Annotated in this window: 103 protein-coding genes and 1 riboswitch (2 of these 104 running past the window's edge); of the genes, 28 read left to right on the top strand and 75 right to left on the bottom strand. The window is 67.0% G+C overall.

From position 1 onward, the window contains the following. The 18 genes from BN3001_RS07885 to BN3001_RS07800 form a co-directional block, all read right to left on the bottom strand. A protein-coding gene (locus tag BN3001_RS07885) for a hypothetical protein (protein WP_235815083.1) crosses the window boundary here: on the bottom strand, positions 1-1,357 show its 5' portion. 635 nt of this gene lie to the left of the window's left edge; only the first 1,357 of its 1,992 coding nucleotides appear in the window; it begins with the start codon at positions 1,355-1,357; the stop codon falls past the left edge of the window. A 52-nt stretch (positions 1,358-1,409) separates the two neighbouring features. Further along, positions 1,410-1,868: a TadE/TadG family type IV pilus assembly protein gene (locus tag BN3001_RS07880; protein ID WP_070639740.1), complete on the bottom strand. Its 459-nt coding sequence runs from the start codon at positions 1,866-1,868 to the stop codon at positions 1,410-1,412. 31 nt (positions 1,869-1,899) lie between these two features. Next, positions 1,900-2,115 carry a hypothetical protein gene (locus tag BN3001_RS07875; protein WP_082630084.1) on the bottom strand — a complete coding sequence of 72 codons (216 nt, stop codon included), beginning with the start codon at positions 2,113-2,115 and terminating at the stop codon, positions 1,900-1,902. Further along, on the bottom strand, positions 2,102-2,713 hold the full coding sequence (locus BN3001_RS07870) for a hypothetical protein (protein ID WP_148362982.1): 612 nt from the start codon (positions 2,711-2,713) through the stop codon (positions 2,102-2,104). Before BN3001_RS07870 ends, BN3001_RS07875 begins: the two co-directional genes overlap by 14 nt. Further along, positions 2,682-2,897 (bottom strand): hypothetical protein, encoded by a 216-nt coding sequence (locus BN3001_RS07865; RefSeq protein WP_058271190.1) that lies wholly within the window; start codon positions 2,895-2,897, stop codon positions 2,682-2,684. The genes BN3001_RS07870 and BN3001_RS07865 overlap by 32 nt, the downstream gene beginning before the upstream one ends. 48 nt (positions 2,898-2,945) lie before the next feature. Next, positions 2,946-3,596, bottom strand: coding sequence for a type II secretion system F family protein (locus tag BN3001_RS07860; RefSeq protein ID WP_082630064.1), 651 nt, complete (start codon positions 3,594-3,596; stop codon positions 2,946-2,948). Beyond that, entirely contained in the window at positions 3,593-4,522 is a 930-nt protein-coding gene (locus tag BN3001_RS07855; RefSeq protein WP_058271189.1) for a type II secretion system F family protein, read from the bottom strand. The genes BN3001_RS07860 and BN3001_RS07855 overlap by 4 nt, the downstream gene beginning before the upstream one ends. Next, positions 4,501-5,832: a CpaF family protein gene (locus BN3001_RS07850; protein WP_058271188.1), complete on the bottom strand. Its 1,332-nt coding sequence runs from the start codon at positions 5,830-5,832 to the stop codon at positions 4,501-4,503. Before BN3001_RS07850 ends, BN3001_RS07855 begins: the two co-directional genes overlap by 22 nt. Positions 5,833-5,835: 3 nt before the next feature. Continuing rightward, complete coding sequence (locus BN3001_RS07845) at positions 5,836-7,212, bottom strand: nucleotide-binding protein (RefSeq protein ID WP_148362981.1); 1,377 nt, start codon at positions 7,210-7,212, stop codon at positions 5,836-5,838. 36 nt (positions 7,213-7,248) lie between these two features. Further along, entirely contained in the window at positions 7,249-8,058 is an 810-nt protein-coding gene (locus BN3001_RS07840) for an SAF domain-containing protein (RefSeq protein WP_082630063.1), read from the bottom strand. 232 nt (positions 8,059-8,290) lie between these two features. Then, positions 8,291-9,469, bottom strand: a complete 1,179-nt coding sequence (gene rsgA / locus BN3001_RS07835) for a ribosome small subunit-dependent GTPase A (RefSeq protein WP_058271186.1) — start codon at positions 9,467-9,469, stop codon at positions 8,291-8,293. Between the two features lie 66 nt (positions 9,470-9,535). Continuing rightward, positions 9,536-12,214: a cation-translocating P-type ATPase gene (locus tag BN3001_RS07830; protein ID WP_058271185.1), complete on the bottom strand. Its 2,679-nt coding sequence runs from the start codon at positions 12,212-12,214 to the stop codon at positions 9,536-9,538. A 278-nt stretch (positions 12,215-12,492) separates the two neighbouring features. Beyond that, the gene (locus BN3001_RS07825) at positions 12,493-13,503 is read right to left on the bottom strand and encodes an NAD(P)-dependent oxidoreductase (protein ID WP_197407477.1); all 1,011 of its coding nucleotides are present in this window, start codon (positions 13,501-13,503) and stop codon (positions 12,493-12,495) included. Between the two features lie 15 nt (positions 13,504-13,518). Further along, positions 13,519-14,430: an amidohydrolase family protein gene (locus BN3001_RS07820; protein WP_058271183.1), complete on the bottom strand. Its 912-nt coding sequence runs from the start codon at positions 14,428-14,430 to the stop codon at positions 13,519-13,521. Positions 14,431-14,471: 41 nt separating this feature from the next. Then, positions 14,472-15,488: an ABC transporter permease gene (locus tag BN3001_RS07815; protein ID WP_082630061.1), complete on the bottom strand. Its 1,017-nt coding sequence runs from the start codon at positions 15,486-15,488 to the stop codon at positions 14,472-14,474. After that, on the bottom strand, positions 15,485-17,005 hold the full coding sequence (locus tag BN3001_RS07810) for a sugar ABC transporter ATP-binding protein (RefSeq protein ID WP_058271182.1): 1,521 nt from the start codon (positions 17,003-17,005) through the stop codon (positions 15,485-15,487). The genes BN3001_RS07815 and BN3001_RS07810 overlap by 4 nt, the downstream gene beginning before the upstream one ends. Continuing rightward, positions 17,002-18,009 carry an ABC transporter permease gene (locus BN3001_RS07805; RefSeq protein WP_058271181.1) on the bottom strand — a complete coding sequence of 336 codons (1,008 nt, stop codon included), beginning with the start codon at positions 18,007-18,009 and terminating at the stop codon, positions 17,002-17,004. The genes BN3001_RS07810 and BN3001_RS07805 overlap by 4 nt, the downstream gene beginning before the upstream one ends. Before the next feature lie 99 nt (positions 18,010-18,108). Next, entirely contained in the window at positions 18,109-19,179 is a 1,071-nt protein-coding gene (locus BN3001_RS07800; protein WP_148362980.1) for a sugar ABC transporter substrate-binding protein, read from the bottom strand. A 618-nt stretch (positions 19,180-19,797) separates the two neighbouring features. Between BN3001_RS07800 and BN3001_RS07795 the strand changes: the two genes are divergently transcribed. Together BN3001_RS07795 and pyk are read left to right on the top strand one after the other, a co-directional pair. After that, positions 19,798-20,802, top strand: coding sequence for a 2-hydroxyacid dehydrogenase (locus BN3001_RS07795; RefSeq protein WP_058271180.1), 1,005 nt, complete (start codon positions 19,798-19,800; stop codon positions 20,800-20,802). Positions 20,803-20,946: 144 nt separating this feature from the next. Then, entirely contained in the window at positions 20,947-22,389 is a 1,443-nt protein-coding gene (pyk, locus tag BN3001_RS07790; RefSeq protein WP_058271179.1) for a pyruvate kinase, read from the top strand. Positions 22,390-22,500: 111 nt separating this feature from the next. Here the strand turns inward: pyk and BN3001_RS07785 are convergent, their stop codons facing one another. After that, positions 22,501-23,871 (bottom strand): alpha-amylase family glycosyl hydrolase, encoded by a 1,371-nt coding sequence (locus BN3001_RS07785; RefSeq protein WP_058271178.1) that lies wholly within the window; start codon positions 23,869-23,871, stop codon positions 22,501-22,503. Between the two features lie 519 nt (positions 23,872-24,390). Between BN3001_RS07785 and BN3001_RS07780 the strand changes: the two genes are divergently transcribed. Beyond that, positions 24,391-25,224, top strand: a complete 834-nt coding sequence (locus tag BN3001_RS07780; protein ID WP_058271177.1) for a bifunctional hydroxymethylpyrimidine kinase/phosphomethylpyrimidine kinase — start codon at positions 24,391-24,393, stop codon at positions 25,222-25,224. After that, complete coding sequence (locus BN3001_RS07775) at positions 25,224-25,439, top strand: hypothetical protein (RefSeq protein ID WP_058271176.1); 216 nt, start codon at positions 25,224-25,226, stop codon at positions 25,437-25,439. Before BN3001_RS07780 ends, BN3001_RS07775 begins: the two co-directional genes overlap by 1 nt. On the opposite strand, the gene BN3001_RS07770 is transcribed toward BN3001_RS07775, so the two are convergent. From BN3001_RS07770 to BN3001_RS07725, 10 genes are all read right to left on the bottom strand, one after another. Continuing rightward, positions 25,420-26,151 (bottom strand): hypothetical protein, encoded by a 732-nt coding sequence (locus tag BN3001_RS07770; RefSeq protein WP_058271175.1) that lies wholly within the window; start codon positions 26,149-26,151, stop codon positions 25,420-25,422. The genes BN3001_RS07775 and BN3001_RS07770 overlap by 20 nt on opposite strands. 25 nt (positions 26,152-26,176) lie before the next feature. Then, positions 26,177-28,648, bottom strand: coding sequence for a phenylalanine--tRNA ligase subunit beta (pheT, locus tag BN3001_RS07765; protein ID WP_058271174.1), 2,472 nt, complete (start codon positions 28,646-28,648; stop codon positions 26,177-26,179). Positions 28,649-28,742: 94 nt separating this feature from the next. Next, the gene (gene pheS, locus BN3001_RS07760; protein ID WP_058271173.1) at positions 28,743-29,810 is read right to left on the bottom strand and encodes a phenylalanine--tRNA ligase subunit alpha; all 1,068 of its coding nucleotides are present in this window, start codon (positions 29,808-29,810) and stop codon (positions 28,743-28,745) included. Between the two features lie 371 nt (positions 29,811-30,181). Next, positions 30,182-31,006: an HAD family hydrolase gene (locus BN3001_RS07755; RefSeq protein WP_058271172.1), complete on the bottom strand. Its 825-nt coding sequence runs from the start codon at positions 31,004-31,006 to the stop codon at positions 30,182-30,184. A gap of 375 nt (positions 31,007-31,381) precedes the next feature. After that, on the bottom strand, positions 31,382-32,182 hold the full coding sequence (locus BN3001_RS07750) for a metal ABC transporter permease (protein ID WP_058271171.1): 801 nt from the start codon (positions 32,180-32,182) through the stop codon (positions 31,382-31,384). Then, a complete protein-coding gene (locus BN3001_RS07745; protein ID WP_082630059.1) occupies positions 32,175-32,981 on the bottom strand; it encodes a metal ABC transporter ATP-binding protein in 807 nt (268 codons plus the stop codon). The genes BN3001_RS07750 and BN3001_RS07745 overlap by 8 nt, the downstream gene beginning before the upstream one ends. Before the next feature lies 1 nt (position 32,982). Then, on the bottom strand, positions 32,983-34,002 hold the full coding sequence (locus BN3001_RS07740) for a metal ABC transporter substrate-binding protein (RefSeq protein ID WP_235815081.1): 1,020 nt from the start codon (positions 34,000-34,002) through the stop codon (positions 32,983-32,985). A 104-nt stretch (positions 34,003-34,106) separates the two neighbouring features. Then, positions 34,107-34,535 (bottom strand): Fur family transcriptional regulator, encoded by a 429-nt coding sequence (locus BN3001_RS07735; protein ID WP_058271170.1) that lies wholly within the window; start codon positions 34,533-34,535, stop codon positions 34,107-34,109. Between the two features lie 682 nt (positions 34,536-35,217). After that, entirely contained in the window at positions 35,218-36,078 is an 861-nt protein-coding gene (locus tag BN3001_RS07730) for an HAD-IIB family hydrolase (RefSeq protein ID WP_058271169.1), read from the bottom strand. An 81-nt stretch (positions 36,079-36,159) separates the two neighbouring features. After that, entirely contained in the window at positions 36,160-36,936 is a 777-nt protein-coding gene (locus BN3001_RS07725) for a DeoR/GlpR family DNA-binding transcription regulator (RefSeq protein WP_058271168.1), read from the bottom strand. Between the two features lie 268 nt (positions 36,937-37,204). Here BN3001_RS07725 and BN3001_RS07720 point away from each other — a divergent pair, with 268 nt between their 5' ends. Beyond that, the gene (locus BN3001_RS07720) at positions 37,205-38,056 is read left to right on the top strand and encodes a class II fructose-bisphosphate aldolase (protein ID WP_058271167.1); all 852 of its coding nucleotides are present in this window, start codon (positions 37,205-37,207) and stop codon (positions 38,054-38,056) included. 134 nt (positions 38,057-38,190) lie between these two features. Here the strand turns inward: BN3001_RS07720 and BN3001_RS07715 are convergent, their stop codons facing one another. The 12 genes from BN3001_RS07715 to BN3001_RS07660 form a co-directional block, all read right to left on the bottom strand. Continuing rightward, complete coding sequence (locus BN3001_RS07715; RefSeq protein ID WP_058271166.1) at positions 38,191-38,709, bottom strand: PTS sugar transporter subunit IIA; 519 nt, start codon at positions 38,707-38,709, stop codon at positions 38,191-38,193. 73 nt (positions 38,710-38,782) lie between these two features. After that, positions 38,783-39,724: an aldose 1-epimerase family protein gene (locus BN3001_RS07710; protein ID WP_082630056.1), complete on the bottom strand. Its 942-nt coding sequence runs from the start codon at positions 39,722-39,724 to the stop codon at positions 38,783-38,785. Positions 39,725-39,741: 17 nt separating this feature from the next. Next, positions 39,742-40,671: a 1-phosphofructokinase gene (gene pfkB / locus BN3001_RS07705; RefSeq protein WP_058271164.1), complete on the bottom strand. Its 930-nt coding sequence runs from the start codon at positions 40,669-40,671 to the stop codon at positions 39,742-39,744. 86 nt (positions 40,672-40,757) lie between these two features. Then, entirely contained in the window at positions 40,758-41,906 is a 1,149-nt protein-coding gene (gene nagA / locus BN3001_RS07700) for an N-acetylglucosamine-6-phosphate deacetylase (RefSeq protein ID WP_058271163.1), read from the bottom strand. A 31-nt stretch (positions 41,907-41,937) separates the two neighbouring features. Further along, positions 41,938-43,110 carry an SIS domain-containing protein gene (locus BN3001_RS07695; protein WP_058271162.1) on the bottom strand — a complete coding sequence of 391 codons (1,173 nt, stop codon included), beginning with the start codon at positions 43,108-43,110 and terminating at the stop codon, positions 41,938-41,940. A gap of 32 nt (positions 43,111-43,142) precedes the next feature. Next, positions 43,143-43,877 carry a GntR family transcriptional regulator gene (locus tag BN3001_RS07690; RefSeq protein WP_058271161.1) on the bottom strand — a complete coding sequence of 245 codons (735 nt, stop codon included), beginning with the start codon at positions 43,875-43,877 and terminating at the stop codon, positions 43,143-43,145. A gap of 156 nt (positions 43,878-44,033) precedes the next feature. Beyond that, positions 44,034-45,104: a PTS system mannose/fructose/sorbose family transporter subunit IID gene (locus BN3001_RS07685; protein ID WP_058271160.1), complete on the bottom strand. Its 1,071-nt coding sequence runs from the start codon at positions 45,102-45,104 to the stop codon at positions 44,034-44,036. Further along, positions 45,094-45,894: a PTS mannose/fructose/sorbose/N-acetylgalactosamine transporter subunit IIC gene (locus BN3001_RS07680; RefSeq protein WP_058271159.1), complete on the bottom strand. Its 801-nt coding sequence runs from the start codon at positions 45,892-45,894 to the stop codon at positions 45,094-45,096. Before BN3001_RS07680 ends, BN3001_RS07685 begins: the two co-directional genes overlap by 11 nt. 136 nt (positions 45,895-46,030) lie before the next feature. Then, on the bottom strand, positions 46,031-46,513 hold the full coding sequence (gene agaV, locus BN3001_RS07675) for a PTS N-acetylgalactosamine transporter subunit IIB (RefSeq protein ID WP_058271158.1): 483 nt from the start codon (positions 46,511-46,513) through the stop codon (positions 46,031-46,033). A gap of 69 nt (positions 46,514-46,582) precedes the next feature. Beyond that, positions 46,583-46,870, bottom strand: coding sequence for a preprotein translocase subunit YajC (locus BN3001_RS07670; protein ID WP_058271157.1), 288 nt, complete (start codon positions 46,868-46,870; stop codon positions 46,583-46,585). After that, positions 46,870-47,301, bottom strand: a complete 432-nt coding sequence (locus BN3001_RS07665) for a PTS sugar transporter subunit IIA domain-containing protein (protein ID WP_058271156.1) — start codon at positions 47,299-47,301, stop codon at positions 46,870-46,872. The genes BN3001_RS07670 and BN3001_RS07665 overlap by 1 nt, the downstream gene beginning before the upstream one ends. 473 nt (positions 47,302-47,774) lie before the next feature. Beyond that, positions 47,775-48,230 (bottom strand): PTS sugar transporter subunit IIA, encoded by a 456-nt coding sequence (locus tag BN3001_RS07660; protein ID WP_058271155.1) that lies wholly within the window; start codon positions 48,228-48,230, stop codon positions 47,775-47,777. Positions 48,231-48,474: 244 nt separating this feature from the next. Between BN3001_RS07660 and BN3001_RS07655 the strand changes: the two genes are divergently transcribed. Continuing rightward, entirely contained in the window at positions 48,475-49,452 is a 978-nt protein-coding gene (locus tag BN3001_RS07655; protein WP_235815080.1) for a proline iminopeptidase-family hydrolase, read from the top strand. Between the two features lie 67 nt (positions 49,453-49,519). On the opposite strand, the gene BN3001_RS07650 is transcribed toward BN3001_RS07655, so the two are convergent. Further along, positions 49,520-50,482 carry an ROK family protein gene (locus tag BN3001_RS07650; RefSeq protein ID WP_058271154.1) on the bottom strand — a complete coding sequence of 321 codons (963 nt, stop codon included), beginning with the start codon at positions 50,480-50,482 and terminating at the stop codon, positions 49,520-49,522. 198 nt (positions 50,483-50,680) lie between these two features. Between BN3001_RS07650 and BN3001_RS07645 the strand changes: the two genes are divergently transcribed. From BN3001_RS07645 to mscL, 3 genes are all read left to right on the top strand, one after another. Further along, positions 50,681-52,408 (top strand): carboxypeptidase M32, encoded by a 1,728-nt coding sequence (locus tag BN3001_RS07645; protein WP_082630054.1) that lies wholly within the window; start codon positions 50,681-50,683, stop codon positions 52,406-52,408. 9 nt (positions 52,409-52,417) lie between these two features. Beyond that, positions 52,418-52,891: a D-aminoacyl-tRNA deacylase gene (gene dtd / locus BN3001_RS07640; protein WP_058271153.1), complete on the top strand. Its 474-nt coding sequence runs from the start codon at positions 52,418-52,420 to the stop codon at positions 52,889-52,891. Positions 52,892-53,025: 134 nt separating this feature from the next. After that, positions 53,026-53,472, top strand: a complete 447-nt coding sequence (gene mscL / locus BN3001_RS07635; protein ID WP_058271152.1) for a large conductance mechanosensitive channel protein MscL — start codon at positions 53,026-53,028, stop codon at positions 53,470-53,472. A gap of 104 nt (positions 53,473-53,576) precedes the next feature. On the opposite strand, the gene BN3001_RS07630 is transcribed toward mscL, so the two are convergent. Beyond that, a complete protein-coding gene (locus tag BN3001_RS07630; RefSeq protein ID WP_058271151.1) occupies positions 53,577-53,849 on the bottom strand; it encodes a hypothetical protein in 273 nt (90 codons plus the stop codon). Positions 53,850-54,026: 177 nt separating this feature from the next. Here BN3001_RS07630 and BN3001_RS07625 point away from each other — a divergent pair, with 177 nt between their 5' ends. The 6 genes from BN3001_RS07625 to BN3001_RS07600 all read left to right on the top strand — a co-directional run bounded on the left by BN3001_RS07625 (position 54,027) and on the right by BN3001_RS07600 (position 60,268). After that, positions 54,027-54,929 (top strand): spermidine synthase, encoded by a 903-nt coding sequence (locus BN3001_RS07625; RefSeq protein ID WP_058271150.1) that lies wholly within the window; start codon positions 54,027-54,029, stop codon positions 54,927-54,929. Positions 54,930-54,940: 11 nt separating this feature from the next. Further along, positions 54,941-56,164, top strand: a complete 1,224-nt coding sequence (locus BN3001_RS07620; protein ID WP_058271149.1) for a M20/M25/M40 family metallo-hydrolase — start codon at positions 54,941-54,943, stop codon at positions 56,162-56,164. A gap of 243 nt (positions 56,165-56,407) precedes the next feature. After that, complete coding sequence (locus BN3001_RS07615; protein ID WP_197407476.1) at positions 56,408-57,625, top strand: PASTA domain-containing protein; 1,218 nt, start codon at positions 56,408-56,410, stop codon at positions 57,623-57,625. Between the two features lie 620 nt (positions 57,626-58,245). Further along, the gene (locus BN3001_RS07610) at positions 58,246-59,040 is read left to right on the top strand and encodes an LOG family protein (protein WP_148362978.1); all 795 of its coding nucleotides are present in this window, start codon (positions 58,246-58,248) and stop codon (positions 59,038-59,040) included. 120 nt (positions 59,041-59,160) lie between these two features. Continuing rightward, positions 59,161-59,811: an HAD family hydrolase gene (locus tag BN3001_RS07605; protein WP_058271147.1), complete on the top strand. Its 651-nt coding sequence runs from the start codon at positions 59,161-59,163 to the stop codon at positions 59,809-59,811. 148 nt (positions 59,812-59,959) lie between these two features. Next, complete coding sequence (locus BN3001_RS07600) at positions 59,960-60,268, top strand: hypothetical protein (protein WP_058271146.1); 309 nt, start codon at positions 59,960-59,962, stop codon at positions 60,266-60,268. A gap of 153 nt (positions 60,269-60,421) precedes the next feature. On the opposite strand, the gene BN3001_RS07595 is transcribed toward BN3001_RS07600, so the two are convergent. The 6 genes from BN3001_RS07595 to BN3001_RS07570 form a co-directional block, all read right to left on the bottom strand. Then, entirely contained in the window at positions 60,422-62,053 is a 1,632-nt protein-coding gene (locus BN3001_RS07595; RefSeq protein WP_058271145.1) for a 4Fe-4S dicluster domain-containing protein, read from the bottom strand. A 162-nt stretch (positions 62,054-62,215) separates the two neighbouring features. Then, positions 62,216-63,013, bottom strand: coding sequence for an RluA family pseudouridine synthase (locus BN3001_RS07590; RefSeq protein ID WP_058271144.1), 798 nt, complete (start codon positions 63,011-63,013; stop codon positions 62,216-62,218). Between the two features lie 129 nt (positions 63,014-63,142). Next, complete coding sequence (dltC, locus tag BN3001_RS07585; RefSeq protein WP_058271143.1) at positions 63,143-63,400, bottom strand: D-alanine--poly(phosphoribitol) ligase subunit DltC; 258 nt, start codon at positions 63,398-63,400, stop codon at positions 63,143-63,145. 260 nt (positions 63,401-63,660) lie between these two features. Then, complete coding sequence (gene ettA / locus BN3001_RS07580; protein WP_058271142.1) at positions 63,661-65,340, bottom strand: energy-dependent translational throttle protein EttA; 1,680 nt, start codon at positions 65,338-65,340, stop codon at positions 63,661-63,663. Between the two features lie 500 nt (positions 65,341-65,840). Then, complete coding sequence (locus BN3001_RS07575) at positions 65,841-66,917, bottom strand: hypothetical protein (protein ID WP_197407475.1); 1,077 nt, start codon at positions 66,915-66,917, stop codon at positions 65,841-65,843. Between the two features lie 154 nt (positions 66,918-67,071). Continuing rightward, a complete protein-coding gene (locus tag BN3001_RS07570) occupies positions 67,072-67,971 on the bottom strand; it encodes a LysR family transcriptional regulator (protein ID WP_058271140.1) in 900 nt (299 codons plus the stop codon). A 161-nt stretch (positions 67,972-68,132) separates the two neighbouring features. On the opposite strand from BN3001_RS07570, the gene BN3001_RS07565 reads away from it, so the two are divergent. Then, positions 68,133-69,125, top strand: a complete 993-nt coding sequence (locus tag BN3001_RS07565) for a DMT family transporter (RefSeq protein ID WP_058271139.1) — start codon at positions 68,133-68,135, stop codon at positions 69,123-69,125. 203 nt (positions 69,126-69,328) lie between these two features. Next, on the top strand, positions 69,329-70,990 hold the full coding sequence (locus BN3001_RS07560) for a putative manganese-dependent inorganic diphosphatase (RefSeq protein WP_058271138.1): 1,662 nt from the start codon (positions 69,329-69,331) through the stop codon (positions 70,988-70,990). Between the two features lie 117 nt (positions 70,991-71,107). Here BN3001_RS07560 and yfbR read toward each other — a convergent pair whose 3' ends face one another. Then, complete coding sequence (gene yfbR, locus BN3001_RS07555; RefSeq protein WP_058271137.1) at positions 71,108-71,722, bottom strand: 5'-deoxynucleotidase; 615 nt, start codon at positions 71,720-71,722, stop codon at positions 71,108-71,110. A gap of 249 nt (positions 71,723-71,971) precedes the next feature. Between yfbR and trmB the strand changes: the two genes are divergently transcribed. The 3 genes from trmB to BN3001_RS07540 all read left to right on the top strand — a co-directional run bounded on the left by trmB (position 71,972) and on the right by BN3001_RS07540 (position 75,975). Next, positions 71,972-72,850, top strand: a complete 879-nt coding sequence (trmB, locus tag BN3001_RS07550) for a tRNA (guanine(46)-N(7))-methyltransferase TrmB (protein WP_058271136.1) — start codon at positions 71,972-71,974, stop codon at positions 72,848-72,850. 117 nt (positions 72,851-72,967) lie between these two features. Further along, positions 72,968-73,987, top strand: coding sequence for an alpha/beta hydrolase fold domain-containing protein (locus tag BN3001_RS07545; protein WP_058271135.1), 1,020 nt, complete (start codon positions 72,968-72,970; stop codon positions 73,985-73,987). A gap of 2 nt (positions 73,988-73,989) precedes the next feature. Beyond that, positions 73,990-75,975, top strand: coding sequence for a DUF3825 domain-containing protein (locus BN3001_RS07540; protein ID WP_058271134.1), 1,986 nt, complete (start codon positions 73,990-73,992; stop codon positions 75,973-75,975). A 68-nt stretch (positions 75,976-76,043) separates the two neighbouring features. Here BN3001_RS07540 and BN3001_RS07535 read toward each other — a convergent pair whose 3' ends face one another. The 3 genes from BN3001_RS07535 to BN3001_RS07525 all read right to left on the bottom strand — a co-directional run bounded on the left by BN3001_RS07535 (position 76,044) and on the right by BN3001_RS07525 (position 80,463). Further along, positions 76,044-78,494 carry an AAA family ATPase gene (locus BN3001_RS07535; protein ID WP_058271133.1) on the bottom strand — a complete coding sequence of 817 codons (2,451 nt, stop codon included), beginning with the start codon at positions 78,492-78,494 and terminating at the stop codon, positions 76,044-76,046. Between the two features lie 65 nt (positions 78,495-78,559). Further along, positions 78,560-79,294 carry an AAA family ATPase gene (locus tag BN3001_RS07530; protein ID WP_058271132.1) on the bottom strand — a complete coding sequence of 245 codons (735 nt, stop codon included), beginning with the start codon at positions 79,292-79,294 and terminating at the stop codon, positions 78,560-78,562. Further along, positions 79,294-80,463 carry an exonuclease SbcCD subunit D gene (locus tag BN3001_RS07525; RefSeq protein ID WP_082630083.1) on the bottom strand — a complete coding sequence of 390 codons (1,170 nt, stop codon included), beginning with the start codon at positions 80,461-80,463 and terminating at the stop codon, positions 79,294-79,296. Before BN3001_RS07525 ends, BN3001_RS07530 begins: the two co-directional genes overlap by 1 nt. A 202-nt stretch (positions 80,464-80,665) precedes the next feature. Between BN3001_RS07525 and BN3001_RS07520 the strand changes: the two genes are divergently transcribed. The 3 genes from BN3001_RS07520 (at position 80,666) to BN3001_RS07510 (ending at position 83,433) form a co-directional block, all read left to right on the top strand. After that, complete coding sequence (locus tag BN3001_RS07520) at positions 80,666-81,877, top strand: NADP-dependent isocitrate dehydrogenase (protein ID WP_058271130.1); 1,212 nt, start codon at positions 80,666-80,668, stop codon at positions 81,875-81,877. 109 nt (positions 81,878-81,986) lie between these two features. Next, positions 81,987-82,511 carry an HD domain-containing protein gene (locus BN3001_RS07515; protein WP_058271129.1) on the top strand — a complete coding sequence of 175 codons (525 nt, stop codon included), beginning with the start codon at positions 81,987-81,989 and terminating at the stop codon, positions 82,509-82,511. Continuing rightward, entirely contained in the window at positions 82,504-83,433 is a 930-nt protein-coding gene (locus tag BN3001_RS07510; protein WP_058271128.1) for a putative ABC transporter permease, read from the top strand. The genes BN3001_RS07515 and BN3001_RS07510 overlap by 8 nt, the downstream gene beginning before the upstream one ends. On the opposite strand, the gene BN3001_RS07505 is transcribed toward BN3001_RS07510, so the two are convergent. Next, positions 83,430-84,728, bottom strand: a complete 1,299-nt coding sequence (locus BN3001_RS07505; protein ID WP_058271127.1) for a glutamate-5-semialdehyde dehydrogenase — start codon at positions 84,726-84,728, stop codon at positions 83,430-83,432. The two genes, BN3001_RS07510 and BN3001_RS07505, sit on opposite strands and share 4 nt — an antisense overlap. 165 nt (positions 84,729-84,893) lie before the next feature. Between BN3001_RS07505 and BN3001_RS07500 the strand changes: the two genes are divergently transcribed. Both BN3001_RS07500 and BN3001_RS07495 read left to right on the top strand, forming a co-directional pair. Continuing rightward, positions 84,894-85,481 carry a sugar O-acetyltransferase gene (locus tag BN3001_RS07500; RefSeq protein WP_058271126.1) on the top strand — a complete coding sequence of 196 codons (588 nt, stop codon included), beginning with the start codon at positions 84,894-84,896 and terminating at the stop codon, positions 85,479-85,481. A gap of 63 nt (positions 85,482-85,544) precedes the next feature. Then, a complete protein-coding gene (locus BN3001_RS07495) occupies positions 85,545-86,159 on the top strand; it encodes a hypothetical protein (RefSeq protein ID WP_058271125.1) in 615 nt (204 codons plus the stop codon). Between the two features lie 77 nt (positions 86,160-86,236). Here BN3001_RS07495 and BN3001_RS07490 read toward each other — a convergent pair whose 3' ends face one another. From BN3001_RS07490 to BN3001_RS07470, 5 genes are all read right to left on the bottom strand, one after another. After that, positions 86,237-86,560, bottom strand: a complete 324-nt coding sequence (locus BN3001_RS07490; RefSeq protein WP_058271124.1) for a hypothetical protein — start codon at positions 86,558-86,560, stop codon at positions 86,237-86,239. A 176-nt stretch (positions 86,561-86,736) separates the two neighbouring features. Continuing rightward, positions 86,737-87,612 (bottom strand): alpha/beta hydrolase-fold protein, encoded by an 876-nt coding sequence (locus tag BN3001_RS07485; protein ID WP_058271123.1) that lies wholly within the window; start codon positions 87,610-87,612, stop codon positions 86,737-86,739. 128 nt (positions 87,613-87,740) lie between these two features. After that, entirely contained in the window at positions 87,741-88,160 is a 420-nt protein-coding gene (locus BN3001_RS07480) for a peptide deformylase (RefSeq protein WP_058271122.1), read from the bottom strand. A gap of 157 nt (positions 88,161-88,317) precedes the next feature. Beyond that, positions 88,318-89,454, bottom strand: a complete 1,137-nt coding sequence (locus BN3001_RS07475; RefSeq protein WP_058271121.1) for a CobW family GTP-binding protein — start codon at positions 89,452-89,454, stop codon at positions 88,318-88,320. Positions 89,455-89,618: 164 nt separating this feature from the next. Continuing rightward, positions 89,619-90,728 carry a DUF389 domain-containing protein gene (locus BN3001_RS07470; protein WP_058271120.1) on the bottom strand — a complete coding sequence of 370 codons (1,110 nt, stop codon included), beginning with the start codon at positions 90,726-90,728 and terminating at the stop codon, positions 89,619-89,621. Positions 90,729-90,817: 89 nt separating this feature from the next. Beyond that, positions 90,818-90,902, top strand: a riboswitch (ZMP/ZTP riboswitch). Between the two features lie 70 nt (positions 90,903-90,972). Between BN3001_RS07470 and BN3001_RS07465 the strand changes: the two genes are divergently transcribed. From BN3001_RS07465 to pth, 3 genes are all read left to right on the top strand, one after another. Beyond that, positions 90,973-91,617 carry an IMP cyclohydrolase gene (locus BN3001_RS07465; RefSeq protein WP_058271119.1) on the top strand — a complete coding sequence of 215 codons (645 nt, stop codon included), beginning with the start codon at positions 90,973-90,975 and terminating at the stop codon, positions 91,615-91,617. A gap of 86 nt (positions 91,618-91,703) precedes the next feature. After that, positions 91,704-92,882, top strand: coding sequence for a phosphoribosylaminoimidazolecarboxamide formyltransferase (locus BN3001_RS07460; RefSeq protein ID WP_058271118.1), 1,179 nt, complete (start codon positions 91,704-91,706; stop codon positions 92,880-92,882). A 111-nt stretch (positions 92,883-92,993) separates the two neighbouring features. After that, positions 92,994-93,590 (top strand): aminoacyl-tRNA hydrolase, encoded by a 597-nt coding sequence (gene pth / locus BN3001_RS07455; RefSeq protein ID WP_148362974.1) that lies wholly within the window; start codon positions 92,994-92,996, stop codon positions 93,588-93,590. Positions 93,591-94,425: 835 nt separating this feature from the next. Here the strand turns inward: pth and BN3001_RS07450 are convergent. The 16 genes from BN3001_RS07450 to BN3001_RS07375 form a co-directional block, all read right to left on the bottom strand. Beyond that, entirely contained in the window at positions 94,426-94,644 is a 219-nt protein-coding gene (locus BN3001_RS07450) for a hypothetical protein (RefSeq protein ID WP_058271117.1), read from the bottom strand. Positions 94,645-94,685: 41 nt separating this feature from the next. Next, positions 94,686-94,964, bottom strand: coding sequence for a hypothetical protein (locus tag BN3001_RS07445; protein ID WP_058271116.1), 279 nt, complete (start codon positions 94,962-94,964; stop codon positions 94,686-94,688). After that, positions 94,957-95,295, bottom strand: coding sequence for a DUF4176 domain-containing protein (locus BN3001_RS07440; RefSeq protein WP_058271115.1), 339 nt, complete (start codon positions 95,293-95,295; stop codon positions 94,957-94,959). Before BN3001_RS07440 ends, BN3001_RS07445 begins: the two co-directional genes overlap by 8 nt. 13 nt (positions 95,296-95,308) lie before the next feature. Continuing rightward, positions 95,309-95,788, bottom strand: a complete 480-nt coding sequence (locus tag BN3001_RS07435; RefSeq protein WP_058271114.1) for a hypothetical protein — start codon at positions 95,786-95,788, stop codon at positions 95,309-95,311. Between the two features lie 34 nt (positions 95,789-95,822). Next, entirely contained in the window at positions 95,823-96,767 is a 945-nt protein-coding gene (locus tag BN3001_RS07430; protein WP_058271113.1) for a hypothetical protein, read from the bottom strand. 71 nt (positions 96,768-96,838) lie between these two features. Next, positions 96,839-98,290: a hypothetical protein gene (locus BN3001_RS07425; protein ID WP_058271112.1), complete on the bottom strand. Its 1,452-nt coding sequence runs from the start codon at positions 98,288-98,290 to the stop codon at positions 96,839-96,841. A gap of 51 nt (positions 98,291-98,341) precedes the next feature. Further along, positions 98,342-98,650 carry a WXG100 family type VII secretion target gene (locus BN3001_RS07420; protein ID WP_058271111.1) on the bottom strand — a complete coding sequence of 103 codons (309 nt, stop codon included), beginning with the start codon at positions 98,648-98,650 and terminating at the stop codon, positions 98,342-98,344. A 26-nt stretch (positions 98,651-98,676) separates the two neighbouring features. Next, positions 98,677-99,027, bottom strand: coding sequence for a DUF4176 domain-containing protein (locus BN3001_RS07415; RefSeq protein ID WP_168163959.1), 351 nt, complete (start codon positions 99,025-99,027; stop codon positions 98,677-98,679). After that, positions 99,024-100,316 carry an FHA domain-containing protein gene (locus BN3001_RS07410; protein ID WP_058271109.1) on the bottom strand — a complete coding sequence of 431 codons (1,293 nt, stop codon included), beginning with the start codon at positions 100,314-100,316 and terminating at the stop codon, positions 99,024-99,026. Before BN3001_RS07410 ends, BN3001_RS07415 begins: the two co-directional genes overlap by 4 nt. Next, entirely contained in the window at positions 100,313-104,926 is a 4,614-nt protein-coding gene (essC, locus tag BN3001_RS07405) for a type VII secretion protein EssC (protein ID WP_058271108.1), read from the bottom strand. Before essC ends, BN3001_RS07410 begins: the two co-directional genes overlap by 4 nt. 86 nt (positions 104,927-105,012) lie before the next feature. Next, a complete protein-coding gene (locus BN3001_RS07400) occupies positions 105,013-105,306 on the bottom strand; it encodes a WXG100 family type VII secretion target (RefSeq protein WP_058271107.1) in 294 nt (97 codons plus the stop codon). A 95-nt stretch (positions 105,307-105,401) separates the two neighbouring features. Next, a complete protein-coding gene (locus BN3001_RS07395; RefSeq protein WP_148362973.1) occupies positions 105,402-108,314 on the bottom strand; it encodes a hypothetical protein in 2,913 nt (970 codons plus the stop codon). 145 nt (positions 108,315-108,459) lie between these two features. Beyond that, positions 108,460-111,180, bottom strand: coding sequence for a hypothetical protein (locus BN3001_RS07390; RefSeq protein WP_058271105.1), 2,721 nt, complete (start codon positions 111,178-111,180; stop codon positions 108,460-108,462). Next, a complete protein-coding gene (locus tag BN3001_RS07385) occupies positions 111,177-111,764 on the bottom strand; it encodes a hypothetical protein (RefSeq protein ID WP_058271104.1) in 588 nt (195 codons plus the stop codon). The genes BN3001_RS07390 and BN3001_RS07385 overlap by 4 nt, the downstream gene beginning before the upstream one ends. Next, on the bottom strand, positions 111,761-113,533 hold the full coding sequence (locus BN3001_RS07380; RefSeq protein ID WP_058271103.1) for a serine/threonine-protein kinase: 1,773 nt from the start codon (positions 113,531-113,533) through the stop codon (positions 111,761-111,763). Before BN3001_RS07380 ends, BN3001_RS07385 begins: the two co-directional genes overlap by 4 nt. Before the next feature lie 77 nt (positions 113,534-113,610). Next, positions 113,611-113,943, bottom strand: the 3' end of a protein-coding gene (locus tag BN3001_RS07375) for a hypothetical protein (RefSeq protein WP_148362971.1). It continues 375 nt past the right edge of the window; only the last 333 of its 708 coding nucleotides appear in the window; its start codon lies off the right edge, out of view; the stop codon is at positions 113,611-113,613.

Genomic DNA, 113,943 nt, shown 5'->3' with positions numbered 1-113,943 from the left:
CGGCGACGACCCCGTATGACCCCGGGGGACTGAGCTTGGGGCGCGGCGCGGCAAGGAGCTCCATGGCCCTGTCGAAGGCGGAGCCGCCCTCCTCGGCCTTCTTTCGCATCTGGCGCTCGGCCTCCAGGGCGTCCTTGCGCGCCTGCTCATACTGGCGTGACGCCTCCACGACGATGCGCCAGTAGTGCTCGAAGCCGTTGTTGATGTTGGTCGAGGCGTCCGCCACGTTGCCCATCGCGCGGGCGTCCATGCCGCAGGCCCCGCAGCGTCGCGCGATGCCCGCATCGACGTCGGCGAGGGGCGACCTTCCCGCAGAGGGTCCCGTCGCGCCGGGGCACGACAGCGAGCAGTGGAGCACCCGTGTGCCCCCCTCGACGGTGCAGGGCCAGACGCGGTCGGTGTAGAGCGTCGTGCCCATGACCATCTGCGTCGTGTGAGGCAGGTCGGGAAGCGTGAGAGAGACCTCGTCGTCCTCCTCCACGCAGCTCGCCTCCAATACCTCGCCCCAGGCAAAGCGGTAGAACTCCCGACGGGCGCAGGAGCGCTGAAGCTCCTCGGCATTGGAGCCCGCGCCTGGCTCCGTCTGCCAGCGACGCAGGTAGTAGTTCTGCGCGCGGACGCGGGCGTACTCGAACCTCCACGCTTCCGGCGACGCGTAGTCTGGGTTCTGCGCTCCCGAGAGACCCGCAAGGCTCTCGGCCCTGCTGCGCAGGCACAGAGGGTCGTCCACGCAGTCTGCCCTCCAGGCGCGCTCTTTGGCCTCGTCGGCACGCCGGTCCGCCTCCTCCTTGCGACGCGTCGCCTCCCTGAGCTCCTCCGCGGTCCTCTCGAGCTCCTTGCCGTCCAGCTCGTCGTCAAGCGTCGAGAAGTCGCTGTGGGATTCTCGGGGCAGGGCCAACGCGGTCCCCAGGTACCGATCGCGTCCGGTGGCGTTCGCCGAGACGCAGGACGCGGCGTTTGCCGCGACGAGCGCCGGAATCGCGCCCTCCAGCCGACTGAGGCCCTTGGCGGCCGAGCGCGCGAAACCTCGTCGGGCGTCCAGGATCTGTCTTCCCGCGTCGATGACCTGGGGCGCCTGCGCCTGGACGACGGGTATGGCCGACAGGACCAGCCCGGCGCCGAGCACCGTCGTGCCGAGGAGTCCCATGCTGAGGACGCAGGCGTCGAGCACCTGGGCGATGGTCGCGTAGGCGGACACCACGTTGGCGCCCGACATTGCCGCCGCGTCAGCCACGGCCTGAACATCCCCCGACTTGGCATTCGTCCAGGTGAGCGAGGCGATGGAGAACACGAGCGCCAGGCTCACGAGCAGCGAGACGGCAACCGCCACGGTCGTGTAGCCTCCGTCGTCCCTCACGAAACTGCCTATGCCAAGGGCGAGAGGGCGCCTGTCCGTCCGCCTGGCCTCCTCAGCCCCACATCTGCTGCCAGCTTTCATAACCGCCTCCAATCCAGTCCGCTCTCAGACGCTCTGTCAGGCGTGCCTCCAGGAGAATCCCCTGCGCGTCCGAGCTCATGAACGACGAGGCCAAAACGCCCATGAGAGGAAGCGGGCGCACGTGGCCCCTCACCAGCACGCTGACGGACCCGCCGTCGCGCCCCACCTGCACCACCCAGTCATCCGCGCCTCCGACATGGAAGATCGGCAGGTCAGGGACGGCCTTGAGCCTCCGGCGGGCGAACGCCTCGCAGTCTGAGAGGTCGCCGTCGAGGTCGGTCAGGGCCACGCGCGCCGTCTCGGCGGCGCAGGAGCGCATGGTGGCCCAGGTGTACCCCAGGCAGGCAGGCTCGACGAGCAGGGCGAGGACGAGCATCAGCACGGGCAGCAGCAGGGCCGCCTCGACGCTTGCCTGCCCGTCGGACCCCAAGGGGCCTGGCGTGCGGGCACAAGGGGCAACCCTAGTACATGAGGACGTCACCAAGGTCGCCCAGGACGCCTCCCTCGCACCACACGTGAGACGCCGCCGCGATGGCCCGCTCCACCAGGCCGTTTGCCGCCACCCAGCGCCAAAGAGCGCCCAGGGCGACGAGGACGGCCACCAAAGCGAACGTGACCAGGGCAAATTCCAGCGTTGACTGCCCGCTTGACTGTCCGTCTTTCTCATGTTCCCGCATCCGGCGCATCCAGCTCCCCCTTCCATGCCCTCGCCCCCATCCTGACGACGCTGACCCGGCTGCCGCCGGTGGGCATGTCGCTGACGCGGCAGACGTCAACCCAGCCCTCCCCCTGCACCACGCAGCCCCATTCCCTCCCCACAAGGTCCAGACGTCCCGCCTGGGCAAGGACGCAGTCGCCTCGTCCCTGGTACGTGGCAAGAAGCGTACGAGCCTCCTCGTCAAGGGGGCGCTCGCTGCACCACTGCCACGACCCCTCCTCGGCCGGGGAGGCGCAGACGCTGACGCCCGGACCGTCCGTGCCCTCCGGCGATACGCGGTCCTCCTGAGCTCCCTGACCCCGTGACGCGCCACCTTCAGAGTCGCGAGCGACTGCTTCTCCGGGCCCTGACGCCGCCGGGGCGGTATCCCCCGTGCGCGCGTAGTTGCCCCCGGCGCCGGCGAGGCCGCCTACGCGGAGCAACAGCACGCAACCTGCGACCGCGACCGTGATCACGGCCAGCACAACCCCCAGGCGGAACGAGACCGTCCCGCCCGACACCCGCGCCAGGCGCCGGCGCCCCTTCTCACAGGGACCCGATGCTGCTCGCAATGGCATCCCACAGCTCCTGGACCTTGCCCCTGAAGGCGATGATCGCCAGGACGGCAATGACCACCAGGACGCCCACCAAAATCGCGTACTCGGTGGTTCCCTGACCCTCGCTGCCCCAGTGGCATCTCAGTCCGCTCGCAAGCCGCCTCATCAGGACGTCTGCCCGCGTAATCGTCGTAAGCTCTCTCATTTTTTCCTCCCTTGTCGTAAACGACCGACTATCATGGCAACAGCCCCGTCAGCCCGCCAGCATCGCACCTCCCAGCAGCGGACCCAGAATTGACAGGAGCATTGCCGGAACCACCAAGGTCCCCAGGGGAATCAGCATGCGCACGGGCACGCGCTCGATCTCTTCCTCCACCTCGCCGCGCTGCTCGTCCCGTATCGCCTGCGACTGACGCTCGAGGGCGCTGGCGAGCGGCGCCCCAAAGTGCAGGGCCTGGGAGACAACCTCGGCAAAGCGCCTGAGGGCCGTGACGCCCAGCTCGTCCGCCATGGCCATGAGCGCCTCCTCTCGACTGCCGACGCCCATCCGCCAGCCGACGAGGGCCTCGTGAAACAGCGCCGACGTCTCACCGTCGAACCTGTCGCAGTACAGCTCCAGCGAGGCGTCAAACGAAAGCCCCGAGAGCAGTCCGAGGGTGACGACATCCAGCAGCTGGGGCAGCTCGCGCATCAGCTCTGACCTTCTCTGACGCCTCAGCCGACCCCGGCGCAGGTCCTCAAGCGGCGTCAGCCTCAGCAGCCGCGACCGGACGACGTCGCACAGGACGACGAGGGACCCCCGTTCCGCCCGATGAGGAATACCCCCGCCTTGCGTCAGCACGAACGCGCCGACCCACGAGAGGGCTGCGAGTGCGCCGAGCGTCGCCAGCTCATCTGCGCTCATGAGAGGATGCCTCCCATCTGACGCCTGATGACCAGGAGGGCCGTGACGTCCATCGCGCAGGCAAGCAGGAGGCTGAAGGCCCCCGCGGGGGTCATCAAGCCGGCACGGAAGTCCGTCGAAAGGACGGCGAGACCTCCCACCAGCAGCACCGGGAGCACCGACACCACCCGGGCAGACAGGCGCACCTGGGCCGTTTTCACGGCGAGCATCCGCTCGAACTCGCCCTGTCGCTCGACGAGGCGGGCGGCGTACTCAAAGAGTCCCTTGAGGGGGCTGCCCGTGCGCTGCGATATCACCAGGGCCGAGGCAAGAAGCCCCATGCCCGGCGCGTCGAGGTCGTCCTTCAGGGCCCCGACCGCCGCCTCGACGGAGCTCCCGCAGCTCAGGCGCAAGCTCGCCCGGGCAAAGGCCTCGCCCGCCGGCCCCTCCACGTGCGTCCCCACATAACCGATGGCCTGGGAGAGCGTCTCTCCTGACCCCAGGGCCATCGCCAGCGTGCGAAACACGCCGGGCATGGCTCTGGCCACGTCGCGGCGCTCCCTTCTCGTCATCGAGGCGTGCCAGGCGGGAACCCCTGCGAGCAGGCAGGCCGACGCCACGAGCGCGACCGGCAGGCTGTGGCACGACAGGACGCACAGGGTCCAGAGACAGAGCACGAGCGCGCAGCCCTGCTGACGCTCCAGCCTAAGGCCGGCGCCCGCGGCGCGGGCGCAGACCCAGTCAGAGAGGTGTCGCCACGCGGGACGACTCAGCAGCAGGGCGGGCACCGGCAGCCCCGCGACAGCCCACAGCAGGCGGCCCAAAGCCCGTTCCGCATGCGCTCGACGCCGCTCGCCGCTGACCTCGCGCGCGCTGAAGCCGCCCAGCAGCACGAATCCGCATAGCCAGGCGACGGCGGCAAGACTCAACGCATATGCGACCTCCATGCTCGCACCTCCTCCTGGCTCGTCATGTGCGCCCTCAGGGCCGCCATGACAAAGCGCGGCTCCTGCACCAGCGCCCAGCTGCGTTCCTCCTCGTCAAAGCTGACGCACTCCCGCAGGCTGACGCCGCCCGCATCCTTGGCCCCCACCTCGCACAGGGAGCCGATGTAGCGCCTGCCGTCCGCCATGCGATGACTCATGACCAAAAGGTCGAGGGCCGTCGCGATCTGCGCCTCTATGACGTCGGTGGGAAGGTCCATGCCGAAGCGGGCCATGAGCACCAACCGCAGGACCGCCTCGCGCGGCGTCCCGGCATGCAGAGTCGTCAGGGAGCCGTCATGGCCGGTGTTCATAGCCTGGAGCATGTCGATGGTCTCCTCCGCCCGGCACTCCCCCACGACGATGCGGTCGGGCCGCATGCGCAGCGCGTTCTTCACGAGCTGACGGATGGTGACCTCGCCCGTGCCCTCGATGGACGCGTCACGGGCCTCCAGCCTCACCACGTCGGGATGCTGAAAGAAGCGCAGCTCGGCCGAGTCCTCTATCGTGACGATGCGCTCCTGCACGTCGATCTCGCAGGACAGGGCGTTGAGAAGCGTGGTCTTGCCCGACCCCGTCCCGCCCGCGACGGCGATGTCCTGACGCGCTCGCACGGCAAGCGACAGGAGCCCGGCATACCACTCGGGCAGCGAGCCAAGCTCCACGAGGCGCCCCAACGACGAGATGCGGTTGGAGAACTTGCGTATGGTCATCGACGGGCCGTCGACCGCGATGGGAGGGGCGACGGCGTTGACGCGGTCGCCGTTTGCGAGGCGAGCGTTGACGATGGGGCTCGCCTGGTCGAGGCGCCTTCCCAAAGGCGCGAGGATGCGGTCGATGACCAGCAGGATTTGATCGTCGGACGAGAAGCGCGCCTCGCCCTGGCAGAGCTGCCCGCCCCGCTCGAAGAAGAGTCCCTTCGTGCCGTTGACCACGACCTCCGTGACCTCCTCGTCGTCCAGCAGCCCCTGGATGGGTCCCAGGCCGCAGATGTCGTCGAGCGTCGAGCGCACCAGGCCCTCGCGGTCGTCCACGGGCACGTCGGCAAAGCTTGGCGCGTTGAGAATTGCCTGGCAGGTGACGGCAAGCTCCTCGCGGGCCCTCTGGACGTCCGCCTTTGAGGCGAGCCGCGCCACCGCGTCAAGCCCCAGGCGCCCCACAAGCTCGCGCTTGAGCCTCAGGCCGGCGTCAGCCGACGTCGCAGGAAGGGCCTGTTCCCTCGCCGTGGCGTCGCCGCGCGTCTGCTGCTCGCGCACCATGCTCAACAGCGACATCTCCTATGCCCCCTTCCTGCGTCCAAAGAGGGCAAAGCGTCGCCTGCCCGGCCGCGCCTCCAGGCTTCGTTGCGCCTCGTTCGCATCGGGCAGGCGTCCCAGGTCCGCAAGGAGCTGCGCGAGCATGCTGCCCACCGAGTCCGAGAATGCGCAGGAATCGTTTGCCAGGGCGGCCGCCTCGCCGGCGCACAGCAGGTCATACACGTCATCTCCGCCATCGGCCACCCTGAAGAGGCGGGCTCCCTCCAGGCCCATCTCCACGCGTCCCAAAAGCGGCCGGGGGCTCGTCCTCAGGTCTGCGGCGTTCTCCACGCGCACCATGCGCGTGCGCGCCACCCCCAGACGTGCTGCGAGCGCGGCGGATCGGGCGAGCGACGCCAGGGCGCCGGGCTCCTGGCTGCCCACCAGCATCAGGCGGTCCGCAACCTGGATGGCGCGCGCCACCGCCTCGGTAAAGGTCGTTGACGAGTCGACGAGCACCAGGTCGGCACGACCTCTCAGATAGGCGATGAGCGTCTGTACATGGGGTGCGAAGGTCTCCGCCTCCTCAGGGTGGCGACAAGGCCCCCAGAGCATGACGCGCTCGCCTATGCGCACGCCCACGCGCCCCATGCGCTCGGCGCTCAGACGCCCCTCGGCGAGCTGCGCGAGGTCCGCGCCCTGAGGGGCGCCGAAGTAGGCAAAGAGGTTTCCGCAGGAGAGGTCGAGGTCCACGACGGCCACCTCCATGCCCCAGGACGCCGCGCGCTCGGCGCAGCAGGCCACGAGCGTCGACTTTCCCACGCCCCCGCGTCCCGACACGAAGCAGAGGACGGGCGCCGCATCCTCGGCCGGCCGCGCATCGCCCGCAGGGCGTCTTGGCCCCTCGCCGGCAGGTCCCGCGTCACGTCCCGCAAACGCCTCGTCGGCGGCGTCCCCGTCGGCAACATCCCCGTCGGCGTCGGGGCGCTCCCCCGAAGCTTCATCCGCCCGCGACCGCTCCTTTCGCCGCGCGCTCATCTTGTCGCTGCCGTCACGAGGGCGCGCGGGACTCGCCGCAGGCTTGTCATCGAGGTCAACCACCCAGGAGATGCCGGCGCGCCCGGCGCGGGAGCGCAGCGAGCCCGACGCCTTGCGCACCACGAGGGCGACGCGGGAGGCCCTGCCGTCCGCGACGAGCGCGGCGGCGAGGTTCATGTCCGAGACGCCGCGCTCGCTCAGCCCCACGATCGCCGGCGTCGCGCCGGGCTCCTCGTCGTAAAACCATCTCCGCAGCTCCTGGGCGCTTGAGGCGCAGCTCAACGTCGCTCTCGGGTCAATCAGACTCAGAGCCCGCGCCAGCTCCTTGCGCGCCGAGCGGTCCGCGTAGCCGAGCCATATCTCATGTTCTTCGTGCGCCATGACCATCGCCCTCCTAGGCCCCTGCGGCCCCCAGCACTACGCCGCTGACGTCCTTGCCCCCGAATCGCCAGCGCCATCCGCTCCGACCGCCGTGGCCGGCCTCTCGCCGTCCTTGACCTCTTCGGGCGCCCCGTCGCGTGCGCCCGTCTCGCCGCCCTGGCCGGACGCGGATCCGGACTGGTCGCCGTCGCCGGTAGCCGACCCGACGTCCTGGGACCTCACGTCAGAGGCGGGGGCCACGAAGCTGAGCTTGCCCGCGGCGTTGGCGGAAAGCACCTTGTCCACGTCGGCCGCCCTGATGGCGACGGCCACCTGCGCGCCTGACGCCGCGCCTGCCGCCGCAGGAGACGAGATCACCACGATGTCGTCACCTATCTGGCGGGAGGAGTCCTTGTTGACCTCATAGGCGATGAGCTTGGTGCCTGGCGTGACGCTCCGGAAGATGCCCAGCTTGTCCGTGACGGGCAGCGTGACGCCCACGAAGCCGGCAGGCACCTCTGCCATCCCGTCTCCCTCGTCGAAGCACTCGGACGTCAGCACCTCGTTCTTGGCCGTCGCATGACACAGCTGCCGACCCACCACGTCGTCAAGGCTCGTGACGGCGCCCTCGGGCACGAGCTCCGCAATCCAGTCGCGCAGCTGGACGTCCTGCGGCTCTATGACGTCGCCCGCCTCAAGATGGCCGGACGTCACCACCACGCTCACCACCTCGCCTCCGTAACGGGCTATGGCGTCATTGCGCTGCTGCTCGGCGTCGGCCCTCACCCGGTCGGCGAAGGACAGGCCCAGCAGCAGGGCGAGCAGCGCGCAGGCCGAGGCAAAGATCAGTCGGAACCTCAGAGACATCGCCCACCCCCAAGAGCCGCGAGGGACGCTCGGGCGGACGCCCTCACGAAAGGCGCCCTCGCATGTCACCATTGTCCGAGGGCATAGACCCGTTGAGCGTCAGACGACGGCCGCGCCATGGCGCCAGTGTGGCGGCCAGCTAGCGGCATGCCGCGTATGAGCTGGAGAAATGCGGGCACAGGCGGTGCCAAGAACGTTCACGGGAACCAAGGCGCCCACGAGGCGCCGAGCGTCACACCGGGACGTCAGGGTCAAGCGTCGTGGAGGACCGTCTCATCTCGGCGGAAAGGGAAACATAGGCGTCAAGGCGCGCCGGCGCGCAACGGCCGTCCCCGAGAGCTCCCCTCACGGCGCAGCCGGGCTCGTGCGTGTGGGTGCAGTCCCTGAAGCGGCAGTGGCCCGCGAGAGCGTCAAGCTCGGGAAACAGGAGCCTCAGGCCACGCTCGTGACCCACGAGCGGCAGGCTCCTGAGGCCGGGCGCGTCAATCACGATGCCGGCGCCAGGCAGGCTCACCATGCGCCGGGCGACCGTCGTGTGCCGACCGGCGTCGTCCGAGGCGCGCACGGCGCCCGTCTCGAGCGCCTCGTGGCCCAACAGGGCGTTGAGCAGCGTTGACTTTCCGGCGCCTGACTCGCCCAGGACGATGGCCACGCACCCGGCCGGCACAAGCGCGCGGACGCTCCCGAAGCCCCAGGAAAGCGCGGGGTCGCACGTCGCGTGTGCCCAGGCGGAGCCGGCGGCATCCTCCCCCATGGTCGAGGTCACCACGATGGGCGCCCCGGGGCCCAGCAGCGCCCTGAGGTCGACGACCTGGCGCATGAGCTCAGGGGCGTCCAGGCGGTCGGCCTTGGTGAGCACCACGACGCAGCCGCAGTCGCAGTCGGCGGCGATGAGCGCCGAGCGGGCTACCCGGTCGAGTGAGAGGGGTCCCTGCCCGAGCGCCTGCACCACCAGGACGAGGTCCACGTTGGCGGCGAGCGTCTGGCGCGTGCCGCGCGAGCCGCCTCGCCAGCGGCAGAAGTCGTTGGTGCGCCCCAGCACGTACTCGATCACGGCCATGTCGTGGCCGGCGGGCCTGCGCAGGACCACCCAGTCGCCCACGGCGGCGGAGGGCTCCCTCACCACGCCGAAGCGAAACGAGAACTCCGCCCGGTGGCCGCCGCGCTCGGTCATGACGAGAGGAAAGTACCGGTCGAGCCTCACGACGCAGCCGAGCAGGACCTCGTCGGCGGGGACGCCCTCGCCCTCAAGCAGCAGGCGCTTGGCGGCGAAGTCGTCAAGCTGACGACGGTGCGCCCTGAGCTCGTCCCAGGTCGGAAGGTCCCTCAGGGACTGAAGCGTCGGCAGGGCCTCCGTGGCCCCGCCAGCGTCATCCCTCCGTGCCCGCCTCTTCCTGGCTCCCTTGCCCAAAGGTGGCTGCCTCCCTGCCCTTATGCCGCGACTTTTTTTGCCGCGACTTTTCTGGCCGCGACTTCCTTAGCCGCGGCTTCCGTCGACGGCACGCATGATGGCCTTCTGGACCTCCACGATGGGGATGATCAGGACGGCGAGCCCCATGGAGATGAGGTAGTGCTCAAGGTCAAGCTCGGCGAAGTTAAAGGCGACGGAGAGGGGCGTCTCGATCACGACGAAGGTGAGCAGCAGCGCCACGCCCAGCGACGCCCATAGCCACTTATTCTGCCCCTTGAGCGTGAAGAGCGAGCCGCGCAGGCTCCTCATGTTGAGGGAGTGGAACATCTCGACCATGGAGAGCGTCAGGAACGCCATGGTCATGCCCATGACGCCCGCCTGGTCGTCGGCGGCCGCCTCGGCGAGGGTGACGCCCATGGAGCTGACGCCGATGAGGTAGGCGACGAGCGTGAGGATAGCGATGATGACGCCCTGGACGATGGTGTCAAGCCCCATGCCGCCCGCGAAGATGCCGTCCTTGGCGTCACGCGGCTTGCGCTTCATGATGTCCTGCTCGGCGCCCTCGGTGGCCATCGCGAGCGCGGGCAGCGAGTCGGTGATCAGGTTGATCCAGAGCAGGTGGGTGGGCAGCAGCACCGTGACGCCCACGAGCGAGGCGACGAAGACGGAGACGACCTCCGCCAGGTTGGACGACAGGAGGAACTGGATGCACTTGCGAATGTCGTCGTAGATGCGCCTGCCCTCCTCGACGGCGCCCACGATGGTGGCGAAGTTGTCGTCCGTGAGCACCATGTCGGCGACGCTCTTCGTGACGTCGGTGCCGGTGATGCCCATGCCGATGCCTATGTCGGCGCGCTTGATGGAGGGGGCGTCGTTGACGCCGTCGCCCGTCATACCCACGACCTTGCCCCTGCGCTTCCAGGCGTCGACGATGCGGGTCTTGTGCTCGGGCTGGACGCGTGCGTACACCCCATAGTCAACGACCTTGGCGTCCAGCTGGGCGTCGGTGAGCCGGTCAAGGTCGCTGCCCATGATCGCCTCGGCGCGGCTGTCGATGATGCCCAGCTCCCGGGCGATGGCGACGGCGGTGTCCACGTGGTCGCCGGTGATCATGACCACGCGGATGCCGGCGGAGCGCGCCTCCTCGATGGCGGCCTTCACCTCGGGGCGGACCGGGTCGATCATGCCCGAGAGGCCCACGAAGGTGAGGTCCCTCTCAAGGTGGTCGGCCTCAAAGCTCGCAGGTGGCTCGGCGCCCCAGTCGCGACGGGCGGAGGCCAGCACGCGCAGCGCACGGTCGCTCATGGCCTTGTTCTGCACCATGATCCTGGCACGCAGCTCGTCGGTCATGGGAACGATGCCGTCGCTCTCGGTGAGGCAGCGGGTGCAGCGGGCGAGGACCACGTCGGGGCCGCCCTTGGTGTGCTGCGTGTATCCGTCGCGTCCGCGCACCACGACGGACATCATCTTGCGGCTGGAGTCAAAGGGCGCCTCGCCCACGCGCGGGCGCGTCTTGGTCAGATGGTCGGTCGTGAAGCCGAGCCGTGCGGCGTCCGCCACGAGGGCCGCCTCGGTGGGCTCGCCGACCGCGACGCCCGCGGCGGCGTCCCACTTGGCGTCGGAGGCGAGGGCCATCGTGCGGACGTGGGCCGTGAGGTTGCCCGTCACATGGTCCACGACCGTCATCTTGTTCTGCGTGAGGGTACCCGTCTTGTCCGAGCAGATGACCTGCGTGCAGCCCAGCGTCTCGACGGCGGAGAGCTTGCGGATGATGGCGTGGCGCTCGCTCATCTTGGTGACGCCCATGGACAGGACGATGGTCACGACCGCGACGAGCCCCTCCGGTATGGCCGCGACGGCCAGGGCGACGGCGACCATGAACGTGTCGATCACGAGGTCGGGACTCGCGAGGAAGGCGGAGCCGTACCTCAGGAAGCCCGTGAGGAAGACGACGGCGCAGATGGCCACCACCAGGATGGTGAGGATGCGCGAGAGCTCGTCGAGCTTCACCTGAAGCGGGGTCTTCTCGTCCTGGGCCGTCGAGATGGCGTCGGCGATCTTGCCCATCTCGGTGTTCATGCCCGTTGCCACCACCACGGCGCGACCACGGCCGAAGACCACGGTCGAGCCCATGTAGCACATGTTCTTGCGGTCACCCAGGGGAACGTCGTCGGCGCCCGGCGCGAGCTCTATCGTGCTGGCGTGCTTGGTCACGGGCACGGACTCGCCCGTGAGGGCCGCCTCCTCCACCTTCATGGACGCGCTCTCGAGAATGCGACAGTCCGCAGGCACGGAGTCGCCCGCCTCGAGGATGACGAGGTCGCCCACGACGAGGTCATGCGAGGGAACCTGGGCCTGCCTGCCCCCGCGCACGACCTTTGACGTGGCCGAGGCCATCTCTTGCAGGGCCTCGAGCGCCTCCTCCGACTTTGCCTCCTGCACCACGCCAAGCACGGAGTTGAGGATGACCACGAACATGATGATGACGACGTCGGCAAAGTCAGCCTCGCCCTGGATGACCCCCGTGACAGCCGAGATGACGGCCGCGATGATGAGCATGATGACCATGGGGTCGGCCATCTGCTGGAAGAAGCGGATCCACAGGGGGACCTTCTCCGCCTCCTTGAGCTTGTTGGGGCCGTCCTGGGCGAGGCGCTCCTCTGCGACGCCGTCGCCAAGGCCGTTCGTCTCGTCGCTCCCGCACTCCCTGAGCACGTCCGCGACGGATGCCAGATACTCTCTCATGCTTCCCTCCTGGGGTGATGTCACACGCCTGACAGATTGATGCCCGATCATAATTCCCCAGGAGAGGGGCAAGGGCCCATCAAGGCTGCCATGTCAGACGCAACGTTAGGGCTGCCATAGATGGTACCCCATGAGGGCCGAGCGTGGAATCGAACCTCATAACGTGGTTGAGAGGCCCGCGCGTCAAGGTCGGGGCCCCAAGCGTCAGGAGGCATCCGACCGGTGACGTCATTGGAGGGAGGCGGGCCCGTCAAGACGGGCCGGCACGTGCATGCGGGCTAGGCTTTGCCCTGGCGGCGCGCCCTGGCGGCGTACTCGGGATTAAGCAGGAATTCTTTTCCCAGCTCCCTGCCCGCAAAGAAGTCGGACGTGACGTCCAGCGCGCACTTGTAGATGTTCCACAGCGCCTCGGTCGTCTGGGACGAATCGTGCGGGGCGAGCAGCACGTTGTCAAGGCTCAACAGGGGCGAGTCCGTCGGGAGCGGCTCCGTGGCGAACACATCAAGACCCGCGCCTAGGATCCTTCCCTTTCGCAGGGCGTCCGCGAGGGCCTCCTCGTCCACGACGTTTCCTCGGGAGTTGCAGACGATGACGGCATCCCTCTTCATGAGGGCCAGGCGCTCGGCATTGACAAGATGGTGCGTCTGCTTGGTGTACGGCACATGGACGCTGATCGCGTCGCACTCCCGAAAGATCGTGTCAAGGTCCTCCTGGTGGGCGCCATAGCGCTCGGCGACCCCCGCGGGCAGGAAGGGGTCGTAGACATACAGGTCAAGCTCGAAGCCCCTCGTGATCTCGGCCAGGCTCCTGCCGATGGCGCCGAACCCCAGGATGCCCAGACGCCCGCCCCTGAGCTCGCTGCCAATGTTGTGGGACCACACGCCCGACTCGACGACCTTCCTGGCACGGACAAGCAGTCGCTTGGCGGCAAGAATCATGGCGAGCGCCATCTCTGCGACGCTCTGCGCGTTTGCCCCGGAGGTGCGGGCCACGGCGACGCCCGCCCTCGTGGCGCCCTCAAGATCGACGGCGTCAAAGCCCACGCCGTAGCGGACCAGAAGCCGGCAGCGGTCGGATATGCGCGAGAACATCTCCCCGTTGAAGGGGTCGACGTCGATGATGCCGGCATCGGCCTCCCGCAGCGCCTCAACGGCCGCCTCGGGCGAGTACCCCTCGTGCGAAATCCATACATACTCCAGGCCAAGGTCCCTGGCGTAGTCTTTGGCCCTCTCGTTGAGCTCCTCGTAAAGAGGGGACCTGTCCGCATAGAGCGAGACGACTCTCTTCATGATGGGCATGCCTCCCTACGACGAAAAGTACACTTCGTTCGCGTTGTTGTAGTACAGGTCGGCGAGCTCGTCCTCACTGAAGGCGCCGGCGCCCATGAGGTAGTCGGCAAGATGCTCATAGCTGTCATGCGTGAGCGCGAACGGGGCGTCGGTTCCCCACATCAGACGCTTGCCTCCGACGATTTTCTTGGCCTCAAGCAGGTGCGAGACGGCATCAGGATAGGGGTACGCGTCGGGCGCGAGAATCTTGGGTACCGAGGAGACGTCAAACCATACGTTATCCTGTCTGAGCATTTCGAGAGCGGCGATCCACTCCTTGTGGAAGGCATGCTTGGGTGCCAACAAGTGGCACAGCACGATCTTAAGGTTCGGGCAGCGAGAGGCGACGCGTGCCATGGCGGCAGGCTGGTGGCTGTCCATGTCAAAGTCGCCCATGTCGATGGTGACCGTGCCGTGATAGCTTTCCACGAGCTTGAAGATCTCCATCATCCTGGGCCCCGAGAGCACGAAGGGGTCGTTGGCGCCCATGAGGCCGCCCCCGCTGCTGACCTCAAACTTTGCCGAGCGGAATCCTTCCCGCCCAAGGAACCTGTCAAGCACGGCCATATGACCCGTCATGAAGGGATCAACCGAGACCGTGGGGCAGAAGCGGTCGGGATATGTGCGCATGACGTCCAGGTAGTAGGCATTCTGGAAGCCGTAAAGCGAGCCCTCCATGAGGACCGCCTTCTCGACCTCATTCTCGTCCATGAGCTTGAGCGCCGTCTCGGCGAGGAAGCAGTCGTCACCCATCCCCTCGGGGATGAGCTGATAGGTATCCCCGTTGGCCCAGGCAACCTTGCCGTTGCCGGCGGCGCGGCTCTCGCCCCGGGTGCAATAGCCCGCAATGACCTTTGCCAGGTGAAGGTGTGCGTCGATCTTCTTCACGGGTGTCTCCAATCTGTAGGTGTCGTGACGAGCGATGTGCGCTAGGCGGCGGGGCTTTCGTTGGCCTTGTCGCCCCCCAGCCGCCCGAGGATTCTGCGCGCCTTGCGTCGCGACTGATCCTGATGCTGCAGCGCGTCAAAGGCGACGGCCACGATGATGACGAGGCCCTGGACCAGCCCGCTCTGGGTCGACGGCACGCTGAGGAGGTTCAGGGCGTTGTTTATGAGGCCCATGAGCACCGCGCCGTAGATGCAGCCCGAAACCGTTCCCACTCCTCCGAGGAGGCTGACGCCGCCGATGACGCCGGCGGTGATGACCTGCGTCTCGTATCCCGTTCCGGTGGACGCCATGCCCTGCTGGGTCATGGCGGCCAGGACGATGCCGCCGATCGCGGCGGTCACGCCCGAAAACACGTAGCAGAGCACCGTGGAGCGTTTGACCTGGATGCCCGAGATCTCCGATGCGACGGGATTACCGCCGATGGCATAGATGCCACGGCCAAACGTCGTCTTCGACAGCACGAACCAGCTGCCGACGGCGATGAGAAGCATGAGGTATATGGGCAGCGGAAATCCGAGCACCTTCATCGAGCCAATGGCCGTGAACAACACCGGCTCGCGGGCGCTCACGATCTGGTTGTTGGTGATGACCATGGACAGCCCCAAAAACACCATCTGCGACGCAAACGTGACCAGAAAGGCGGGAATGTCAAACTTTGTGATGATGAGACCGTGTACCACGCCCGCCGCGGCGCCCACCCCAAGGGCCGCCAGGACGCCGATGATGACGCTTTCGTTGGTGGCGCCCATGTTCTTGATGACCTCTACTACGGTGACGGCCGAAAGGCCCGCCAGGGTGCCTATGGAGAGGTCGATGCCGCCCAGCAAAAAGACGAAGATGGTGCCGCAGACCATGATGCCAATGACTGACACCGACCACAGCACGTTTGCGAAGTTGCTGATGGTGAGGAAGGACGAGGGCCTCAGGATCGCAAGCGTCACCACGAACGCCACCAGGATGATCGGTTTGCTCAGTCTGCTCAGGTTGAGATTTCTCATTGCGCGTTCCCCTCGCTCTGCTCGACGCCCTGCGAGGCGGCCAGGATCTTAGCCTGAGTCACGACCTCACCTTTGAACTCGCGGACGACGCTCCCCTTGCGCATGACGATGATCCGGTGGGAGACCCGTATGAGCTCCTGCAGGTCAGACGAGACGACGATGACTGACACCCCCTGCGAGGCGAGCTCGTCGAGAATGTCATAGATCTCCTTTTTTGCCCCGATGTCTATGCCGGCCGTGGGCTCGTCCACGATGAGCAACTTGAGGTCGCGCACCAGCCATTTGCCAAGCACGACCTTCTGTTGGTTGCCGCCCGACATGAGCCCGACCTCCTTGTCGGGGTCGGACGGGCGAATGTCAATCTTGTCTATGGCCCTCTTGCCCAGCTCGCGCTCGTCGACAGCCGAGATGGCGAGACCGTTCTTGTGGATGATGTCGTAGTTGGTGAGGGCGACGTTGCTCACCGTGGAGAGCAGCGGAACGAATCCCTGGCTGCGCCTATCCTCGGGGACAAATCCTATCCCCGCCGCTATGCTCGAGCAAGGGCTCGGCGCAAAAGGTCGTCCGTCCAGCACGATCTGGCCCTCGGCCGCCTTGTCGATGCCATAGATGGCGCGGACGACCTCCGAACGCCCGGCGCCGATCAGTCCGCCAATGCCCAGAATCTCGCCCTTGTGGACCTGGAAGGACACGTCACGGTACCTTCCTGCCGCATCCGTGAGGCCCCTCACGTCAAGGCGGACCTCGCCCTCGCCCAGGCGGAGCAGCTTGCTTGACTCGTCCGTCTCCTCCATGGCCTTGCCAAGCATCTTCTCGATGACCACCTTTGGCGTGATCTGATCGCCCTCGAGAACGGCGGCGTTCTTGCCGTCACGCAGGATGGTCACGCGGTCCGACAGCGCATACACCTCCTCAAGGCGATGCGATATGTAGATGATCGACACGCCCTGGTCCCTCAGCGCATTGATGATCTTAAAGAGGCTCCTCGCCTCCTTGCCCGAGAGCGATGACGTGGGCTCGTCCATGATGAGGAGCTTCGAGTCGCTCGAGAGGCCTTTGAGAATTTCCACCAGCTGGCGTTGGCCCATACCCAAGTCCTGGGTGAGTGCAGACGGCTTCAGGGGAAAGTCATACCGGTCGATGAGCTTTTGGGTCATCTTCTCCATGGTCGCGTAGTCGATGAACGGACCTTTGCGAGGCTCGCGGTTGAGATAGACGTTCTGCGCCACCGTAAGCGGCGGTATGATGGAAAGCTCCTGGTATATGCAGGATATGCCCAACGCATGACAAGCCTGGTAGCTGTCGATCTGGACGGGCTTGCCGTCCCAGATCAGCTCTCCTTGGTCTTTGGCGTAGACTCCCGTGATGATCTTGATGAGCGTCGACTTGCCGGCGCCGTTCTCCCCCATGAGGGCGTGGATCTCCCCGGGGCGGACGTCAAAGTGAACGTCCTGCAGCACGGGCACGCCAGAAAAGCTCTTGCAGATGTGCCTGGTCTCAAGCAGAAGCCCGCTCATGCCTCCGCACCTCCCTGGGCCCCGCGCTCCCTTGAGGCGCGCTCGAGGCGTGACTTGTACAAGGCGTCGAGCATGACGACGAGCACGATGACGACGCCCTTGATGATGTACTGGTAGGCCGTGTTCATATGCAGCTTGAGCACGCCGTTTTCCAGCGTCGCCATGAACACGGCCCCTATGAGCGTGCCGACGATGTCGCCCGAGCCGCCGGCGAGGGACACGCCGCCGACGACGGCCGCGGCTATGGGGTCGAACTCGAATCCGCTGCCGAGAAGCGCGGTGGTGCTCTGGAGCCTCGCCGTCGTGAAAATGGCCCCGACGGACACGCACAGGCCCACGATGACGTAGGCGATCACGCGCGTCCTGGCGACGTCGATGCCCGAGAGGGTCGCCGCCTTCCTGTTGGCGCCCACTGCGTAGAGCCTCGTGCCAAAACGCGTGTATTTAAGCACGACTTGCCCGGCGGCAATAAAGAGGGCCATCACGATGGTGACGACGAACAGCGGGCCGACTGAAGTGCCCAGGACCGTGTACTCCGGGACGGTGAGAGGCTGCGACTGTATCACGCCATGGGCGTCCTTGATGGCGATGAGGTAGGTGACGGCGCGAAAGACGCCCATCGTGGCTAAGGTGCCGATGAACTCCGGCACGTTCAGGCGCGCGACGATGAGACCGTTGATGAGGCCGGCGACAAGCCCCACGACCATGCCGATGACGATCATCAGCCAGATGGGTAGCGCCGTATAGGCATAGACGTTTGCCATCGTCATGCCGACGAGCGCCATCATGCTGCCCGTTGACAGGTCGATGCCGGCGGTGATGATGACGTAGGTGACGCCCACGCCTATGATTCCCACGACTGAGGCATCGCGCAGAATCTCGGAGAAGTTCCCGGGAGTGAGGAAGCTCCCCCCGCCGAGCACACCAAAGAGCGCGACGAGAATCGCCAACATGACCAACGATATGAGCCGTCGCAGCGTTGTCTGCTTAACATGCGTCTTCATCGGACCCTGCGCCTTCGTGGATCGACGTCGTATATGACCCACGGCATAGGCCGACATGCAGCGACGCAGCCTATGCCGTGGGGTACGGGAAAAATCTGACTACCAGCGGTCGTTCTCGGCGATGCTCGAGACGGTCTCGGCGGTAACCACGATGGGCTCCATGATGACCTTAGGCGTCTCGCTCAGCACCGTGTAGCTGTACTCGGACCCGACCATCAGAAGGGCTATCTTGGCGGCCGTTGACCCCTCGTCCCAGCTGTTGGTATAGATGGTGCCGCTCATGTCGCCCGACTCGATCATGGCGAGCGCATCCTTCTCACCGTCGGCGCCCCAGATTACGATCTGGCCCTTCTTGTTTGCCGACTCGGCGGCGAGGGCGGCACCCTCGGCCATGGCGTCGTTGATGGCAAAGACGGCCTTGATGTCGGGGTAGCTCTGCAGGAAGCTGTTCATGACCGTGATCGCCTTGGCCTTCTCGAAGGAGGCGGACTGGGCGTCAACGATCTTGATGTCGGGATACTTGCCGATCGTGTCGCGGAATCCCTGCTCGAGGTTGTCGGTCCTGGTGAGCCCGGGGACGCCCTGGATGATCGCGACATCACCCTTCTTGTTGATGGACTCGGCGATTTTGTCCGCGGCCATGCGGCCGGCGTCGTAGTCAACGGCCATGACAAGGGCGCTGTGCGTGGTGTACGCGTCAAGGTTGAGGGTGATGACGGGAATGCCCTTCTCCTCCGCCTCCTTTACGGAGGGGGCGAGGGCGGTGCCGTCGGAGCACTGCAGGATCACGGCGTCAAAGCCCTGGTTTATGACGTCCGCCATGATCTGCGTCTGGGTCTCGGCGGAGCTCTCGCCGTTGAAGGACTGGATGTCTATGTTGCTCCAGGATGCGCACTCACGCTGGATGCCTTCCAGCCACGCCTGGTTGTTGGGCGTGCTGAGGTCATGGGCGACGTAGGCGATCTTGATGTCATCCTTGTAGGGATTCTTCTTTTTCTTGTTGCTGGCAGCGTTGGGGTCGGAGGGCGCCGCGGCCGACGAGGCGCCGCCATCCCGCGGAGTCTGCGCACACCCGGCAACCAGGACGCCCGCCGAAGCGGCCGCGAGGGTGATGAGCCCCCTCCTGGACAGGGACCGCACCCGCTCGTCACTCTTCTCGATGTTGTGCATGCTCTCCTCCTATGGTTGTAACTGACACATCAATTAGACCCCGCAGCAATTCCCCTAGAACGTAGTGCGAGGCATGCCACCCATCCGCAAGACTTCCTCATGTTCCTTTCATATCCTATGGTCAACTCGGAAAATATGACGTTGATGAGCACATCTCGTACATCGGCTTCCCAAACGGAATACAAGAACATGGGACATTTTCTCCACAGCGCTATTCTTGTCTTTTCATTACTAAAGCTTTAGTTTCAGTAAAGTCAGTGGACACAATTTGTCGCTGAACGGTATGCACACGTCAAACCTCACGTTCCCAATGCCCCGCTCAGGCTCAAAACGTCTAGTGAGCGCCCTTTTGCAGGCCTGCTCCGTCAGGCTTCGCGGATGACAGGGCACGGCAGACGCATCCGGGACCCATGGGTGAGACGCTGTCGCCAGAGCACCGGAGCATCACTGGTATATGACAGACATTTTCGCAGACGTTCATGTCCTCCGGCCAAGACCGCCGCGCCACGGCCAGCCTCATGGGTCACATCCGCACACGGCATGCGCACGCTGCGTTAGAATCGACCCATACGCATGCCACGGGCATGAAAGCGAGTCTCCAGGAGCGTGAGACAACCCATGAACATCCTCGTCTTTGGCACCGCAAGCTACGACCGCATCTCGTTTGAGCGAGAGCTCGGAAGCTACCCGGAGCTCAAGGTTGACTTCACCGAGTCCAACCTGACCCCCCTTACCGCCGTCCTCGCGAAGGGCTATCAGGCCGTCTGCGCCTTCGTCAACTCTGACGTGTCCGCCATGACGCTCGAGGTGCTGCGAGGCCTGGGCGTCGAGCTCGTGCTCATGCGCTGCGCCGGCTTTGACGCCGTCAACGTCGAGTTCGCGAAGTCCGTCGGCATGCGCGTCACCAACGTGCCCGCCTACTCCCCCGAGGCGATCTCGGAGCACGCCATGGCCCTCGCCCTCGCGGCCAACCGCCGCATCGTCCGAGGCTACAACCGCGTGCGCGAAAACGACTTCTCCCTCGTCGGGCTCGTCGGCGAGACCCTGCACGGCAAGACGGCCGGCATCATCGGAACGGGGCGCATCGGCGCCGCGCTCTGCCGCATCTGCAAGGGCTTCGGCATGCGCGTGCTCGGCAGCGACCTCTACCCCAACCAGCGCCTCGTGGACGAGGAGCACGTCATCGACGAGTACGTTGACAACGACACCCTCTTTGCCCAGGCGGACCTCATCAGCCTCCACGCGTTTTTGAACGAGCAGAGCTACCACATGATCGACGACGAGGCCATCGCAAAGATGAAGGACGGCGTCATCTTCGTCAACACCGGCCGAGGAGCCCTCGTGGACACGGAGGCGCTCATCCGCGGCATCCTCTCCGGCAAGATCGGGGCCGCCGGCCTTGACGTCTACGAGGAGGAGAACGACAACGTCTACACCAACCGCACCGACGAGGTCTTCGACACGCCCACCTCGAGGCTCTGCTCCTTCCCCAACGTGGTCATGACGTCGCACCAGGCGTTCTTCACCCACGAGGCCCTCGCGCAGATCGCACGGGTGACCTTGGACAACGCGCAGGCCTATGCGACGGGCAAGGACTTCATCGAGCGCAGCGTGGTGTGCTAGGCGGCGTGGTGTGCTAGCATACCAGCAAGAAAAACTCGAGCGCCAGCTCAGCACCAGCCTGACGTGGCGCTCTCGATGCATATGACCCCACTGGCTGGCCCCCCAGGTCGGCCAGTTGCTTTGAGGAGAGAGGATTCATCTCACATGACATCCAAGAGGACCAAGATCATCTGCACCATGGGCCCCGCCACCGAGGACGACGAGGTCCTGCGCGGCCTCATCGCCAACGGCATGAACGTGGCACGCTTCAACTTCAGCCACGGCTCGCATGACTACCACCGCAACAACATCGAGCGCGTCCGCCGCATCTCCGCGGAACTCAAGCTTCCCGTCGCCATCATGCTCGACACCAAGGGTCCCGAGGTCCGCACCGGCGAGCTCAAGGACCATCAGAAGGTCACGCTCGAGACGGGCGCCCACGTCGTCGTGACGACGGATGAGGGCGTCGCCGGCACGGCCGAGCGCTTCTCGCTCGACTACAAGCTCCTCCCCACCGAGGTGCAAAAGGGTTCCGTCATTCTCATCGACGACGGCCTCATCGGCCTCGAGGTGGAGCGCGTCGAGGGCGCGGACATGCATTGCACGGTCGTCAACGGCGGCGAGCTGGGCGAGAAGAAGGGCGTCAACATTCCCAACGTGGACATCTCGCTGCCCTCGGTCACCGAGCAGGACCGCGCCGACATCATGTTCGGCTGCGAGCTGGGCATCGACGCCATTGCCGCCTCGTTCATACGTAACGGCGCCGCCGTCGACGAGATTCGCCGCCTCTGCGCCGACAGCGGCGTGCGCAACGTGTACATCTTCCCCAAGATCGAGAGCGCGCTGGGCGTCAAGAACTTTGACGAGATCCTCGAGCACTCCGACGGCATCATGGTCGCCCGTGGCGACCTGGGCGTGGAGGTCAACCCCGCCGAGGTCCCCCACATCCAGAAGACCATCATCAACAAGTGCAATGCGGCCTACAAGCCCGTCATCACCGCCACGCAGATGCTGGACTCCATGATTCACAACCCGCGCCCCACGCGCGCCGAGGTCGCGGACGTCGCCAACGCCATCTATGACGGCACGGACTGCATCATGCTCTCCGGCGAGACCGCCGCGGGCAAGTACCCCGTCGAGGCGGTGAAGATGATGACCTCCATCGCCCTGGACACCGAAAGGTATCTGGGTGAGCATAACGAGTACCACGACCGCGGTGGCATCAAGAACGTCAACTCCGCCATCGGCGCGGCTGCGGTGGAGGTCTCCGACCGCGTGGGCGCCACCTGCATCATCTGCCCCACGCACTCCGGACGCACCGCGCGCCTCATCTCAAACTTCAGGCCCAAGCTGCCCATCTACGCGATGTCCCCCTCGAACCACGCCATCCGCAAGACCTGCTTCCAGTGGGGCGTCCGGGCGTTCAAGACCACCGAGCAGGGCTCCCTTGCCGCCACCTGCTACAACGCGCTGTCGCTTGCCAAGGAGCTGGGCCTGGTCGAGACGGGCGAGATCGTGGTGATCACCGCCGGCGACCCGCAGACCTCCCCCTCGCAGGGCGACTACACCACGTCGACCAACATGACCATGGTGTGCCAGATCCAGTAGCCTCCGGCAGCCTTGCCCACATGTTCCCGACGCAGCGGCGCCCCTCATCGGAGGGGCGCCGTCTTGTCTGGACCGTCCTGGCAAGCCGGGACGCCCGGCCCGTCGCGCGGCCTAGCGCTCGCAGAGCCAGAGGCAGGTCGTGAGGGGCGCCACCGTGGAGCCCCCGCCAAAGTCATGCCACTGGCCCGTGACGAGGTCGGTCGCGCGCCCGCAGCGCGCGTCAAAGTGGAGGGTGCACGCCTCGTCTCCCGCGTTCACGGCGACGATGACCCGCTCGTGCTCGCTCGCGCGCTGAAAGACCAGGGTCGTCGGCGAGACTTGGAGCTCCTCATAGTCTCCCCACGCCAGGGCCTCGGAGCCGGGCGCCCCCGGTCTGCGCGCCACCGCGAGGGCCGCGATCAGCTCCGTGAGCGCGTTGCTCTCGGGCGCCGCCAGCGCGGGGCGAATCTCGTGGTCGCCCGGACGCTTCTCGCCCGTGATGCCCCACTCGCTCCCGTAATACAAGGCGGGAACGCCGGGGGCGCCAAAGAGCAGGCCGTACAGCGCCGGCAGCTGGCGCACGTCGGCAAGCTGGGTCGCGATGCGCGCGACGTCATGGTTGTCGAGGAAGGTCAGAAGGTGATGCCCCGTGTAGAGGTCCCAGGGCTCCGACCCGCTCTGCCTCTTGAGGGAGTAGGCCACCTCATGCATGTTGCGCGCGTTCATGGATGACCAGAGGCCCTTGTACAGCTCGTAGTTGGTCACCGCGTCACAGAGCCCCTCGCCCATCCAGCGCCGATAGTCGCCAAACAGGGTCTCGCCCACGAGCGCGAACTTGCCGTCGCGCGGACCCAGGCGCTCGGAGCGCCGTGCGGTGAGCTCGTCGGCAACCTGGCGCAGATAGCCAAGGAAGCCCGGGTCCAGGCAGTAGGCCACGTCCAGCCTGAGGCCGTCGATGCCAAACTCACCCTCCCACCGGCGTATGACGTCGGCAAGGTAGGCGTTCAGCTCGAAGTTGTCGTGGTTGAGGGTCACGAGCTCGCCCACGCCCTCCCAGCAGTCGTAGGAGAAGCCGTCCCCCCATTCGTTGTCGCCCTCGAAGTCGATGCGGAACCACCCGGCATACGGACTCTCCTGCCTGTGCGCGAGCACGTCCGCAAAGGCCCAGAAGCCACGCCCCACATGGTTGAACACGCCGTCGAGCAGCACCTTGATGCCGTGCTCGTGGCAGGCGTCCACGACGCGGCGCAGGTCATCGTTCGTGCCCAGGCGGCGGTCAACCTGCAGATAGTCGCGGGTGTCATAGCCGTGCGTGCCGCTCTCGAACACGGGATTGAGCAAAAGGCAGGTGACGTTGAGACCTGCCATGTGGTCGATCCAGCCGTTGTCGACAAGCTGGAGCATGCGCGACGTGGGGACCGAGACACCGTCGTTCTCGTACGGGGCGCCCGTGAGCCCCAAGGGATACACCTGATAGACGACCGCTTCCTCGAACCAGCTCATGGGAACTCCCCTCTCGTCCGATCGCAAAGGCGCGCTGTTCTAGGTTACCCCGCACGCCACCGAGCGATGTCGATAATCTTTGCGCCCTCATGCGCAGGCTCTTCCCGGACGACCGCAGGAGGCTCGACCACATCCTGACGAGGTAGGTCTTCGGCATCGCGCCGACCGAGATCATCTACCGGATAGCGACGAACTACATCCTGGGCGCGAACGGCGAGGTGGGTGGCAACTGCGCCACGAACTTCGTCAAGGCCGACTCCGCCGGGCTCGCCAAGGAGGGAAAGCTCGCCGAGTTCGTCGAGAGGACCTTCAAAGGAAGGCTCTAGGAGGCGCCGCAGGGAGGGGGCAGCCCACCAGCACGGGAGGTTCTCTGCCTGTGCCTCCCCCTTTTGCCGCGACTTCACAACCGCACGCCCGTACGCCGATTGGCTCGCGCCCATAGTTAGGACCCGCTCGCACGCCCGGGGTATGCTGTGCGTGCGGACTCGGTCGTCAGGCGAGCAGATTGAGAGAGCGTCCATGGACAAGCAGGTGCTGCTGGTGAGCAACCTCATAGAGGCGGGCAAGGAGGGCGTCGCCGCCATGTCGCCCATCCTCTCGTACATGGGCTTTCCCGCCAGCAAGCTTCCCACGGCCCTGCTCTCCAACTCGCTCGACTACGAGCACTTCGAGCTCATGGACACCACCGAGCACATGCGGCGCACCCTCAAGGCCTGGGACGCGCTGGGCTTTTGCTTTGACGCCGTCGCCGTGGGCTTCATCGCCTCCAGCGAGCAGGCGGACCTCGTGGGCGACTATTGCAGCCGCTACGAGCGCGAGGACGCGTGCATCCTCGTTGACCCCATCATGGCCGACAACGGCAGGCTGTACCGCAACCTGGGCGGGGACACCATCGCGAGCATGCGCACGCTGGTGAGCGGGGCGAGCCTCAGCATTCCCAACTACACCGAGGCCTGCCTGCTCACCGGCACCGACCATACGACGAGCCCCCTGGCGCGTCGCGAGGCCGACCGGCTGCTTGACGACCTGCTCGCCCTTGGTCCCCTCTCCGCCCTCGTCACGAGCTGCCTGATGGAGGGCGTGGGGCACTGCGTGATTGGCTACGACGCCTTTCTGGACGAGCGCTTCGTCCTGCCCTATGAGCATGTGAACGCAAACTTCAGGGGCACGGGCGACGTCTTTGCCGCCGTGCTTTTAGGGCGGCTCCTCCAGGGACAGATGCTGGCGAGCTCGACGCAGTGCGCCATGGATGCCGTGCGCGAGATGATTCGACAGGGCGCCGGCGCGCGCGACCCCCGCCTGGGCCTGCCAATCGAGGAGCTGCTCGAGGTCGTGGACGAGGTGATGTGCTGATGGGCCCTGCCGGCGGAGCTGCCGCCCCGCCCGTTGCCGGCTCCACCCCGGAGGAACGACGCGCCTTCATCGACCGCAGCCATCCCTGTCTGTCCGACTGCGACCTCTGCGGCCTGTGCGCCGCCTTTCATGGGCAGGAGCCGCGTGACGCCTTTGCCGACTACATCGACGGCAGGCTGGAATACCTTGAGGTGGCTAGGCGTCTGCGGCGCTAGCGTGCGGGAGGGGCGCCCGCAGGAGGGGCGCGTCGGCGCCGAGGCGAGCATAGGCGGCAAGACCCGCCTCAAGGCGCTCGTGCACCGTCCTGAACATGCGGTCGAACTCCGCCGGCTGGATGAGGCTGTACGTGGGGGGCGGGCCTGACCTTTCGTGCGAGTGGTTTGAACGCACGATGCGGCGGGCCGATGCCACCGCGCGGAGCAGGTCGTCCCTCTCGATCGCATACTGCGGAAAGCCGCGCGCCTCGCTCACGAGGCGCTCGCTCATGACGCATTGCATCGAGATACCCAAGGTGTGGCCAAACAGATCGAAGTCGTGCTGCTTGCGCCTGCGCGTCATGTCGCCGGGAACGACGCCGCGACGGGCTATGAGCAGGTTGACCTCATGGTTGTAGCCGTTGTCCGCCACGAGGTGACACCAGGCGCCCAGCACGACGTCGCTGACCCTGCCCCCCTCGTCGGCGCTGGGAAGGCCGTAGCGCTCCCAGAACTCCCAAAAGCGCGGCTCGGGCACATGGCCTGGGTCCACGAAGTGCGTCTCGCGATAGGGCAGGCGGTGCGACAGGGGGCTGACCATGTAGCCCACGTACACGTCCGGAACATAGTTGCCGAACAGGAAGGCGTTTGCGTCACGGATGCCCAGCTCCCCGGGGTCGTGGTCCCCAAGGAGCCGTTCCACGTGCGCGGTGTGTACGTTCCAGCTTGGCATGGTCGGCAGCTTGCGTCCCTGACCGCTAGCTGCGCACCTCACCACCCGTTGATCTCATGACCTTCTTGATGAGCCTCTCATGGGCCTTGTCCACCTCGGCCGAGGTGAGCGTGTGGTCGGCCGCGCGATAGGTGAGCGAGAAGGCCATGGACTTCTTGCCCTCGCCCACGCGCACGGGGTCGCGATACACGTCAAAGAGGCGCACGTCCGTCAGCAGCTTGCCGCCGGCGCTCTTGATGCGCTGGGACAGCTGCTCGTAGCTCATCGCCTCGTCGACGACGAGGGCAAGGTCGATGGAGACGCCCGGCAGCGTCGGCACCTCCTCGTAAGGCAGCTCGCGGCGGGCGAGGCGCTGCAGGGCCGCGACGGCGAGCTCAAAGGCCACCACGGGCGCGTCGATGTCAAAGGCGGCAAGCGCGGTGGGGTGGACGTTGCCCACCCAGCCGATCAGCTCGCCCTGGGCGAGCACCTCGGCCCCCCTGCCAGGCTGCAGCCACCCGTAGGTCGCGGGGTCGGCCGGACGGAAGCGCAGCTTGGTGACGCGCAGGGCGTCAAGGAGCGTCTCGACGACGCCCTTGGCGTCATAGAAGTCAAGGGGCTCGCGCTTGGCGCACCATTGGTCATCGCCCCAGGCGCCGCCGAGGACGCCGGCGACGTAGCTGGGCTCCGTCGGCTGGCTGCGTCGCTCGTGGCCAAAGAACACGCGGCCCATCTCGTACAGATGGACGTTCTCGACGCCATGGTCGCGATTGTAGGCGACGGAGCGCAGCAGGCCGGCGAGGAGATTCCGCCGCATCTGGGACTGGTTGTCCACCAGAGGGTGCAGGATCCTCACCGGGACGCCCCTGCCCTGCTCGCCCATGCCCAGGCGCGTGAGGTCGTCAGGGTCGGCAAAGTTGTAGGTGCTGGTCTCGGACAGGCCGCAGGAGCGCAGGACCTGGCCAATCTGGCGGAGTCGCCGCTGCTCGCAGGTCAGACCGCCCGCATGGTTGCGCGCGGCGGGAAGCGTGGGCTCGACGTCGCCCTCGCCCCACAGGCGCAGCACCTCCTCCACGAGGTCGATCTCGCGCGTGAGGTCGGGACGGTTGCTGGGTGCCAGCACGACCATGGCCTGCGTGTCGTCCGCGCCGCGCGAGACCTCGCAGCCCAGGCGCTCGAGGCGCGACGCCATGAACGCGGTCTCTATGGGGGCGCCGCAGAGGGCGCGGACGCGGTCGGGACGCAGCTCGATCGTGACGCGCTTGGTCACGAGCGGGTACTCGTCCACCCTGCCCTCGCACACCTGGGCGGAGCAGCAGGCCTCGAACAGGGCGGCGGCGACGTCCGCGACGTCCGCGCAGGCGGAGGCGTCGACCTGCCGCTCGAAGCGGATGGACGCCTCGCTCATGAGGGTGAGGTTGCGGCTCGTGCGGCTGATGTGGCCCGCGTCAAAGCGCGCCGCCTCGAGCAGGACGTCAACGGTCCCCTCGTCGATCTCGGAGTTCTGGCCGCCCATGACGCCGGCGAGGCAGATGGGCGCATGGCCGTCGTCGGTGATGACGACCATGTCGGACGTGAGCGTGCGCGTCTGGCCGTCAAGGGTCACGATGCGCTCGCCGTCGGTCGCCGCGCGCACCACCACGTGGCGCCGACCGTCTCGCTCGCTGAGCTTGCCCAGGTCAAAAGCATGAAGCGGCTGGCCGGTGAGGAACATCACGTAGTTGGTGACATCGACGACGTTGTTGATGGGACGGGCGCCGGCCGCGATGATGCGGCGCGCAAGCCACTCGGGACTGGGGCCAATCTTGACGTTGCGGACGACGCGGGCGGCGTAGCGGCTGCAGAGCGACGGGTCCTGGATGCTCACGTCCACCAGGTCGGCCGTGCGACCGAACTCGGCGGACTCGCGGGCGATGCGAGGCAGCTCGACATGCGTGTCCTCGTCCAGGACGGCCGCGACCTCCGTGGCCATGCCTGCCATCGACAGGCAGTCGGGACGGTTGGGGGTGATCTCGCAGTCGATGACGGTGTCGCTCAGCTTCTGCCACGAGACGAAGTCAACGCCCACGGGCGCGTCGGCCGGCAGGATCATGATGCCCGCATGGTCGGAGCCGAGCCCCAGCTCGCGGCTGGAGCAGTTCATGCCGCAGGAATCGACGCCGCGGAGCTTCCCCTTCTTGATCGTGACGCCGCCCGGCAGCGTGGCGCCCACGAGGGCCGTGACGGTCTTGTCGCCCTGCCTGAAGTTCTGGGCGCCGCAGACCACCTGGAGGGGCATGGGGTTGCCCTGCTCGTCCACGTTGTAGGGGCCCACGTCCATCTTGCAGACGTACAGGTGGTCGGAATCGGGATGCAAGGTCCGCTCGAGGACCTGGGAGGTGACGACCTTGGTGATGTTGGCGCCGACGCGCTCGACGGCCTCGACCTCCGTGCCGGTACGGGTGAGCGCGGCGACGAGGTCGGCCGGGTCGTCGGGAAGGTCGACCATGTCCTTGAGCCATTCATATGAAACGCGCATGGTGTCTCGCTTTCTGCTCGCGCGATGGGGTGTGATGACAGGCGGGTGGGGCCCGTCGCCGGACGAGCCGGGCGGTCGGGCCGTCCGGCGGCTCCTAGAACTGCCTGAGGAAGCGCATGTCGCCCGTCATGAGCATGCGTAGGTCGGGCAGGTCGTAACGAAGCGCCGCGACGCGCTCCACGCCGATGCCGAAGGCAAAGCCCGTGTACGTCTCGGGATCGATGCCCACATACGTAAAGACGTTGGGATCGACCATGCCGCAGCCCAGTATCTCGAGCCAGCCCGTGCCCTTGCAGAAGCGGCAGCCGGCGCCGCCGCAGACGCCGCACGACACGTCCACCTCGCAGCTTGGCTCCGTGAAGGGGAAGAAGTGCGGGCGGTAGCGCGTGGCGCGGTCCTTGCCGAAGATCTCGCGACAGAAGTGGTCGAGCGTGCCCTTGAGGTCGCCGAAGGTGATGCCCTTGTCCACCACGAGGCCCTCCACCTGAGTGAACTGGGGAAGGTGATTGGCGTCGGCCGTGTCGGGCCTGAAGACGGTGCCCGGGCAAATCATGTAGATGGGGGGCTCCTTCTCCTCCATCACATGCACCTGGACGCCCGAGGTCTGGGTGCGCAGCAGCACGTCGGACTCGCCGAGGACCGAGACGCCCTTGCCCTCGGGCGCGTTGTCCGCCACGTAGAAGGTGTCCTTGGCCGATCGGCTGGGATGGTCCTCCGGGGCGTTGAGCGCCGTGAAGTTGTAGTAGGCGGTCTCGACGTAGGGGCCATCCTCGACGGTGTATCCCAGGTCGCAGAAGATGTCCTCGATCTCCTCGCGAATCTGCGAGATGAGGTGCTGGGTGCCCAGCGACAGGCGCCTCCCGGGCAGCGTGACGTCAACCTCCTCGGCGGCGATCTTGGCCGCGAGCGCCTCCTGGGACAGCTCCTCCTTGCGCATCGCGATGGCGCGCTCCACGTTGGCGCGCACGGTGTTGGCGAGCCGGCCCATGGCGGGACGCTCCTCCTTGGGCACCGACCCCATGGAGCGCATGATGGCCGTGAGCGAGCCCTTCTTGCCCAGGGAGCCCACGCGCACCTGATCGAGCTCGGCCAGGGTCCGCGCCGCGCGGAGCCTCTTCCCCACCTGTTCCTGAATGGCCCTCAGGTCGTCGGACAATGCCATACCCAAACCCCTCTCGTCAAAAAAACGCCCCTGAGCACATGCCCAAGGACGGATGATCCGCGGTACCACCTTGCTTGTCGCGGGCGTTGTCTCTCGCGCGCGACCACTCGTTGCGCCCCGTGTCGTGGGGCGGCCGGCTCGCCTACTGGGCGACGGGCGCCGCGGTCGTGCCCGTGTCCGGGCAGCTGCCTGCGCGTCTCGCCGTTAAGCTCGCGGCTGCTGGAGTGAACTCCTGTCGCCGACCCGCGCGGGCGCCTCTCAGCCGGTGGGCGCCCTCTCTTGTTCGCAGGTCACGCGACGACAGAACCTCTCCGTCATTGCCTTGGGTCATGGTAGCACACGCGACGCCCGTCCGCGCCGACATCACGACGTCACGCGTGCAGGTATGGCGTCTCCCCCGCCGCCAGGGCCTCGATCATCTGGACCGCCGCCTCGTCCTCGCAGCGACCCAGATGGTACGTCGCCGCCTCCCAGGCGTCAGGCGCGGCACCCTCCACCGCAAAGGACACGGGCACATACGAAAGCATCGAGACGTCGTTGCCGCCGTCACCGAAGACGGCCACCTGACCGACGTCGATGCCCAGATGGTGGCAGAGGACGTCGATGGCCGGACCCTTGCCCCATCCGTTCGTGAGGATGTTGAGCCAGCCGGGCTGCGGAACGTCAAAGTCAAGCGTCGGCACGAGGTCGTGCAGGCGCCCCGCAAGGTCGTGCATCTGTGCGAGCGTCCCGTCAAAGAAGACGTTGGCCTTGACGATCTCGCAGGCAGGCACGGCGTCCGCGACGACGGCGCGCGAGCCATATGAGGGGAAGCAGGCCGTAAGGTCGTCGAGGCTTCCCTGCACCAGGACGGGCGTCTGGTCGTCGAAGCACACGAGACCGGTGCCGTCCATCGTCGCGAGGACCTTCGCCAGCCGGCCAAGCACACCATGGTCCAGGGTCTCGACATGAATGCGCTCGCCGTCCAGGTAGACTTCCATGCCGTTGGAGGCAAGCGCGTCGGCGCAGCAGGACTCGTCGCCCCTGAGCAGCGGGGGCAGCCACTTGTGGCCCCTGCCGCTGGCGGGGCCTATGTGGATGCCGGCATCCATGGCGGCGTGGAAGGCAGCCACGCACCTCTCGCTCACCTCGGGCTGGCCGTAGGGCAGGATCGTGCCGTCGATGTCCGTCAGTATGAGCTTGATGTCATGCGCCATGGCCGCCTCCGGGTTCTCGTGCCGCCGCGTCGTGTGCGGGGCCCCGTTTGAGTATAGGAAATCTTGTGCGCGGAGGGTGGGCGAGGCCGTGGGCCACGCCCAGGGTCATGTGGGGACGACGATCCTGCCGCACGCGAGCGCGGAGCACCCGCAAGAACGCGGCGTCGGCGAGCGCGGGCGCGGCGGCACTGCGCGAACACGACACCGGCAGGCGCGAGCGCGGCGGCACTGCGCGAACACGACATATATAACAGAATCGACCCGATTTAGGCCGCATTCTGTTACGTCCGTCGTGTTCTGGCTAAGAGGCGAGGCCAAAGGTACCGATCGGCGAAAACGGCGGCGCTGGGAGCAGCGGCCGACGCCGCACGTAGGCTAGCGCCCCAGGCCAAGCAGACGCCTCACGCCCATGGTCACAAGCAGCAGCACAACGGCCAAAAGGACGATGGTGCCACCAGGCTTCAGGCCGGCATAGTACGAGACGACCAGCCCGCCCGTGGTGGTGACGAACCCGACGGCGCTCGAGATGATGCAGGTCTGCCTCCAGCTCCGTGCCAGCTGGAGGGCACAGGCCACCGGCACCACCATCATCGACGACACGATGAGCGAGCCCACCGTGCGGGACGCCACGGCGACCACGAGGGCGACGACGAGCACGAAGGCGACGTTTGCCGCGCCCACGGGAACGCCCAGCGTGCGAGCCTGTCGCTCGTCAAAGGACATCAGGAAGAGCTCGCGGCGGGCAAGAAGGCAGAATGCCGTCGCCAGGACGCTCACGACGACGATGCCCACGGTCTCTCCCTGGCTCACCGTGAGGATGCTGCCAAACATGAAGCTGCTGAAGTTGGCGGCGTTGGGCACGAACCCCGAGAGGACGCCCGCCAGGCCGATGCCCGTGGCCATGACGATGGCAACCGCCAGCTCGGACTGCTCGCGAAAGCGCCGACGCAGGCCCTCGATGCACAGGGCGCCGGCCAGGCAGGCCACCACGGCCCCGGCGACGGGACTGACGCCCGCGACAAGGCCGCCCGCCACTCCCGCGAGCGAGGTGTGCGAGAGCGCGTCACCGATCATCGAGAGGCGCCTGAGCACCACGGTCACGCCCACGAGAGGAATGACGACCCCCAAAAGCGCGCCCACCAGAAGACTGCGCTGCATGAAGACGTACTCAAGCACGATGTCCCCCGTTCCGTCCCGCCTCGGTGACGACCCCGGGCAGGTCGGGCGCGCATGCAACGTCACCAGCACGGCCGCCGTCTGCGCCCGCCTCGCCGCCCGCGCGGCCGCCGTCCACATGTATCACGCGCGCCCCCAGAAGCGGCAGAGCCTCAAGGTCATGCGTCACGAGGAGAATCGCCATGCCCCTCTCACGATGGGCGGCGCCCAGCAGATCGTAGAACGTCTGCCTGCTCTCGGCGTCGAGCCCGTTGGTGGGCTCGTCAAGCACCAGGAGGCAGGGGTCGCCCACGAGCGCGCAGGCCAGGCGCACGCGCTGAAGCTGCCCGCCCGAGAGCTCGCTGACGAGGCGTCGGCCAAAGTCCTGCATGCGCACGAGTCTGAGCGCCTCGGCGGAGCGCTCCAGGCGCTCGCGACGACGCAGACGCCTCCCGCTTGCGTATTGGCTGGCGTCCACCAGCTCGCTCACGTTAGCGGGAAAGCGCGACACCGCCTCGCCGGGCAGCTGCGGCACGTAGCCCACGCGCTCCCAGTCCTGGAAGCGCGTGGGGTTCTCGCCAAAGAGCCTCACGATGCCGGCGTCGGGGGCAAGCTCCCCCACCACCAGGCGGGCGATGGTTGACTTGCCGGCTCCGTTGTCACCCACCAAGGCGCAGATTTCGCCCGCGTCCACGCGCACGTCCACGCCCTTGAGCACCTCGGTGCCCCTATACGAGAAGCGCACCTGGCTCAGCAGCGCCGGCGTGCCGTCGGCGTCGTGGGCATGCCCCCGTCGTTGGTCCTCTGACGGACGTCTCATCTTAAGAAAGCGCCTTCGTGAGCTCGTCGAGGTTGGACCTCATGACCGAGAAGTAATCGTCGCCTGCGGCAAGCTCCTCGTCAGACAGGCCCTCAAGCGGGTTGAGCACCTCCACCTTGGCGCCCGTGGCGTCGGCGATGGACTGGGCCACCTTGGGGCTCACGAGCTCCTCGGAGAAGATGGTCTTGACGCCGTGGGCCTTGACGAAGTCCACGATCTTGGCCATGGCCTGGGCGTCGGGCTCGGCGTCCGCCTCGATGCCCTCGATGGGCATCTGAGTCAGGCCAAAGTCATGGCAGAGATAGCCGAAGGCCTCGTGACTCACCACGATGGACTTGTTGGGCAGGGGGTCCAGACCGCTCCTGAACTCTTCGTCGAGGGCGTCCAGCTTTGCCGCCCACGTCTCGTAGTTGGCGTCGTAGGTGGACGCTCCGTCAGGATCGACGGCGACGAGCCCGTCGCGAATGTTGGACATCTCCTGCTTTGCGACGCGAGGCGAGAGCCAGCAGTGCGGGTCGGTGTCCGAGACCTTGCTCGGGTCGCCGCCGGAGCTCTGCTCTTCCTCCTGCTCCTCCTTCAGGGCGTCGGCGGAGAGCTTCAGGAGGTCGGCGCCCTTGCTGGCCTCGACGGCCTTGGGGACGTCGCCGCCCAGGCTGGCGAGCGTGTCATCGACCCAGTGCTCCATGCCCGCGCCGTTATACACAAGGAGCTTAGCCTCGCCCAGCGTGCGCATGTCGGCCGTCGAGGGCTCCCACTCGTGGGGTTCCGTGCCGGCGGGGACGAGGCAGGTCACGTCCACGCGGTCGCCGCCGATCTTGGAGGCAAAGTCATACATGGGGTAGAAGCTCGCCGCGACCTTGATCTTGGTGGCGGAGCCAGCGGCGTCGGGGCCCGTCGATGGCGCAGCCCCCTGCGAGGCGCAACCGGCAAGCAGCGTGCCTGTGGAAAGGGCGGTAAGGCCCAGGAAGCCACGGCGGGTCATGAAGGGCGAGCGGTCGAGCTGTGACAAGATGGAAGACAAGGTGACTCCTAACCAAAGGGGACGTATCGTTTCTGCCTCGGCCGACGTCGGTGGGACGGCGGCCTCGCGTGCCGGCGGCGCAATCTCACGCGTCGGCGGCCGCCCTACCTGCGGGCGGCCTCGGCGCAGACGTCGCAGTAGCCGTATAAGACCGTGCGCGACTGCTCGATGGCAAAGCCGTGCTCGCTCCTGACGTGCGACACCAGACGCAGCAGCATGTCGCAATCAAGGGGAAAGACCTTTCCGCAGCTCAAGCACACCATCTGTCCCTCGTCAGGGCGAGATGGGTCGATGAGCCGGTATCGTGACTCTCCCCCGCCAGGCGCGACGACCTTGGCGACAGACCCCGACGCGACCAGGGACTCAAGGGCTCTGTAGGTGGTCGTGCGCCCCACCGTCGAACCCTCCCCCCGCATGAGGCCAAAGAGCTCATCGACGCTCAGGTAGCGGTCTGCGTGGGACTCGATGAAGCCCATGACCTCCTGGCGCTGACGCGTGTTATAGGTTCGCCTCTTTGACGTTCTCTCCGGCATGCGTTGATCGCTTCTCCTTGGTGCCGTGGGCCGCTCATGCGGTCTTCGACACAATCAAAATCGGAATCTGTTTTCATATTACGTTGAGATGAGGGAATTGCAAGTCTTGGGAATCATTCACAAAGAAGACACGTCGGGGAGAAGGGCGCAACGCGGCGCGGCGGGCGATGGGCAGGCGGTGGCACGGGAGGCGAGGGAAGACAGCCCGGCTTATCCTCAAAGGACCACTGCGGAGCCAGGTCGAGCCTTCTAGCAAGGCCGAGGTCGATGCTCCGGATTCCAATACGTTTAAGAGCACGTCCGTCGAGTTCCAATACGTTTGAGAGCACGTCCGACGAGTTCCAATACGTTTGAGGATGGATCGGGAGAATACTAATAAGTTTGAGAATAAAAGGCGATTCTTACCTGGGCAAATGCAGCGTCAATTTCGCAAACTTATAACTGTATCGACCAGGCGCTCTCAAACGTATAGGAGAGTGGCCCGAGAGCTCTCAAACGTATAGGTGTGAGGTCCAGCGACTCTCAAACGTATAGGAGAGTGGCCCGAGAACTCTCAAACGTATAGGCGTGCACTGCCGCCACTCTCAAACCAATAGCTGCGAGAGTCGCAAGGGCTGCAAAGGCCGTAAGAGTCGCCAGCGCCGTGGACCGCCGCCCGCCCCAAGCGCAACGTTTGGATGTTTTACGCGACGCCCCCGCCCATGAAGGCGGGAAGCCCATCCGTCTCTGCCGCCTGGGCGATGTCTTCGAGGGCGGCGGCGACGGCATCCTCCTCTGAGGGCCCAATGTGCCAGCGGGCAGCCTGGGCGACCACGTCAGCCGCGTTGGCGACCGCCACGGAGTTGGGCACCGCCTCTATCATGGAAAGGTCGTTCTCGGAGTCACCAAAGGTGGCAACCTCGTCCAAGCCGATGCCCAGCTCAGCTGCCATCCAGCGAACGGCGGCTCCCTTGTCCCACCCCGCAGGGCTGATGTCGATGAAGGGAGCCACAAGACTCGGAAACACAAACCCCAGCTCGGGCAGCTCCTGACGCAACAGGTCGCGAATCTGGGCCATCTCGTCGCGGTCGCAGGCGCAGTGGACGTTGCTCTTGAGCCAGCTTGTGCCACCGACAGCGGAGACAACCGTCGCCTCCTTGCCCGCACCGTCCATAAGCTCATCCACCAGCGCGCCGCGACGCCGCGTGACAAAGACGGGCGCGCTGTTGCCATACACGTCGTACGTGGCAAGAAGAGCGGGCGCCTCCCTTCCGTCCAAGAGGTCCGCCACCTCCTGCAGAAGCGCGGACTCCAGGGACTCCTCGTGCACGACCTCGCCGTCAATGCGCACCACCTGCCCATTGGCAAAGGCGCCCGTGGCAAAGCAGCGCCCCTCGTCGGCAAACATCCATCCCATGGCGTCAGGCACGCGCCCCGACACCGGCCCAAAATGGATGCCCTTGTCAAGCAGGGACCCGATGGCCGCAATCGCCCGGACGCTGGCGCTGGGGGCGCCGTAGGGAATGAGGGTGTCGTCAAGGTCGGTCAGCGCAAGTTTGATCATGATGCTCATTCTCTGGTGGAGGGGTTTGTCTCCCCCAGTCTAGCGTCCCTGCGAGCTGTCCGGCACAACGGCACAAAGAAGCTATGCGACGACAAGCTCCGCAGCCCGGCCCTCAAGCTCGGCCGCGACAACTCCCCGGGGGTCGCCGTCCATGACAACGAGCTCAAAGCTATCAAGCCCCCCAAAGGAAATGAGCCCCCGTGCGCCCACCTTGCTGGCATCCATGAGACAGACTCTCTGCCGTGCCGCTCCCAGGAAGGCGGCCTTGAGCTCGGCCATGCTCTGGTAGTCGGTCATGAGGCCGCGCCCGGGCAGAAAGGAGCCGGGACAAACGAAGGCCTTGTCGGCATGGAGCCTCGCGAGCGCAGCCAGGGCTATGGGGCCCGTCGTGTAGCGGTGGGCCTTTCTCAACAGCCCGCCTAACAGGATGACGTCGCAGCTTGGCATGGAGCTGTCAATGAAGTTGGCAATGGTGAGGTCGCAGGTCACAATCGTGAGCCCCGCATGCAGCGAGAGCGCACGCACCAGCTCAAGCGTGGTTGTGCCCGAGTCAACCAGCAGGGTCTCCCCATCCTGGACCAGGCTGGCGGCACGACGGGCTATGAGGCGCTTTGCCTCAACTTGCACGCCCAGGCGCCTTTCCTGCACCGAGACGGTCAGCCGGCGGGAGAGCGACACCGCCCCGCCATGCGTGCGCTTGAGCTTGCCGTCGCGCTCCAGGGCCTTGAGGTCGCCGCGGATTGTCACGGGAGACACGCCAAAGTCCGCCGCCAACTGCTGCACGCGTACGGATGACTCACGCTCAACCAGCTGAAACAGGGCGGCACGGCGCTCCTCAAGCCCCATCTCCCTCTCCATGGGAACTCCTTTTGTGGTGGTTGTGTGATGGGGCAAAGAGCCTTGGTGAAGCTGATTGACTTATGGTTGCTTTCGTTTTTTGAAGACCCTCACTGCATGAGTATTGCCTGCTGGTGGCAATCTATCAGAATGTGTTTTACCAGCATCACTTGCTTTCGTATTATATTACTTTCATTCTTCGCAAGTAAAACCATAAATCGTAAGCTCCCCTACCATAAGGATGACATCAGGCGTCGGGGCCAGAGCCCCCTCACGAAGGGAGACCAGCATGTTGGTGACAACGCACGAGATGCTCAAGCGCGCGCAGGAGGGCCACTACGCAGTTGGCGCGTTCAACGTGGAGAGCCTTGAGTTTGTGATGGCCATCGCCAAGGCGGCCGAGGCCAAGAAGTCCCCCGTCATCATGCAGACGACCCCGGGCACCGTCAAGTACGCGAGCCTTGAGTACCTTGCCGCAATGGTGCGCACGGCCGCCGAGAGCGTGAGCGTGCCCGTGGCGCTGCACCTTGACCACGGTGACGGCTTTGACCGTTGCATGCAGGCCATTCGCGCGGGCTACACATCGGTCATGATTGACGGCAGCCACGATTCCTTTGAGGACAACATGGCCCTCACCGAGTCGGTCACCAAGGTTGCCCGTGCCATCAAGCTGCCCGTGGAGGCGGAGCTTGGCAAGGTGGGCGGCAAGGAGGACGACGGTCCCGCCGTCGAGGGCGAGAACCCCTACACCGACCCCGACCAGGCGGAGGAGTTCATTGAGCGCACCCATGCCAGCTCCCTGGCCGTTGGCGTGGGCACCGCGCACGGCGTGTACAAGGGCACGCCTCACATCGAGCAGGACGTCCTCAAGGCCATCCGCAGCCGCATTGACGTTCCGCTCGTGCTTCACGGCACTTCGGGCGTCCCCGATGACCAGGTTGCGCAGGCCATCGAGAACGGCATCTGCAAGGTAAACTACGCCACCGAGCTCCGCCAGGCCTTCATGGGCGGCTTCATGGCATACATGGCCGAGAACCCCAGCTGCTTTGACCCTAAGAAGCCCTGCGTTCCCGGTATGGAGCGCATCCAGGCCGTGGTTGAGAGCCACATGGACAACCTGGGATCTACGGGCAAGGCGTAGAGACAGGGTGCAGGGAAGCCTCTCTGCCAGACGGGGGCGAGACGACCGACGCGTCTCGCCCCCCATCTGTTGGCCTGAGGCAATCGGGGCTGGCATGTGGCGGGAAGGCATGCGAAGGTTTCGGTGGCCATCCGCTACGAAGCAACGTCACGGTAATCCGTCAGTACTTCTACAATCCTTTGATAGGCCTCCGCAGGGGATTGGGCAAATCGGATTGACGAGAGGTCAAGCTGACTGTTACCGAGCCTGATGATCTCTTGAAATAGTCCTAGGTAAGCCTCGCCGTCCTTTGTCTGGGAAAAGAAGAACATGAGGTGGACGGGCTCATCGATATCATCAAACCGAATGCCTTCGGGACAAATCAGCAAGCTGATGCCGTCTTTTTCTACGCCATCGTCACTGCCTGCGTGTGCGAGGGCTATGCCCTGGTTCACCACAATATAGCTCCCATATTCCTCGACATTGGAAATAGCCTTTTCGACATATGAGCGATGCACGTACCCGTCGTTTAGGAGCTGTTCGGAAGCAAACAGGATTGCTTTTTTCCACGAAATAGGTCCGCTCTCCAGTCGTACCCCCTCACACGTGAGCAATTCGAGCAGCGGGGAGGTCTCGATGGTTCTGTTTTCAATCGTTTCCAGTTGGGAAGTCACCTCTCCAACTGCCCTATTTAAAGCGAGTATCGTGGGGACCTTGGCGTAGGGAACCCTTAGGCGAAAAAACCGCTCACAGCACCCTGATCACAAAGCGATGCTCCCGCGTCTGGTGGGGCGCCAAGGTCTGCACGCCGCGCTTGTGCTCAAACACGTTGTCCTCGTCCATGCAGGTGGAAAGGCCCGTCCAGGGCTCAAGCGCCACAAAGGGGCCATCGTTGGTGCTGGACCATACCAGAAGGTTGTCAAAGCCCCCAAACTCAAGCTCAAGACCCAGGCCTGACTGTGCAGAACGCAGGCGCACCCTGCGCGAACGCAGGCTGTCCAAAACGATGGCATCGTGCCTAAAGAGATCGTGCGACAGGGGCAGCACGCGTGTTTTCCTGAGCACGGGCGTGCGACGGTCCATGTCCATGAGGCCCGTCGCCACATCCGGAGTGGGCGCATCGCAGCACTCCTCAAGCTCAAACTCAAGGAAGTAGTCCCCAAAGCCCTCGCCCTTGGCAAGCGGGCAGTTGAAGCCGGGGTGTCCGCCCACAAAGTAGGGCATGTCCTCGTTGGAGCTGTTTGTGACGCTGATCGTTGAGGTCACGCTGCGCCCCACTACCCGGTAGGTGGCACGCAGCCAAAAGTCGTACGGAAACGCCGAGCGACTCTCGTCGTCAGACGCCAACTCATAACTCACCTCGTTTGCGGTAGCGCCCACCTGGTGCCACAGGCGCTTGCGCACGATGCCATGGCGGGGCATGCGGGTGGTCTTTCCCATCCCAACCGTTGCCGCACCATCCCTGAGGCTGCCGCAAATGGGAAACAAAATGGGGGCGGTGCCACCCCAAAACACAGGATCGCCCTGCCACAGGTACTCAACGCCTGCGGCATCTCTTATGGAGGAGAGCTCCCCACCGCGGCTGGTGGTCGTTACGCTTAGCTCGCGTGAGGCAATGGAGCAGCTGTCGACCGCCTCGTTTGCCGTGGGCGCCCCACTTGTCGCGGCTGCCTCGTTTGCCGTGTCCATCTGGTCCACCTTCCTGTCTACATCTCGCTAAGGGCCACCCTGCCAAGCAGGTCGTCGCGCACGGCGGCGTCAAACTCGCCCGTGTGGGGCGAAAGTGCGGCCGCGCTGGCGGTGGCCACGGCAAAGGCGAGCGCCTTGGCACTCGGGAGCCGCCGCTCAAGCGCCACGGCAAAGGCGGCAACCATGGAGTCTCCGCAGCCCACGGTGTTGACGGCCTCAACCTTGGGAGGGGCTGCCTTGAAGCTTCCCTCATCGCAGACCAGCAGCGCCCCCTCGCCTCCCAGGGAGATGACCACGTTTGCCACGCCCCGGCCATAAAGCTCCCGCGCGCAGGCGACGACGTCTTCTATCGACTGCGCCCTGACGCCGCAAAGCGCCTCGATCTCGTCCTTGTTTGGCTTGATCATGGTGGGGCCGGCCTCTAGCCCGCAGGCAAGCGCCTCGCCGGAGGAGTCAAGGATGACCAGCTTGTGCTCATTTTTGCAGAGCGTGACGAGCCGCTGGTAGGTGTCTGTGCCCACGCCGGCAGGGAGGCTCCCCGATATGGCAACGACGTCAGATTCGGCGATGATGCGCGGAAAGTCGGCTAGGTAGGCATCAAGCTCCTCGGCAAGGACGGCACTTCCCGGCTCAAGAAACTCAGTTGAGCCAAAACGTGGGTCTAGGATGTTGATGCAGCTGCGCGTCTCACCCGCAATGTGGCCAAAATCGCAGCTTATGCCATCCTTCTTGGCCAAGGACTCAAGGTAGCTGCCGTTATAGCCTCCCACCAGCCCCGTGGCCTGGACCTTGGCGCCGCAAAGCTTGGCAACGCGCGCCACGTTAAGCCCCTTGCCGCCGGCGCTGTTATGAATTGCGGCAACGCGCATGACCGTGCCGCCCTCTATGGCGTCGGTCATGTGGTAGGCCTTGTCAATGGACGCGTTGAGCGTGACCGTCGTGATCATGGGTCCCCCTTCAAATGGGTGGCCCGGCCCACCAAAGGTGCGACCGGGCCCGTATCATTCCTGCGCGCACCCCGTTTCTGGGAGCGCTACCTTGTATAGACGCTCTCGCCGCTTACCACAGTCTTGAGTACCGTAAGGTCGTGGTCAAGCACAACGTAGTCTGCGTCATAGCCCGGGCGGATAAAGCCGCAGACGTCATCGATCCCGTTGGCCATGGCTGGGTTCTCGGTGGCCATGCGGATGGCCTCCTCCGCCGTTGCCAGGCCCCAGCCAACGACATTTTGCACGGCCTTGTCCAGGGTGAGAATCGAGCCCGCCAGGCTTCCGCCATCCTTGAGGGTGGCCGCGCCGTTGGCAACGGTAACGGGAAACTCTCCCAGCGCGTAGTCCCCATCGGGCATTCCGCCCGCGCACATGCAGTCGGTGATGAGGACGACGTGATCTTTGCCCTTGGCGTCCATGAGGGCCTTGATGGCAATGGGGTGCAGGTGATGGCCGTCGCAGATGGCCTCGGCGTACGTTCCATGGGACGTCATGGCGCCGCCCACCATGCCGGGCTCGCGATGGTGCAGGGGGCTCATGCCATTGTAGGTGTGGATAAACACGTCCGCGCCAGCGTTGACGCATGCGATTGCCTGGTCGTACGTCGCATCGCTGTGGGCAAGCGCCACGTGCACGCCCTCGGCGCTCACCTGGGCCGAAAACAGCGCCGCACCCTCCCTCTCGGACGCTATGGCCACCTTGTCGATGAGCCCGTGGGCGCTTTGCTGCCAGTCGTTGAAGACCTCAAGCCGAGGGTCCAGGAAATAGGCGGGGTTCTGTGCCCCCTTGTGCCTCTCGGTGAAGAACGGCCCCTCCAAGAAGATGCCGCGCACATGGGCGCCAGAGAACTCGTCCAGATGGTCCGCGACCGAGACGCAGGCATCCCTGGTCTGATCGACGCTCGCGGTGAGCGTGGTTGGCGTCCATGAGGTCACGCCATACTTGACGAGCCCCTGGCATATGGCGGCGACGCCGGCGGGGTCACAGTCCATGACGTCATGGCCAAGAAAGCCATGAATGTGCGTGTCAACAAAGCCGGGAGCCACCCAGGCGTCCCCGCAGTCAACGATCTCGCAGGCGGGCTCGTCCGCCGAGAAGAACCCAAACTGACCGTCACGCACACTCAGATACCCCGGTCCCGTTGGGGCTCCCGGGAGGAAGAAGCGTGCTGCCTTGATTGCATACGACTCCATGGGCCGACTCCATTCTTGCTGCACAGCTGCGCTACGAAGCCAAAGGATGAATGGTGACGCCCTTGACGACACGATTTACGGTACCAGAGGGCGAGGGGGTATCTGGCGTGTTACCGCAGCGAACGGAGGTGTTCAGCGCGATCGTCTGGGCAAAGACCACAAACGGCAGCGCAAGGTAGGCCTCGGGCAGCGCCTTGTGCTCGGGGCCAAAGGTAAAGGACTCTCCCTCAAAGGTCTCGCCCGCATCCTGCTGGATGGCAACGGTGTGGGCGGCAATGCCGTCCCCGGCGATCTCGCGCAGGATGTCAAGGTCATACTGGCGCGTATAGGGGTCGTTGTTCACGAACACAAAGACCAGGGTCTTGCCATTGACGAAGGACTTGGGCCCATGGCGGTACCCCATGGAGGTGTCAAAGGACGTTGCCACCTTGCCGGCGGTCAGCTCAAGAATCTTGAGCTGGGCCTCGCGCGTGAGTCCGCCAAGCGCGCCGGAGCCCAGGTAGGTAATGCGCTCAAAGTCGTCCTTGAGCCACGAGACAACCTCCTCTTCGCGACGTATGACCTCACGGCCCATGGTCGCCATCTGCGAGACCCAGCCCGCCTTGTCGTCGCGAGAGGCGGTGTCAAAGATGAGGGCCGCCATGAGCGCCATACACGAGAAGCTGCCGGTCATGGCAAAGCCTCGGTCGTTGGCGCCGGGCAGCAGCAGCGTGAGGGCGTTTTTGTCGCCCTTTGACTGCTGGGCAAGACTGCCCTCGGGCGCGCAGGTGATGTTGAGGAAGAGGATGTTCTTGACCACCTGACGGGCGCGCTCGACGGCGGCCAGGCTCTCGGGGCTGTTGCCGCTGCGGGCAAAGGAGACAAGGACCGTGGGATCCTCGGAACGCAGGCAGTCATAGGGGGCGGGGACGATGGCCGTCGAGTCGATGGCAGCAAACTCAAAGGCGTCGCTGTCGCCGTGACGGCGCAGATAGGGCGTCAGGGTGTCGCCCACGTAGGCGGAGGTTCCCGCGCCCGTAAAGATGACATGGGTGCGCTCGTGGCCACCCAGCGCCTTGGCCCGCGCGACAAACGCCTCGATCTGCTCGGCCTGCTCATCAAAGATGCGCAGGGTCTCCTCCCACAGGTCTGGCTGCTGAGCTATCTCTTTTGTCGTGATGTCTGCCCCAAGCTCCTTGAGCTCCTCGACGGTCTTGGTGAACATGGTGAATACGCTCCCTTGATAACGTTGGGCCCCTAGCCCTGACTTCTAAGATGGACGATCTTGTACTTAAACTGGTCCGCGCGCGCCGCGCTGTGGGTGTACTCGACGACCACGTTGCGATCGTTGGTGGTCACGCGGGAGAGCCTGAGGACCGGCGCCCCCTCTGCAATGCGCAGGTACTTGGCCTCGTCCGGACGAGCCGTGCTGGCGCGAAACTCCTCCTCGGCGACGCGAATCTTGTGCTGGTAGTCTTTCTCGATGATGTCGTACAGAGGCTTGGTCTCCACATCCGTGCGCGTGAGCGAGATAAACTCTTGTGCGGGCAGGTAACTGCGCTCGATCATGAGCGGAACCCCGTCGGCCATGCGCAGCCTGCGCATGCGGAACACCTTTGCCCCAAGCTTGACGCCCAGATGTGCGCTCACGTGCTTGGGAGCGGCAACAAGGCCAAACTCGAGCACTTCCGTCTTGGGAACCCTGCCCAGGCGCCTCATCTCCTCGGTAAAGCTGTAGGCGTTGGTGAGGTCGGCGGAACTGTTGGCCAACTCGGAGACGAAGGTGCCCTTGCCATGACGGCGCGTGACAAGTCCCAACGTCACGAGCTCGGCCAAGGCAAGCCTGACGGTGGTGCGCGACACGCCATAGAGCTCCGTCAGCTCGCGCTCCGAGGGGAGAAGGTCGCCAGGGTCCATGTCATTCTCGATCTTGTCGCGCAGGGCATCCACAAGCTGGTCGTACAGTGGCTGCTTTCTTGACGAGACTGCCATGGTGTCTCCCCTCGCAATGAGCCGGAGCCCCCAGGCTCCACGTGCCCCGGACAGCCCCGACCACGCGCCAGGCCAGATTGTCCGGCAGTGAGGCGACGCATAGACTGCTGCCCATACGTCGCCTCATAGTACCTTACCCTTCAGCAAACGTTGTCGCTAACCCCAGATGCTGGGCCACAGACCAAAGGGACCCGCGCCCAGGATGCCAATCACAAGCACGAGAGCGATGCCCTTCATGGGTGTGAAGTTCTTCTTGGAGAACAGGTAGAAGAGCAGCATCACGATGGACAGGGGGACGAGCTTGGGGCAGATGCTGTCAAGGATCGTCGCGACGTCGATGGTGACGGGGTTGGTGGTAGTGGTAAAGTACGTGACCTCGCTCATGCCGTTGCCAAGGTCAACCGCCCCGGCAGCAACCTTGTTGCCGTCGGCGTCAGCGGTGACGAGGGGATTGCCGGTGGCGTCCACCATGCCGGAGAGCGTGGTGCCGTCATCGGCCTTGGAGATGACCTCAAATCCCTTGACGTCATCAGTGGGGACGGTGGCCGTGTGGGCGACATAGGCCTGGGTGGTGCCGTTTGGGATGACCGCGTTGATCTGGGTGCCTCCCATGGTGACGGTCAGGCAGCCGACGACGAAGACGCCGAGGATTGAGGCAGCGCGTGTAAACGCGGCCATATGCTCCATGAGGTAGTCGAGCGCCGACATGCCCATTTTATACGACCAGTTCATGAGCCCAAAGCGCAGCACGAACTGTACGATGTTGAAGATGACCAGAAACAGGATGGGGCCAAAAACGTTGCCGCTGATGGCCATGTTGGAGCAGATACCAGCGGTGATGGGCACGAGCGTCATCCAGAACAAAGCATCGCCGATACCGCCGAGCGGACCCATGAGTGAAACGCGGACCGCGCGGATGGTCGGGATGTCAACCTTCTTCTGCTCCATCGAGAGGATGAGCCCCATGGCAAAGGTGACCAGGAACGGGTGGATGTTGAAGAACTCCATGTTGTGGGTCATCGAGGTGGCGAGGTCGTCCTTGTCGGTATGAATCTTCTCGAGGCCCGGGAGGATGGAGTACAGCCACCCGGCGGCCTGCATGCGCTCGTAGTTGAACGACGCCTGCAGGAAGCAAGAGCGCCACGCCATCTGGTTCAGCGTCCTCTGGTCAAGCTCGGGAGCGGCGTCAAGGTTCTTGTACGTCGTCATTTCCTCATTAGATGCCATCTTCCTCACCTCCGTCAGAGTCTATGGCAGCACCCTTGAGCTTGGTCTGCTGCTGGTAGTCCCAGTAGGCGATGCCAAAGCCGATGAGCGCAAGAATCAGCAGGGCGGGCGTGGCCAGCGTGCTGATGCCCGAGACGATCAACGCAAGACCGAAGCCCATGAAGTAAAAGCCCCACATGTCACGGTTCATCATGAACTTGAGCAGAATGGCGAAGCCGACGAAGCGCATCATGCCGCCGGCAGCAGACAGACCGTCCGACAGCCACGTGGGGATGGCCTTGACGACGGCGTCACCCATGGTGGCCCCACCGATGAAGAACAGGGTGACGACAGCGCCGAAGATGAGGCCCAGGAGGGTCATGGAGAGGTAGTTGATCCGCTCGATACCCTGGGGATTGGCGTCAGCCGAAAACTGGTCCGCCTTACTCATGAGCGGGGACATGAGCGTGAAGATCAGGGTAACGCCATACTGACCGAGCAGAGAGAACGGAATGGCGGTGGCGACGGCGATGTTTGGCTCGAGCCCCAGCGAGATGGCCAGGACTGTGGCCATGATGCCGCCGACCACCGCGTTAGGTGGCTGGGCACCTCCAATAGGCATGTTGCCTATCGTCATGAGCTGATACGTGCCACCGACGATGAGTCCGGTAGTCAGGTCGCCAAGGATGAGACCAATCACCATGCCCATGACCAGCGGCTGGTAAAGCGACTCGAGGAAGCTGAACTGGTCAATGGCCGCTATGAACGTCACGACGAAGACCAGGATCACCTGGATAATCGAGTATTGCATCCTTGTTCCTCCTTTCTAAGTGCCTTGTCGTTGCTGTGTCCTGAACAAAAGCTATCGCCTGCGCCTGTTGCCCCCACGACAACGTGCGCACTTGACCAGGTGCTATGGGCTTGTGCCGGCGTACACGGCAGGAAGCCTATCCAAAGAGCTTTGCGCTGTCCTCCACGCCCGTGCTGGGCACACGCTGAATCGACAGCTCCACGCCAAGCTCCTGGAGCTTGCGAAATGCCGCGACGTCGTCGTCATCGACGGCAACCGTGGTGGCAACCTGACGCTTGCCCGCTGACATGTGCATGTTGCCGATGTTGAGCTTCTTGATGGGAACTCCGCCCTCGACGAGCCTCAGGACGTCCTGGGGGCTCTCGACGACAATAAAGATGTGCTGGCGCGGGGCGGCCTTGTGAATGACGTCTATGGTCTTCTGGATAGAGAAGTAGCGCGTTGCCACGCCCTGGGGGGCGGCCATGTTCATGAGGTTCTGGCGCATCTTGTTGGTTGACACCTCGTCGTTGGCAACGAGGATGAGGTTTGCCCCAATGCTGCTCGTCCATTGGGTGGCCACCTGGCCGTGGATGAGTCGGTTGTCAATGCGCACGAGAACGATGTTTGGCTCTGCCATGTAACTCCCCTTTCGTCCATGCGACCCGGAGCCGCATGCCACTTTGCCGCACCGAGAGAGCGTGGTGTGTCACTTTTCAATCTGCTGGATGGCGAAGCGGGATATCTCGAGTACCTCGCCAGACTTGACGCGCACGTCACAGGTCTTGGTGCCAACGCGCACGAGCTCGCCAAAGATGCCGCCGGCAAAAAGGATGCGCTGGCCTGCCTTGAGATTCTTGTGAACCTCTGCGTAGGCATTCTTCTGAGAGCGTGCGCGAACAAGGCTCACAACCATCAAGACGATGCCAATGCCGGCAAACAGGATGAGCAGGGCCACCGAGGATGCCAGCATGTTGGAGACAAAACCCTCGCCCATCAGATGCCGTCCTCCCCCAGGTCGTCTGCTGTCTCGTCCGCGCTGGGGATGCGCGTGTGCGCCACGCCAGTCCTTCCCGCCTCCACGGCAGCATCGCAGACCTCGCCGACGCTTGCACCGCGCTCCAGCGTGGCCTCAAGGAGCATGGGAAGGTTCATGCCGGCAACCACCTCAACGCCGTCGATGTCCTGTGCAGCCAGCATGGCCTGGTTAAAGGGGCTTCCTCCCACCAGGTCGCAAAAGATCACCACGTGTCCCGTCTTGGCGGCCATGCGAGCAATCTGCTCATGAAGGTGCCCGCCAAAGTCGGCGGCATCCTTCTCGTGAAAGGGAACCGCGACGACGTCGTCCTGGGGCCCTGCGATTATCTCAAGCGCATTGAGCATGCCCAACGAAACGCTCCCGTGCCCCGTGACAACAAAACCAACCATCTGCGCCTCCTGCACAGCCCCAAGGGCCATTGCTCATAACTGGTTACTAACACATACCATCCGCACTCCATAATGCACCTTATGTCAATTAATTTTGTTCACTTTACGAAAAGTCGCCTCGTTTGTCCCTTTACCGACAGAGTGCTACCGTTCGCAGTAATAACGCATAATAGAGGTATTAAGTAAAAAGTACCAGATAAGAAGGGTCTTCTTTTGCAGTTTTAGCTGCAGCTGCGACACAAGACCCCCCTGACCCCAGGTTTTCTCTCGTACCATATAATCAGTATATTTTCAGGTACTGGTATTATTTTATTGGCATGAGTGAGAGGTGGGACGCCGCTGGGGCCCTGCCGTTGCCCTTCGTTGCGGCCTACTGACGGCAGCGCCCGGGAGGGGCCCCGTTGCCACAAAAAAGGCGCCCGCCTAACGACGGGCGCCCAATGATGCCGGGCGCATGAGGACCGCCGCGAGGCCTACTGCGTCACTCCCTCGTTCACGGCCGCGGCAATGACGGCGGGATCGTCAGACGTCTTGACCGTGGAGCAGAACGCGTCGTCCATGAGCAGCAGCGCCACGTTGGACAGGATCTTGAGGTGCGTGGTTCCCGCCTCCGCCTCGGGGATGCACAGGGCGACGGCGACCCTGATGGGCTGCCTGTCCATGGACTCCCACGCGACCTCATGGGCAAACTTCACCACGAGCACGGCGGCCTTGACGATGGCGTCGCTCTTGGCGTGAGGAATGGCAAAGCCCGCCTGCATGCCCGTCGTCCCTTGCGCCTCGCGCGCCTTGAACGCCGCGAGGGTCGCCGCCGCGTCCGTCGCTATGCCCAGCTCGACCGCCTTCGCCGAGATGAACTCGAGCGCCTCATCCACGGTCGAGGCGGGGTTGTCCAAAAACACCTGGGAGGCAGCTACCACATCGCTCATATGCCTATCCTTCCTTGTCGCAACATATGCGCAGGCGTTCCCGCGCACACCAGTGGGTGACGGCGGGGCAGGGCGCTCGCCAAAGATCCGAGGCGTCACGCCTGGCGACATGCCACCCCGTCCGCCCAATTCACATCTGGGTATATTCCCCGTTCGCGCCCTCCTAGTCAGTCCGCCCAAGGACCTTCCCCATCACGCCGCTCGGCTCGCCTATGCTGTCAGCGGCGGCATGGGACAGGACGCCATGGAGGAACACGGAGACACGCCTGTTGGCGATGACGTCGGCAGCGACGCGAGACAGGGAGACACCATCATGCAGATATGCGAAGGAACGATGCCCTACGAAGGATTTGCGACCCACTGGCGTCGCGTCGAGCCCGACCGTCCCCGCCCGGGAGCGGCGCCTCTCGTTCTCTTGCACGGGGGACCCGGCTCCACCCACACCTACTTCGAGCTGCTCGACCCGCTCGCCGACGCCTGCGGGCGCACGCTCGTGACGTACGACCAGCTGGGCTGCGGCGCATCGTGGGACGAGGCGATGCGAGAGCGCCCCGAGCTCTGGCAGGCGATAACCTGGCTGGACGAGCTCGAACGGCTGAGGGAGGAGCTCGGCCTCGAGCGCTGCCATCTGCTGGGGCAGTCGTGGGGCGGCATGCTCGCGATCATGTACCTCTGCGACCGCCGGCCGCGAGGCGTCCAGTCCGTGATCCTCTCGAGCACGCTCGCTTCGGCCCGGCTTTGGAGCCAGGAGGGGCATCGACGCCTGCGCTACCTCTCGCGCGACGACCGCGAGGCCATCCTTGAGGCCGAGAGGACGCACGCCTTCGACGGCGCGGCGTTCAGGCGGGCCGAGGCTCGCTACCTCCGCCTGTTCTGCGCGACGCCGACAGAGGAGCTGGGACCGGACGCGCCCGCGTGCCTGAGGAGGCCCAGGCGGACGGGGCGCGAGTCATACGTGCACGCCTGGGGCGACAACGAGCTCATGCCCGAGGGCACGCTGGCGGGCTACGACTACGCGGAGCGCCTGACGGAGATACGCTGCCCGGCGCTCGTCATCAGCGGCACGCAGGACCTCTGCTCGCCCCTCGTGGCAAAGCAGCTTGCCGACGGCATCCCCGGCGCGCGCTGGGAGCTGTTTGCCAACTGCCGGCACCTGTGCTATGCCGAGGACACGCCGCGCTACCTGGGCCTGCTCAAGGAATGGCTAGACCCGCTGGGCTGACAGGGACCTGGGCTGCGGCTGGCGCCAACGCCGGGCCCGCTGGCCCGGAGCCCCGCCTGAGACGCGCCTAGGCCAGGCCCGCCGCCCGCAGCGCCGCAAAGGCCGCGCCGTACATGCCCGCGGCGTTGCCCAGGCTGCAAGGCAGGATGCGCGCCGACGACGAGGTCGAGAGGCAATGGGCGCGAAAGCAAGCGGAGAGCTGAGCCGAGAAGAGGTCAAAGCCTCCCGCCACCCCGCCCCCTATGAGATAGACGGCCGGGTCGATGATCGTCGAGATCTGCGCGAGCGCGCGTCCCAGGTACTCGCACATGGCGTCAACGGCGACGCGCGCGCACTCGTCGCCGTCGCGCAGGGCCCGAAACACCGAGAGCGTGTCAGTGTCGTGCGCAACCGTGACGCCCGCGACCCCCCGGCGCTCGCACTCCCGACGGTACAGCCACACGACGCCCTTGGCGGAGGCGTACTGCTCAAGGCAGCCATGGCGACCGCAGCCGCAGACGCGCTCCTCCCCCTCGGGCACGACGGTGATGTGGCCGATCTCGCCTGCGGCCCCAAAGGCGCCCGGCACGAGCCTTCCGCCAATCACGACGCCGCCGCCCACCCCCGTGCCGAGGGTGACCATCACGAAGCTCCCGATGCCTGCGGCGGAGCCCTTCCAAAGCTCGCCCAGCGCGGCGGCGTTGGCGTCGTTCACGAAGGCGAGCTGCGCACTCGGGAAGGCCTCCCCAAGCGCCGCGGACAGGCCCTCCGGGTCAAGCTGGATGTTGGGAAAGAAACCCACATGCCCCTCGTCGTCCACGGGACCGGGCACGTCAAGGCCCATGGCCCGCACGTCGCCGTCCGTGCGGCCCGCCTCGGCGACAAGCCCCCTGAGACCCGCGACGATTCGTTGGTAGGCGTCCTGCGTCACGATCTCTCCGGTGGGAATCTCGACGGTCTTCAGGATGTCGCCGTCCAAGCTCATGACGCCGGCCTTGATGGACGTGCCGCCCACGTCGATGCCAATAGTGCAGCCGCTCTCGTCCGCCATCGTCGTCCCCTCTCGTCTGTGGCTGCGGATGCGCCGGCCCGTACCCCGGCCGGCCCGATGGGCCCAAGTATGACCCAATGGCGCGCCGCAGGGCGCCAGGCGTCGACAGACGCACACGCGCTCGCGCACTCAGGCTAGACTGGAGGCTGCACACAGCCGCCGCGCCGCCAGGCGCAGCTCATCGAAAGCGAGGTTGTCATGCACGAGAAGCTCGGGACGCACGATTCCGACGAGACGACGAGGCCCGGCGCCGAGGGCGACGCCGGCGCACGGACGGACGCGTCGGCACCCGACGGGGGCGAGGCCACCCCCGACGAGAGGGAGCGGGTCGCCTGCGTCAGGAGGGAGCGCGACGAGAAGAACCTCTCTCTCGCGACCAACCCCAACGGCCTGCCCAAGACCCCCGGCAACGCCGCCCTCACCAACCCCAAGGCCGACATCGAGGCCCTCAACAACCTCGAGCGTCATCTGTATGCCCATCGCTACGCCCGCATCGGCATCGAGTGCTACGGCCCCTCCATCGACCCGTCCGCGGCGACGGCGGACCGCGGGGAGGCCCTGGCCATCCTCGAGGAGGAGGACCAGGCCCTGCTCTGCGCCCCCTCCACCGGCAAGCTGCTCGACCGCCTCTCGACGCTGGGCCACATCCTGTCCAAGACGCAGGAGGACCAGGTCAGGATCATCCGTCGCGACCGCGAGCAGCTCATGGGCGTCCCCAGCTCGCTGGCGTCGAGCTTCTCCCGTCTGGCGACGGAGGCCGACGACGTGTGGCGTCGCGCCAAGGCGACGAGCGACTGGTACTACTTTGAGCCCTACCTCGACAGGCTGGTGAGCACCGCCAAGAAGGTGGCCCTGGCACGTCGCCCCGACGCCGACCCCTACGACACCTGGCTCGACAGCTTTGAGCACGGCACCGACCGAGCCTTCTACGACGGCCTGTTTGACCAGATTCGCTCCTGCGTCGTGCCCTTGCTCGCGGACATCCAGAGGACGGGCCGCCAGCCCTCACGTGCGATCGTCGAAGGCAAGTTTGACGAGCGGAGGCAATGGGACCTGGCGCGCGACCTCATGAGGCTGGAGGGGCTGCCTCAGAACCGCATGCTGCTCGTGGGCACCGAGCACCCCTACTCTGACGCGCTGACCACCAACTACGGCATCATCGCCTGCCACATCTTCGAGGACGACGTCTGCTCCAACGTCTACACGATGCTGCACGAGGGGGGCCACGCCCTCTATGAGCTGGGCGTCGATCCTAGCCTCAACTACACCTCGCTCAAGGGCGGCACCTCGTCGGGCATGCACGAGGCGCAGTCGCGCTTCTTCGAGAACTACGTCGGCCGGTCGCGCGCCTTTGCCGGCCCGCTGCTCAGGGTCATGGCGAGCCACTTCAAGGGGCAGCTGGGCCGCGTGACGCCCAACCAGCTCTACCTCGCCACCAACCGCGTCGAGGGGTCGCCCGTGCGCACCGAGGCCGACGAGCTCACCTACCCGCTGCACATCCTCATCCGCTACGAGATCGAGCAGCTGCTCTTCGCGGGAGAGTGCGCGGCGCGCGACGTCCCCCGCGTCTGGAACGCCAAGTACAAGGAATACCTTGGCGTTGACGTGCACGATGACGCCCACGGCGCCCTGCAGGACACGCACTGGGCCGACGGGCTCTTTGGCTACTTTCCCACCTACGCCTACGGCGGCGCCATCGGCGCACAGCTTCGCGCGCGCATGATCGAGGAGGGCATGGACTGGGAGGGTATCCTTGCGAGCGGCTCGCTTGATCCCGTCCACGACTGGCTGCGCGAGCGCATCTGGCGTCACGGGCGCTCCAAGGACGCCGCCGAGCTCATCGAGGACGCCTGCGGCGCGCCCTTCTCCTGCGAACCGTACGTCCAATACCTGACGGAGAAGTTCTCCGCCATCTACGGACTGTAGGCAAGGCGCATGAGAGCCGTCGTGCAGCGGGTCGAGAGCGCGTCCGTCGAGGTTGGGGGCCGTCTCGTCGGCTCCTGCGGACGGGGCTACCTCATCCTGCTGGGCGTGGGTGCGCGCGACGACGAGGGGGCGGCGCGCCTGCTGTGGGACAAGGTGCGGCACCTGAGAATCTTTGACGACGAGGACGGCAAGGCGAACCGCTCCCTGCTTGACGTGGGCGGAGAGGTGCTCGTGGTCAGCCAGTTCACGCTCTATGCGGACTGCCGCCGCGGGCGGCGGCCCAGCTTCACGGGAGCTGCCGAGCCCAGGGTCGCGCGCACGCTCTACGAGCTTTTCTGCGAGCTTGCCCACAGGGACGTCGAGCACGTGGGGCGCGGCGTCTTTGGGGCGGACATGCGCGTGTCGCTCGTCAACGACGGCCCCTTCACCGTTTGTCTCGACACCGACGAGCTCGCGCCCGAGCACCGGCGCACGAGAACCTGAGCGCAGGCGCGGCACGGGGACATGCTTGTGGACGTCACAATGAGCTCGTTATAGTGATGACCGTCATCATTCGTGTCATCGTCCGCTCGTCTGCGCTCGCACGACTCAAGACCTAAGGGAGTGGGAAGGTCATCATGAAGAAGTTCATCTCGGAGTTCAAAGATTTCATCATGCGCGGCAACGTCATGGACATGGCCGTCGGCGTCATCATCGGCGGCGCGTTCACGGCCATCGTGACCTCGCTGACCAAGGACGTGATCCAGCCCGTCATCGCCATCGTCTCCGGCGGCGGCGCCGAGGTCTCGGGCCTGGACGTCACCGTGGGCGCCAACACCATCTCGTTCTCGAGCTTCATCTCGGCGATCATCAACTTCCTCATCATCGCCTTCGTGGTGTTCCTCATGATCAAGGGCCTTGCCAAGCTCCAGGACGCCGGCAGGAGGATGCGCCACGCGGACGACGGCGCCCAGGAGGTCCCGGCCGCCCCCGTGTGCCCCCACTGCCTCGAGGAGGTCAAGGAAGGCGCCACGCGCTGCCCCCACTGCGCAGGCGAGATTCCGGGCGGCGCCCACGCGGCCTAGCCGCACGCCATCCCGTCAGGTGCCCGTCGCGTCGCTAGGCGCAAGCCGCACGCCCCCCCCGCGAGGCACGATGCCCGCCGCCCCGCGAGGCACGCGTCGCGTCGCTAGGCGTGATGGTCGTTGCCCCCCTTGGGCTGGGGCAAAAAACGCTCGCAGATATTCTTGGTGCGCAGGAACTCCTTACCAAAGGGGTCGATGACCGGCACGAGAAGACGAGGGTCTTCCACAAAGTAGCAGTCGGGCGACGTACGCACGTGCGGGTCGGCAAGTGTGTAGCCGCGCGAACAGATGCCCTGATACATGCCGTTCATCTCGTTGACGGCAAACTGCGCGAAGACGCAATCCGCGCAGCGCAGACCCGCCCGAGAGTCACTCATGACAACCAGGTCCTTCCTGCAAAAGGCGAGCCGGGCCGACCACGTTGCCCAGCTCATTGACTATCATGATGCCCATATGATGGCGCATGTCAATTTATCGACCGACAGGGTAGCACATTGGTACGCATCGCTCGCCTTCCTGGGCTGGGGTCTCAAATCTTCACGCGAATTCGACGGTTGCTGCCTTTCAAGACCGTCGAGCGGGTGCCCGACTCTCTCTTTGGCGAGCTGCGCGTCTGCGACACGTGCGACGCCGACGGACGCCCCGTCCGCCTGCTGCTGGTGGACGGGAGCTGGCAGAGCGCGACCTACGTGGGAGACCCCTGGCCGGAGCTGGTGTTTTCCTATCACAAGACCTTTTGTGTGGCATTTGCGCAGGAGCTTCCCGCGCAGATTCGCTGTCTCATGCTAGGCGGCGGGGGCTACGGCTTTCCCTCATACCTGCTCTGCCGCCGCAGCGACGTTTGGCTTGACGTCGTCGAGGCCGACCCCGTCGTCATCGACCTCGCGCGACGCCACTTTGGCCTCGACCGCGTGGAGCGGATGCTCGCGCGCGAGGCGGGCCCCTCTCGCCTGCGCAGCCTCATCTGTGACGCCCGCGACTTCCTTGAGCTGGGCGCCCCCGACGACCCGCAGGTTCGCTATGACCTCATCTTTAACGACTGCTTCGCGCGAGATACGGCGCCCGCCTCGCTCCTGACGAGGGAGGCGGCCCGCCTGCTGCGCCGTCGCCTGCGACCGGGGGGCGCCTACCTGGCAAACGTGGTCAGCGCCCTTGAGGGGCCAAGGTCCCAGCTGGTGCGCGACGTACGGCGCACGCTGCTGACCGCGTTTGAGCGGGTGTGGGTGATCCCGTGCGAGGCGGGCGACCGGCGGCGGGAGGACAACCTGGTGGTCGTGGCGAGCGATGCGCCCCTCCTGCTGGACGAGGCCTACGACCTGGACGGGCCGGGCAGCTTTCGGGTGCCGGAGGGCCGCGTTCTGCTCGATCTAAACGCGACGGCGGAAGCGGCGCCCCTTTTTGGCCATGCGACGCCCCCGCCCGAGGCGGACATGGCCGACGGCGCCGCCACTCTCTGAAGGGAGCACCCATGAGCACGGAACTGCCAGGCGATCCCTCGTCCCTGGACAGGCTGAGAGGCTACGCCCGCCGGATTCACGAGGACGAGGTCGCGCTCCTGTGCGAGCTCGCTCGGATTCCCGCACCGACGGGCCACGAGGAGAGACGAGCCGCCTTCGTGGCCGACTGGCTGCGAGCGGCCGGCGCGCCTCGCGTGCGCGTTGACGAGCGCAACAACGTGCTGTGCCTCTTGTCGTCCCCCCACGGCGACGAGGCGGGGGCCGCGGCCGCCCAAAGGCCGCTGCGCATCTTTGCCGCCCATACGGACGTGGTCTTTGATGACGTCGAGGCCCTGCCCCTCAGACGCCAGGGCGCGCACCTATGCGCACCGGGCGTCGGCGACGACAGCGCCAACCTCGTCGGGCTGCTCTGCGCCTGTCGCTACCTGCTTGAGCACCCCGAGGACCTCGCCCGCGCGACGCGGGACCATGACCTCCTCGTGGTGGCCGACGCCGGCGAGGAGGGGCTGGGCAACCTTGCCGGCACCACCTGGCTGTTCGACACGCTCGCACGGGAGGGGCGCAGCGTAAAGAGCTTCGTCTCGTTTGACCTGTACCTGCCCCAATGCGTCTGCCGGGCGGTGGGCTCACACCGCTGGCGCCTGGCCGTTGACTGCCAGGGCGGCCACTCCTATCACGACGCCGGGCGCGTCAACGCCATCGAGGTCCTCTGTCGGGCCATCGGGCTGTTCTACGGCATCCAGCCGCCCTCTGACAAGGACACCGGCGCCGTCACCACCAGGAACGTGGGTCGCATCGAGGGCGGCGGCGCCGTCAACGCCATCGCGGCTCATGCGGAGGCGCTCGTGGAGTACCGCAGCGAGTCCGAGGCGAACCTTGCCAGGATGCGCGCCGCCTTCGAGGGCATGGTCGGCCGCCTGCGCGACGAGCTGGGGGCGCAGGCGCACGTCACCGCCACGCTCATGGGAAGGCGACCGGGCAACGGGCCGGTGGGGGCAGGCGAGCTGGAGCGCCTGACCGCACGATCCGCGGCGCTCATCCGCGCCGTCACGGGCGAGGAGCCCGACCTTTCGCCCGCGTCCACGGACGCCAACGTTCCCCTCTCGCGCGGCATCCCCGCCAACACCGTCGGCACCGTACGTGGGGCGCTGCTGCACACGCGCGACGAATGGGTTGACGCCGCCAGCCTGGAGGACGGCCTCGTGCTCATCCTAGGGCTCATGCTCGGCCTCTAGCCTCCGGCCGCAGCCCTGTTCGTGCGAGACGTTCGGGACGTCCGCCGCCCGCGCGCTACGCTCGCCGCCCACGCGCTACGCTCGCCGCCCACGCGCTACGCCCGCCGCCCACGCGCTGCGCTCACGAGCCCCCTGTTGCCTCCTCGGCGTTTATCGCTAGAATGTTTGAGCGCCTCTGTGTGGCCACACACTTCCCGGTCCCGACGAGAGCGCTCGTATCTATAGGCAGACGAGAGGACCCGCGTGGCCAAAGACCCAGCTGACAGCGAAGAGAGGCCCCGGCCGCGCCATCTGTCTTCACCCGTGCCGTCCTTCGACATGACGAGCGCACGCACCACCGACGCGCCTCTGTCCGACGAGGCACCCGAGCGCGACGCCGACGCATCCTTTCCCTCGGACGCCACGCTGCCTGACGTCTCCCATGAGCAGTCAGCGCCCACCGACGCAGCGGCGGCTTCCGCGTCGTCTCCGAGCGCCTATGACGCCTGCGCGCTGGATGGCGAGCGTCTCCCCTACGATGCCTGCGCGCTAGATGGCGAGCGTCTCCCCTATGACGCCTGCGACCTCGATGACGGCAGCCGGATGCGCGCCGCGCAGACGCCCGCGACCGAGGACGTCACGGGAGAGGTGGGCGCTTTCAAGGCGGCTGACATCCAGGTGCCCGTCGTTCCTTCCCTGGGCGGCGTGGCGGGTCATCTGGACGCCATGGCATCTCCCCTCTCACGGATTCCGCCCTGGCTCCTCATCATCTGCGTCGCCGCAGTTCTTGCCACCATCGCCTCGACGACGATTCTCACCAGCTGCTTTGGCCTGTTCGCGGGCACACGGCTCGTCAACGTCGTCGGCGAGGGCGCCGACGACGCTCGGGCGGACCTTGAGGCTCGCGGCTACAAGGTCAACATCGAGGAGCAGCAGACCCAGGCCCAGGAGGACGAGGGCAGGGTCATCGCCACCACACCCGCCGCCGACTCACATGTCCCCGTCGGCGCCACCGTCACGCTCAAGGTGGGCAGGGGGGCCAACCAGACCCAGGCGGTTCCCGACCTCAGGGGCATGACCCTGGATGACGCCCTCGCCCAGATCGCGGGGACGACCTGGTTCGTGAAGGACGACGTGACCTACGCCCAGTCCGACAGCGTCGAGCAGGGCAGGGTCATCGCCCAAGGCCCCGCCGCAGGCACCCAGAAGACCAAGGGCACCAAGGTTGACCTGGTGGTGTCCGAAGGCAGGATCGCCACGGGCGACACGAACGGCGCGGCCGTCACGGTTCCCGACGTCATAGGCATGCCCCTGGCCGACGCCACGATCCTCCTTGAAGGCATGGGCCTGTCCGTCGTGAATGGCCCGGAGCTGTATGACGCCGTGGGGGCGGCGGGGACCGTGCAGGAGGTCAACCCCGGCGTGGGCTCGCCCGTCGCGCAGGACGCGACGGTCACCATCAGGGCCGTCGCAACCCGCTAGCCGCGACCTGCCGCACCTATACGTTTGAGTGCCACGGCGTGCCGCGCCTAGAGGTTTGAGGCCCGCGACCTGCCACACCTATACGTTTGAGGGCGGTGCCGCCACGCACCTATAGGTTTGAGGGCAGCGTCGCCGCGCACCTATAGGTTTGAGAGGTCGAAGGAGACAGACCTATAGGTTTGAGGAATCACCACGGCGTTTGCCCAGGTAGGAATTCCCCTTTTTCCTCAAACCTATAGCTCTGCACGGGAGAGGCCCTCAAACCTATAGGAATTCGCGCGCGGGGCCCTCAAACTTATAGGAATCCGTGCGTGTCGTCCGCGAGCCTATAGGAACCTATAGGAATCCGTGCGTGTCGTCCGCGAGCCTATAGGAACCGGTAGGAACCGGCGCGCGGCGCCCGCAGACCTATGGGAATGCCCCCCGACTCCAGGCCGGAGACCCCCGCCGCAGGCCCGGGCGGCTCGCGACGCGCGGGGGCCTCCCCGAAGGCCTCCCCATCCGTCGCCGCCAGGCGCAGGCGACGCCCTGGCAGGTGGCGGCTAGAAGGTCCGGTGCCACACGGACGCACCAGCGCATGGGGTACCATAAGGTCCGACGTCGTGACGAAAGGACTTTCCTTGAGCGCTTCTCTCGATGCTTCCGACCCCCGCGCCGACGACCCTCAAAAGACTGCCGAGCCCCTGGGCCCCACGTTTCGCACCGGCTCGGTCATCCTGCGCGGCAGCCAGATACCCAAGGCCCTCTCCGCCACCTCCGACCTGGCGTCGTATGACAGATCGGACGAGTGGCTCCATGCCGACCCCTGGCGCGTCTTGCGCATCCAGTCCGAGTTCGTGGACGGTTTCAACGCACTGGCCACGCTCGGGCCTGCCGTGTCGATGTACGGTTCGGCGCGCACCAGACCGTCCGACGACCTGTACGACCAGGCGCGCGAGACGGCCCGCCTCATCGCCGCGCGGGGCAGCTCCGTCATCACGGGCGGCGGGCCCGGAATCATGGCGGCGGCCAACCAGGGCGCGGCGGAAGGCGGCGTCACCTCGGTGGGCCTTGCCATCGAGCTGCCCTTTGAGGAGGCCGTCAACCAGTGGGTCAACCTGGGTGTCACCTTTCGCTACTTCTTCGTCCGCAAGATGATGTTCGTCAAGTACTCGCAGGGGGCCGTCTTCTTTCCGGGAGGCTTTGGCACCATGGACGAGATGTACGAGCTGCTGACCCTCGAGCAGACCAGCAAGACGCCCTCCATGCCCATCGTCCTCTTTGGGAGTGCCTATTGGGGCGGCCTGCTGGACTGGCTGCGCACGACCATGCTGGCCCACGGCAACGTCGACGAGAGCGACCTTGCGCTCGTGAGCGTCACCGACGACCCCAGGGAGGCCGCGCGCATGGCCACAAGCGCGCAGCGGCTCCCCTAGACCCAGAGGCCCTGGGCGCGCCGCACGGCACACGGCCCCGGGATCTTTCAGGACGCACCCGTCACACAGGCGCGGCGCCTCAGGTGGCCGCGCCGGCCCACCATCGACAGGGAGAGAGACATGGCGTACGCAGCGGCGATCTTTGACCTGGACGGGACCCTCCTTGACACCCTCGACGACCTCACGTCATCCGTCAACGTCGCCCTCGGGGCCCACGGACTCCCGCCGCGCCCCCGCCGCGAGATTCGCTCCTTTTTGGGCAACGGCATGGTCCGTCTCGTTCACCTGAGCGTGCCCGACGGCACGGACGCGGCGCTGGAAGCTGCGGTGCTCAAGGACTTCATGGCTCACTACGCCGAGCACGCGGCGGAGCGCACCGCCCCCTATCCCGGCGTCGTCAGTCTCCTCTCGACGCTTGCCGACAAGGGGGTGCGATGCGGCCTGGTGTCAAACAAGGGGGACTTTGCCGTCCAGAGCCTGGTCGCCACCTACTTTCCGGGACTCTTTGACGCCTGCGTGGGCGAGAGGGAGGGCGTGCGTCGCAAGCCCGCCCCCGACACGGTGCTCAGGGTCATGGACGAGCTGGGGGTCGCGGCCTCACAGACCGTCTACGTGGGCGACTCCGAGGTTGACCTTGAGACCGCCAGAAACGTGGGCTGCGCCTGCATCGCCGTCTCGTGGGGGTTTCGTGACCGCGACCTGCTGGTGCGGCAAGGCGCCACCATCATCGTTGACACCACCGAGGAGCTGGCCGGGGCGATTCTGCTTTAGTCGCCGGCGTCGGCCCCGGGCAGTGACCTTACGCTTGCCTAACAGTTGCCGAGCGTAGGAATAGCCCATTTGGCGCTTAGGTAGAATGCAGATATCGGGAACGCGTTCCCGCAAACCAAACACCGCTCCTTGAGAGAAAGGACAGGCCATGGGCAAGAAGGCGGCGGAGGCACTCGAGATCGATTACGACGGCCTCGCAGACTACCTGCACGCGCACCACTCCGTCTACATGAAGGTGGACAACGCGGTCTATTACCTCACGGACTGCAACTATGAGGCGTGGCGCGCCCAGGACACGAGCCTGCGCAACTCCAAGAACCACTTCGTGGACTGCAGCGCCCTCGTCCCCACGGTGGACGAGTTCTTGGCCCTTCCCTTCGTCAACGGCCATACCATCAAGGACGTGTTCTCTCACGCCACGTTCTTTGCGTCCATGAGCGGCGTGAAGCAGCCGTAGTACCTAGGGTCCGACCTTGGGACGCACGGTCCTTTCGGGGCGTGCACGCGGCAGCGGGTGTGACAAAGGGGCGAGACGATCTGGTCGTCTCGCCCCTCTCTCTTGTCGTGCCCCTCTTGCCCCCGCGCGTCCGGGACGCCCCGGCACGGCTCGCTACTGACGGGGGGACTTGGGAATCTGGGCCTCGAAGGTCTCGGTAACCTCGTTGTCCTGGTCCTGCTTCGTGAAGCCCTTCTCGAGCGTGGGAATGAGGTCGCAGTAGATGTTCTCGGTGGAGTTCATGTGCGGCGAGCGCTTGGCGTAGCGCTTGACCGCGGCGGCCGACTTCCTGATGGCCACGAGGGTGCCGGCCCCCGCCACGCACCCGCCCGGGCAGGCCATGCCCTCAAGCAGGTGGCCCGGGTACTTGCCCTTGATGGCGTCCTTCATCATCGTGCGGCAGTTGTCGAGCCCCTCGGCGTTGACCACCTTGACCTCGCGGTCGGGATGGGTGCGCTTGATGGCGTTTGCCACGGCCGTCGCCACGCCGCCCGCGACGGCAAAGTTGCGACCGTCGGTGCTCGCCACGTCAAAGTCGCTCTTGTCGTCGTCCTCGAGGCTGAGGTAGTCGATGTCTCGCGCCTCCATCATGCCCGCCATCTCCTCAAAGGTGAGGACGAAGTCCACCTCGGAGCGAACGCTCCGACGCATGGCCTCGAGCTTCTTGGCCGAGCAGGGACCCACGAAGACGATCTTGGCGTGAGGGCGCTGCATGCGAATCATGCGCGCCGTGAGCGTCATGGGCGTAAGCGCCATCGAGACGGCGCCGGCGTGGTCGGGGAACTCCTTCTTGGCCATGACCGACCAGGCCGGGCAGCAGCTCGTGCCCATGAAGGGGAGCTTGGCCGGCACCTCCTCGAGGAAGTCCTCCGCCTCCTGCACGGTGCAGAGGTCCGCGCCCAGGGCCACCTCCTCGACGCCCGAGAAGCCCAGGAGCTTGAAGGCCTCGCGCAGCTTCCCCACGTTGCCCTTGCCGCCAAACTGTCCGACGAAGGAGGGCGCGACGGCGGCGATGACCTCCTCGCCGTGTTGGATGGACCAGATGACCTGGGCGATCTGGCTCTTGTCGGCGATGGCCCCAAACGGGCAGTTCACCAGGCACTGACCGCAGCTCACGCACTTCTCGTAGTTGATGTCGGCGCGCCCGTGCTCGTCCGAGCTGATGGCGTTCATGCCGCAGGCGGCAGCGCAGGGGCGCACGTGATGGTGGATGGCGCCATAGGGGCAGACCTTGAAGCACTGCCCGCACTTGATGCAGAGGTCCTGGTCAATGTATGCCTTGTGGTTGACGAAGGTGATGGCCTTCTTGGGACAGATCTCGCGACAGGGATGCGCCAGGCAGCCCTGACAGGTGTTGGTGACCTCGTAGACGTTGTCCTGGCAGGCGTTGCAGGCGAACTTGATGACGTTGACGAGCGGCGGCTCGTAGTACGAGAGGTTGTCGACCTCCGCCTCGTTGAAGCCGTCCGAGATGCGCTGCGGCCGGTCAACGCCCTGGAGCGAGAGGCCCATGGCAAGCCGGATGCGCTCGCCGATGATGGCGCGCTCAAGGAACACGCTCTCGCGATAGGTCGCCACGTCGCCCGGCAGGATCTTGTAGGGCAGCTCGTCAAAGGCGTCGTCGATGTCCGCCCTCGTCATGTTCCGATCCTTGCCCGCCCGATAGCAGATGCTCGCCACCTCCCGAAAGACGTTGCGTCGAATCTCGGTCAGGTTGGTGTAGACGCCGCGCATGGTGCCTGCCATGTGCATCCTCCCTCAAGTCATCCCCACGACGCCGCGGCCGCCCTTCTGCCGGCGGGCGGCGCCGCATCCTCCTTCCCCCATTATGAGGCTAAGTGCGGCCTTGCGGGACAAACTTGTTCCGCCACATTGGCATGGCCCCGCCCGGCGGGCCGAGATGGGCGCCTAACCGGGACTCGCCGTCCCCGTAAGGCCGCCCAACAGCTCGGGAAGGTCAGGCTGCACGTCCACAAAGCGCGGCGGCAGCAGCGTCGAGAGGTCGAGCGACTCGTTCGTCAGGGGATGGGTCAGGCTGATCCCCAGGGCGTGCAGCATGAGGCCCCCGGGCGCACCCGCGCCGTAGAGGCGATCACCGACGATGGGAAAACCCAGGTGGGACAGATGCACGCGAATCTGGTGGCGACGGCCCGTAAGCGGTTCGACGAGCAGCAGCGAGCGGGCGCGGGACCTTTGCCCCTGCCTGGCCAGGAGGCGGACGCGCGTCGTCGAGGGCCTGCCGCCGGACCAGACGAGCATGCGCCTGCCGTCATGCCGGTCGCGTCCCAGAGGCAGGTCGACGACCCTCTCGCCTGCAGGGAAGCTGCCGCGCACCAGGGCGAGGTAGCGCTTGCGGACGAGACGCCTGGCAAAGAGGGCGTCGAACGCTTCCTGGGTGTCGCGGTCAAGCGAGAAGAGCACGATGCCCGAGGTGTCCACGTCAAGGCGCTGGAGCGCCTGGGGACGCGTGATCACGGCGCACTCGCGGGCAAGCTGGCGTGCGACGAGCTCCGAGAGGGTGGTCGCTCCGCCGCCGTCGCCGTGCACGAGGATGCCCTGGGGCTTGTCCACCGCACACAGCCAGGCGTCACGATAGAGCACGTCGAGGTGCGCCCCGACGCTCGCGGACGTCTTAGCCGCGACGCCCGTGCCACACAGCTGGGACCGTCCCGACGCCCTCGTCCTGCGGTGCCCGTGTCCCGTCATGCCGCCTCCCTCGTCCTGCGGTGCCGCCCCGCCCGGCGGCCCCCTCGTGCCGCGCCGTCGCCGCCGGCCTTCTGGGCCGCGCGCGATGGGCCGACGACCTCAGCCCCCTGGTCCAGACGGGCCTGAGGCCTAGAGCCGCTCGACGAGGCGGGCAAGGATCTTGTTGACCGTGTTCATGGCGTCGCGGGGCAGCTCGGTGGGCGCGATGGACACGCCAAACTCCTCCTCGATGCCCACGAGCAGCTCGATAGCAGCCATGGAGTCAAGTAGTCCCAGCTCAAAGAGATCCTCGTCGCGATGTTCGCCTACGGCGTCATCCTCGCAGACCTCCGCCATGAGGTCGAGCAGGCGCTCCTCAAGCTCCTTGTCGGACGTTGTGTCATCCATATGACGCTCCTCTCTGCGACGCTTCTCGCAACGCGGGGGCAACATGACGCGCGCCAGCTCGCCCCCGAGCGCGGCGCGGCACTCCGGTCTCAAGCCTATCGCACGACCCTAAGGCGAGCCTTTGCCGCAACGGCGCGCAAAGCGCCCAAAGACGTCGCCGGGGCCGGGCGCTTGCCGCACCCAAAGGCGCCGCCGGGCGTTGCGCGCAGGGACGCTCGGGACAAGGGCCGACGAAACCGGAGGCGTCCGGGACGCGAGCGTCAATCTCGCGTGAGCTTGCGGCGCAGGCGATGGGGCCGGGACTGCTCCGGGCCCAGACGTCTCTCGCGGTCACGCTGGTAGTCAGCAAAGTTGCCCTCAAACCAATGCCAGCGACCCGGCTCCTCGTCCGTGCCCTCCCAGGCAAGTATGTGCGTCGCCACGCGGTCCATGAACCAGCGGTCGTGACTCGTGATCACAGCGCAGCCCGGAAACGCCAGCAGGGCCTCCTCGAGCGAGGCGAGGGTCTCGGTGTCGAGGTCGTTGGTGGGCTCGTCCAGCAGGAGGAGATTGCCGCCCTGGCGCAGGGTGAGGGCCAGGTTGAGGCGGTTGCGCTCGCCGCCCGAGAGCACGCCGGCACGCTTCTGCTGGTCGGGGCCCTTGAAGCCAAAGGCGCTCACGTACGCGCGACTGGGTATCTCGGTGCCGCCCACCTGGATGAAGTCGTTGCCGTCCGAGACGACCTCCCAGACGCTCTTGTCGGGCTCGAGACCCTCGCGACCCTGGTCGACATAGGAGAGCTGCACGGTGTCGCCCAGGCTGAGACTGCCGGAGCTGGGCTGCTCCTGGCCCACGATCATCTTGAACAGCGTGGACTTGCCGACGCCGTTGGGACCGATGACGCCCACGATGCCGCCTCGCGGCAGGGCGAAGCTCAGGTCGTCAATGAGCACGCGCTCGCCAAACGCCTTGCACAGGCGCTCGACCTCGAGGACCTTGGAACCAAGGCGCGGACCCACCGGGATGTGAATGTCGGTGAAGTCCGTCTTCGTCACGCGGCGCGCCTCGGCGTCCATCTGCTCGAAGGCGGTCAGGCGGGCCTTGCTCTTTGCCTGACGGGCCTTCTGGGACGAACGGACCCAGGCGAGCTCGTCCTTCATCTTCTTGGCGCGTCGGGCGTTCTGCCTGGACTCCATGACGAGGCGAGCGGCCTTGGTCTCGAGGTAGGTGGAGTAGTTGCCCTTGTACGGGTACAGGGTGCCGCGGTCGACCTCACAGATCCATTCGGCGACGTTGTCGAGGAAGTAGCGGTCGTGCGTGACGGCCAGCACCGCCCCCGGGTAGCTCTTGAGGAACTGCTCAAGCCAGAGCACGGACTCGGCGTCAAGGTGGTTGGTAGGCTCGTCAAGAAGCAGCAGGTCAGGAGCCTCAAGGAGCAGGCGACAGAGCGCGACGCGACGACGCTCGCCGCCGGAGAGGTGACTCACCCGCTCATCCGGGTCGGGGCATTGCAGAGCGTCCATGGCCTGGCTGAGCTGGCTGTCAAGGTCCCAGCCGTTGGCTGCGTCAATCTGGGTCTGAAGCTCGCCCATCTCGGCCATGAGGGCGTCGAAGTCCGCGTCGGGGTCCGCCATCTGCTCGCTGATCTGGTTAAAGCGCTCGACCTTGGCGATGACGTCCCCAAAGGCCTGGCGGACGTTCTCGCCGACCGTCTTGTCCTCGTCCAGCGGGGGCTCCTGTTCGAGCAGGCCCACCGAAAAGCCCGGCGTGAGCCGCGCCTCGCCGTTTGAGATGTCCTCGCGACCAGCCATGATCTTGAGCAGCGTTGACTTGCCCATGCCGTTGGGGCCCACGACGCCGATCTTGGCGCCGGGGAAGAAGCCCATCGTGACGTCGTCGAGGATGACCTTGCCGTCAAAGGCCTTGCGGACCCGCTCCATCTGGTAGATGAACTCTGCCATGTGCTCTCCCTCGGTGTGGTTGCCGGGCCCAGGGGCCGAATGGCGTGGCCGCCTGGCTCGGATGCTTTGCGTGATCCCATTCTAGGGGAGTCTGGGAGAGTCGCGACCCCCTCAGGCGTGGTCCGGCACAATGGCCACAGCCCACGCAGCCGCCAGGAACCCTCATCCCGCGGCGACGAATGGCTCGCCATGAACTCAAGATTATGGGGTAGTGCATATGTATTCCTACTTTATGCCTTGTTTTGAATTTACCTCCTGACAGTCTTGTCGTAGGTCGGCACTACTCGGGCAAATCGCCCCAAATTTGGCCAAAACCATCGAGTAATGCTGACTTTTTGCGAACCCGTCACGTACGAGGCGGCGCGTTTATGCGAACGACCACGTTGACGTTGGGACCGCGGCACGACATCCCTGGCGCGGCCGTGGTGCGCCAAGGGCGCACCCGCCTCGTCCACCGCCCAAGATGCGGCCTCGCATGCCGCCCTACGCCCCCGCCAGACTCAGAACCCAAACCTGCCGCAGCCGCGCAGGGCGGAAAACACCTCAAGCCGGGCCGCGCGAGATGCGGGGTCTCCCATGCGCCTGAGAAGCTCGTCGCGGCATGACCTGCCGCGATCGTGCCCGATGCAGTGCGCCAGTCGCCTCAGGAACCCCTCGTAGCGCTCAAAGCTTTCGACGTCCTGCGCGGTGCTGGGAAAGCACCTGATGCCCAGCGCTGCATAACACTGAGCACGGCGCGCATCCTCTGCGACGCGGTCAACGCCCTCGTGCCAGACGGCCCCGTTGTGCTCGATGGCAAGGCCCAGGTCCTCAAAGAGAAGATCGGGCCTCAGCGACGTGCGCCCCAGCAGCGCGGAGACCTCCTGCGTCGTCACGAGCTGCGCATTCATCAGGGGGACTCCCAGCCCAAACCCTCCGTGACGGGCGGGAAGAGACAGCATAACGACGTGCAGGCACTCCATGGGTGACGCGGCGCCGCCGCGCACCATTCTGACGGCCACCTGCGCCAGCGCTCGCCCCTTAAGGTGACGGGTCTGCCCGAGCCAGGAGCGAAGGCGTTCGGGTGTCGTCGCGGGCGGCAGCCGATAGGCGCAGGGACCCCCATAGGGGCGCGCCGGGTCGCGCGCATAGCTGCCGCACAGCTCCATGCCATAGGCCGCCAGAAGCGCCACCGCAGCCTGCCTCGACAGCTCCCCGTTGCCAACCGCAGTGGTGAGGAGCCCGGCAAAGTGCGCAAATGTCAGCTCGGGGCCATCAACATGGAGCACCTCACCATCTGACGACAGCTCGGCAAGAAGAAAGGTGCCCGGCGGGAACGTCCGCGCGCAGACCAGGCAGGTGACCTCGGGTGCCACGACACGCCTGCCCGCCCATGGAACCCTGATCGCGAGGGGGTGCCGTGCGTCCACCACACGATAGTCACGCAGCGCGGCCACGGCACCGCGCCAGGCCTGGGCGTGACGTCGCCCCCCGTCTCCCACCCTGCGCTCACAGGCGCCATGAAGCCGCGGCCAAGCGCCCCGACGACCCTGGCGAAGAAGCTCCGCCGCGCTTGCGCCGCCAATCCAGACATCCATGCGCACATGATAGCCGGATGGGACCCAACCACTGTTGAGGTTGCGATAAATACCACTATCTAGCAGCTACTTTGCTAAAATCTTGCAGTTTTTTCGCTACATTCTGACGCCAACGTCAGGACTTGACGACGGGCGGCTCCGGCGGGGACGGGCATCAGGGCGACGGAGTGCGGGGCGGGGCCAGGACGGCAGCGGCAAGATGCTCCATGAAGCGGGCCGCGGCGACCGAGGGCCGCTCGGCCCTGCGCGAGACCACGCCTATCGTGCGAAACGCGCGCGGCTCGACGTGGCGCACGGCCAGGTGGTACGGGTTGCGCCTCAGTATCAGCGCGGGGAGGACCGCCAGCCCCAGGCCGCTCTCGACCATGGACATGATGGCGTAGTCGTCAAAGGTCGTGAAACGCACCCGGGGACGCAGCCCGACGCGGGAAAAGATGTCAACGACCTCGGTGTCCCCCGACTTGCGCAGCATGATGAACGGCTCCTCGCACAGCTTCTCCACCGGCACGCCCGCCTGGTCGGCAAGACGATGCCCCTCGGGCAGGACCGCCATGAGCTCGTCGGTGGCCAGCGGGTGCGTCCGCAGTAGGGGACTCTTTGGCACAAAGGGAAGAAATCCCAGGTCAACACGGCCTTCCGCGCACCAGCTCTCGATCTCGGCGTAATCGCCCATCAAAAGCTCGTAGTCCACGTCGGGATACTCCCGCGAGAAGCCCCTCATCACCTCCGGCAGCCAATGGGTGGCGACGCTCGAGAAGCACCCGATGCGCACGGTTCCCGCCCGGATGCCGCGTATGTCGTCCACCTGCATGCGAAGCCGACGGTCGGCTTCGCACACCTCCCGCACGAGCGGTCGCAGCCGCTCGCCGTCAGGCGTGAGCCTCAGGGGCCCGCGCCCCCTCTCCAGCAGGGACACGCCCCAGTCCTGCTCGAGGTCAGCCACCATGCGGCTCACCCCCGACTGCGAATACGACAGCCTCCGCGCCGCCCGCGTGAAGCTCCCCGTCCTGCAGCTCTCAAGAAAGGCCTGGTACTTCATGAGGTTTGTCTCCATGGGACCCCCGTCCTTCCCGTCGTGGCGACGCGCGACGATACCATGACTAATTTGCATGATAACCATGATATACATTCGCTTTTATTCTGCGATGACCCGTGCCAGACTGGCAGCTGGCGACACGTCGCGTACCCCCCACCCACCGCGAGAAGGACGGCGTCATGTCCAAGGAGTTCACCAAGTATCTGGCTTCCCTCGTCCTGTTTGGGTCCAACGGCATCGTCGCCGCGCACGTCGCGCTCCCCGTCTGCCAGCTCGTCCTCTGGCGCACGCTCGCCGGCAGCATCCTGATCCTGGCGGCGCTGGCGGGCTCTTGCGCACGGGCAAGCTCCCGCGCACGAGTGGACGCGTCGGGCGTGGGGGCACCTCGGCTCGCCGCGACCGACCACCCGCGCGAGGCGCTGTCGCTTGCCGCGTCCGGCGCCGCCCTGGGCGTCGGCTGGATCTTCCTCTTTGGCGCCTATCGCCTGGTGGGCGTGGGCGTGGCGACGCTCGCCTATTACTGCGGCCCGATCATCGTCATGGCGCTCTCTCCCCTCCTGTGCGGCGAGAGGCTCACGTGCGTCAAAGTCGCCTGCCTCTCGAGCGTGGCGGTCGGGGCGGCGCTCGTGGTGTCGCGAGGCGCGGGCCCCGCGCCCGACGTCGCCGGCCTCGCCCTGGGCGCGGGCAGCGCCGTCATGTATGCGGCCATGGTGCTTTTTTCCAAGAGGGCGCCCCACGTGGGCGGGATGGAGTCGGCGGCGATCCAGCTCGTCGCAAGCTGCGTCGCCGTGACGACCTGGGCGACGCTCACGGGAACGCTGCCTACGCCGTCCTCGCTCGTGGGTCCCAGCCTCCCCGCCCTGCTCGTCCTGGGCGTCGTCAACACCGGCGTGGGCTGCTACCTGTACTTCTCGTCACTGGGGGCGCTGAGCGTCCAGCGCGTGGCCGTCTGCGGCTACCTTGAGCCGCTCTCCGCCGTCCTGCTCTCGGCCCTCCTTCTGGGCGAGACCCTCACGCCCTTGTGCCTGCTGGGCGGCCTGCTCATCATAGGCGGCGCCGTCAGCAGCGAGCTCGCGGGCTCCGTGCGTCTGCGGCGACGGACGTGCGGGACCCTGGCGCACGGGCGGCCCGCCCCCGCAAACGGCCTCGTCGCCGGGCATGCCGCACACTAGCCGCCTCACGCCCTGGCCCGCGCCGCGACCATCGGCCACACCGGGCGCCGCCGTGTGAACCCCGCCTTTTGTCGCATGTTTATGCACGTCAGACCACAGCAGGCGACGGCGCGACGGCAGGCTCGCCCATTCCGTGGCACAATGGGCGCAGGCGTAGGGCGCGCACGGGCGTCCCCCAGGTTCAACAAGGCAAGGAGAAACGCATGCCCGAGACCATTCGCAAGGTCAACGTCATAGGCCACCTCCACCCCGACACCGACAGCATCTGCTCGGCGATCGCGCTGGCCTATCTCAAGAATCAGATTGGCGACGTCAGGTACGAGCCGCGCCGTGCCGGTACCGTCAACCGCGAGACGGCCTTCGTCCTCAAGCACTTCGGCTTTGAGGAGCCCCAGCTCATCACCTCGGTCCGCCCTCAGATCAAGGACATCAAGATCCAGGAGACGAAGGGCATCGACCCCGAGATGAGCCTCTTTTCCGCCTGGACCCTCATGGGCGACACAAAGACCGACACGCTCTGCATCACCAGCGACGACCACGAGCTCGAGGGCCTCATCGCCGTCAAGGACATCGCCAACGCCAACATGAACGTCTTTGACACCACGATCATCGCCGAGTCCCGGACGCTCTTTGCCAACATCATCTCGACGCTCAAGGGCACGATGCTCCAGGGAGACGCCGACGCCCGCGTGACCACGGGCAAGGTGGTCGTCGGCACGACGCCCGAGATGATGGAGGGCAAGATCGAGCAGGGCGACACCGTGCTCGTCACCAATCGCTACGAGACCCAGCGCTTTGCGGTTGAGTCCGGCGCCAGCTGCCTCGTGGTCTGCAACGACGCGCGCATCTCCAACGTCGTGCTCGACGCCGCCGCCGCAAACGGCTGCACCGTCATCTCCACCCCCTACGACACCTTTGCCGCCGCTCGTCTGATCAGCATGTCCATCCCCGTGCGCGCCATCATGCTCCCCGCTGACAAGGTGCTGCGCTTCTCGGTCAACACGACCGTCGATGACGCCCGCAAGACCATCACGCAGTCACGTCACCGCTTCTTCCCCGTCATTGACGAGGAGGGGTCCTACGTGGGCCTGGTGTCCACGCCCAACCTCCTCAACGTCAACAAGAAGCACGTCATCCTCGTTGACCACAACGAGCGCTCGCAGGCGGTCGATGGCCTTGAGCAGGCCGTCATCATGGAGATCGTCGATCATCACCGCATCGGCTCCATCGAGACCTCGGCGCCCGCGCTCTTCCGCAACGAGCCCGTCGGCTGCACCAACACCATTCTCTACAGCATGTACCAGGAGCAGGGCGTCCAGATTCCGCCCGACATCGCCGGCCTCATGATGTCCGCCATCCTCTCGGACACCCTGGCGTTTCGCTCGCCCACCTGCACCAAGCGCGACGAGCATGCCGCTCGCGAGCTTGCCAAGATCTGCGGCGAGGACATCGACTCCTACGCCGACGCCATGTTCGACGCCGGCGCGGAGCTCTCGGGCCGCACGGCCGAGGAGGTCTTCCATCAGGACTTCAAGGTGTTCTCCCGCGGCGCCGCCCGCTTTGGCGTGGGCCAGGGGAGCTTCATGACCAAGAACAGCCGCAAGGCGGCCGAGGCGCTCGTGGGGCCCTACCTCAAGGAGGGCGCCGCGGCTGACGAGCTGCCCATGGTGTTCTACATGTTCACCGACGTCAAGACCTCCACGACCGAGATGCTCTACTTTGGCTCCAACGCCGAGGAGGTCGTGAAGCGGGCGTTTGGCGTGACCCCCGAGAACGGCGTCGCCACGCTGCCCGGCGTCGTGAGCCGCAAGAAGCAGGTCGTTCCCGCCCTCATGACCACCCTGCAGGACAGCCTGGACGAGTAGGCGTCAGAGACCTCCGCGCCATCGGCGCCATCGCATCCGCCGCGTTCGCTCCATGACCCAAACGGCCCGTCGCAGTCGCGGCGGGCCGTCCTCAGGCGCGCGTCACGTCATCCGTGCCTAGAGCAGCTGGTCCAGCGTCCGTCCGTAGGGCGGCAGGAACTCGTCCATGAACTCGTCCACCTCGGGCAGCTCCTGGCGCATGCGTCGCAGCTTCTCGCGGGTGGCCTCCTCGGCCGTGACGAACTCGGAGTTGCCGCAGGCTCGCTCCTCGAGGCACTTGATGAGGGCGCTCAGACGGTCGGCGGCCTTGACGAGCCGGGCCACGTAGCGCTCGTCCTCCCCCTCGCCCGCCACGAACGCCCGCTCGAGCGCGGGACGCAGGTCTGCGGGCAGGGTGTCGAGCAGGCGGCGCCGGGCCCGCCCCTCGACGTCCTTGTAGGCGTCGCGCAGCCGGCCGTCGCCGTACTTGACGGGCGTCGGCATGTCGCCGGTGATGATTTCGGACGCATCGTGATACATGCCCAGGAGCGCCGCGCGCGACTCGTCCAGGTGACGACCGTGACGCACGTTGGCGATCACGCAGAGCGCATGGGCGATCATGGCGACCTCAAGCGAGTGCTCCGAGAGGTTCTCGGGGCGCGAGTTGCGCATGAGCGACCAGCGCTCGATATACTTGAGACGCGAGAGTATGGCCAGAAACGGCGACGTTCCCTCGGGCTGAGGTCCTGCCATGATCGTTCCTTTCGCGGGGTGTCGGATTTCGCGGGGTGTCGGATTTCGCGGGGTGTCAGATTTCGCGGGGTGTCGGAGTCCCATCTCATCGCGCTATGGTACGACAAGCCCGCAGGGGACGTGCGGCGCGGGCGCCGTCACGCAGGTCGCACGCGCGACGACGCGACGAGGCCCGTACGACGAGCCGCCGCCGCAGCATGACTCCCGCGCCCGGCGGGCGCGCCGGCAGCCACACGTGGAAAGGATGACATGCACGCCCTTCACGCGCGACTCCCCAAGAACTTCGTCCTCGAGGACCGTCTCGAGCGCTATGCCGACGCCATCGAGCCCGCGCCCGCGCGGTGGGCGGGACGCTGGGCCGAGGTCTGCCACCCCCTCCCCTTTGCCGCATGCGACCCCGCCACGGACGGCACGGCGACGCGACGCGGCGACGCACGGCGGTATCGCGAGGTCCGCCTTGACCTGGGCTGCGGCAAGGGAGCCTTCACGGCCGAGATGGCCCGCCGCGAGCCCGACGTCCTCTTTGTGGGCGTTGACTTTGAGCCCATCTGCATCGCCTACGCCGCCGAGAGGGCCGTCACAGGCGGCCTTGCCAACATGGTCCTCGTCCCCGCGACGGGAGCGGGCGTGGGCGGCATCTTTGGCCCCGGCGAGCTAGGCGGCATCTACCTCAACTTTCCGACGCCCTTCCCGCGCAAGAAGGATGCGGGACTGCGGCTCACCCACCTTGACCGGCTCGTCGAGTATCGACGCCTGTTGGCGCCTGGCGCCAGCGTCCTTCTGAAGACGGACAGCTACCCGCTGTGGCGCTTCTCGCAGACGCAGTTTGACCTGGCGGGCTACACGACGCTCTGGAAGAGCGAGGATGCGCGCGCCGAGCGCCCCGACGACGCCATGAGCTGGTACGAGCGGCGCCTCTGCGCCCAGGGCGCCACGGTCTTCGCGCTGGAGGCCACGCCCGGCCATCTTGCGAGACGCCCCAGGCAGACGGAGAGCCTCAGCCTCGTGGACTACCTCCCCGCCGACGTCGAAAGCATGGGATACGTGCCTCACGGCATGCAGGGCACCGTCACCAACCTGCGAAACCAGCGTCTGAAGGCACGAATGGGGCGCGACGGGGGCGCGTGAGCCCGGGGGCCAAAGGGCGATGACGGGTGTCGGCCGCCCATTGCGGGTAGACTGAAGGACATGATCAAAGGCAGGTGGAGCCGCCTCGCACGCGCGGCCGTCACGTAAGGAGCAGCCATGACCAAGACGTCCCGGACCCTGATCAACGCCTGCGCCGCCCTCGTCGGCGTCGCGGGCACGGCAGCCGCGTTCGAGGGCATCTCCCGCCTCAGGTGGGGACGCTCGGGCGTCGCCAGCGCCTGGGCCGGGCTTCAGCGCGCCTGCGGGGGGCGTGCGGACCTCCTTGGCAGGGACCTCGGCCGCTTTGAGGACTACGTCGAGCGCCACCGGATCGAGAACGAGCGGGAGTACCGGATTCCCGCCTGGCTGCCCCTCTCGTCCCTCGTGTTCGAGGAGACGCGCGACGGCATGAAGACCTATCACCTGGGCACGACGGGCAAGAACGACCGCGCGGTCCTGTACCTGCACGGGGGCGCCTACATCGAGCAGGTCGCCCCCCGGCACTGGCTCTTTGCCGACCAGCTCTGCCAGGCCACCGGCGCCGAGATCTGCGTGCCCATCTACCCGCTTGCGCCCGCCCACGACTACGACGAGGCGTACTCTCTCATCATCGACCTCTACGAGGGCATGGTCGAGCGCCGTGGGGCGGACAACGTCATCCTCATGGGCGACGGGGCGGGCGGCGGCCTCGCCGCAGGCGTCGTCGAGACCTTCGCCCACTACGACCTCCCCCAGCCCGCGCAGCTCATCCTCGTGAGCCCCGAGCTTGACATCACCATGAGGAACCCCGACATCCACACCTACTTTGACCTTGACCCGCAGCTTGCCCCGTGGGGCATCGCCCAGGTGGGCGACATCTGGGCGGACGGCGACGACGCGACCGCGCCCCGCCTGAGCCCCATCAACGGTGACGTGAGCATCCTGCGCAACGTGACGACCTTCGTCGGCGGTCGCGAGATCCTTCGTCCCGACTGCGTCCTGTGGGACCAGCGCCTGCAGGAGGCGGGGGTCACGCATTGTCTCGTCCTGCAGGAGGGCCTCGGCCACGCCTGGCCCCTCGCCCCCATCCCCGAGGCGCGCGCCGCCCGCAGGCTCATTGCCGACATCGTGCGCTCCGGCGCGTCATGGGACCGCTGAGCATGCCCTCGCTGACACCGGGCAACCGACTCTACCTCTATCGCCTGCTTGGGGACGCCCTGGGCAGGGGCAGGCAGGCCCCCCTGGCGGAAGCCGAGGAGGCGCTGCGAGCCGACGGCATCGACGTGACGTCCCTGGGCTTTCACGACGTGCGACAGCTTCTTGAGGAGCTGGATGACATCGTGCGCCTCACCGTGTTCAGGCGAGGACGCCTGCTTGTGACGGTGCCGCCCAACCCAAGCCTGGACGAGGCGCTGTCTCGCCTTGCCGAGAGGGACGACAAGGGAAGGCGGGGCGGGGCGGCCGCCTGGAGGCACCGGAAGGTCGCCAAGGACATGCGCCCCGAGAAGCCCCGACCCAGACGCCGCCGCGCGGCACCCGCCCCCGTCGAGGTCGAGCCGACCGTCACCGCGCCCGATGCGGGCCCCGACCTGACGGGTGGGGCCGAGGACGCCCGCACGGACGGCGAGGCTGCCCAGGTCGTCGCGTCGCCTGTGCCCCAGGGCGACCCCGAAAGCGACGCAGGGACGACCCGCGCCGAGGTCCCGCCCGCAAAGACGCGCGACGTCGCAGCAGGCCCCGCGCCCGCCACGGCAAGGTCAGGGCGCGCTGCGACGGGCGTTCCGCCGACCTCCGAGGGGCGCATCTCGCTCACCATCACCTATGACCCCCACGAGGCGCTCGACGCCTCGGAGGGGCCTGCGAGCGCACCCGCGCCCGCGACGTCGGGGGCCGAGGCGCCGGACGGCGCGGCTAAGGGCCCCGCCACAAGAAGCCCGGCCGCCGCAGGCCCCGCGGCGCCTGCGAGCCCGACAAACGACCTCGGCCGTCTGCCCCGCGACCTGCCCGAGAGCCTCCGTGACGAGCTGTCCTGCCCGGACGAGCCCCTGAGCGTCCTCTATCAGCTGCTGCCCCCTGACGTCGAGCCCCTGACCGTCCTCGACGAGGACTGGCGGCGAGCGCGCGGCACGGGGACGTTTGAGGCGACCAGGTCATGCGTGAGCTTTCCTTTGCGCTACGTGGGCGCGGACGGCCTGCCCGTGCGAGCCGTCATCAGGCGCGTCAGACGCCCGGGCGCGCAGCGGCGCTGGAGTCTTTCAGACGTCGCGGGCGGCACGTCCCTTCATCCCCTCAGGGTCGAGACGGTGGGCCTTGAGGGACTCGCCGAACGACGCGCGGGAAGCTGGCGGGGACTGTCGCCGGAGGGAGCGTCGTTTGGGCTCGACCTTGAGCGCGAGCTGGCGGACTTCATGGTCATAGGCTCCTGGGACGCGCTTCTGCAGGACGCCGCCAGGCAGGCGGCACGTGAGCCCTGGACATTTGGGTCCGACGCGTCCTTGGGCGCCGAGGGCGGGCGCGACGCCACTGATACCCTGCCCATCCTGCGTGAGTATCTGTGCGCCACGCTCCATGACGTCCGCGAGCAGCACCTCCTGGCCGTGGCGGACGACGGGAGCCTTGCCGCATGGAACACCGGGCTTCTTTCCGACGACGCCCGCGACGTCTATTGCGTGCTGCGTCCCCACGAGGGCGCCGTCCCCTGGCGGCTCGCGGGCTGCTGCCGCGCAGGCGAGGGCGCGCTGGGCGGGACGCTCGTCGCGCGGCTGAGGGCGCTGCCCGCCCCCGCCCGTCACGCACGTCCGACGGGAGAGTCCCTGACGACACGGGACGAGGGCGTCTCGCTCACCCCTGAGCTGGACCAGCCGCACGTCCGCCTGGAGCTCTCCCGGACGCTGCGGCGTCTGGCCCAGAGCCCGACGCTTGCCGCCGCCGCCTTTGACCCCGCGCACCCCCGCCGGACCGTGCTGCTGCTGCCTCTGGGCACGGGCGCGGGAGACAGGGCCGAGCGGGCGCTCGTCGTCACGAGCGAGGGGGACGCGGACGGCTACCGCGCACAGGGGATCGTCTCGCCCCGGGACGCCTACGTCTGCGCCCGGACCGTCAGCGCGGAGCTGCCCTCCTGGCTGCGCGAGCTCGTGAGGGCATAGGAGGCGGCACGCAACGCCAGACAGGGACCGGGACCCTTCCCTCATTCGGCGCGCCGTTCCCTGCGCCGTCAGGCGACGACGCGGGCCGAGGAGCCCTCGCGCCCGCTGGTGACAACGACCTTGCGCTCGATGACGCTCTGCAGCTCGGCCACATGACTGATGATGCCCACGAGCTTGCCGGCCGATGACAGGTCCGAGAGCATCTTGACGGCCGCCTGGAGGGCGTCGGCGTCAAGCGTGCCGAAGCCCTCGTCGATGAACATCGTGTCCAGCTGGACGCCGCCGGCCCTGCCCTGCACGACGTCTGACAGGCCCAGGGCGAGCGAGAGGCTCGCCTCGAAGGACTCGCCGCCCGAGAGCGTGCGGGCGCTGCGGCTCTTGCCGGTGTAGTTGTCCAGCACGTCCAGGTCAAGGCCCACGTTCTTGCCCCTGCCCACGTCCGTGCGTCTCAGAAGCTGGTAGCGACCGCCGGTGACTACAGCAAGGCGCCTGTTGGCGGCGGTGATGACCTGGTCAAAGTAGACGGTCTGGACATAGCGCTCGAACGAGAGCTTCTCCTTGCCCACCAGGTCGCCGGTGAGGGTGTCGGCAAGCTGCCTGAGCGTCCCGTAGCGCCGCTCGAGGGAGGAGGAGTCAGCAAGGGCCTGTCGGGCCTTGGCCAGAAGGTCGAGGTTGGCGCCCTGCCGCGCCCCCAGGTCCTGGAGCCTGGCATCAAGCGCGCCGCGCTTTGCCTCGGCCTCGTCCATCAGCTTGCGCTCCCGTGCCAGGTCGAGCTCACGCGCCTGACGTGTCGTGCGCTCCAGGCTCTGGATGGTCGCACGTGCCGACGCCTGGCTGCCGCGACAGGCCTCCCACGCCTCGCGCGCCGCCTCCAGTCGGCCCCGTGAGGCCTCAAGCTCCTCGCTCAGCGCGGCAAGCCGCTGGCGAACCTCCTGCTCCGTGTCCGGCCCCACGGCGGCGCGGGCCTCGTCGCGGCGGGCGCGGGCCTGAGTCAGGCGGTCACGCGCTGCCTGGGCCAGCTCCGCGGCGTCTCTCTGCAGGCGGGCGAGCTCAGCCACGCGTGGCTCAAGGTCATGGGCTCGGCGCAGCGCGTCGCTTTTGCCCTCGGCCAGCTCCCGTGCCGCACGGGCGTCCGCCTCGGCCTTTCGCGCCAGCCTGGCGCAGGAGTCCAGCCGCTCCTGACAGGCCGTTTGACCCTCGGCGGGCAGCTCGCCCTCGAGGGCGGCAAGCCTGCCCTGGGCGGTATGCAGCTCCTGGCGCAGCCCCTGGGCGACCCTTTGCGCCTCGGCAAGCTCGCCGGCCGTCTTCCTCTCGTCCTCCTCAAGGGAGCTGAGGTCCTCGCGCAGGGCCTTGACGCGCGCGAGCTCCGCCTTTACCCGCACGATGCCCTCCTCGGCCGCCGCGACGTCCTTGGCGGCAACGTCGCGCGCGACGAGAAGCGCCTCCTCGTCCGCGTCCGCAAGGGCCTCGGCGAGCGTCCCGCGCGCGCCCTCGCAGGAGCGTCGCGCCGCAGATGCCGCCTGGGCGTCGGCGAGAGCGCGGGTCCGCGCCCCCTCCTCCTCGTCCTTGAGCGCCTGGAGGGCGCCCTCACCGGGCACGTCGGACGAGAGCGAGGCGGGACGCGGATGGTGCAGGGAGCCGCAGACGGGGCAGGCCTCCCCCTCTTGCAGGCCGCGTGCCAGGATGCCGGCCTGATGGTCAAGATAGGCGCGCTGGGCGCGCCGGGAGGCCTCGCGCGAGGCCTCCCAGGCGCACCGAGTCCGCCGGTAGGCCGCGTCGCGCTCGTCCTGCTCCCTGACGGCCTCGTCCAGGGTCGCCCGAAGCCGCGTGAGCCTGTCATGCCGGACCGCGAGCTCATCCAGCCTGCCCTGCGCCTCGTCACGCTCGACCTGCAGACGGCGGAGGGCCTCCTCGTTCCCGCCCGCCGCCTCTATGGAGGCCCGCCCGGCGTCAACCGACGACCGCAGCCTCTTAAGCCCCTCCTCAAGGCGCTTTACGACGCCGTCCTGCAAGGAGATCTCGCCTTGCAGGGCCTCCACGCGCGTACGCTGACCCCGTGCCGCCTCAAACGCCGCGATCTGGCCTTGTGCGCCCGCAAGGTCGCGTTGGGCGGCGTCTTTGAGCGCGTCCGCCTCAAAGGCCTGCCGCTCCGCCTCGGGATGCTCGTTCGCCCTGGCCAGCAGGGACTCCCGGTCCTTTTGGGCCAGCGCTACGCGACGGCTCGCCTCGTCCAGCCGTCTTTCCTCCACGAGCAGCTGACGTTCCAGCTCAGCCGAGTTGCCCTCGAGCTCGGCGAGGTGCGCCAGGCCCTCAAGGCGCGCCTGGGCTCGGGCCATGTCCCGCGCGAGGCGCGAGCGCAGCTCGTCGTCGGCACGCTGGGCCTCGAGGGCGGCCCGCAGCCCGGGCTCCCGACGCCCCTCGCGCTCGAGCCGCTCCCGCGCGGCGTCCAGCTCGCCCAGGGCTCCGCGCATGCCCTCGACTCTCTGGACGTTGGCGCTCGCCGCGTCGCGGCGCGCCATCACCAGGGACCGCTCCTGCAGCAGCGTCTGGCGGGCGGCGGCGTCCAGCTCCAGGAGCGTGCCGATCAGCTCGACGAGCTCCTTGCCCGACAGCGCCTCGCCCAGCGCGCCGCCCCGCCTGCCTGGGCGCCCGCCTCCCCCGACGCGTCCTCGGGCACCTTGACGAGCGCCTGGATGCTCTCGAGGCGGCGCCGGGCCTCCCTGAAGTCGCCTTCGAGCGCTGACAGCTGCCCGGCAAGGTCGCGCTCGACGCGCCGGAAGGGCTCCGTGGCGAACAGGCGCCTGAAGACCTCCCCGCGCTGGTTCGAGTCGGTGAGGAGGAGCTCCCTGAAGGCGCCCTGCGCGATGAGGCAAATCTGCCTGAACTGCTGGCCCGTGACGCCCAGCAGCTCGGTGACTGCGGCGTTTACCTCCGCCCCCCTGGTCAAAAGCGGCAGGCCGGGACGCTCGAGCTCCTGTCCCGGCCGCTGCGGCGCCATGCCCTCGCCCCTGAGCTTGGGCCGCAGGTAGGCGGGGTTGCGCCTGATGCGATAGCGCTGTCCGTGGTACGCGAAGGTCAGCTCGACGAAGGTGGGCGTCTGGGGTGCGGCAAAGTCGCTGCGCATGTCCCGCCCGTCCGTGGGGCCCTCGGAGCTCTCCCCGAACAGGGCGAAGCACAAGGCGTCGAAGATGGTGGTCTTGCCCGCCCCGGTGTCGCCGCAGATCAGGTAGAGACCCTCCTGTCCCAGCTCGTCGAGGTTGAGCGTCGTCTCGCCCGCGTAGGGCCCGTAGGCGCTCATCGTCAGCTTGAGCGGTCGCATCACGCGTCACTCCCCTCGGGGCCCTGCGCCCGCGCGAGCGCCTCGCGCATCATCGCCCGCTGCTCGTCGCTGGGCGCGGTCCCGTTCTGGCTCGCGAAGAAGTCCTCAAAGAGCCCCAGCGGGTCCTTGACGCCAGGGTCTTCGGGCCTCGGCAGGTCACCCGGGGACGTCCGGTCGGCGGGGTCGCCAAACGAGACGCCCATGAGGTTGGGATACACCCTCCGCAGCCGTTCGGGCGCGCCCAGGGGCACGTGCTCGTCCATGAGCGTCACGAACGCGTAGCACTGGCGGTCCCGGTCGCTCAGGCCCCCCACGACGGCGGGGTCGCAGAGCTCCTCCAGACGGCCCCGCAGCTCCCTCATGGGGTGCAGGGGCTCAAGCTCGACCAGCTCAAACGAGACCTCGCCCTTGGGGCCCAGGTCCACGAGGGGAACTGACTTGGGGTAGCGAATCTCTGAGGGCGCGTACGGCAGGAGGCTTCCCGCATAGCGGACGACGTCCCTGCCCACCCTCTGCGGGCGGTGGACATGTCCCAAGGCCACGTAGTCAAAGTCGTCAAAGAGCGCCGCGTCCACGGCGTCGAGGTCGCCCAGGGAGAGCTCGGAGTCGCTGCGCAGGGTCTGTGACCCCCCGCTGACCACGAACTGATGGGCCACCAGGACGTTGCGCGCCGAGACGTCAATCCGACAGGTGGCGAGCACCAGGGCCAGGGCCTGGTTGGTATCCTGGGAGATCTGCTCGTCCGCAAAGAAGGGACGCACCCGCGTGGGAGTCAGATACGGCATGAGCCAGAACGTGACGCCGCCGTGCTCGTCGTCAAGCGTGACGGCATCGAGCGACCCGCCGAACACGGGCGAGACGTGCACGCCCTGGCGACGCAGCAGCTCGCCCGCATAGGCCACGCGCTCGGCCGAGTCGTGGTTGCCGGCGACGCAGAGGCAGGCGAGGCCCCTCTCGACCAGCCCCGTGAGAAACCAGTCGACGAGCGCGACGGCCTCGGCCGACGGCTGGGCCTTGTCATAGAGGTCGCCCGCAATCACGACGGCGTCGACCTGTTTGGCGCACGCCAGGTCGAGCACCTGGGCAAGCGCGTGGCGTTGGTCATCCAGCAGCGAGAAGCCCGCCAGCTGCCGCCCTATGTGCAAGTCCGCAAGATGCAGGAACCTCATGGCGCCTCCCACGGTCGTCCGTCCCTGCGTCCAGTCTAGCCGTGCGTCCGGACATCAATGCCCGAGGGCGTGCGACGATGATCTTACGCCGGCGGTGCGCTTGTTTCGTTTGTAGTCAGATGCGCCCTCCACCGACGTGGACACACCGCCCGACGATACAATGAGGGCGGCATGACGCAGCTTTCGAGCCTGGAGGTATCCGATGGCGACAGACGGCAAGATTAAGATGAGGACGCCCCTCGTCGAGATGGACGGCGACGAGATGACGCGCATCATCTGGCAGATGGTCAAGGACGACCTCATCCTCCCTTGCGTAGACCTCAGGACCGAATACTTCGACCTGGGCCTCTCTCACCGCGACGAGACGGACGACCAGGTGACCCGCGACGCCGCCGAGGCCACCAGGCGCCTGGGCGTGGCCGTCAAGTGCGCCACCATCACGCCCAACGCGCAGCGCGTCGAGGAGTACGGCCTCAAGCGCATGTGGAAGAGCCCCAACGGCACGATTCGCGGCCTGCTTGACGGCACCGTCTTTCGCACCCCCATCGTGGTCAGGGGCATCGAGCCCCAGGTGCGCTCCTGGCGCCGCCCCATCACCATCGCCCGTCACAGCTACGGCGACGTCTACCAGAACGCGGAGCTGCGCGTGGACGGCCCCGGCACGGCCGAGCTCGTCTTCACGGGCGACGACGGCACGCAGGCGCGCCGGACCATCCACCGCTTTGAGGGGCCGGGCGTCATCCAAGGCATGCACAATCTCGACGCCTCCATCAGGAGCTTTGCCACGAGCTGCTTTGAGTATGCCCTCTCCGCCCGCCAGGACCTGTGGTTTGCCACGAAGGACACCATCAGCAAGACCTATGACCATCGCTTCAAGGACGTCTTTGGCGAAATCTTCGAGGACGGCTATCGCGAGCGGTTCGCCGCGGCGGGCATCGAGTACTTCTACACGCTCATCGACGACGCCGTCGCGCGCGTCATGCGCAGCGAGGGCGGCTTCGTCTGGGCCTGCAAGAACTACGACGGCGACGTGATGAGCGACATGCTCTCCTCGGCCTTTGGCTCTCTGGCCATGATGACCTCGGTGCTGGCAAGCCCCCAGGGGCAGTTTGAGTTCGAGGCGGCCCACGGCACGGTGACGCGCCACTACTACCGCCATCTCAAGGGCGAGACGACCTCCACCAACTCGGTGGCGACGATCTTCGCCTGGTCGGGGGCCCTGCGCAAGCGCGGCGAGCTGGACGGGACGCCCGAGCTCACGGCCTTTGCCGACCGCCTGGAGCGCGCCACCATCGACACCATCGAGGGCGGCCAGATGACGGGGGACCTCGCACGCATCACGTCGCTCCCAAACGTGCAGACGCTGGACACCGAGGGGTTCATCCTCGCCGTCGCGAAGCGTCTGCGCGCGTAGCGATCCGCCCTTGCCGCGCGCCCTCGCGGCGCCGGTGGAAGCGGGGGGATGCGTCCCTTGCCGAAGAGCGCCCGACCACGAGCCGTCAGAAGGACCCTGAGAGACACGTATGACCACACGACCGCAACGACGACCGATCCCCTGCGACGCCCGCACGACGGAGCTCGTGTGGCGCCACGGCGCCGACATCCTCACGTCCGCGGGGATGGAGGTCGAGCGCCGCTGCCTGCAGCACGGCTCGACGAGCGTCTACGCCCATTCCCTGGCCGTCACCTGCCTCTGCGTCAGCATGGCACGCGCGCTGCGCCTGCCCGTCCACGAGCGAGCGCTGGTGCGCGGGGCGCTGCTGCACGACTACTTCCTCTACGACTGGCACGAGCGCGACGCGTCCCATCGCCTGCACGGCTTTTGGCATCCCCGCCGCGCCTGCGCCAACGCGATGCGCGACTTTGGCCTGGAACCCCTCGCCAAGGACATGGTCCTTCGCCACATGTTTCCCCTCACGCCGCTGCCTCCCGCCCATCGGGAGGGGTGGCTCCTCTGCGTGGCGGACAAGTGCGTCGCCATGCGCGAGACCCTTGCCGGGCTCGCGGGGGGGCGCAGGCCCACTCGCGACGGGTCCGCCCGTGCCTAGCGCGACCTCGCCCCTTCATGCGCTGGCCCTGCTCTGGCTGCTCTTTGTCGCCTACAGCTTCCTCGGCTGGGTCGTCGAGAGCGCCTACTGCTCCGTCTCGGCCCGGCGCTTTGTCAACCGGGGCTTTCTCAACGGTCCCTACATCCCCATCTATGGGGCGGGCGCCCTGATCGCCATCCTGCTGCTGGATGACCTCCCGGACGACCTGCTCGTCTTTCTGGCCGGCGGCGCACTGAGCTGCGCGCTCGAATATGTGACCTCGGCCGTGATGGAGCACATCTATCACGCCCGCTGGTGGGACTACTCCGACAAGCCCCTCAACCTGGACGGGCGCGTCTGGGCAGGCGGATTTGTGGAGTTTGGCCTCTGCATGCTCATCGTCGTTCGAGTCCTGCAGCCCGTCGCCCTCTGTGCCCTGGGATCGCTGGGGGAGGGCGCGCGCCTGGCCCTCGCCGTGCTCACGGCGGGCGTCATGCTCGCCGACCTCGTGGTGACGCACCTGGGCATCACAAAGCTGCGCGGCAAGATGGACGACCTCAGGGCCGACGTCACCGAACGGCTCGCCCTGCTGCGCGAGGCGCTTCCCGACCGTCCGGAGCTGACGCTGGTGACCACCTGGGACGACCTCGTCTTTCGCCCGGTCCGCCGTCAGCTTGAGGCGCGGCTGCGCAACGGGGCCCGTCATCTGCGCGGGGCAAAAAGGGAGATCATGGGCGCGCTGGGCGAGCGGGGCGGCGTCGAGGGGCTGTCCCTGCCGCCCTCTCTGGACGAGGCGGCCGAACGCTTTACCGCGCGCCTGAGCTCTCAGGAGTGGCGTCTGCTGAGGGCCTTTCCCCGCATGAGGCCAAGCCATTGGAAGGACTCGCTCGCAGAGCACGTGCGCCGCCTGCGTGACGCGCAGACGCCCCGCCCGCCGCGCTAGGCCTGCGTCGGCAGGTCTCGGAAGTGGAAGGCGCTCGCGCCTCGCGCGTAGTCGCCCACGACCTGGCCCGAGCCCCTGAGCTGATACTTGTAGGTCATGAGGCCCTCAAGCCCCACGGGCCCGCGGGCATGGAGCTTACCCGTGGAGATGCCCACCTCGGCGCCGAAGCCGTAGCGGAAGCCGTCCGCGAAGCGGGTCGAGGCGTTGTGGTACACCCCCGCGGAATCCACCAGGCGCAGGAAGGTCTGCGCTGCGGCCTCGTCCTCGGTGATGATGGCGTCGGTGTGATGGGACCCATGCCGGTTGATGTGGTCGATGGCCTCCCCCAGGGAGTCCACGACCCTGATCGACAGCCTGAGGGCCAGGTATTCCCGGTCCCAGTCGGCCTCGGTCGCCGCGCCGCAGTCGATGATCTTGCGGGTGCGCTCGTCGCCCAAGAGCTCGACGCCCTCGCGGTCGAAGGCCTCCTTGAGGGCGGGCAGGGCACGCACGGCGACGTCCCGGTGGACAAGGAGCGTCTCGACGGCGTTGCAGGCGGCCGCGTACTGCACCTTGGCGTCCACGCAGATGGGCACCGCCTTGCCGAGGTCTGCGACGGCGTCCACGTAGACGTGGCAGATGCCGTCGGAGTGGCCCATGACGGGAATCCTGGTGTTTTCCATGATGTGGCGGACAAACGCGTTGGATCCCCGAGGAATGAGCAGGTCAACGAGGCCGACGCAGCCCAACAGCTCGTCAACCTGCGCGTGCGACTCCGCCAGGGCGAGACAGTGCTCGGGAAGGCCCGCCGCCACGGCGGCCTCATGGATGAGCGCAAAGAGGGCGCGGTTGGAGCGGGCCGTCTCGGAGCCTCCCTTGAGGATGGCGACGTTGCCGCTCTTGATGCAGAGGGCGGAGATCTGCACGAGCGCGTCGGGGCGCGCCTCGAACATGACGCCGATGACGCCGATGGGAACGCTCACGCGCCTGAGCTCGAGGCCGGCGTCCAACTCGCGGTCAAGGAGCACCCTGCCCACGGGGTCCGGCAGGCCGAGCAGGCCGTCGATGCCGGCACAGACGTCCGCGAGCTTGTGCTCGTCAAAGCGCAGGCGCAAAACGACCGCAGGGTCCATCCCCTGCCGCTCGGCGGCGGCGAGGTCCTCGGCGTTGGCCGCGAAGACCTCGTCCTTGCGGGCGAGCAGTGCGGCCTTGACGCGCCTGAGGGCGTCGTTCCTCTGTGAGGCGGACGTCGCCGCCATCTGTGGTCCCTCGAGCTTCATCCGCTCGACGCGCTGCCTGATGCCTTCCTCCGTCATGGCTGCCCTCCTCGTCATGCCCGCCGGCCCGCCGCGGCGGGCATGCCCGCAGCGGCATCGGCGCGACTGTCGTATGCTGTGGTGATGGTACCCAACCGGGGCGTCCCGCGTGCGAGAGGCATGGCAGGCTCGCCTCCTTGCGCCCGCTCGTCCACCTGGAGGCACATGTCTGTCACACCCATCCCCCACCGGCCCAGCCAGCGCGAGCTCATGGCTGCGGGAAGCTGGTATGACGCCAACTTCGATGCCGATCTAGTGGCGGAACGACGACGCATGGAGGGACTCTGCCACCGCTTTAACTCCGCGGTGCCCCATAGCGACGATCAGGTAGCGGCCCTTCGCGCCATCTTGGGAGACCCCCTTCCCGAGGGCCTCGAGCTGCTCGCGCCAGTCTGGTTTGACTACGGAGGCAACACGCATCTCGGCACGGGCTGCTTTGTGAACCATGGCTGCTATTTCATGGACGGCGCACCCATCGATGTCGGTGACCATGCCTTCATCGGCCCCGGCTGCAAGTTCTGCACGGCCACGCATCCCCTCGACGCCTCCCGACGCAACGCCGGAATCGAGAGGGCGCTGCCCATCTCCATCGGGAGGGACTGCTGGATCGGCGCCTCCGTCACCATCCTCGCCGGCGTGACGATCGGCGCGGGCTGCGTCATCGCCGCAGGCTCGGTCGTGACGGCAGACGTTCCCCCACGCTCGTTGGCGGCCGGCGTGCCCGCTACGGTGAGGAAAAGCATCGTACAATAGGTGCGTCCCTCTCGCCCCGCTTTTTGACCCCGCTGGCCAGGAAGCCCATCCCAGGAGACCGTCATGACCAGCACACCCCTTGACCTGTCCCGCCCTGACGGCATCACCGACGAGCAGCGCGAGATGCTGCGCAGGCACTACCTCGCCTACGCCAAGGCGGAGAGCGAGCAGGGCCGGCGCCTGAGCGCCGACCTCGCCCGCATCTACGCCGCCGTGGACGAGCTCTGCGCCTCGGAGTCGCTCAGCACGCTCGTGAGCGCCCTGCACACCAGCGCCCACGTGGTGCTGTTCTGCACGGACTCCTCGACGCTGGCGCTGCGGGAGTTCCGGCTGGCCATGCTCTCGGAGGGCACGCTCGTCCGCGTCGTCAGCGAGAGCGCCTCGGACACCAACGGCATCGCGGCCCTGAGCAAGAACGACCTGCTCATCGTCGTGACGACCTCCAACGGCTTCGCCCATCGCCAGCGGGCGAACATCGAGCGCAGCGAGGCCTACAAGGTCATCCTCACGGCCAACGACGACCCCAAGCTGCACGCCGGCTTCGACCGGGTCCTGTCGATCGGCCAGGGCGCCGAGGAGGGCAGCCCCATGCATCGCATCTATGCCACCTATGGGGTCACGTACTTCTTTGACCGGCTCTACACGCTCTACGCGCGCGCCTACGACCCCGCGCTCTAGGTCCGCGCCCTGGCTTACGCGCCACCGACCCGCACGGGCGCGATGTGCGCTGGGCGCCGGCCGCCGCGCGCCTTCTGCTACCTGGGGTCGCCCTCGATCTGGGCGAGAGCCGCGTCGGCTTGCCGGCAGGCCTCCTTGGCGTCCTCGAGGGCCCGGATGCCGTCTTGAACGCGCTGGGCCGCCTCGTCCTTGAGGCGCACCGCCTCCTGCGCGCGAGAGCGCGCCTCGCCGCAAATCCATTCGGCGTCCGAGAGCCCCTTCGCCGCCGCGTCGGCCTTGGCCTGGGCGGCGTTACCCCGGGCGATGGCGTCGTCCAGGAGGGCCTGGACGCGGTCCCTCTCGACCCAGGCATCCGTCGCGAACTTGGCGAGCTTCGCGGCGCTGTCCTGCCGGTCGAGCACCACCTGCTCCTCGCGCCTCTGACGGTCGGCGCACTCCTTGGCGTCCCGCTTCGCCTTCGTGAGCGCCCGTCTCGCCTCCGCGAGCTCCTCCCCGCGCGTCTCGACCCTCTCAGACGACCCACTCCCCTACAATGGGCACATGACATCCCCCATCGTTTGACGGGAGCACCCATGGCTCACCTCAGGCTCGGCCGCACCCTCGTGCTTGCCAACCCAACCGCCCCCACCGGCCAGGGGCGGTAGAGGGGCCAGGCCGCGCGGCGCGCCCGAGAGGCCCGCGCCACGAGCGCGCGCGTGGCGAGGCCGTCCTTCTCGAGAAGGCAGGGAAGCAGCTGAAACAGCTCCTCGCGCCACCAATACCAGTCATGGGACACGTCATAGCCCCAGTACTCAAAGGTCGCGGCGACGCCCTTGGACGTCAGCAGCTCCTCGAGCTCCCGTTGGGTGTCCAGGCCCGTCTCGCTGGGCTCCTGCCCGCACACGAAGGCAAGGGGCAGCTCCCGCAACAGGCGCGTCGCCTTCTTGCGCGGCGTGAGTCCCGCCACGATGTCAAGGGGCGAGAGCAGGCGCCAGTCCTCGTCAAGCTCCTGCCCCAGCAGGCGGCTCACGTCGTAGGTGCCCGAGAGGGCGACGAGGCCCGAGAAGTCCTGGGGACGTCTGAGCACCGCGAGCGTGGCGTTGAGAGCGCCGATGCCGACGCCGGCGGCGATGGGGGGCGTCGGGGCCGTTTCGCCCGAGAGAGAGGCGAGGACGGCAGGAAGGTCCCTCTCGACGAAGGAGAGAAACGCCTGGACGTTCTCGAGCCGGTACGACCCCACGGCGCCCCGCGCATGCCAGGCCTCGTCATCCAGGGAGTCAAAGCAGACCAACTGGACGAGACCCTCGTCCACAAGCCCTGAGAGGGCGTCCACGAGCCCGTTGTTCTCCCAGCTCATACAGGAGGAGTCGCCCTCGGGAAACGCGAGCACCTGTCGGCCGGAGCGGCCGTAGACGACGACGTCAAGATCCCGGTTCGCGGCAGTGGCATGAAGGGTGAGCTCCCGGACGTCCATAGGTCCTCCTCGTGACCGACATGCGGCAGATGCGAATCCCGTCCCATCCGGAATCCTCATGGCAGGCATCGGCCGCTCGTCTCACATTGTACGCGCTTCGGGCAAGATGCCGGGCACCCCGCGCTCTCTCAGACGAGCTTGCCCTGGCAGTGATCGACCATGTGCTGGACCATCTGGGCCGTCCAGCCCGAGAAGTCGCGGATGCGATGCCTGAGCTCGCCGTCCTCAAGCTCGTCGAAGGAAAGCTTCACCTTGGCATAGCGCGTGACCTTGGACACCTCGTCGCGCGTGAGACAGCCCTCCTCGACGCGCTGGGCGCCCAGGCCCATCATGACCCGGGGGTTATAGAGCACGTGGGCGACCTTGTCGTCGTCGAGGTAGACCGCGACCTGCTTGGTCACGCCGATTTGGTTGGCCGCTAGGCAGGCGCCGTCCTCGATGGAGGAGAGGGTGTCGATGAGGTCCTGGGCGACTGCGGCGTCCTGGGCCGTCGCCCGCTCGCAGCGGGCGGTGAGCGTGGTCTCGTCCTTGACAAGGTCCTGTATCACGAGTCTTCCTTTCGGGCCGTGCGCACGCGAGGCTCCCTGACGGTGCGCGGGACGTCGTGGCTAGTGTAGTACAAGCGCCGCCGCGCGAGCGATCCGAGCGGCCGGCATCAGGTGCGGCCGCCACGCGAGACGGCAAAGCGTCCGTGCATGACGATCGTCAGACGGCCGTCACGTCGTCTGCGGCCACAAGGCAGCCGTCCAGATCCTTGATGAGCGCGTCGTGGTCCATGCCCCGCCCGATGAAGCACAGGCGCGTCATGCGGTCTCCCAGCACGGGATCCCAGTCCTTGAGCACGTTGGGATTGGCCTTGAGAAGCGCGTCGAGCTCGTCGGCGGGGGCGGAGGCCATGAAGAGGCCCCCCTCAGTGAGGCTCGCCTGACGGCCCGCCTTCTCAAAGACGTAGCACATGTCGGGGTCCTGGGCGGCCCAAAGCATCCCCTTGACCCGGATGACGGCGGGCGACCAGCTCCTTACGACACCGTCAAGCAGGTCGACGTCAAAGGGGCGGCGCCGCTCGTACATGAAGGTCGAGATGCCGTACTCCAGGACCTCGGGGCTCTCGTGCTCCTCGGGATGCACCATGGCGTCCTGCCACGCCTGCGAGCGATAGGCGGCGTCAAAGTCAAAGCGCCCCGTGTTCAGAAGCTCGCCCACGGGCACGTCCCCCCGCTCGGCCTCGACGATGACCGCGTCCTTCTGCAGGCTGCGGACAAGGGCCCTGAGCTCGGCGAGCTGGTCGGGGCTCACGAGGTCGGCCTTGTTGAGGACGACGGTGGAGCAGAACTCGATCTGCTGGATGAGAAGGCTCTCGACGTCGTCCTCGGAAACGTCCTCGGCAAGCAGGGCGGCGCCGCCGTCAAACTCCTCGAACATGCGGGCGGCGTCGACGACGGCGACGATGTTGTCCAGGGCCAGAGGGGCGCTCTCGCTGGCACCCTGCTTGCAGAAGGCGCTGATCGTATAGGCGATGGGTATGGGCTCGCAGACGCCCGACGCCTCGATGAAGACGTAGTCAAAGATGCCGGCGTCGGCGATGGCGCGCAGCTGGCGGGCCAGGTCGTCGGAGAGCGTGCAGCAGATGCAGCCGTTGGTCAGCGGGATGAGGTCGTCCGTCTCGGAGAGGCCCCCGTCTGCGATGAGGCTGGCGTCCACGTTGACCTCGCCGATGTCGTTGACGATGACGGCGGCGCGAATGCCCTCGTCGTTCTGGAGCAGATGGTTGAGAAGGGTCGTCTTGCCGGCACCGAGATAGCCCGTGAGCAGGATGACCTTGACGGCGTGCGTCTGTGGCATGTGATTCCTCCTGGATGGCGCGAAGGGTGGTTTTGATGACTGTCTGGTGCATTGTAGCCCCGGCCAAAAGGCCCCCTGCCGCAAATCGCGCGCTCGCCCGACTCGCCACAAGGCGCGCGCGAAAAGGCCGCGTCGGGGGCGAGCGGGACGACAAGGGGGAAAGGTCAGCTCACCACGAAGCGCACGGAGTCCAGATGAGGGGCATGTATCCTGATGAGAGCCTCCATCTGGGTCTTGAGTCCCGCGGGCACGTCCTCGTACGTCGTGACCGTGGCCACGGTCCTCTCCGTGACCGCCTTTGACCCGGGCGCGGACTCCCTCTCGACGCCCACCCGATAGCTGACGAGGTCGGGGCAGACCACGGACAGCTCCCGCGTCGTCACGCCCACGCCAAACTGGTCCGTCTTCTGGAACACCGACCCGTCGTTCTGCGCCATCGTGTCTCGCACGACGTTGGAGCTCACGAAGACGGCGGGCACGGCAAGGAGCAGGGTCGCGACGGCAAGACGGACCCTCATGCGTCGAGACCGCCGCGTCGCCTCATGGCTCTCCTCCGCGGTCACCACGCCGTCGCCGTTGAGGTCCCTGAGCAGGGGAACGCGCAGCAGCACCAGGACGACCTCCGCCGCGAGCGAGATGAACACCACGTTGATGACGAACTCGTAGAGCGCCGGCAAAAACGTGCCGAGGTCACGCGCGGCGATGCCGTAGCCCGCGGCGCACAGCGGCGGCATGAGCGCCGTCGCCACGGCCACGCCGGCGATGAGCGTGGAGGGCTCCTGCCTCCTGGAGTTGCCCAGACCTCCCGCGAAGCCGCCGGCGAGGGCCACGAGAATGTCCCAGACCGTGGGGCTCGAGTTTGCCACGAGCTCGTTGGTCTGGTTGGAGAGCGGCGAGACGACAAAGTAGAGGGCCGAGGTCACCAGGCAGATGACGACCTGGATCATCAGACCCAGGATCGCGTCGCGCAGCAGCCGGCGGTCCATCGTCGCCACGGAGTACGAGATGGCGAGCACCGAGCCCATGAGCGGGCAGATGAGCATGGCCCCGATGACGGCCTCAGTGGAGTCGGTGTTGAGGCCGACCGACGCGATGAGCATGGCGACGATGAGGATGCACAGGTGCGGGCCGTCCAGGCGAGAGCCGCTGACGAAGCGCTCGCGGATGGTGTCAAAGCTCGCCCTGCCCTCGCGCACGTCAAAGAGGCCCCTGAGCGCTCGTCCAAGGGGACCCAACGCGCCGGGTCGCACCTGCGCGCCCTCCGAACCAGACATGTGCCTCCGCCCCATGCTCGACCAACCGGACAGACCCATTCTAGCCGAGTGACGCCCCACGACGCCGCCTACGTGCTACAGTGGGGACAAGAACGCGCTGTGACTGACGGAGATTCGTGGGACACCACGGTGGAGCAGCGCAGACATGACCTGCCGACCGTCTGGGCACGCATCCCTCGCCAGAGGGGGGGCGTGCCTTCTGCGTCAGGGCCAGAGGGCATACGACCAAGGAAGGGACGGCACCGTGCAGGACCTGTGCAAGCTCTTGAGGGGCAACCCCTACCCCGGGCGCGGCATCGTGGTGGGCAGGGGGTGCGCCTACTACTGGATCATGGGGCGCAGCGCCAACAGCCGCAACCGCGTCTTCACCCTCACCGAGGACGGCATCCGCACCGAGGCGCATGACCCCGGCAAGATGGAGGACCCCAGCCTCATCATCTACCACCCCGTCCGGCGCATGGGCGGCGACCTCGTCGTCACCAACGGCGACCAGACGGACACCATCGTCCAGGCGGGCGGCCTCTGGGCCGGATGCCGGACGCGCACGTACGAGCCGGACGCCCCCAACTTCACCCCGCGCATCAGCGCCGTCATCCACGAGGACGGCGGCTTCGAACTCGCCATCCTCAAGCGCGACCCCGCCTCGGCCTCAGGGCGCTGCCTGCGTGAGCTCTTCTTCTATGAGGCGGCCGACGAAGGCGTGGGCTACTTCGTCAGCACGTATCAGACGGACGGTGACCCACTTCCGAGCTTTGCCGGCGAGCCCGTGGCCGTGACGCTTCCCTCCCCCGACGAGCTCTGGGACGCCCTCGACGAGGACAACAAGGTCTCGCTCTACGCCAACGTCAGGGGCACGGTGACGCTCTACAACAAGAACCTCGGCGACTAGCGGCCCGGCTGCGCGGGACACGTCCGCGCAGCGGCCCCGGCCGCCTCGTGCCAAGCCAGCCACCACGCATCAAGGAGAGAGGCACCATGAACGAGCTCGAGCTCAAGTACGGCTGCAACCCCAACCAGAAGCCCTCCCGCATCTTCATGAGGGATGGGTCCGACCTGCCCGTGACGGTGCTTTCCGGCCGGCCCGGCTACATCAACTTCCTGGACGCCCTCAACTCCTGGCAGCTCGTGCGGGAGCTCAGCGAGGCCACCGGCCTTCCGGCCGCGGCGTCGTTCAAGCACGTCTCGCCCGCCGGCGCCGCCGTGGGCACGCCCCTCTCGGACGTGGAGCGCCAGGTCTACTTCGTGGATGACGAGGGCGAGCTCTCGCCCATCGCCTGCGCCTACATCCGCGCGCGCGGCGCCGACCGCATGAGCTCCTACGGCGACTGGGCCGCCCTTTCCGACACCTGCGACGCCCGCACGGCCCGCTACCTCAGGCACGAGGTCTCGGACGGCGTCATCGCGCCCGCCTACACGGACGAGGCGCTCCAGATCTTGCGCGCCAAGAAGGGCGGGCGCTACAACGTCGTTCAGATCGACCCCTCCTACCGCTGCGCGCCCGTCGAGCAGAAGGACGTCTTCGGCATCACCTTCGAGCAGGGTCACAACGACTTTCGCATCGACCGCGAGCTGCTTGGCAACGTCGTGTCCGCCTCGAAGGACCTGCCGGAGGCCGCCAAGGTGGACATGATCGTCTCGCTCATCACGCTCAAGTACACGCAGTCAAACTCGGTCTGCTACGTCAAGGACGGCCAGGCCATCGGCGTGGGAGCGGGCCAGCAGAGTCGCATCCACTGCACCCGCCTGGCCGGCGACAAGGCGGACACCTGGTGGCTGCGCCGACACCCCAAGGTGCTGGGCCTGCGCTTTGTGGAGGACATCCGCCGCGCCAACCGCGACAACGCCATTGACGTGTACATCTCGGACGAGCACGACGACGTGCTGGCCGACGGCGAGTGGCAGAAGTGGTTTGCCCAAAGGCCCGACCCCCTCACCCGTGAGGAGAAGGCCGCCTGGGTCGCCACGCAGACGGGCGTGACCCTGGGATCCGACGCGTTCTTTCCCTTTGGCGACAACGTCGAGCGCGCCCACAAGAGCGGCGTGAGCTACATCGTGGAGCCCGGCGGCTCCATTCGCGACGACAACGTGATCGAGACGGCCGACAAGCACGGCATCGTCCTGTGCTTCACGGGCATGCGACTCTTCCATCACTAGGACGCAAGGAGGACGGCGCGCCAGACGTCAGCCCAGGGCGCCGCGCGACGTCCTCCTGTGCCATACTGCCGTCAGAGGACGCCCGTCAGAGAACACCGGCAAAGGAGCGACGTGCCCACGAGCGCCACAACACGACAACGACAGATTCGCCTCGTCTGCGGCCTGGGAAACCCCGGGCCGCAGTACGAGCACACCCGTCACAACGTTGGGTTTGTCACGATTGACGTGCTGGCCGGGCGCTCGGGCGTCACGTTCTGGAAGAGCGAGTCGGGCTGCCTCACCTGCCGCGTCACCGTGACGGGCGCAGATGGCGCCGCGCGCGAGGTGGTGCTCGCCAAGCCCCAGGACTACATGAACACGAGCGGCGGCCCCCTCTCAAAGCTCATGCGCCAGCTGAGAATCGCGCCCCAGGAGCTGCTCGTCGTCCACGACGAGGTCGACCTTGCCGCAGGGGAGCTGCGCGTCAAGCTCGGCGGAGGCCTCAACGCCCACAACGGCCTGCGCTCCATTGCCGACAAGCTGGGAACGCGCGACTTTGCGCGCCTGCAAGTGGGCATAGGGCGCCCGCCCGGGCGCATGCAGGTGGCCGACTACGTGCTGCGCCAGCTCAAGGGAGGCCTTCGCGACGAGCTTTGCCTCAGCTGCGAGGACGCCGCGAGCCTGTGCGAGCGCTGCCTGACGCGGGGCGTCGAGGCGACGCGCTCATGAGAGCCTCCAGCCGTTGCGCGCCGACGGGTCGTTGACGTCGGCGACGCGTGACATGGGTGGGAGGCCGCAGCGCACGCCGCGCGGGCCGTCTTCTGGGCCTGAGGGCGGCGGCGCCGCGCACCTATACGTTTGAGGGCGGCGTCGCCACGCGCCTATAGGTTTGAGAGGCCGGAGGAGACAGACCTATGGGTTTGAGGAATCGTCGCGGCGTTTGCCCAGGTAGGAATTCCCCTTTTTCCTCAAACCTATAGCTCTGCACGGGAGAGGTCCTCAAACTTATAGGAACCCGCGCACTACATCCGCAAACCTATTGGAATCCGTGCGCGTCGTCCGCGAGCCTATAGGAACCGGTAGGAGCCCGCGCGCGGGGCCCGCAGACCTATGGGAATGTCCCCCGACGCCAGGTCGGAGACCCCCGCCGCAGGCCCGGGCCTGTCTCCTATACACCTCTCGATGTNCCAAGCCCCGCTTTGATGACCAGGGTGGTGTCGAGGCCCCCGAGAAGCACGAACAGGTCCCTTCCCGAGAAGGGCAGCTCCTCGAGGGTGAGGGCCCCCAGGTCAACCGAACGCTTCTTGAACAATGACATGTACTGTCCTCTCTTGACCGAAATCCTTGGGGGGAGTCCATGCGACCTTTCTTGGCCCCGCCCGACCTCGCCTAGCGGCCTTTGAAGAACTTCCCGATGGCACGCATGCCCTGGGCCACCTTGTTGGTCGCCTTCTGCTGCCAGCCGCTCTTCTGGAACCAGTCCGCAGCCTTGCCCAAGTTTTGTATAATAGACAGCTTCCCATCCGTCGCCGCAAGGCGCAGGCGACGCCCCGGCAGGTGACGGCTAGTCGTGCGTGCCCCGCATGCCTCCCGCATCCTCGCCGTCTGGCGAGGGCGTCTCGGGCGAGGGCGCGGAGGCTCCCCTTCTTGCCGCCGCACGCTGCTCGTCCTTGCGGGCGCTCGCCGCAGCGATAAGGCCGATGAGGGAGCCGCCGACCACGGCCACCAGCACGGTGCCCACCAGAATGATCACAATCATGAGCGGGAGCTTAGTCCAGTCCATAGATGCCCCTCTCGACGTCTCGCGACCTCATGTGCCTGACATCATACCAGCGCAAGATGGCTCCCATCCACGAGCGCGCCCTGCTCGACGAGGGCGCGGACCGTCTCGTTGGGATTGAGCTGCCCGCCCCGCACGGGCAGCTCATCCAGGTACATGAGGTCGACGTCGTCGGAGGCCTCGTAGAGCGCCGACTCCGTCGTGGCGAGTATGCCCGACATGAGCCGGGCCGCCGCCTCCACCGTCAGGCACAGCGGCACGCGAAACTCATAGCTCCTGCCGGTGGCGGGGAGCGTCACCGAAAGCAGGACCTTGTCAGTCATCGTCTCTTGCCTCGGCCTTCTGGCGGCCGGCGGCCTCGGCGTCGTCCTTGGCCTTTGAGAACGACTCCTGCGTCGCCTCGAGGGCGGCCACCCAGTGCTCCTCGAGGACGCCCTGAAGGCCCACGAAGACCACCCCGTCAATGGAGTCGCGGTCAAACAGCACGTCGTCGCCGGGCTTGAGGAAGCCGGTGGGGTGATTGAGACCCACGTACTCCCACAGGTGTCCCGTCTCGACGTCCTGCTGCATGTAGCCGGCAATCACCACCAGCTCCTCCTTGCCGTCCACGTGCACGACGGAGCCGATGGGCAGCCACTGGTTGGTCGTAAGCATAGGTCGCTCTCCCCTATTCGTCGCTGGCGCTCAGGTAGTTTGAATACGCCTCGTTGTAGGATGCCTGGTAGCTGCTCGCCCAGCCGTTGAAGTAGCTGACGTTGCCATTGGCCGTGTTAAGCTGGGCCGTCACCTCGGCGATTCGCTGCTCGAGACGGGCTATCACGTCGTCGATGGCCCCGTTTGCGTCTTGGATCTGTCCCGCGTTGGGCTTGGCGATGTCCTTCGCCGCCTCGGTGCAGGAGCTGCACTCGAGCGCCGAGGCCGCCATGGATCCAAGGCTTCCCAGGGCGCGTATTACGTCGTCGTTGGACGGGCCCAGCTTTCCGCAGGCGGCCTTCACGCGCCGAGCGATGGCCAGCTGCTCCTTGAGCTCCTTGAGCTGGGCCGAGAGAGCGGCGGCCTTCTGGGACCACTGGCTGGCGTTCGTCTGGCACCAGTCAACCTTGCCGCGATAGTAGTTTGCCTGGCTGCGCCAGTATTCCTTGCTCATCGATCACATCCTCCCTCGCCGTGGGGTGACCCCCTCAGGCGGGCTCGCTTTCGGTTTCTGGGTACGGGGGCACCGACGACAGGGCGTCAAGCAGGCTGCCGGACGTATAGAAGTCAACGGAGAGGAACGCTACCTCCTTGGCCCACTTGACATAATCGGCTCCCCAGCGGTCGGGAACGCCCGCATGGCCGGCGCTGCAGTCCGAGAATATGCCGCCGATGGAGGGCACGACGAACGCCCACCTGAGGCGTCGTGGGCCAGATGCGCAGGGGACATATTTCCAGGGATATTCAGGACCATATTCGCAGCCCACGGTCTGATCGACGTAGAGCTCGCCAAACTTCGAGAACAGGCCGAACTTTCCGCCAAACTCCAGCAGGGGCTCCGCCTCGACGCCCCGGCGCTCGGCGTAGGCGCGGATGTATCCCTTGTCGTTGCGGAGGAAGGCGCTGGCGATGTCCTCCCCCTTCGGCTCGACGAAGGTGGCATGCCAGTCGCGGGCGGCCGGGTAGAACGGATAGCGCTCCTTGTCAAAGATGCGGCGGAAGGTGCCGTCCCAGCCCTTTTTCTCGCGGGGGAAGGGCGTCAGATGAAAGATCTTTCCTACCGACCTCACGATGCCGCAGGCGGAGTCCCCCGCAAGCACGACGCCCCTCGTACGGCTGTCGCCCTTGCGGGCATTGGAGATGGCAACGCCCAGGCTTCCTAGCGGGGCCAGGGCAGCCGCCAGCTCGGGGTTGGGGTTACCTTCGGCGTCCACCCAGCCGGAGGGCTGGAGGCGGTTCACGAGGTCGCGCTTCCACAGGTCCTCGTAGGGTTTGAGCTCCAGCACCTCCTCAAGAACCATCCCAAGCCCCGCTTTGATGACCAGGGTGGTGTCGAGGCCCCCGAGAAGCACGAACAGGTCCCTTCCCGAGAAGGGCAGCTCCTCGAGGGTGAGGGCCCCCAGGTCAACCGAACGCTTCTTGAACAATGACATGTACTGTCCTCTCTTGACCGAAATCCTTGGGGGGAGTCCATGCGACCTTTCTTGGCCCCGCCCGACCTGGCCTAGCGGCCTTTGAAGAACTTCCCGATGGCACGCATGCCCTGGGCCACCTTGTTGGTCGCCTTCTGCTGCCAGCCGCTCTTCTGGAACCAGTCCGCAGCCTTGCCCAGGGCCCAGTCCGCGCCCGCGCCGATGGCGATGCCCACGGCCGTTCCCACCGGACCGCCAAAGCAAGTGCCCACGATGGCACCGACGGCCTTGCCGGTGCCAAACTTCAGGGCGCCCTTCGTGCCCTCGACCACGGCGGCAGCGGTCTTCTGCGTGCGGTCGCCCGCCGTCGTCTCGAACGCCTTCTTGGAGTTGGCAAAGATGTCATACACCGAGATCGCGTCGCCGACGACGCCCACGGCTCGTGCGGCTCCGGAGGCAAACTTGCCTGCACGTGCGAGCTTCGAGAGCTTGGACCCGGAGCCCGCGATCGCCTCGGCGGCATCGTCACCCTTTGAGAACGCCGAGCGCATGGTGCCCCAGGCCTCCTTGGCCTGGCCAAAGAGGTTGACGTCGCCGACGAACTTCTCGCCGATCTGCTTCCAGTACCCTTTTTTGTGCTTGCCTATCGCCCACACCAGGGCAGCCTCCAAGCCGGCGCCCCTCGCCAGGCTGTCATCGGCGCGCAGGGCGCTCATCCCGTAGCGACTTATGAGCCTCCAGAGCGCGGTGCTGGGCTTGGCAACGACGCCCAGGCCGTACTTGCCATACTCCTTGATGGCCTTGAGCGCGTACTTGAGAGGAAGCTTGTGCCCGCCGACCTTTGGCTCGGTGGTGAGCTCCTTGATGCTGTCGAGAAACGACTTGAGCCTGCCCTCCCCCGAGGCGTCCCATTCCGCCACCAGGGTCTTGTGTACCTTTTTCACCATGTCGTTCGTGATGAAGGCGTCGCCCTTCAGCGAGGACGAGTACGTTGACTCAAACTTGTTCGCGCCTGTGGCCAGCGTCACCCACGTCTGCCGCACATGGGACAGCTGCTCCTTCTCCTTCATGACGCTCGAGTGAATCTGGGAGAGGGCGCCGGGGACGCCCCCCTGGTCCTTGAGCCCGCTGAGCGCGTCCTGGGCGCTTCGCACCTTCGAGTTGAGCTCGTCCAGACTGCTCGTCGCCCGCGTGCAGAGGGTTTCCACATGCGCGTCGGGGTTGACGCAGACGAAGTCGCCATTGGGGCAGGACCCGCCCAGCGTCGTCAGAAAGGTGTCACGTTGCTGCCGCACCGACGCCGCGTCGGGCACGAGCGAGGAAAACGTGGTCCTGACCTGGCTCATCGCCTCATAGAAGATACGCGCCTGAGACTCGATGACGATGCTCGCCTTGGACTCGCCCTGCGCCCACGCGCCCTTCTGGACGCTGACGAAGGACGCGTTGGCCGCCTTCGTCTTGCTGATGGCCCCCGAAAGTCCCGTGCACATGCTCTTGATCTTGGTGTTTGCAGTCTGCAGGTCGGAGTACTTGTACTTGAGCACCTTCGCTCACCCTCTCTCTGTCATCGTTGCCTGAGCACCCTTATGAGGGGCTTACCTGGAAGAATGCGCCGCAATGGAGAGCTGTCGGGCACTGTTGGCGTCCGTCGCCACCATGTACTCCGTCCCCTGCTTGATGGCGCCCGAATGATCGAAGACCTCGTCGCCGAGGGTCTCGACCTGCTGCGTCGCGACCGTCAGCGTGTCCTTGAAGGCGGTGGCCGCCTTTCCCTCCCAGGACGAGAGAGTTGACTTCAGCTTCTGTGCCGCGTCCTTGATGGTGCAGTAGTCCTTGGCGACGCCGTCGTACTGCGACGCCGTCCTGATTGCCTGGTCCCTGTTGTACACGATCGTGGTTCCCATGAGGCCTCCCTCATCGTCATTGGTCGCTACGAGCGATCCTCGCCCCGACTCTCCTTGCGCTGCCGCCGGTACTCGCCCTCCTGCTCGGCAAGGAAGGACTGAAACGCCATCGTCTCGTCGTTGAAGTAGCCAAGATGCAGGAGGCTCTCGATCATGTCGCCGTCAAAGAAGTAGTCGCTGGCGACGTCGCGCCGTCCCTCGGGATAGGGGTAGCCCATGTAGTCCCAGAGCCGGCCCGAGTTGCCGTCGCGGGCCATGACGGCCGCCACCATGAGCGGTCGCTCGCCGCCCTTGAGCTCCACGACGGAGCCAATCGGCAGATATGTCGTACCGATGCCCAAGTCGTCACCAGTGAATTCCCGTTGCTCCTCCGTCACCGTATCCCCGTCCTTCCCTGGCGGCCAGGCGCCATGTCTCGTCCGATGCCTTCCTCGACAATAGAGAGCGCCTCGTCGGCGACGAGAAAGCGCTCGCCCACGTCCACGTGCGCGCAGCTGCCACGTGCCAGCCGCTCGCCGCGGACGAAGACCCCGTTGAGCGACCCGAGGTCGCGAATGGAGAAGCCGCCGCCGTCGCGCTCGACGAGGGCGTGGCTGCGGCTGACGTTGGTGTTGTCCGCAAGGACGACGTCCGCCAAGGCCGAGCGGCCGATGACCTTGGGCGTCGTTAGGTCAAGCTCGAGGTCCACGCCTCCGCGCTCGCGCATGACCCGTATCCGCCCGTCAGGCCGGACGGAGGCGTAGCGGGAGGCAAGCGAGCCGTCTCCCCGTCCCAGGATGACCGTCTGATGGTGTGCGGCAGGGAGCGGCTCGACCTGCTCTCGCGTCTCGGCGGCGACGGGGACGTCTGCCTCCCCGGCCGCGGCGGCCTCCCGGGTGCGCACGCGCTCGGCGCAGGTGGGCGAGACGCCCGCGATCGCGTCTGCCGCCTGGGCGGAGAGACCCTGAGACGCCATGACCTCCGAGGCGGACGCACGACGAGAGAGAAGGCCCACCATGTCAAAGGCTGCGGCAGACCCACCCGTCCTCACGCCTCCCCGGATCCGAGGCATGGCCGCCCCTGCGCGGGCGACCCCCTCCTGCGCGGCGTCGGACCCCAGCGTCACGCCGAACTCGCCCTTCAAAAACTCGCGGAGCGCGTCGAGGGAGAGCACCGAGGTCCGTCTCACGAAGTCGTCCAGGGCGCGCTGGTGACGGCAGTCGGCCTCGTCCGCAAACGAGACGCTCGCCGGACGCGCCAGATGGCTCAGGAGGGCGCGCGGGGAGCTCTCGCGCCGTGCGGGCGCCCCCGCCAAGGGAACGAAGGCAAACCTGAGAGCCCCTCCCTCGGCGACGTACACGCGATCGGGATCGAGGCACACCGCGTTGGCCGAGAAGCGCTTGGTGGTGCAGAGGTCGAGCGCGTCGTACACGCAGCGCAGCATGCACAGGAACTGCTCTTTCGTGAGCCTTGCCCCCAGGTAGGCCTTGAGCCGGGCCAGGCCCGTCACGTCATAGTAGAAGCGCGGCACCTTGGCGGCCGGGTCGTACGCAAAGGGCAGGAAGACGTCGGCCTCGCGGCGCTTGAGCCACTCGGCCTGGGCATACTCGAGGCTCTCTCGCTTGTCCGCCACCACCTGAAGGGTGCGCGAGGCGCTTCGGCGGTCCCTGTGCTCCGAGAACCTCATTGGGCGTCACGCCCCCTCTCGGCGGCCGCCGACACGAGGCGCACGGCCGTGACCTCGCCACGCACGGCAAGGAAGCCGTCGTCCTGGGCGGCGGGCTCGCGATACTCCGGCAGCAGGCGCGGGTAGTGGAAGGTTGACTGGTCGGAAAACCCGCTGCCCACCCAGATGCCGTTTCCGTAGGCCGTGAGCGCCTTGTACCACTCGTCGTACACCGACTTGCTGCGCCAGGCCTCCGTGGCGGCGACGATGCCCATGCCGCTCTTGCCGTGGCTCTTTATGAGATAGGCCTTGAACGGGTCCGCCACCTCGGCGGGCAGCGAGGCCATCGTCTCGATGACGCTCGTGAACACGAGCACGCCCACCGGCTCATAGCCGGACAGCACGCCCAGCAGGCGGGCCCGCACGTCATCGGCGCCCTGGGCGACGCAGGGGTCGTCAAGCTGCCCCAGATACGACTCGCTGTCCACGAAGAGGTAGCTCACCTCGCCAAAGGCGGCAAGGCACGCCCGCAGGCCCAGAAGGTAGCGGCAGATGCCCTCCTGGTCGTTGCCGAGCAGCACCAGGCTGGGGCAGCGCGCAAACGAGAAGCCCACGCCCCTCATCTCCCGCTTGTCGAAGCCCACGGGCAGGATGCCCTCGCCCAGGCGGGAGAGGTCCATGTCCTGAGGGTGCACGGCGGCGGGCAGGACGGGAATCATCTCGGCACGCTCGGAGAAGTCCTGGGAGCGTCGATGGAGCGCCGCCGCGATCGCGTCCGCCTCGACCTCGCCGAAAGCGGCGGCGGAGGCGCCCTTGAACTCAAAGATCTCCTTGCCCACGACCACGTAGCCCCGCTTGTCCTGGCGCGCCACGACGGCCTGGGGCTTCTTGCCGAGGATGGTCGTGACGTCGCCCTCGTCGTTCAGGGCGCAGACGATGCTCGTGGAGAAGTTGGCCCTCAGGCGCATCCGCGCGGCGTTTGCGGAGCTCGCGCTCACGACGAAGTGGACACCCAGGCGCGGCGCGTCACGCGTGAGCGTGATGAGAAGGTCCTCGAACTCGGCGAAGAGGTCGTAGAACGCGGCGATGTTGGTGAGGGCCACCACCACGTGACCCAGGCGCTCCTCGGACCGGGCGTTGTAGTCCTCGAACGTGCAGCCCGCGCGCGCGAGCAGGGCGCGACGGCGCACGCACTCCCGCCGCACCAGCCGCAGGAGGCTCTCCGTGCGGGCGTAGTCGCCCGACACGACGACCCCGCCGCACTGGGGCGCCGTCGCGAGCGGCGTGAGGACGCCCGGCCCGAGGTCGAGCGCATAGAAGCTGACCTCATGGGGGGCATATCCCAGCGCGAGAGAGAGCAGGAGCGTGGCCACCAGGCCGTCCGCCCCGGAATCCTGGGCGCCAAAGACGAGCAGGTTGCCGCAGGCGGCCAAATCGACGACATAGGGGAACTGCCGCTGACGGCCGGGGTCGTCCACCTCGCCCACGAGGGCGCAGCACGTCGAGCGCGGCAGGTCCGGGTAGCGGCCCATGAGCTCGTTCAGCGCGATGTGGGTGGCGAGCGGGGGAAGCCAGAGCGGCTTGGCCTGCCTGCCCATGAGCCGCGCCGCCTGCCCCAGCCCCTCGAGCACGGCGTTGAGCTCCGAGGTCTCCGACGTCTTCCTCCCCTTCGAGGGCGGACGCAGGGACGCCACCACGTCACCGATGTCGTCAATCAGCTCGACGGCGTCGTCGCGGCGCGGCTCGAAGACCTCCGTGGGGGCGTAGGGCGCCCCGGCATACGCGGCCTGCCCCTCGCAGAAGTACTCGTTGTAGCCCACGAGCATGCAGTACCTGCCCGGGCGGTCTATCTCGGCGGCGTCGGGACGGCGGATCATCTCCTTGGAGTCGGCGGCGTCGGCCACCTTGAGGCAGACCTTGAAGCGCGAGTTTGACCAGATCTGGTCGTTGACCACGCCCGATGGCTTCTGCGTGGCGAGGATGAGGTGCACGCCCAGGGAGCGCCCGATGCGCGCGGCCGAGATGAGCTCGTCCATGAACTCGGGCTCCTGCTGCTTGAGCTCGGCGAACTCGTCCGCGACGATGAAGAGGTGCGGGAGCGGGTCCGTGAGCAGCCCCTGGCGGTAGTAGCGCAGGTACTTGTAGATGTCCATCGTCGCCTCGCCCGTGACGTCGCGAGCGGCGTTGAAGGCGTCCTGACGGCGCTTGAGCTCGCTCTTGATGGACACGAGCGAGCGCGAGATGGCCGCGCCGTCGAGGTTGGTGATGGTGCCGGCCAGATGCGGCAGGCGGTAGCGCTCGTTGTCAAACGCGCCGGCCAGGCCGCCGCCCTTGTAGTCTATGAGCACGAAGGCAACCTGGTCGGGGGCGTAGTTGGCACAGAGGGAGAGGATGTAGGTGATGATGAACTCCGACTTGCCCGAGCCCGTGGTGCCGGCCACGAGGCCATGCGGGCCGTGCGATCGCTCGTGGAGGTTGAGCATGGCCAGCTCGCCGGCGGCGTCCTTGCCCACGGGCGTCTGAAGCGTGCGCGAGGCGTCGTTCTCGGCCCAGCGCTGACCCAGGTTGAGCTGGCCGACGCTGCCCGCCTCGAACATCTCGAGGAAGCCGAGCGACTTGGGCATGGAGACGCGTTGGGACGGCAGGTCGAGCCGCACCCGCGCGATGCCCAGGGCAAAGTGGCGGGCCTCCTCCGGCGAGACGAGGATGTCCGCGTCAAAGCGCACCATGGTGCCCGCCACGTCGTCACGGTCGAACATGCGCGCCGAGCCCTCGTAGCCGGCTGCCACGCGTCCGGTACCCGGCAGGTGCGCGGTGGCCCCCATCTCGGACAGGACGCCGTCGTCGGTGAGGTCGATGACGTAGGAGCACTCGCGGGGAAGGTCGCGCAGGGCCTCGCCGAAGAACACCAGGGAGAAGCCGAAGTTAGACCTGAGGCGCTCCAGCTTGCCCACGGTGTCGGAGCGCTCGGACAGGGCCTTGCTCGCGCAGAGCACGAGGAAGTACGGGCCCTCCCTGGCCTCGCTCGCAGACTGACCCAGACGAATCTCGAGCATGCGCTCGAGCGGCGCGAACACGTCGATGAGGCGGTCGGGGTCACAGGCGATGAGCCGACGGGCGCCCGCGTCGTCAAAGAGGTGCGGGATGGCGCGGGCAAACCCCCACTCGCCCTCCTCGTCGGGGTCGGCCACGAGGACGACCTTGACGTCCTGGTAGCTGTAGAGGGACGCCACCTGGACGATGAGCCCGCGAGCGAACGCCCACACGTCCCGGCGCGCTCCGACGACGCCCGCGCAGAAGTGATCGCGCGGATTGAAGCAGAGGGGGACGTCATGAACGACCGGCGGGTTGTCCTCCAGCTCGGCGACCTTGTCGAGGAGCTTGTCCTCCTCCATGGAGAAGCGCCGCTGGGGCCAGCGAACGTCTGCGTCAAGGAGCTCGTTGCCCACGCCCACCCTCAGCGCCATGAAGTCCTCGTGGTCCACGCCGCGGTTCATGAGACGGGGCGACAGCTCCTCCGTGCGCGCGATCAGCTCCCCGACGTCGGTACGCCTGAGCCTGAGGATCTCGGCCTGGTCGTCGCAGGCGCGCTCGAAACGGGCGCCCATGGCGTTGAGGTAGTCGGTGTAGCGCGCCTCGCGGCGGCGCTCGTCGGCCTCGTCGCGACGCTTCGTGTAGGCGCGCGACGCGATAGGCCAGATGACCATGCCCAGAAGCATGGCCGTGCACATGGCGATGGAGGGCAGCCCGCTCATGAGGCTGCCGCCCTGGGCGATGTTCTGGATGGCGTAGGAGGCCGAGAAGAGCGACGCCATGCCCATCACGAAGGAGGGCCCCATCTGAAGGATGGCGGGCGTGTCGTCGGGCACCTTGCGATGGGGGGGCTCGTCCACCTGGAAGAGCTGGCCGTGGACGGAGTGCAGGAGCCGGGGCGCGGGAAAGAAGAGCGGGAGCGTCCCGCGCGTCTTGCTCGCCGGAGGGCACGCCTCGCGAAAGAGCCTGTGGTCGATGGCCGTGGCCCCGGGAATCTCGCCCACGGAGAGGCCCTCTGGGTCGTTGAGGACGATGAGGCGGCGGCCTACCATGACCGTCAGGTCGAGGATCCGCACCACGTCGCCCGGCACGAGGGCGACGGCCTGGTGGGGCGCGACGCGCCGGTCGTTGACGAAGCTTCCGTTGCCGCTGCCCAGGTCCGTGAGCGAGAAGCTCTCGCCCCTGAGGTCGAGGCGGGCATGGCGCTCCGACACGAAGCCGCTCTCGTAGCGCAGCTGGGCCTCACGGCAGCGACCGATGAGCACGCTCGCGTCAAACGAGAAGCCGAGCTTGCCAAAGCGCCGGACGCCCGCGGTGGCGGGACGGCAGTACAGGCTGGCGAGCGCGTCGTCGGCCAGAGAGCGGACGCCGAGGGCCGTCTCGGCCCCCAGGGGCACCGTGACGCGGGGCAGGGCCTCCCCCTGCGCCGTGACCACCTGATAGCCGAAGGCGGGACTCAGCACGGCACCGTCACCCTGCACCTCAACGCGCAGCAGCGGGGACCCAAGGCCTATGTCGGCCGTTGACTGCGTGCTGGGGTCCAGGGAGAAGGTGTGCGAGACGCCCTGCGATACGAGAGTGAGCAGCAAGTCTGCCATCGCGGTCTTACCGTGTCCTTTCAGAGGGGAGGGTGCGGGGTCGCCGAGGGTGGTGCGACCCCGCACCACAGCGGAGGGAGGTTCCGCTATCCGCGGAAGGAGCTGGCGATGTTGGAGTCGGTCTCCTCGAGGGTCTGGGCGGTCTGCTTGAGGGCGGCGGAGATCTCGTCGATGAGCTCCTTGGCCTTCACGAAGCCGGGACGCACCTCGGCGAAGCGCTGGGCGTAGGCCTGGCTCGAGGCGCCCTCCCACTCCTGCTGCAGGGCGCTCAGCAGGGAGTCCATCTTGGTGATGGTCTCCTGGACGTTGTTGGCCTCGGCGGTGTACTCGTTGGCACGGGAACGCATCTGCTCGGGGGTGATCCTGATCTGTCCAGCCATTGCAACTTCCTTTCTGTGTCTCGACGCGCCGCCTCATGCGGACGTGTCGTCCCGCTATATCAACTCGTGACGCCGGGCGTCACGAGCCGATAGCCCTAGTGCCCAAAGGGGTTGCGCCAGCGCTCGCCCATCCTCCGGAACCTGACGGCCAGCATGGAGCCGCCCGAGAGGGCGCCCACGAGCACCACGACCGCGGCCACGACGAGCGCGAGGAGCCGCGGCGTCCTCGTGATGTACGTGAGCAGGTCTCCCGTGACGACCACCCCTCGGTAGTCGCTGGCCGAGACGTTGCCCGCCTTGTCGCGCACCTCGACGCGGTAGTCATGGGCCGCGCCGTCCGCCAGGAGCCTGACCGTGGGCGTCGCGCCCTGGACGTCGGCGCCCTCCCAGCCGTCCAGGCGCTCGCCGTCCCGCAGGACCTCGACGCTGGCGACGCCCAGGTTGTCGCCGCTGCCTACCAGCGCCTCCTTGGCGGGGTCAAGGTAGACGGCGCCGGCCTGCACGCCTCCCAGCTCCGAGGTGGGGGCGGTCTGGTCGACGGCGAACTCTATGGGGAAGGTGCCCTCACGGCCCTCCCCCTTGCCGTCCATCGTGTTCTGCGAGAGGTTGCCCGCCGCGTCGGTGGAGGTGAGGGTCACGCGGTAGAACCCGTCGGTGGAAAAGAGCCGCGCCGGCAGCCGGTAGGTCGTGGAGCTCCAGCCCGCGTCCGGGGCGTTGGCCTCCAGGCTGTAGTCGACGTCGGGCGACAGCGTGCGAGCGCGATCGTCCTGCGAGAGGCGCACCCTCGATCCCGAGGTGTCAAGGCCGCTCACGTTGACCTCCACCACGTCGACCTCCTGCGGCGCGGCCATGAACGCGCCGGGGACCCCCTTGGACCCGTCGGCGAAGAAGTAGGTGGACCCAAAGCGGTTGACGGAGTAGGTCGCCTGGGTCTCGGCGTGGTTACCGGCCAGATCGACGGCCGTCGCCTTGAGGGTGTAGACGTCGTCTCGCGGGCTCTCGTAGGGGACGTCGCCCAGGCTCACGACCTTCTCGGTCGCAGTGGCGGACTCCTGCTTGCCCGGCCAGAAGGCGTACTCGTCGCGGACGCTCGCGAGCGTGTAGTCGGAAAGCTGCGCGTCAAGGTTGGTGTCCTTGAAGGTGGCCCCGGCGGCGGCCTCGCCGCCGTAGGCGTGATGGTCCTGGACGCCCGTTATGGCCACCTCGGGAGCCGTCAGGTCGATGACGAACTCCTGGGAGTCATAGGCCTCGCTCACGTTGCCCGCGAGGTCGCTCACGACCACCTTGAGGCGATAGTGCGTCTCGCCAGCGAAGGAGGCCGTGGCGACCCAGGTGGCGCGCGGGCGCGTCTCAGACCAGGCGCCGACGGAGGGTCCCGGGCCCGCCTGGAGGGCGCTGGCGTCGATGCTGCCCAGCTGGGGCGCGAAGTTCCTGTCATCCACCGTGATGGTGGCCGTGCGGGGCGCCTTGTAGTACATGGCGTTGGACACGTCGTTGTTGTCAAAGCTCACCTGGAGCCTGGGCGCCTCCGTGTCGATGGTGAACTCGTCGTTCGTCGCGTTGGAGGCATGGCCTGCAGGGTCGGTGTAGCCGGTCGACAGGCGCCAGTCGCCGTCCTCGTCAAAGGGGAGCGTCGCCACGTAGACGACGGTGCCGTCCTCTTGCGTGATCGGCTCGAAGTCCTTGGCCGCAAGCGTCCTGCCCGCATGTTGTGAGCCGTCTTTGAAGCCCGACGCGACGACGGTCTCGGGCGCAAACTCCTTCGTGAGGTCAAAGCTGGCGTCCTGGACCGTCACCGTTGCGGTGCGCCTGGCGTTGAAGTACCGGCCGTTGCGGACGTCGTCGTTGTCATACGAGACGGACACCACCGGCGCCTCGGTGTCTACGGCCACGCCCAGGGCGTCGGCGGGAAGATTTGACCCCAGGGCGGCGAGGTCGACGGTCGCGGCGTTGCCGGCCGCGTCCACGGCCGTGATGGCGGACCCCGCCAGGACGACGCGCTGCCCGTCCTGCGAAAGCGAGAAGGAGGCGACGCCCGCCAGCGGGTCGGACTCATGAGAGAGCCCGCCCGCGGCGTCTGGCTCGAACGTCAGCGCGACGTTGCCCGTGGGATGGGAGGCGAGCGAGAGGCCCTCTCCCACGACGCCCGACAGCCGGTCCGTCACCGCAAGCGTCACCTGCTCGCCGTCCGGAGAGAACACCCAGCCCCAGGGCGTCCCTCGCTTGTCGCCCGACTCGCGCACGGGGAAGGGCGACGTCTGCGAGAACGTGAGGCTCCCCAGGTCGGGGGCAGTGTAGTCCACCCCAAAGGACTGCTCGTCCGTATGGGGATCGTCGCCCAGCACCTTGCTGCGGACGCCGCCGTACTCGCATCTGAGCGTGTAGTCACCCTCGCGCGGGAGCTTGCCGCCGTCGGCGCGCGGGAGGCTCACGACGCTCTCCCACACGTTCTCGGCGCCCTCCACGGGCGTGAAGTCGCGGGGCAGCACGGACAGCGAGAGCGTCTCGGGGGCGGAGGCTCCCGGGACGCTGAGCGTGCCCGTCACGAGCGGGGCGCCCGACGCGAGCGACGCGTACACGGGAAACCACGGGTCCGTCACGAGCACGCGCTCCCTGACCTCGCCGCGATGGTAGTAGGGCTTCGCGGAGGGCGGCGTCGCCTCATCGTCCTCGAGCCGCGTCCGGACGCTCGCCGCGCTTCCCAGGTCAACCAGGATGCTGTCGAATCCCCAGGCGGAGCGCTCCTGCTCGGGCAGGGCGTCGCGATAGTCTGCCAGCGTGCGGCTCGCCAGGCGGTTGCCGTAGCGGTCCCGCGCCGAGACCTTGATGTCGTCCAGGCGGTAGAGCCCCTCGCCTTCCAGGTCGATCGTGGCCCAGCCCTCGCCGTCTACCGCGAGGCTGCGCGTCTCCTCTGACCGGTCGGCCTGGGCGCCCATGCCCGCCTGGCGCGTGAGGCTCACGGTGACGGAGCCCGCGTCCAAGCCCGAGCTGTGATCCTCGCTCGCCACGTCGACGCCCGCGGCGCCGGCGCCGGCGGGGCGGGGGCGGGGGGCGGGGGGGCGGGCGGGGTGGAGGGGGGGGGGGGGGGGCGCGCCTGGTCCTTGAGCCCGCTGTGCGCCGTCGCCTTTCCCTACAAGGACGGCGTGAGGATCCTCAGCACGGACCAGGGTGCGTACGACACGCGTGGGGTTTCTGGGCCTCCTGGGCAAGGAGGTCCTGCACCCGCACGCGAATCCGGCGCGTGCCGCCCACCAGGACCGAGCGCCCGTCGGGCAGGGGGGCCACAACGGAGCCGTCGCGCGCCACGGTGGCGGCGGTGAGCTGGGGCGCCGTGGTGTCAACGCCAAAGCTCAGCGTGGGGACGTCGCCCCAGACGTCGGGCAGACACGAACAGTCGATGCGGTACCAGCCGTCGGCCAGCCTGCCGTCCGTGCGAGGAAGCCCCAAGTCAAGCCGAAACGCGTCAGGGGCGACCTGGCGGGGCGTCAGGGACAGGACGCTCGGCGCGAGGTCGCTCGTGCCGGACGCCGTGACGTGCGTTCCCGTGAAGGTCGCCGGGAAGGAGGGCATGAGCGCCACGTAGCCGAGCCAGAGGTCGACCACGTCCAGGGCGACGAGGGAGTCCGCAGGGTAGAACTGGTCGTTGAGCACGGGACCGGCCTCGCCGGGCAGGACGACGAGCGACGCGCGACGCCGCGCGTCCACCAGCACGGCCGCCAAGTCGAGCGGCCCTCCCTGCTGCGTGCTCACCGTCGACAGGGGGACCGTCGAGCGGTTTCCCGCCCAATCCTCGAGCGTCAGGACGACGTCCTTGAGGTCATAGCGGCCCGGGCTTGACAGGTCAAGCTCGAACTCGCCCTTCCTTTTGGGCAGCCTGCCGAGGTCAACCGGCATGCCGGCGTCGCCGGGACGCTCATGCCGCACGAGGGTGGCCCTGACGGACTTCACGCCCGAGGGGCTGGGACCTCCCGCCGTCTCGTCAGTCACGGTGACGTAGAGCCTGCGTTCGCCCCCCACCAGCACCTTCCCCACGTCCGGCACGGCGGCGACGGAAGTCGCGTCCACGCCGCCCTCCACGCGGAGGCCGGAGGCGACGGGCGGGTGCAGGTCGATCGTGAACGAGAGGTTCGCCTGGGCGGACTGGGGCCTCAGGTTGGCGTGAAGGACGCTCGCGCCCACGTAGCTCACGCTCACCGTGTGTTTGCCCTCAGTCCGCAGGCGGTCGAGGTCAAGGTAGAACGAGTCGTCATCGCCCGCGACGCGCCGCAGCCTGGCGGGGTCAACGACGCGCTCGACGCCGTCCACGGTCACCTTGAGGGAGCCGCTGGCCCGCCAGGTGCCGTCCTTGCGCAGCTCGGCCAGGTTGGGGTCATGGATGACCAGCCGCGTCAAGACGGGCTCGAGCTCGGTGGCGCCGCCGTCGGCCACCGTTCTGCCCCTGCGGTCCTTGGCCGCCAGCGTGCAGGTGGGCCGGCTGTCGTCCATGACGCGCAGCGTGGTCGCCTTGAGCGCGCTCACGGCCGCAAGCTCGCTGACAGGCGCGCTCGACTCGTTGCCGGCGACGTCGGACGCACGGATGCGAGCGGTGTCAAGGCGCGTCTCGCCCGTGCCGATCGTGTCTGCGGACAGGACGAAGACCGCCTTTCCGTCATTCGTCACGGACCGAGGCTCGAGGCTCCTGCCCGCAAGGTCCAGGCGCACCTTCGAGGCGTCCAGTCCCGACGCGACGTCACCGGGAAGCGTCGGGGCGGCCTCGCGCACGGGCACGGTGAGGATGACGCCCTGCGCGCCCACCACCAAGGGACCCGGGGCCGAGGGGGCCGTAAGCGCGCCGCCGTCAGCCTTGGTCAGCGTCGCCGTCGCCCGGTCGAGCTCTGGCGCGAGCCTGTCGCTGGCAAGGTCCACGCGCAGCAGCTGTCCCTCCCAGTACGTGACGTCGCCCACCGGGTCGGGCACATGGCCGATCTTCACGAAGCACGATGTGGCGCCCGTCACGGGAAGCCCGTCAGCGGGCGCCGCCGCGACGAGCGAGCCGTCCGACTCGAGTGCATAGGAGGACGAGAGCTCATCCGCCACACCCGGTGCCCATTGGGGGGCCAGACGGGCGGAGCCCCCCTCCTGGTCCTGGCCGCAGAGCCAGAGCTTGAGGTTGCCGTCCTCGAGGCTCCCGGTGACGACGGGCTCATGAGAAGAGCCGTCGGGCCGGATCACGCGCAGCATCCCCAGGACCTGGGGAGGCGCCGCCGCCACGTCGGCCGCCGACGAGGGCGGCGCGGGCAGGGCCACGACGGCGTCGAGGCCGGACAGGTCGGGGAGCGACGCGGTAGTGGGAGACTCCCAGGCGAGGCATGACGAGGGAGTCACGCCCGGCATCGCGACGGGGTAGGCGGCAAGCGTGGGGGCCAGGGTGAGGGGCCCCCTGGCGAAGAAGTAGCGCCACGCGACGTCGACGGCCCGCATGTGCGGGGAGGCGCCCGACAGGCTCCCGTCAAGGTACAGGTCGTCCTGGGCGTTGAGCCAGTCGGCGAGGTTGACGCCGTAGGGCACGGCGCGCACGCGCGCGCCGTCAACGCCAAACGACGGCCGAACCTGCCCGGGATCCTCCGCGGGCGTGGCGGGGGCGGGGGTCGCCGGGACGACGGGGGTCGCGGGCGCGGCCACGGGAATCACCGGTAGGGTCGCCGCCTCGTCCGCGGGAGTCGTGGCGTCCACACCCTTGGCCGCAGGCGACGCGGCGAGCGCCGGGGAGGCCGCAGCGACGAGGGGGGACCACACGAGGGCGCCCAGCGTGACCGAGACGGTCACGGCGCGCAGCGCCCGAGGCAGGCGCGGGATGCCAACAGGGGACCCCTGGGAATGCTCGTTCACGCTCATCGCTCACTCTTTCTGTCACCAAGCGGCGTGGTCATGGCCTCGTCGTGCCGGTCGTGCCCCGGCGCCTCGGCGGGCGTCTTGGGTGTCGCGAGCCGCGTCGTCATCGCCTCCGGCGCGCAGGGCGCCACGTCGTCGTCAGATGCGCCGCGCGTGGGCAAACAGGGGGCGTCGGCGCCCAGCGGCGTCGTCATGGGGGCGTCGCCAGGCTCCCGCCCGCCGTCTGAGGGACCTTCGGAAAGAAGGGTCGTGAGCGCCTCGTCCGCCACGACCACGCGCGTCGCCGAGCCGGGGGCGTCGCGCCCATCCTCGTGCGCGCCGCGTGCAAGGGACCGCACGTGAAGGCTGCCGCTGTCCTGCCCCAGTCCCTCGGCCTGCGTGCCAAGGCGAGCCTGGGCGCCGGAGGTCATGCGCATGACGGCGCCGGAGCGCAGGTCCTCTATCGCGGAGCGCGCCGTCTCGCCCGTCAGATAGCGACGGACCTCGCTCACGTGACGGAGGCGATGGTAGACGGCACAGCTCACCGCCAACACGATTGCCAGGGCGTACCCGGCGGCCTCGATCAGCCCCAGCGTCTCGGCGCTCATTGCCTCACCGTCCTCGCGTCAATGAAGGCGTCCTCCACGATGGGCCCCATCTCGTCCGCCGTTCCCAGGGCCCGCGCTCGCTCGTGGTCGAGGAGGCTCGTCGTGGACCCGCTCTCGCGCGCCAGGGTGGCGGCGTCGTGCGCGAGGTCAAGGATGTCCTGCTTGGAGACGCCGTCAGCCCTGAACTTGCGCGGGTAGGTGGAGAGCGCGTCAAGCGTCAGGTTCGCGACGTCCAGGCGCATGACGTCGTTTGACTCGTCTGAGACAAAGCTCACGAGGTCCCTGAGCGTCTGGAAGTACGGCGCATAGCTGCCCAGGTCGGAGCCCTCGTTGATGCTTGGCACGATGTCCGTGTTGAACGACGCGATGGAGCTGTACACCTGGGCGGCGTCATGCTCGGCGAACGACTGGTCGCGCGCCGCCGCGTCCATCCACTGCGCCGCGGCGCGTATGCGGGCGGAGCGCCCCGCGATCTGGGTCTCCCGACCGGGCTCGGCGACCTCGGCAGCATCGACGCCGTACTCGTACCAATAGAGCTTGCCCACGGCAAAGGCGAGCTCGGCATAGCGACCCGAGGAGCTGACCTGCTCGAGGTTGGGCAGGATCGTGGACCTGAACTCCTCCTCCTCAACGCGCGAGAAGGTCTGGTCCTCCTGATAGCGGCTGACCATCCCCAGGTAGGGTCCCACCTCGCCGGGCTTGACCTGCGCCGCCCGCCGGTAGGCCGCCGTCGCCTCGCTGACGCTGGCGCTCTGCTCCCCCACCTGCATCCAGTGGTTGTAGTCGCCGTCCGTCACCACGATCCTGCCGATGGTGGCGCTCACGCCCAGCACGAGCGACGCCAGCGACGCGGCGGCGAGCCCTATGAAGCCGCGCCAGGTGCGCAGCATCTTGGCACGCTCCTGACGCTCGCGTTCGCCGCGGTGCTCGATGGCGTAGGCCATCTCGGCGCAGTCGGGGTAGCGGTCGTCGGGATCGGCCTGCATGGCCTTGGCGACGACCTTCTCCATGCCCTCGGAGAGCTCCGGGCGCACCTGGCGCAGCGGCGGCGTCGCGTCGGCATAGTCGCTTGGGCTCTTGCCCGTGAGGAGGCAGTACATCGTGGCGCCCAGCGCATACACGTCCGAGCGGGAGTCGGTCCCCCGCCCGCCCTCGTACTGCTCGGGCGGGGCAAAGCCGCGCGTCCCCAGCCGCACCGCGTCATCCTGCTCGCCAGGATGCTCGTCGGCGCCGGCGAGCTCGCCCGAGATGCCAAAGTCTATGAGCTCGACGAGGCCGTTGGATTTGAGCATCACGTTGGAGGGCTTCATGTCACGATAGATGACGGGCGGGTCGAGCCGGTGCAGATACTGCAGGACGTCACAGAGCTGGATGGCCCAGTTGGCGACGGCGTCCTCGGCCTGGGGGCCGCCCTTCTCGAGAATCTCGGCGAGCGTCCGCCCCTCCACGTAGTCCAGGATGACGTAGAGCGTGCCCGCGTCGTCGATGATGTCCACGATGCGTGGGATGGCGGGGTGGTCGAAGCGCTTGATCATGTTGGCCTCGGTCACGATGCCCTTGACGACCAGCTCCCTCTGGACGGGGTCGTCCACGTGGCGAATCTCCTTGGCCGCCCACTCCTTGTTGAGCACCTTGTCGAGCGCCAGGTAGACGACGGACATGCCGCCCTCGCCGATCTTCGTGAGCAGCTGGTAGCGCCCGCCCACCAGCCGGTGGCCGTCGGTCGCCGACTCCTCTTCGGCCCGTTGCGATTCCTGTCCTGCGGGCATCGCCACAGCGCTTTCTCCTTTGAACGTCGATAGACGGTGTCGGCCGGCAGACGGCCGGCATGCTTGGGGGCGGTCGTTTAGGGACGGTCCTGCGGCGTCCCGCGCATCCAGTCCACGGTCGCCTGGTCCGACGGGCGGGCCGTGCGGGCGCCCCTGCCGCGGAAGCGCGCGCGGCCGTCGTTGATCTTGCCCTCGATGGCCTCCACCAGGCCAGGATGCGCGGCGCTCACCGCAGCGGGCACGAAGAGGACGCCCTCCACGCTCTCGTCCCTGAAGGCCCAGTTGATGCCGATGAGGTTGTAGGCCACCGAGCCCTCCTTGCCGTTGGCGCGCGCAAAGTAGGTGCCCCGCCTTCCCTTGATGGGCCTGGGTTTGAGGGCAAACCAGGGAATGCGGCTGCTTGACCCGGT

The organism is Olsenella massiliensis, from assembly GCF_001457795.1.
In the GTDB taxonomy this organism is placed as follows: Bacteria; Actinomycetota; Coriobacteriia; order Coriobacteriales; family Atopobiaceae; genus Olsenella_F; species Olsenella_F massiliensis.
This window is presented reverse-complemented; position numbering and strand designations above follow the sequence as displayed.

Bases quoted from the DNA above. Each gene is read 5' to 3' on its own strand.
- BN3001_RS07690 (WP_058271161.1), bottom strand. From the start codon at position 43,877: ATGGCAGTCTCGTCAAGAAAGCAGCCACTGTACGACCAGCTTGTGGAT.
- yfbR (WP_058271137.1), bottom strand. From the start codon at position 71,722: ATGGCAGGACCTCAGCCCGAGGGAACGTCGCCGTTTCTGGCCATACTC.
- BN3001_RS07815 (WP_082630061.1), bottom strand. From the start codon at position 15,488: ATGAGAAATCTCAACCTGAGCAGACTGAGCAAACCGATCATCCTGGTG.
- BN3001_RS07840 (WP_082630063.1), bottom strand. From the start codon at position 8,058: ATGTCTCTGAGGTTCCGACTGATCTTTGCCTCGGCCTGCGCGCTGCTC.
- BN3001_RS07875 (WP_082630084.1), bottom strand. From the start codon at position 2,115: ATGCGGGAACATGAGAAAGACGGACAGTCAAGCGGGCAGTCAACGCTG.
- BN3001_RS07825 (WP_197407477.1), bottom strand. From the start codon at position 13,503: ATGAAGAGAGTCGTCTCGCTCTATGCGGACAGGTCCCCTCTTTACGAG.
- BN3001_RS07385 (WP_058271104.1), bottom strand. From the start codon at position 111,764: ATGAGCGCCGAGACGCTGGGGCTGATCGAGGCCGCCGGGTACGCCCTG.
- BN3001_RS07575 (WP_197407475.1), bottom strand. From the start codon at position 66,917: ATGGATGTCTGGATTGGCGGCGCAAGCGCGGCGGAGCTTCTTCGCCAG.
- BN3001_RS07685 (WP_058271160.1), bottom strand. From the start codon at position 45,104: ATGGCATCTAATGAGGAAATGACGACGTACAAGAACCTTGACGCCGCT.
- pyk (WP_058271179.1), top strand. From the start codon at position 20,947: ATGACATCCAAGAGGACCAAGATCATCTGCACCATGGGCCCCGCCACC.
- essC (WP_058271108.1), bottom strand. From the start codon at position 104,926: ATGGCAGACTTGCTGCTCACTCTCGTATCGCAGGGCGTCTCGCACACC.
- BN3001_RS07600 (WP_058271146.1), top strand. From the start codon at position 59,960: ATGGGCAAGAAGGCGGCGGAGGCACTCGAGATCGATTACGACGGCCTC.
- dltC (WP_058271143.1), bottom strand. From the start codon at position 63,400: ATGGATGACACAACGTCCGACAAGGAGCTTGAGGAGCGCCTGCTCGAC.
- BN3001_RS07860 (WP_082630064.1), bottom strand. From the start codon at position 3,596: ATGAGCGCAGATGAGCTGGCGACGCTCGGCGCACTCGCAGCCCTCTCG.
- BN3001_RS07460 (WP_058271118.1), top strand. From the start codon at position 91,704: ATGAACGAGCTCGAGCTCAAGTACGGCTGCAACCCCAACCAGAAGCCC.
- BN3001_RS07645 (WP_082630054.1), top strand. From the start codon at position 50,681: ATGCACGAGAAGCTCGGGACGCACGATTCCGACGAGACGACGAGGCCC.
- BN3001_RS07830 (WP_058271185.1), bottom strand. From the start codon at position 12,214: ATGAGAGAGTATCTGGCATCCGTCGCGGACGTGCTCAGGGAGTGCGGG.
- BN3001_RS07530 (WP_058271132.1), bottom strand. From the start codon at position 79,294: ATGCGACCGCTCAAGCTGACGATGAGCGCCTACGGGCCCTACGCGGGC.
- BN3001_RS07420 (WP_058271111.1), bottom strand. From the start codon at position 98,650: ATGGGAACCACGATCGTGTACAACAGGGACCAGGCAATCAGGACGGCG.
- BN3001_RS07850 (WP_058271188.1), bottom strand. From the start codon at position 5,832: ATGTCGCTGTTGAGCATGGTGCGCGAGCAGCAGACGCGCGGCGACGCC.
- pheS (WP_058271173.1), bottom strand. From the start codon at position 29,810: ATGGCATTGTCCGACGACCTGAGGGCCATTCAGGAACAGGTGGGGAAG.
- BN3001_RS07400 (WP_058271107.1), bottom strand. From the start codon at position 105,306: ATGGCTGGACAGATCAGGATCACCCCCGAGCAGATGCGTTCCCGTGCC.
- BN3001_RS07495 (WP_058271125.1), top strand. From the start codon at position 85,545: ATGACCAGCACACCCCTTGACCTGTCCCGCCCTGACGGCATCACCGAC.
- BN3001_RS07545 (WP_058271135.1), top strand. From the start codon at position 72,968: ATGACCAAGACGTCCCGGACCCTGATCAACGCCTGCGCCGCCCTCGTC.
- BN3001_RS07710 (WP_082630056.1), bottom strand. From the start codon at position 39,724: ATGGACACGGCAAACGAGGCAGCCGCGACAAGTGGGGCGCCCACGGCA.
- BN3001_RS07470 (WP_058271120.1), bottom strand. From the start codon at position 90,728: ATGTCTGGTTCGGAGGGCGCGCAGGTGCGACCCGGCGCGTTGGGTCCC.
- BN3001_RS07515 (WP_058271129.1), top strand. From the start codon at position 81,987: ATGACCACACGACCGCAACGACGACCGATCCCCTGCGACGCCCGCACG.
- BN3001_RS07800 (WP_148362980.1), bottom strand. From the start codon at position 19,179: ATGCACAACATCGAGAAGAGTGACGAGCGGGTGCGGTCCCTGTCCAGG.
- BN3001_RS07620 (WP_058271149.1), top strand. From the start codon at position 54,941: ATGAGCACGGAACTGCCAGGCGATCCCTCGTCCCTGGACAGGCTGAGA.
- BN3001_RS07775 (WP_058271176.1), top strand. From the start codon at position 25,224: ATGGGCCCTGCCGGCGGAGCTGCCGCCCCGCCCGTTGCCGGCTCCACC.
- BN3001_RS07650 (WP_058271154.1), bottom strand. From the start codon at position 50,482: ATGGCGGACGAGAGCGGCTGCACTATTGGCATCGACGTGGGCGGCACG.
- BN3001_RS07595 (WP_058271145.1), bottom strand. From the start codon at position 62,053: ATGGCAGGCACCATGCGCGGCGTCTACACCAACCTGACCGAGATTCGA.
- BN3001_RS07445 (WP_058271116.1), bottom strand. From the start codon at position 94,964: ATGACTGACAAGGTCCTGCTTTCGGTGACGCTCCCCGCCACCGGCAGG.
- BN3001_RS07810 (WP_058271182.1), bottom strand. From the start codon at position 17,005: ATGAGCGGGCTTCTGCTTGAGACCAGGCACATCTGCAAGAGCTTTTCT.
- BN3001_RS07430 (WP_058271113.1), bottom strand. From the start codon at position 96,767: ATGTCATTGTTCAAGAAGCGTTCGGTTGACCTGGGGGCCCTCACCCTC.
- BN3001_RS07745 (WP_082630059.1), bottom strand. From the start codon at position 32,981: ATGAGACGTCCGTCAGAGGACCAACGACGGGGGCATGCCCACGACGCC.
- BN3001_RS07450 (WP_058271117.1), bottom strand. From the start codon at position 94,644: ATGGACTGGACTAAGCTCCCGCTCATGATTGTGATCATTCTGGTGGGC.
- BN3001_RS07845 (WP_148362981.1), bottom strand. From the start codon at position 7,212: ATGGCGCACGAAGAACATGAGATATGGCTCGGCTACGCGGACCGCTCG.
- BN3001_RS07770 (WP_058271175.1), bottom strand. From the start codon at position 26,151: ATGCCAAGCTGGAACGTACACACCGCGCACGTGGAACGGCTCCTTGGG.
- BN3001_RS07855 (WP_058271189.1), bottom strand. From the start codon at position 4,522: ATGGAGGTCGCATATGCGTTGAGTCTTGCCGCCGTCGCCTGGCTATGC.
- BN3001_RS07680 (WP_058271159.1), bottom strand. From the start codon at position 45,894: ATGCAATACTCGATTATCCAGGTGATCCTGGTCTTCGTCGTGACGTTC.
- BN3001_RS07865 (WP_058271190.1), bottom strand. From the start codon at position 2,897: ATGAGAGAGCTTACGACGATTACGCGGGCAGACGTCCTGATGAGGCGG.
- BN3001_RS07560 (WP_058271138.1), top strand. From the start codon at position 69,329: ATGCCCGAGACCATTCGCAAGGTCAACGTCATAGGCCACCTCCACCCC.
- ettA (WP_058271142.1), bottom strand. From the start codon at position 65,340: ATGGCAGAGTTCATCTACCAGATGGAGCGGGTCCGCAAGGCCTTTGAC.
- BN3001_RS07605 (WP_058271147.1), top strand. From the start codon at position 59,161: ATGGCGTACGCAGCGGCGATCTTTGACCTGGACGGGACCCTCCTTGAC.
- BN3001_RS07780 (WP_058271177.1), top strand. From the start codon at position 24,391: ATGGACAAGCAGGTGCTGCTGGTGAGCAACCTCATAGAGGCGGGCAAG.
- BN3001_RS07505 (WP_058271127.1), bottom strand. From the start codon at position 84,728: ATGACGGAGGAAGGCATCAGGCAGCGCGTCGAGCGGATGAAGCTCGAG.
- BN3001_RS07570 (WP_058271140.1), bottom strand. From the start codon at position 67,971: ATGGAGACAAACCTCATGAAGTACCAGGCCTTTCTTGAGAGCTGCAGG.
- BN3001_RS07380 (WP_058271103.1), bottom strand. From the start codon at position 113,533: ATGCCCGCAGGACAGGAATCGCAACGGGCCGAAGAGGAGTCGGCGACC.
- BN3001_RS07590 (WP_058271144.1), bottom strand. From the start codon at position 63,013: ATGACGGGACACGGGCACCGCAGGACGAGGGCGTCGGGACGGTCCCAG.
- BN3001_RS07525 (WP_082630083.1), bottom strand. From the start codon at position 80,463: ATGAGGTTCCTGCATCTTGCGGACTTGCACATAGGGCGGCAGCTGGCG.
- BN3001_RS07535 (WP_058271133.1), bottom strand. From the start codon at position 78,494: ATGGCGCGCCGCGACGCGGCGAGCGCCAACGTCCAGAGAGTCGAGGGC.
- BN3001_RS07795 (WP_058271180.1), top strand. From the start codon at position 19,798: ATGAACATCCTCGTCTTTGGCACCGCAAGCTACGACCGCATCTCGTTT.
- BN3001_RS07670 (WP_058271157.1), bottom strand. From the start codon at position 46,870: ATGGGCGAGGGTTTTGTCTCCAACATGCTGGCATCCTCGGTGGCCCTG.
- BN3001_RS07755 (WP_058271172.1), bottom strand. From the start codon at position 31,006: ATGGCGCATGACATCAAGCTCATACTGACGGACATCGACGGCACGATC.
- BN3001_RS07785 (WP_058271178.1), bottom strand. From the start codon at position 23,871: ATGAGCTGGTTCGAGGAAGCGGTCGTCTATCAGGTGTATCCCTTGGGG.
- BN3001_RS07665 (WP_058271156.1), bottom strand. From the start codon at position 47,301: ATGGTTGGTTTTGTTGTCACGGGGCACGGGAGCGTTTCGTTGGGCATG.
- BN3001_RS07540 (WP_058271134.1), top strand. From the start codon at position 73,990: ATGCCCTCGCTGACACCGGGCAACCGACTCTACCTCTATCGCCTGCTT.
- BN3001_RS07655 (WP_235815080.1), top strand. From the start codon at position 48,475: ATGGAGGAACACGGAGACACGCCTGTTGGCGATGACGTCGGCAGCGAC.
- BN3001_RS07660 (WP_058271155.1), bottom strand. From the start codon at position 48,230: ATGAGCGATGTGGTAGCTGCCTCCCAGGTGTTTTTGGACAACCCCGCC.
- trmB (WP_058271136.1), top strand. From the start codon at position 71,972: ATGCACGCCCTTCACGCGCGACTCCCCAAGAACTTCGTCCTCGAGGAC.
- pfkB (WP_058271164.1), bottom strand. From the start codon at position 40,671: ATGATCACGACGGTCACGCTCAACGCGTCCATTGACAAGGCCTACCAC.
- BN3001_RS07630 (WP_058271151.1), bottom strand. From the start codon at position 53,849: ATGAGTGACTCTCGGGCGGGTCTGCGCTGCGCGGATTGCGTCTTCGCG.
- BN3001_RS07390 (WP_058271105.1), bottom strand. From the start codon at position 111,180: ATGAGCGTGAACGAGCATTCCCAGGGGTCCCCTGTTGGCATCCCGCGC.
- BN3001_RS07735 (WP_058271170.1), bottom strand. From the start codon at position 34,535: ATGCCGGAGAGAACGTCAAAGAGGCGAACCTATAACACGCGTCAGCGC.
- BN3001_RS07440 (WP_058271115.1), bottom strand. From the start codon at position 95,295: ATGCTTACGACCAACCAGTGGCTGCCCATCGGCTCCGTCGTGCACGTG.
- BN3001_RS07565 (WP_058271139.1), top strand. From the start codon at position 68,133: ATGTCCAAGGAGTTCACCAAGTATCTGGCTTCCCTCGTCCTGTTTGGG.
- BN3001_RS07805 (WP_058271181.1), bottom strand. From the start codon at position 18,009: ATGAAGACGCATGTTAAGCAGACAACGCTGCGACGGCTCATATCGTTG.
- BN3001_RS07485 (WP_058271123.1), bottom strand. From the start codon at position 87,612: ATGGACGTCCGGGAGCTCACCCTTCATGCCACTGCCGCGAACCGGGAT.
- BN3001_RS07695 (WP_058271162.1), bottom strand. From the start codon at position 43,110: ATGTTCACCAAGACCGTCGAGGAGCTCAAGGAGCTTGGGGCAGACATC.
- BN3001_RS07410 (WP_058271109.1), bottom strand. From the start codon at position 100,316: ATGAGGTTCTCGGAGCACAGGGACCGCCGAAGCGCCTCGCGCACCCTT.
- BN3001_RS07720 (WP_058271167.1), top strand. From the start codon at position 37,205: ATGTTGGTGACAACGCACGAGATGCTCAAGCGCGCGCAGGAGGGCCAC.
- dtd (WP_058271153.1), top strand. From the start codon at position 52,418: ATGAGAGCCGTCGTGCAGCGGGTCGAGAGCGCGTCCGTCGAGGTTGGG.
- pheT (WP_058271174.1), bottom strand. From the start codon at position 28,648: ATGCGCGTTTCATATGAATGGCTCAAGGACATGGTCGACCTTCCCGAC.
- mscL (WP_058271152.1), top strand. From the start codon at position 53,026: ATGAAGAAGTTCATCTCGGAGTTCAAAGATTTCATCATGCGCGGCAAC.
- BN3001_RS07730 (WP_058271169.1), bottom strand. From the start codon at position 36,078: ATGATCAAACTTGCGCTGACCGACCTTGACGACACCCTCATTCCCTAC.
- BN3001_RS07520 (WP_058271130.1), top strand. From the start codon at position 80,666: ATGGCGACAGACGGCAAGATTAAGATGAGGACGCCCCTCGTCGAGATG.
- agaV (WP_058271158.1), bottom strand. From the start codon at position 46,513: ATGGCAGAGCCAAACATCGTTCTCGTGCGCATTGACAACCGACTCATC.
- BN3001_RS07725 (WP_058271168.1), bottom strand. From the start codon at position 36,936: ATGGAGAGGGAGATGGGGCTTGAGGAGCGCCGTGCCGCCCTGTTTCAG.
- BN3001_RS07475 (WP_058271121.1), bottom strand. From the start codon at position 89,454: ATGCCACAGACGCACGCCGTCAAGGTCATCCTGCTCACGGGCTATCTC.
- BN3001_RS07435 (WP_058271114.1), bottom strand. From the start codon at position 95,788: ATGAGCAAGGAATACTGGCGCAGCCAGGCAAACTACTATCGCGGCAAG.
- nagA (WP_058271163.1), bottom strand. From the start codon at position 41,906: ATGGAGTCGTATGCAATCAAGGCAGCACGCTTCTTCCTCCCGGGAGCC.
- BN3001_RS07500 (WP_058271126.1), top strand. From the start codon at position 84,894: ATGTCTGTCACACCCATCCCCCACCGGCCCAGCCAGCGCGAGCTCATG.
- BN3001_RS07870 (WP_148362982.1), bottom strand. From the start codon at position 2,713: ATGCCATTGCGAGCAGCATCGGGTCCCTGTGAGAAGGGGCGCCGGCGC.